This window comes from Pseudomonas sp. ok266 (assembly GCF_900110195.1).
GTDB classification, from domain to species: Bacteria; Pseudomonadota; Gammaproteobacteria; order Pseudomonadales; family Pseudomonadaceae; genus Aquipseudomonas; species Aquipseudomonas neuropathica.
In genome coordinates, this window is record NZ_FOCU01000001.1 from 170,444 (window position 1) to 285,786 (window position 115,343).

General features: G+C 59.1%; 99 protein-coding genes (2 of these 99 running past the window's edge). 63 read left to right on the plus strand and 36 right to left on the minus strand.

The genetic code is table 11. The features are described from left to right. From hflK to cfaB, 6 genes are all read left to right on the plus strand, one after another. Positions 1 to 729 carry the 3' portion of a protease modulator HflK gene (hflK, locus tag BMY54_RS00830; RefSeq protein ID WP_093429579.1) on the plus strand. Its footprint begins 321 nt before the window's first position, so 729 of the gene's 1,050 nt are visible here — the last part of the coding sequence; the start codon falls outside the window, past its left edge; it ends in the stop codon at positions 727 to 729. Then, positions 726 to 2,633, plus strand: coding sequence for a heavy metal translocating P-type ATPase (locus BMY54_RS00835; RefSeq protein WP_093429580.1), 1,908 nt, complete (start codon positions 726 to 728; stop codon positions 2,631 to 2,633). Before hflK ends, BMY54_RS00835 begins: the two co-directional genes overlap by 4 nt. Before the next feature lie 110 nt (positions 2,634 to 2,743). After that, positions 2,744 to 2,995: a BufA2 family periplasmic bufferin-type metallophore gene (locus BMY54_RS00840; protein ID WP_093429581.1), complete on the plus strand. Its 252-nt coding sequence runs from the start codon at positions 2,744 to 2,746 to the stop codon at positions 2,993 to 2,995. Positions 2,996 to 3,060: 65 nt separating this feature from the next. Continuing rightward, positions 3,061 to 3,906 carry an MNIO family bufferin maturase gene (locus BMY54_RS00845; protein ID WP_093429582.1) on the plus strand — a complete coding sequence of 282 codons (846 nt, stop codon included), beginning with the start codon at positions 3,061 to 3,063 and terminating at the stop codon, positions 3,904 to 3,906. Further along, positions 3,897 to 4,685, plus strand: coding sequence for an HvfC/BufC N-terminal domain-containing protein (locus BMY54_RS00850; protein WP_093429583.1), 789 nt, complete (start codon positions 3,897 to 3,899; stop codon positions 4,683 to 4,685). The genes BMY54_RS00845 and BMY54_RS00850 overlap by 10 nt, the downstream gene beginning before the upstream one ends. A gap of 84 nt (positions 4,686 to 4,769) precedes the next feature. Beyond that, positions 4,770 to 5,957: a C17 cyclopropane fatty acid synthase CfaB gene (gene cfaB / locus BMY54_RS00855; RefSeq protein ID WP_093429584.1), complete on the plus strand. Its 1,188-nt coding sequence runs from the start codon at positions 4,770 to 4,772 to the stop codon at positions 5,955 to 5,957. 35 nt (positions 5,958 to 5,992) lie between these two features. Here the strand turns inward: cfaB and cls are convergent, their stop codons facing one another. Then, positions 5,993 to 7,432, minus strand: a complete 1,440-nt coding sequence (gene cls / locus BMY54_RS00860; RefSeq protein WP_093429585.1) for a cardiolipin synthase — start codon at positions 7,430 to 7,432, stop codon at positions 5,993 to 5,995. Positions 7,433 to 7,563: 131 nt separating this feature from the next. Between cls and BMY54_RS00865 the strand changes: the two genes are divergently transcribed. Beyond that, entirely contained in the window at positions 7,564 to 8,082 is a 519-nt protein-coding gene (locus BMY54_RS00865) for a DUF3617 domain-containing protein (protein ID WP_034152149.1), read from the plus strand. A gap of 93 nt (positions 8,083 to 8,175) precedes the next feature. Here BMY54_RS00865 and BMY54_RS00870 read toward each other — a convergent pair whose 3' ends face one another. From BMY54_RS00870 to folE2, 6 genes are read right to left on the minus strand one after another with little or no spacing between them, the layout of a single operon-like run. After that, entirely contained in the window at positions 8,176 to 9,507 is a 1,332-nt protein-coding gene (locus tag BMY54_RS00870) for a dihydroorotase (RefSeq protein ID WP_093429586.1), read from the minus strand. A gap of 3 nt (positions 9,508 to 9,510) precedes the next feature. Beyond that, a complete protein-coding gene (locus BMY54_RS00875; protein WP_093429587.1) occupies positions 9,511 to 10,071 on the minus strand; it encodes a gamma carbonic anhydrase family protein in 561 nt (186 codons plus the stop codon). Beyond that, positions 10,068 to 10,943: a metal ABC transporter substrate-binding protein gene (locus BMY54_RS00880; RefSeq protein WP_093429588.1), complete on the minus strand. Its 876-nt coding sequence runs from the start codon at positions 10,941 to 10,943 to the stop codon at positions 10,068 to 10,070. The genes BMY54_RS00875 and BMY54_RS00880 overlap by 4 nt, the downstream gene beginning before the upstream one ends. An 11-nt stretch (positions 10,944 to 10,954) precedes the next feature. Beyond that, the gene (locus BMY54_RS00885) at positions 10,955 to 11,821 is read right to left on the minus strand and encodes a metal ABC transporter permease (protein ID WP_093429589.1); all 867 of its coding nucleotides are present in this window, start codon (positions 11,819 to 11,821) and stop codon (positions 10,955 to 10,957) included. Further along, entirely contained in the window at positions 11,821 to 12,489 is a 669-nt protein-coding gene (locus BMY54_RS00890) for a metal ABC transporter ATP-binding protein (protein ID WP_093429590.1), read from the minus strand. Before BMY54_RS00890 ends, BMY54_RS00885 begins: the two co-directional genes overlap by 1 nt. Then, entirely contained in the window at positions 12,486 to 13,382 is an 897-nt protein-coding gene (gene folE2 / locus BMY54_RS00895; protein WP_093429591.1) for a GTP cyclohydrolase FolE2, read from the minus strand. Before folE2 ends, BMY54_RS00890 begins: the two co-directional genes overlap by 4 nt. A gap of 84 nt (positions 13,383 to 13,466) precedes the next feature. On the opposite strand from folE2, the gene BMY54_RS00900 reads away from it, so the two are divergent. Beyond that, positions 13,467 to 14,669 carry an N-acetylmuramoyl-L-alanine amidase gene (locus tag BMY54_RS00900; protein WP_093429592.1) on the plus strand — a complete coding sequence of 401 codons (1,203 nt, stop codon included), beginning with the start codon at positions 13,467 to 13,469 and terminating at the stop codon, positions 14,667 to 14,669. On the opposite strand, the gene BMY54_RS00905 is transcribed toward BMY54_RS00900, so the two are convergent. Continuing rightward, on the minus strand, positions 14,666 to 15,043 hold the full coding sequence (locus BMY54_RS00905; RefSeq protein WP_093429965.1) for a glutamine synthetase: 378 nt from the start codon (positions 15,041 to 15,043) through the stop codon (positions 14,666 to 14,668). The genes BMY54_RS00900 and BMY54_RS00905 overlap by 4 nt on opposite strands. Positions 15,044 to 15,267: 224 nt before the next feature. Here BMY54_RS00905 and zigA point away from each other — a divergent pair, with 224 nt between their 5' ends. Continuing rightward, positions 15,268 to 16,473: a zinc metallochaperone GTPase ZigA gene (gene zigA, locus BMY54_RS00910; protein ID WP_093429593.1), complete on the plus strand. Its 1,206-nt coding sequence runs from the start codon at positions 15,268 to 15,270 to the stop codon at positions 16,471 to 16,473. After that, positions 16,473 to 17,117 carry a DUF1826 domain-containing protein gene (locus BMY54_RS00915; RefSeq protein WP_093429594.1) on the plus strand — a complete coding sequence of 215 codons (645 nt, stop codon included), beginning with the start codon at positions 16,473 to 16,475 and terminating at the stop codon, positions 17,115 to 17,117. Before zigA ends, BMY54_RS00915 begins: the two co-directional genes overlap by 1 nt. Before the next feature lie 4 nt (positions 17,118 to 17,121). On the opposite strand, the gene BMY54_RS00920 is transcribed toward BMY54_RS00915, so the two are convergent. After that, positions 17,122 to 17,478, minus strand: a complete 357-nt coding sequence (locus tag BMY54_RS00920; protein ID WP_093429595.1) for an NADH:ubiquinone oxidoreductase — start codon at positions 17,476 to 17,478, stop codon at positions 17,122 to 17,124. 29 nt (positions 17,479 to 17,507) lie between these two features. Here BMY54_RS00920 and BMY54_RS00925 point away from each other — a divergent pair, with 29 nt between their 5' ends. Continuing rightward, a complete protein-coding gene (locus BMY54_RS00925) occupies positions 17,508 to 18,473 on the plus strand; it encodes a CobW family GTP-binding protein (RefSeq protein ID WP_093429596.1) in 966 nt (321 codons plus the stop codon). A gap of 78 nt (positions 18,474 to 18,551) precedes the next feature. Here BMY54_RS00925 and BMY54_RS00930 read toward each other — a convergent pair whose 3' ends face one another. Continuing rightward, the gene (locus tag BMY54_RS00930; RefSeq protein ID WP_026000521.1) at positions 18,552 to 18,965 is read right to left on the minus strand and encodes a DUF3301 domain-containing protein; all 414 of its coding nucleotides are present in this window, start codon (positions 18,963 to 18,965) and stop codon (positions 18,552 to 18,554) included. A gap of 117 nt (positions 18,966 to 19,082) precedes the next feature. Here BMY54_RS00930 and pdxY point away from each other — a divergent pair, with 117 nt between their 5' ends. Next, entirely contained in the window at positions 19,083 to 19,955 is an 873-nt protein-coding gene (gene pdxY, locus BMY54_RS00935) for a pyridoxal kinase PdxY (RefSeq protein ID WP_093429597.1), read from the plus strand. 127 nt (positions 19,956 to 20,082) lie between these two features. On the opposite strand, the gene BMY54_RS00940 is transcribed toward pdxY, so the two are convergent. After that, on the minus strand, positions 20,083 to 20,565 hold the full coding sequence (locus BMY54_RS00940; protein ID WP_003229693.1) for an acyl-CoA thioesterase: 483 nt from the start codon (positions 20,563 to 20,565) through the stop codon (positions 20,083 to 20,085). Between the two features lie 279 nt (positions 20,566 to 20,844). Between BMY54_RS00940 and BMY54_RS00945 the strand changes: the two genes are divergently transcribed. Next, positions 20,845 to 22,608, plus strand: coding sequence for a cation:proton antiporter (locus BMY54_RS00945; RefSeq protein WP_093429598.1), 1,764 nt, complete (start codon positions 20,845 to 20,847; stop codon positions 22,606 to 22,608). A 21-nt stretch (positions 22,609 to 22,629) separates the two neighbouring features. Here BMY54_RS00945 and BMY54_RS00950 read toward each other — a convergent pair whose 3' ends face one another. The 4 genes from BMY54_RS00950 to uvrD form a co-directional block, all read right to left on the minus strand. Next, positions 22,630 to 23,037 (minus strand): SMI1/KNR4 family protein, encoded by a 408-nt coding sequence (locus BMY54_RS00950; protein WP_003187120.1) that lies wholly within the window; start codon positions 23,035 to 23,037, stop codon positions 22,630 to 22,632. 138 nt (positions 23,038 to 23,175) lie between these two features. Beyond that, on the minus strand, positions 23,176 to 24,051 hold the full coding sequence (locus BMY54_RS00955) for a Tim44 domain-containing protein (RefSeq protein WP_093429599.1): 876 nt from the start codon (positions 24,049 to 24,051) through the stop codon (positions 23,176 to 23,178). A 177-nt stretch (positions 24,052 to 24,228) separates the two neighbouring features. After that, complete coding sequence (locus tag BMY54_RS00960; RefSeq protein ID WP_093429600.1) at positions 24,229 to 24,669, minus strand: EamA family transporter; 441 nt, start codon at positions 24,667 to 24,669, stop codon at positions 24,229 to 24,231. A gap of 141 nt (positions 24,670 to 24,810) precedes the next feature. Further along, positions 24,811 to 26,994: a DNA helicase II gene (gene uvrD / locus BMY54_RS00965; protein WP_007912069.1), complete on the minus strand. Its 2,184-nt coding sequence runs from the start codon at positions 26,992 to 26,994 to the stop codon at positions 24,811 to 24,813. 257 nt (positions 26,995 to 27,251) lie between these two features. Here uvrD and BMY54_RS00970 point away from each other — a divergent pair, with 257 nt between their 5' ends. The 3 genes from BMY54_RS00970 to BMY54_RS00985 all read left to right on the plus strand — a co-directional run bounded on the left by BMY54_RS00970 (position 27,252) and on the right by BMY54_RS00985 (position 31,546). Next, complete coding sequence (locus BMY54_RS00970; protein ID WP_093429601.1) at positions 27,252 to 30,122, plus strand: GGDEF domain-containing phosphodiesterase; 2,871 nt, start codon at positions 27,252 to 27,254, stop codon at positions 30,120 to 30,122. A gap of 127 nt (positions 30,123 to 30,249) precedes the next feature. Further along, positions 30,250 to 31,116, plus strand: coding sequence for a transcriptional regulator HexR (hexR, locus tag BMY54_RS00975; protein ID WP_007962240.1), 867 nt, complete (start codon positions 30,250 to 30,252; stop codon positions 31,114 to 31,116). 226 nt (positions 31,117 to 31,342) lie between these two features. Further along, on the plus strand, positions 31,343 to 31,546 hold the full coding sequence (locus BMY54_RS00985) for a PA3496 family putative envelope integrity protein (protein ID WP_093429603.1): 204 nt from the start codon (positions 31,343 to 31,345) through the stop codon (positions 31,544 to 31,546). Here BMY54_RS00985 and BMY54_RS00990 read toward each other — a convergent pair. Further along, on the minus strand, positions 31,488 to 32,450 hold the full coding sequence (locus BMY54_RS00990) for a LysR family transcriptional regulator (protein ID WP_093429604.1): 963 nt from the start codon (positions 32,448 to 32,450) through the stop codon (positions 31,488 to 31,490). The genes BMY54_RS00985 and BMY54_RS00990 overlap by 59 nt on opposite strands. A 190-nt stretch (positions 32,451 to 32,640) precedes the next feature. Between BMY54_RS00990 and BMY54_RS00995 the strand changes: the two genes are divergently transcribed. After that, entirely contained in the window at positions 32,641 to 34,056 is a 1,416-nt protein-coding gene (locus tag BMY54_RS00995; protein WP_025112637.1) for an acetyl-CoA carboxylase biotin carboxylase subunit, read from the plus strand. Positions 34,057 to 34,067: 11 nt separating this feature from the next. After that, positions 34,068 to 35,876: a sodium-extruding oxaloacetate decarboxylase subunit alpha gene (gene oadA / locus BMY54_RS01000; protein ID WP_093429605.1), complete on the plus strand. Its 1,809-nt coding sequence runs from the start codon at positions 34,068 to 34,070 to the stop codon at positions 35,874 to 35,876. A gap of 198 nt (positions 35,877 to 36,074) precedes the next feature. Here oadA and BMY54_RS01005 read toward each other — a convergent pair whose 3' ends face one another. The 4 genes from BMY54_RS01005 to BMY54_RS01020 form a co-directional block, all read right to left on the minus strand. After that, positions 36,075 to 38,252 (minus strand): autotransporter domain-containing protein, encoded by a 2,178-nt coding sequence (locus tag BMY54_RS01005; protein WP_093429606.1) that lies wholly within the window; start codon positions 38,250 to 38,252, stop codon positions 36,075 to 36,077. A gap of 199 nt (positions 38,253 to 38,451) precedes the next feature. Continuing rightward, entirely contained in the window at positions 38,452 to 41,409 is a 2,958-nt protein-coding gene (locus BMY54_RS01010; RefSeq protein ID WP_093429607.1) for an autotransporter outer membrane beta-barrel domain-containing protein, read from the minus strand. An 81-nt stretch (positions 41,410 to 41,490) separates the two neighbouring features. Continuing rightward, positions 41,491 to 42,330, minus strand: a complete 840-nt coding sequence (locus tag BMY54_RS01015) for an amino acid ABC transporter permease (protein ID WP_093429608.1) — start codon at positions 42,328 to 42,330, stop codon at positions 41,491 to 41,493. Beyond that, positions 42,327 to 43,148: an ABC transporter substrate-binding protein gene (locus BMY54_RS01020; RefSeq protein WP_093429609.1), complete on the minus strand. Its 822-nt coding sequence runs from the start codon at positions 43,146 to 43,148 to the stop codon at positions 42,327 to 42,329. Before BMY54_RS01020 ends, BMY54_RS01015 begins: the two co-directional genes overlap by 4 nt. Positions 43,149 to 43,261: 113 nt before the next feature. On the opposite strand from BMY54_RS01020, the gene BMY54_RS01025 reads away from it, so the two are divergent. Beyond that, positions 43,262 to 44,161: a homocysteine S-methyltransferase family protein gene (locus BMY54_RS01025; protein WP_093429610.1), complete on the plus strand. Its 900-nt coding sequence runs from the start codon at positions 43,262 to 43,264 to the stop codon at positions 44,159 to 44,161. Positions 44,162 to 44,261: 100 nt separating this feature from the next. Here BMY54_RS01025 and BMY54_RS01030 read toward each other — a convergent pair whose 3' ends face one another. Genes BMY54_RS01030 through BMY54_RS01040 form a run of 3 tightly spaced genes read right to left on the minus strand, consistent with a single transcriptional unit; the run spans position 44,262 to position 46,027 of the window. Beyond that, positions 44,262 to 44,933: a GNAT family N-acetyltransferase gene (locus BMY54_RS01030; protein WP_093429611.1), complete on the minus strand. Its 672-nt coding sequence runs from the start codon at positions 44,931 to 44,933 to the stop codon at positions 44,262 to 44,264. Between the two features lie 12 nt (positions 44,934 to 44,945). Next, on the minus strand, positions 44,946 to 45,392 hold the full coding sequence (locus BMY54_RS01035; RefSeq protein ID WP_093429612.1) for a GNAT family N-acetyltransferase: 447 nt from the start codon (positions 45,390 to 45,392) through the stop codon (positions 44,946 to 44,948). Positions 45,393 to 45,403: 11 nt separating this feature from the next. Further along, positions 45,404 to 46,027 (minus strand): FMN-binding negative transcriptional regulator, encoded by a 624-nt coding sequence (locus BMY54_RS01040; RefSeq protein WP_093429613.1) that lies wholly within the window; start codon positions 46,025 to 46,027, stop codon positions 45,404 to 45,406. 92 nt (positions 46,028 to 46,119) lie between these two features. Between BMY54_RS01040 and BMY54_RS01045 the strand changes: the two genes are divergently transcribed. Beyond that, a complete protein-coding gene (locus BMY54_RS01045; protein WP_093429614.1) occupies positions 46,120 to 47,673 on the plus strand; it encodes a MocR-like pyridoxine biosynthesis transcription factor PdxR in 1,554 nt (517 codons plus the stop codon). On the opposite strand, the gene BMY54_RS01050 is transcribed toward BMY54_RS01045, so the two are convergent. The 6 genes from BMY54_RS01050 to BMY54_RS01075 all read right to left on the minus strand — a co-directional run bounded on the left by BMY54_RS01050 (position 47,630) and on the right by BMY54_RS01075 (position 59,280). Beyond that, positions 47,630 to 52,225, minus strand: a complete 4,596-nt coding sequence (locus BMY54_RS01050) for a dermonecrotic toxin domain-containing protein (RefSeq protein WP_093429615.1) — start codon at positions 52,223 to 52,225, stop codon at positions 47,630 to 47,632. The genes BMY54_RS01045 and BMY54_RS01050 overlap by 44 nt on opposite strands. A 151-nt stretch (positions 52,226 to 52,376) precedes the next feature. Continuing rightward, positions 52,377 to 53,402 carry a histone deacetylase family protein gene (locus BMY54_RS01055; RefSeq protein ID WP_093429616.1) on the minus strand — a complete coding sequence of 342 codons (1,026 nt, stop codon included), beginning with the start codon at positions 53,400 to 53,402 and terminating at the stop codon, positions 52,377 to 52,379. Positions 53,403 to 53,526: 124 nt separating this feature from the next. After that, positions 53,527 to 54,519, minus strand: a complete 993-nt coding sequence (locus BMY54_RS01060) for an AraC family transcriptional regulator (RefSeq protein WP_093429617.1) — start codon at positions 54,517 to 54,519, stop codon at positions 53,527 to 53,529. A gap of 248 nt (positions 54,520 to 54,767) precedes the next feature. After that, positions 54,768 to 55,772, minus strand: coding sequence for an asparaginase (locus BMY54_RS01065; RefSeq protein WP_093429618.1), 1,005 nt, complete (start codon positions 55,770 to 55,772; stop codon positions 54,768 to 54,770). 171 nt (positions 55,773 to 55,943) lie between these two features. Continuing rightward, positions 55,944 to 57,392 carry an alanine/glycine:cation symporter family protein gene (locus tag BMY54_RS01070; RefSeq protein WP_093429619.1) on the minus strand — a complete coding sequence of 483 codons (1,449 nt, stop codon included), beginning with the start codon at positions 57,390 to 57,392 and terminating at the stop codon, positions 55,944 to 55,946. A 463-nt stretch (positions 57,393 to 57,855) separates the two neighbouring features. Continuing rightward, positions 57,856 to 59,280, minus strand: coding sequence for an aspartate ammonia-lyase (locus tag BMY54_RS01075; RefSeq protein WP_093429620.1), 1,425 nt, complete (start codon positions 59,278 to 59,280; stop codon positions 57,856 to 57,858). Positions 59,281 to 59,460: 180 nt separating this feature from the next. Here BMY54_RS01075 and BMY54_RS01080 point away from each other — a divergent pair, with 180 nt between their 5' ends. The 5 genes from BMY54_RS01080 to BMY54_RS01100 all read left to right on the plus strand — a co-directional run bounded on the left by BMY54_RS01080 (position 59,461) and on the right by BMY54_RS01100 (position 63,271). Then, positions 59,461 to 60,369, plus strand: coding sequence for a LysR substrate-binding domain-containing protein (locus BMY54_RS01080; RefSeq protein WP_093429621.1), 909 nt, complete (start codon positions 59,461 to 59,463; stop codon positions 60,367 to 60,369). Between the two features lie 331 nt (positions 60,370 to 60,700). Continuing rightward, a complete protein-coding gene (purE, locus tag BMY54_RS01085) occupies positions 60,701 to 61,192 on the plus strand; it encodes a 5-(carboxyamino)imidazole ribonucleotide mutase (RefSeq protein ID WP_085579114.1) in 492 nt (163 codons plus the stop codon). A 10-nt stretch (positions 61,193 to 61,202) separates the two neighbouring features. Then, the gene (locus BMY54_RS01090) at positions 61,203 to 62,285 is read left to right on the plus strand and encodes a 5-(carboxyamino)imidazole ribonucleotide synthase (protein WP_047596872.1); all 1,083 of its coding nucleotides are present in this window, start codon (positions 61,203 to 61,205) and stop codon (positions 62,283 to 62,285) included. 110 nt (positions 62,286 to 62,395) lie between these two features. After that, entirely contained in the window at positions 62,396 to 62,641 is a 246-nt protein-coding gene (locus BMY54_RS01095) for a GlsB/YeaQ/YmgE family stress response membrane protein (protein WP_003229635.1), read from the plus strand. Between the two features lie 93 nt (positions 62,642 to 62,734). Then, entirely contained in the window at positions 62,735 to 63,271 is a 537-nt protein-coding gene (locus BMY54_RS01100; protein ID WP_007920225.1) for a DUF3299 domain-containing protein, read from the plus strand. 125 nt (positions 63,272 to 63,396) lie between these two features. Here the strand turns inward: BMY54_RS01100 and BMY54_RS01105 are convergent, their stop codons facing one another. Further along, a complete protein-coding gene (locus tag BMY54_RS01105) occupies positions 63,397 to 64,296 on the minus strand; it encodes a D-hexose-6-phosphate mutarotase (protein ID WP_093429622.1) in 900 nt (299 codons plus the stop codon). Positions 64,297 to 64,353: 57 nt separating this feature from the next. Beyond that, entirely contained in the window at positions 64,354 to 64,758 is a 405-nt protein-coding gene (locus BMY54_RS01110) for an acyl-CoA thioesterase (protein WP_003229628.1), read from the minus strand. A 376-nt stretch (positions 64,759 to 65,134) separates the two neighbouring features. Here BMY54_RS01110 and BMY54_RS01115 point away from each other — a divergent pair, with 376 nt between their 5' ends. The 8 genes from BMY54_RS01115 (at position 65,135) to BMY54_RS01150 (ending at position 75,885) form a co-directional block, all read left to right on the plus strand. Further along, positions 65,135 to 66,433, plus strand: coding sequence for an MFS transporter (locus BMY54_RS01115; protein WP_093429623.1), 1,299 nt, complete (start codon positions 65,135 to 65,137; stop codon positions 66,431 to 66,433). Between the two features lie 233 nt (positions 66,434 to 66,666). After that, positions 66,667 to 67,668 carry a phosphate ABC transporter substrate-binding protein PstS gene (locus BMY54_RS01120; protein WP_054048327.1) on the plus strand — a complete coding sequence of 334 codons (1,002 nt, stop codon included), beginning with the start codon at positions 66,667 to 66,669 and terminating at the stop codon, positions 67,666 to 67,668. Positions 67,669 to 68,090: 422 nt separating this feature from the next. After that, a complete protein-coding gene (locus BMY54_RS01125; protein ID WP_175559543.1) occupies positions 68,091 to 70,124 on the plus strand; it encodes an ABC transporter permease subunit in 2,034 nt (677 codons plus the stop codon). Between the two features lie 16 nt (positions 70,125 to 70,140). Continuing rightward, entirely contained in the window at positions 70,141 to 71,811 is a 1,671-nt protein-coding gene (pstA, locus tag BMY54_RS01130; RefSeq protein WP_093429625.1) for a phosphate ABC transporter permease PstA, read from the plus strand. Positions 71,812 to 71,980: 169 nt separating this feature from the next. Continuing rightward, a complete protein-coding gene (pstB, locus tag BMY54_RS01135) occupies positions 71,981 to 72,814 on the plus strand; it encodes a phosphate ABC transporter ATP-binding protein PstB (RefSeq protein ID WP_093429626.1) in 834 nt (277 codons plus the stop codon). Positions 72,815 to 72,885: 71 nt separating this feature from the next. Beyond that, positions 72,886 to 73,647: a phosphate signaling complex protein PhoU gene (gene phoU / locus BMY54_RS01140; protein WP_007954334.1), complete on the plus strand. Its 762-nt coding sequence runs from the start codon at positions 72,886 to 72,888 to the stop codon at positions 73,645 to 73,647. Positions 73,648 to 73,823: 176 nt separating this feature from the next. Beyond that, positions 73,824 to 74,780, plus strand: coding sequence for a response regulator (locus BMY54_RS01145; RefSeq protein WP_093429627.1), 957 nt, complete (start codon positions 73,824 to 73,826; stop codon positions 74,778 to 74,780). Between the two features lie 208 nt (positions 74,781 to 74,988). Then, positions 74,989 to 75,885, plus strand: coding sequence for a peptidoglycan DD-metalloendopeptidase family protein (locus tag BMY54_RS01150; protein WP_093429628.1), 897 nt, complete (start codon positions 74,989 to 74,991; stop codon positions 75,883 to 75,885). Between the two features lie 41 nt (positions 75,886 to 75,926). On the opposite strand, the gene BMY54_RS01155 is transcribed toward BMY54_RS01150, so the two are convergent. The 3 genes from BMY54_RS01155 to phoB all read right to left on the minus strand — a co-directional run bounded on the left by BMY54_RS01155 (position 75,927) and on the right by phoB (position 79,440). Next, positions 75,927 to 77,267 (minus strand): hemolysin family protein, encoded by a 1,341-nt coding sequence (locus BMY54_RS01155; protein WP_007920256.1) that lies wholly within the window; start codon positions 77,265 to 77,267, stop codon positions 75,927 to 75,929. Between the two features lie 122 nt (positions 77,268 to 77,389). Beyond that, positions 77,390 to 78,676 carry a phosphate regulon sensor histidine kinase PhoR gene (phoR, locus tag BMY54_RS01160; protein WP_256573782.1) on the minus strand — a complete coding sequence of 429 codons (1,287 nt, stop codon included), beginning with the start codon at positions 78,674 to 78,676 and terminating at the stop codon, positions 77,390 to 77,392. Positions 78,677 to 78,750: 74 nt separating this feature from the next. Then, on the minus strand, positions 78,751 to 79,440 hold the full coding sequence (gene phoB, locus BMY54_RS01165; RefSeq protein ID WP_007896474.1) for a phosphate regulon transcriptional regulator PhoB: 690 nt from the start codon (positions 79,438 to 79,440) through the stop codon (positions 78,751 to 78,753). Positions 79,441 to 79,591: 151 nt separating this feature from the next. Here phoB and BMY54_RS01170 point away from each other — a divergent pair, with 151 nt between their 5' ends. Continuing rightward, positions 79,592 to 79,969 (plus strand): COG4315 family predicted lipoprotein, encoded by a 378-nt coding sequence (locus tag BMY54_RS01170; protein ID WP_093429630.1) that lies wholly within the window; start codon positions 79,592 to 79,594, stop codon positions 79,967 to 79,969. Between the two features lie 122 nt (positions 79,970 to 80,091). On the opposite strand, the gene ubiA is transcribed toward BMY54_RS01170, so the two are convergent. Beyond that, positions 80,092 to 80,982, minus strand: a complete 891-nt coding sequence (gene ubiA, locus BMY54_RS01175) for a 4-hydroxybenzoate octaprenyltransferase (RefSeq protein ID WP_093429631.1) — start codon at positions 80,980 to 80,982, stop codon at positions 80,092 to 80,094. Beyond that, positions 80,982 to 81,542: a chorismate--pyruvate lyase family protein gene (locus BMY54_RS01180; RefSeq protein ID WP_093429632.1), complete on the minus strand. Its 561-nt coding sequence runs from the start codon at positions 81,540 to 81,542 to the stop codon at positions 80,982 to 80,984. Before BMY54_RS01180 ends, ubiA begins: the two co-directional genes overlap by 1 nt. Before the next feature lie 201 nt (positions 81,543 to 81,743). Here BMY54_RS01180 and BMY54_RS01185 point away from each other — a divergent pair, with 201 nt between their 5' ends. The 29 genes from BMY54_RS01185 to BMY54_RS01325 all read left to right on the plus strand — a co-directional run. After that, positions 81,744 to 81,911 (plus strand): rubredoxin, encoded by a 168-nt coding sequence (locus tag BMY54_RS01185; RefSeq protein ID WP_093429633.1) that lies wholly within the window; start codon positions 81,744 to 81,746, stop codon positions 81,909 to 81,911. A gap of 24 nt (positions 81,912 to 81,935) precedes the next feature. Beyond that, entirely contained in the window at positions 81,936 to 83,084 is a 1,149-nt protein-coding gene (locus BMY54_RS01190) for an NAD(P)/FAD-dependent oxidoreductase (protein WP_093429634.1), read from the plus strand. Positions 83,085 to 83,274: 190 nt separating this feature from the next. Then, positions 83,275 to 83,550, plus strand: coding sequence for an HU family DNA-binding protein (locus BMY54_RS01195; RefSeq protein ID WP_003213368.1), 276 nt, complete (start codon positions 83,275 to 83,277; stop codon positions 83,548 to 83,550). A 639-nt stretch (positions 83,551 to 84,189) separates the two neighbouring features. Continuing rightward, on the plus strand, positions 84,190 to 85,752 hold the full coding sequence (gene tssA, locus BMY54_RS01200) for a type VI secretion system protein TssA (protein ID WP_007920270.1): 1,563 nt from the start codon (positions 84,190 to 84,192) through the stop codon (positions 85,750 to 85,752). A 32-nt stretch (positions 85,753 to 85,784) separates the two neighbouring features. Next, entirely contained in the window at positions 85,785 to 86,288 is a 504-nt protein-coding gene (tssB, locus tag BMY54_RS01205; protein ID WP_003229587.1) for a type VI secretion system contractile sheath small subunit, read from the plus strand. Between the two features lie 25 nt (positions 86,289 to 86,313). Beyond that, positions 86,314 to 87,789: a type VI secretion system contractile sheath large subunit gene (gene tssC / locus BMY54_RS01210; RefSeq protein ID WP_016772499.1), complete on the plus strand. Its 1,476-nt coding sequence runs from the start codon at positions 86,314 to 86,316 to the stop codon at positions 87,787 to 87,789. Between the two features lie 9 nt (positions 87,790 to 87,798). After that, complete coding sequence (tssE, locus tag BMY54_RS01215) at positions 87,799 to 88,206, plus strand: type VI secretion system baseplate subunit TssE (protein ID WP_093429635.1); 408 nt, start codon at positions 87,799 to 87,801, stop codon at positions 88,204 to 88,206. A 19-nt stretch (positions 88,207 to 88,225) separates the two neighbouring features. Beyond that, positions 88,226 to 88,657 carry a hypothetical protein gene (locus BMY54_RS01220; RefSeq protein ID WP_236427323.1) on the plus strand — a complete coding sequence of 144 codons (432 nt, stop codon included), beginning with the start codon at positions 88,226 to 88,228 and terminating at the stop codon, positions 88,655 to 88,657. Positions 88,658 to 88,668: 11 nt separating this feature from the next. After that, positions 88,669 to 89,175 (plus strand): PAAR domain-containing protein, encoded by a 507-nt coding sequence (locus tag BMY54_RS01225; RefSeq protein ID WP_093429636.1) that lies wholly within the window; start codon positions 88,669 to 88,671, stop codon positions 89,173 to 89,175. Positions 89,176 to 89,179: 4 nt separating this feature from the next. Further along, a complete protein-coding gene (locus tag BMY54_RS01230) occupies positions 89,180 to 90,031 on the plus strand; it encodes a hypothetical protein (RefSeq protein ID WP_093429637.1) in 852 nt (283 codons plus the stop codon). Continuing rightward, entirely contained in the window at positions 90,028 to 90,405 is a 378-nt protein-coding gene (locus tag BMY54_RS01235) for a hypothetical protein (RefSeq protein WP_093429638.1), read from the plus strand. Before BMY54_RS01230 ends, BMY54_RS01235 begins: the two co-directional genes overlap by 4 nt. An 80-nt stretch (positions 90,406 to 90,485) precedes the next feature. Beyond that, positions 90,486 to 92,273, plus strand: coding sequence for a type VI secretion system baseplate subunit TssF (tssF, locus tag BMY54_RS01240; protein WP_093429639.1), 1,788 nt, complete (start codon positions 90,486 to 90,488; stop codon positions 92,271 to 92,273). Continuing rightward, complete coding sequence (gene tssG / locus BMY54_RS01245; protein ID WP_016985779.1) at positions 92,237 to 93,244, plus strand: type VI secretion system baseplate subunit TssG; 1,008 nt, start codon at positions 92,237 to 92,239, stop codon at positions 93,242 to 93,244. Before tssF ends, tssG begins: the two co-directional genes overlap by 37 nt. A gap of 11 nt (positions 93,245 to 93,255) precedes the next feature. Continuing rightward, positions 93,256 to 95,913: a type VI secretion system ATPase TssH gene (tssH, locus tag BMY54_RS01250; RefSeq protein ID WP_093429640.1), complete on the plus strand. Its 2,658-nt coding sequence runs from the start codon at positions 93,256 to 93,258 to the stop codon at positions 95,911 to 95,913. A gap of 10 nt (positions 95,914 to 95,923) precedes the next feature. Continuing rightward, complete coding sequence (locus BMY54_RS01255; protein WP_093429641.1) at positions 95,924 to 97,444, plus strand: sigma-54 interaction domain-containing protein; 1,521 nt, start codon at positions 95,924 to 95,926, stop codon at positions 97,442 to 97,444. 93 nt (positions 97,445 to 97,537) lie between these two features. Then, positions 97,538 to 97,678: a hypothetical protein gene (locus BMY54_RS01260; protein ID WP_003229566.1), complete on the plus strand. Its 141-nt coding sequence runs from the start codon at positions 97,538 to 97,540 to the stop codon at positions 97,676 to 97,678. A gap of 18 nt (positions 97,679 to 97,696) precedes the next feature. Beyond that, the gene (gene tagH, locus BMY54_RS01265) at positions 97,697 to 98,893 is read left to right on the plus strand and encodes a type VI secretion system-associated FHA domain protein TagH (RefSeq protein ID WP_034152083.1); all 1,197 of its coding nucleotides are present in this window, start codon (positions 97,697 to 97,699) and stop codon (positions 98,891 to 98,893) included. Positions 98,894 to 98,898: 5 nt separating this feature from the next. Then, a complete protein-coding gene (gene tssJ, locus BMY54_RS01270; RefSeq protein WP_007920299.1) occupies positions 98,899 to 99,399 on the plus strand; it encodes a type VI secretion system lipoprotein TssJ in 501 nt (166 codons plus the stop codon). A 2-nt stretch (positions 99,400 to 99,401) separates the two neighbouring features. Beyond that, a complete protein-coding gene (tssK, locus tag BMY54_RS01275) occupies positions 99,402 to 100,733 on the plus strand; it encodes a type VI secretion system baseplate subunit TssK (protein ID WP_007920300.1) in 1,332 nt (443 codons plus the stop codon). Positions 100,734 to 100,738: 5 nt separating this feature from the next. After that, entirely contained in the window at positions 100,739 to 101,614 is an 876-nt protein-coding gene (gene icmH / locus BMY54_RS01280; RefSeq protein ID WP_007920301.1) for a type IVB secretion system protein IcmH/DotU, read from the plus strand. 13 nt (positions 101,615 to 101,627) lie between these two features. Next, entirely contained in the window at positions 101,628 to 105,167 is a 3,540-nt protein-coding gene (gene tssM, locus BMY54_RS01285) for a type VI secretion system membrane subunit TssM (protein ID WP_093429642.1), read from the plus strand. After that, positions 105,167 to 105,895 (plus strand): PP2C family protein-serine/threonine phosphatase, encoded by a 729-nt coding sequence (locus BMY54_RS01290; protein ID WP_064389582.1) that lies wholly within the window; start codon positions 105,167 to 105,169, stop codon positions 105,893 to 105,895. Before tssM ends, BMY54_RS01290 begins: the two co-directional genes overlap by 1 nt. Further along, on the plus strand, positions 105,892 to 106,893 hold the full coding sequence (locus BMY54_RS01295) for a serine/threonine-protein kinase (protein ID WP_093429643.1): 1,002 nt from the start codon (positions 105,892 to 105,894) through the stop codon (positions 106,891 to 106,893). The genes BMY54_RS01290 and BMY54_RS01295 overlap by 4 nt, the downstream gene beginning before the upstream one ends. Before the next feature lie 28 nt (positions 106,894 to 106,921). After that, positions 106,922 to 108,958 (plus strand): type VI secretion system Vgr family protein, encoded by a 2,037-nt coding sequence (locus BMY54_RS01300; protein ID WP_093429644.1) that lies wholly within the window; start codon positions 106,922 to 106,924, stop codon positions 108,956 to 108,958. Between the two features lie 38 nt (positions 108,959 to 108,996). Further along, the gene (locus BMY54_RS01305; protein ID WP_139213372.1) at positions 108,997 to 110,001 is read left to right on the plus strand and encodes an SEL1-like repeat protein; all 1,005 of its coding nucleotides are present in this window, start codon (positions 108,997 to 108,999) and stop codon (positions 109,999 to 110,001) included. Further along, a complete protein-coding gene (locus BMY54_RS01310; RefSeq protein ID WP_093429646.1) occupies positions 109,998 to 113,132 on the plus strand; it encodes a glycoside hydrolase family 19 protein in 3,135 nt (1,044 codons plus the stop codon). Before BMY54_RS01305 ends, BMY54_RS01310 begins: the two co-directional genes overlap by 4 nt. Next, positions 113,129 to 113,902: a hypothetical protein gene (locus tag BMY54_RS01315; RefSeq protein ID WP_093429647.1), complete on the plus strand. Its 774-nt coding sequence runs from the start codon at positions 113,129 to 113,131 to the stop codon at positions 113,900 to 113,902. The genes BMY54_RS01310 and BMY54_RS01315 overlap by 4 nt, the downstream gene beginning before the upstream one ends. Positions 113,903 to 114,448: 546 nt before the next feature. Next, on the plus strand, positions 114,449 to 115,138 hold the full coding sequence (locus BMY54_RS30775) for a hypothetical protein (protein WP_256573764.1): 690 nt from the start codon (positions 114,449 to 114,451) through the stop codon (positions 115,136 to 115,138). A gap of 46 nt (positions 115,139 to 115,184) precedes the next feature. Next, positions 115,185 to 115,343, plus strand: partial view of a lysozyme inhibitor LprI family protein gene (locus BMY54_RS01325; protein ID WP_093429967.1) — the 5' portion only. Its footprint extends 1,209 nt past the window's final position; only the first 159 of its 1,368 coding nucleotides appear in the window; it begins with the start codon at positions 115,185 to 115,187; its stop codon lies off the right edge, out of view.

The window sequence follows — 115,343 nt, forward strand, 5'->3', positions numbered from 1 at the left end:
GTCGCTTCCTTTGCCACCCCCCTGAGTGATGCGCTGGCCGGATCCGGTTATTTATTGACCGGTGATGCCGGCGTGGTGCAACTGGATGTGCGGGTGTTCTACAAAGTCACTGACCCTTACGACTTCGTGTTGCAGGGCGAGCATGTCTTGCCGGCGCTGGATCGTCTGGTGACGCGCAGCGCGGTCGCGCTGACGGCCGCACGCGATCTGGACACCATTCTGGTCGCTCGACCGGAGTTGATCGGCGCCGACAATCAAGCTGCGGAACGTCGGGAAAAACTGCGTGGCGATCTGGTGCAAGGCATCAACAAACGCTTGGCCGAGTTGAAGGCAGGCGGGCAGGGCATCGGCATCGAAGTGGCGCGGGTGGATGTGCAATCGAGTCTGCCCGATCCGGCGGTCAGTGCTTTCAACGCGGTATTGACCGCTAGTCAGCAGGCCGACAAAGCTGTGGCCAATGCACGCACCGACGCCGAAAAACTCACCCAGACCGCGAATGAACAGGCCGACCGCACGCTACAAGTCGCTCACGCGCAGGCTGGTGAGCGCTTGGCCAAAGCCTCAGCCGACACAGCCACGGTGTTGAGTCTGGCCAACACTACCGACCCGCAAATGCTCCTGCGCCTGTACCGCGAGCGCATGCCGAAAATACTCGGCCAGGCCGGATCGGTGACCACGGTCGACCCGAAAGACGATTCCCGTCTGATCATTCAGGGAGCCAGTAAATGACTGCGACCACCGCCGCACCGAGCCTGTTGTCTTCGGCAGAACAACGCCGTGCTGCACGGCAACTGACCTTGGCCATGCTTGCGCTGGGCCTGCTTGGTCTGGGTCTGATCTGGCGCTGGCAGATGCCCGAGCAAACCGGTGTCAGTCAGTTGCTGCTTGGGTTTGCATCTTTATTGGTTGGCGTGCCGGTAATGCGCTCGGCGTGGTACAGCCTGCGCTATCCGAGCTTGCACGGCATCACCGATCAACTGATTGCCCTGGCTATGCTCGGTGCATGGGCGACTGGTGACTTGCTGACAGCGGCGTTGCTGCCGATCATCATGATCTTCGGCCATGTGCTGGAGGAGCGCAGCGTCATCGGCTCGCAAGAGGCGATCCATGCCCTTGGCCAACTGACGCGCAGCCATGCGCGCAAGGTGCAAGTGGATGGCTCGATCATCGAAGTGGACAACGGCACGTTGAAAGCCGGCGACACCGTTGAAGTGCGCGCCGGTGATCGGATTCCCGCAGATGGTCGAGTGTTATCCGGTCAGGCCAGTCTCGACACTGCATCGATTACCGGTGAATCGGTGCCGGTCGAGGCGGGTGTCGGCATGTCGGTGTTCGGCGGTGCGATCAACCTCGACGGTCTGTTGCGTATTGAAGTGACGCGCACCGGTGGCGAGTCGACGCTGGGCAAGGTCATTGCGTTGATGCAGAACGCCGAGCGCTCGAAACCGCCAATCACCCGGTTGCTCGAACGTTACGCTGGCAGCTATATGGTGCTGGTCTTGCTGCTAGCGGCAGTGACCTGGTTTATCACTCACGATGCGCAAGCGATGCTTGCGGTATTGGTCGCCGCTTGTCCGTGTGCGTTGGTGCTGTCGGCTCCGGCCACGGCGATTGCGGGTGTGGCGGTGGCCGCACGTCACGGCATACTGATCCGCAGTTCGGCGTTCCTTGAAGAACTGGCCGACCTGACTTCGCTGGTGGTCGACAAGACCGGCACCCTGACTTTCGGCACCCTGCGCCTGCAGTCGATCAATAATCCGTGTGCAGATTCGTCCGTGATCATCGCGCTTGCCGCCAGCCTTGGCGCGGCAAGCAGTCATCCGGTCAGTCGTGCGCTCGCAGGGTTGGTCAATCAGGAAGAATGTTTGGCACTCAGTGATATCCACGAACGTCAGGGCCTCGGCGTGGTGGCCATGACCGCGCAAGGCGAAGCCGCGTTGGGCCGACCGGAGTTGTTCGCGCAACTGGGCATCACCACGACGACGGTTCCCGATCACGACGGTCCGATTGCCGGGTTGGCATTGAACGGTGCATTCCTCGCTTGGTTGTTGCTTGCCGACACGGTTAAACCGGAAGCGCGTTTTGCCCTCGACGAATTGCGCGAGTTGGGTCTTGGCCGGCAATTGCTGCTGACCGGCGATCGCCAAAGCGTGGCGCAATCGCTGGCCAGCGAGGTCGGCTTGCATGAGGTGCAAGCCCAAGCCCTGCCCGAGGACAAACTCAATCACGTACTCAAGGAAATCAACAATGGTTTCCGGCCGATGGTAGTCGGTGACGGTATCAACGATTCCCTCGCACTGAAGGCGGGCGTGGTCGGTGTAGCGATGGGCGCGGGCGGAGCGGACATCGCGCTGGCCTCAGCCGACATCGTGTTGATCGGCAGTGACCTGCGCCGTCTCGGTACATGTGTGCGGCTTAGCCGCCAGTGCCGCAGGACGTTGCAGGTCAATGTGATCATCGGCCTGGGCTGGACGCTGGCCATTGTCGTGTTTGCCGCTTTCGGTTGGCTGGGTGCCGCCGGGGCGATGATCGCCGCGCTGCTGCACAACCTCAGCACGTTGCTGGTCCTCGGGAATGCCGGGCGCTTGCTGCGCTTTCAGGAGCCGTTGCTCAAGCTCAAGAACGATCTTTGAAATTATTTTTCGATCCTCTGTAACGCCGTCGGGGCCGCTCTCTCTAGTGCTATGTCGGGACTGAACAACCTTCCAGCCGACACCCCTGACGATTACCGAGGATAAGAAAAATGACCATCAAGACCGCTGCTGCTGGTGCCGCTCTCGCTTTGGCTGCCGCCACAATGTTTGCCGGTGTTGCCTCCAACGCGATGGCCGCCGATGCCAACGTTCACTGCTACGGCGTGACCGCTTGCAAAGGCCAGAACGACTGCAAAACCAAAGACCACGCCTGTAAAGGCATGGGCGCCTGCAAAGGCCAGGGCTTCAAGGCAATGACTCAGGCGGCGTGCGAAAAAGCCGGTGGCAAGGTCGGCGAATAACTGACCGGCAAGTGTTGCCGCAGTGGTTTGCGCCACTGCGGCCACTTTTTATCAGGAGTCCGCACATGTCCGCCTCTTTTCCTTTTCTGGGTTATGGCCTGGGTTTACGCAGTGCTTATTATCAACAGATCCTTGAGCAGTCGCCGGATGTCGACTGGTTCGAAGTGGTCTCGGAAAACTTCATGGTGCAGGGCGGCAAGGCTCTGTATTACCTCGATGCCTTCGCCGAACGCTATCCGTTGGTGATGCACGGCGTATCGTTGTCCATCGGCGGGCCGCATGCCCTCGATCCTGACTACCTCAAACAACTCAAACAATTGGCCGAACGCGTCCGACCGGCATGGATTTCTGATCACCTGTGCTGGAGCCGCGGCAATGCCCATCAGCTACACGATTTGCTGCCGTTGCCTTACACCGAAGAAAGCCTGGTCCACATTGCTGCTCGGGTGATGCAGGTTCAGGACATTCTGCAGCGCCCGTTGGTGCTGGAAAACGTCTCCAGTTACGTGCGCGGCGCCTCTGACGAATTCACCGAGTGGGAGTTTCTTGCTTTGCTCAGCCATGTGAGCGGCTGCGAATTACTGCTGGATGTGAACAATGTCTACGTCAGTTCACGTAATCATGGCTTCGATCCATGGGACTTCATCAGCAGCCTGCCCGTTGATAAAGTCCGCCAACTGCATCTGGCGGGGCACAGCGATTACGGCGATTACGTGATCGACACCCACGACCATCCGGTGAGCGATCCGGTCTGGGCGCTCTATCAACGCACACTCGAACATTTCGGCCCGGTGGCGACGTTGCTGGAACGCGACGATCATTTTCCGCCCTTCGAAGCGCTGCTTGATGAACTGCAAACGGCCCGTCAGCTCGGGAACAAGGTTCTTGCGCGGAGGCAACCATGCTCCTGAAAGAGTGGCAACTGGCGTTTGAAGCGTTTCTGCTCGAAGAAGACCCCAACGCGAATCCGACGTTGAGCGAGAGCCTGATCGGTGGCCCGACACTGGATGTCGGCACGGGACTGGCGATCTACCACAATGCTTACAAGGCGCGTTTGCTGGACGTGTTGCGCAATGACTTTCCCACGAGCCTGCACTGGCTGGGCGATGAGGAATTCGACCGCCTCGCAATGGCTTACATCTATCGGTATCCGTCTGCGCACTTCAGCCTGCGCTGGTTGGGTAAAGGCTTCGAAGGCTTCGTCCGCGAGCATCTGGTGCCGGAACAGAGCGCGCCGCTGGCCGAGCTGATTGCGCTCGAATGGGCCTTCACCCTGGCTTTCGATGCACCTGCCGCTGAGCCGCTGACAATTGAGGCCATGGCGGCTTTGGCTCCGGAGGAGTGGCCCGAATTACGCGTCAGAGCGGTGCCGTCCATGCAACGGCTGGAGTGCCGTTTCAACAGCCTATCTTTATGGCGCTCGGTGAAGGAAGAAGCGCAATTCCCTGAAAGCGCGCCGCTCGAAATCCCACAGATCTGTCTGATCTGGCGAAACCAGTTGATCTGCAGTTACCGCAGCCTGGATTCAGCCGAAGCCTCAGCTCTCATGGGCATACTCAACGGTGGCTGGAATTTCGCCGAACTGTGCGCCGAGTTAGCAGTCACTTATGGTGAGGGCGCGCCACTTCAAGCGGTTACCTGGTTGAAACAGTGGATACAGGATGGTTTGCTGGAGCGTCTGCAACGATAGACAAGGTTAATCAAATCGATAGCCTGCTATTTTTTCGGGATGGTCTACCCTCAGATCTGACGTCTGAAACAAGGGGGATTTTCCATGCTCGCGCAACTTCCACCGGCCTTACAGAATCTGCAGCTTCCGCTGCGCCTGCGACTCTGGGATGGCCATGAGTTCAATCTGGGGCCGGCGCCCAGCGTCACCATCGTGGTCAAGGACCCGACGATGGTCACCCAGTTTACCCATCCAAGCCTCGACACGCTCGGAGCGGCATTCGTTGAAGGCAAGCTGGAACTGGAGGGCTCGATCAGCGAGGTCATCCGGGTCTGCGACGAATTGAGCAACGCGTTGCTCGGCGAAGATGACGACAGTCAGCCAGTGCGTACCTTGCACGACAAGGAAACCGACGCCAAAGCCATTTCCTACCATTACGACCTGTCGAATGCGTTCTACCAGCTCTGGCTGGACAGCGACATGGCCTACTCCTGCGCGTATTTCGAAACCGGCAGCGAATCCCTCGAGCAGGCGCAACAAGCCAAATTCCGCCACCTTTGCCGCAAGCTGCGTTTGCAGCCGGGTGACTATCTGCTGGATGTCGGTTGCGGCTGGGGTGGGCTGGCCAGGTATGCCGCGCGGGAGTTCGGGGCGAAAGTGTTCGGCATCACCCTGAGCAAGGAACAGCTGGAACTGGCCCGCGAGCGGGTCAAAGCCGAAGGCCTGGAAGACCAGGTCGAACTGCAATTGCTCGACTATCGCGACCTGCCTCAGGACGGGCGTTTCGACAAGGTAGTCAGCGTCGGCATGTTCGAACACGTTGGCCATGCCAACCTGGCCGAGTACTGCAAAACCCTGTTTGGCGCGGTGAAGGAGGGCGGTCTGGTGATGAACCATGGCATCACCGCCAAGCACACCGACGGCCGCCCGGTGGGACGTGGTGCCGGGGATTTCATTGAGAAATACGTCTTCCCCAACGGCGAATTACCGCACCTGGCGATGATATCGGCCGAGATCAGCGAAGCCGGTCTGGAGATTGTCGACGTCGAAAGCCTGCGCCTGCACTACGCGCGCACGCTGGACCACTGGAGCGAGCGGCTGGAGGACAACCTGGAAGCCGCTAGCAAACTGGTGCCGGATCAAGCGCTGCGTATCTGGCGTCTATACCTGGCCGGTTGCGCTTATGCGTTTGCGCGCGGCTGGATCAATCTGCACCAGATCCTCGCGGTGAAGGCGCATGCGGATGGCAGCCATGAACTGCCGTGGACGCGCGACGATATCTACAACCCTTAACCGCTAAGCAGTCCTTTTCTTACCGGTGAGGGCTTTCATAGAATCGGTGAAATAAGCCGGGCGATCCGCATGCCGACCTGTTGCAGGCGGTGGATCTCCCGGCTTTCTTCTTTGGCGACCTCGTAGGCTTGCGCGAAATCGGCGCTGAGCATGTTCTCCACGCTGGCGGCGAAGTCACTGTCGACGGTCAGCAGCATCACTTCGAAATTCAGCCGGAACGAACGGTTGTCCAGATTGGCGCTGCCGATCGCGCTGATCTCGCTGTCGATCAACACCACTTTCTGATGCAGGAAACCGGGTTCGTAGCGGAATACCCGCACGCCGGCCCTCACGGCCTCAAAGGCGTAGAGACTGGAAGCAGCGTAAACGATGCGGTGATCGGGACGCGACGGCAGCAGCAATCGCACATCGACGCCACGCAATACGGCCAGCCTCAGTGCGGCGAATACGGCTTCGTCCGGAATGAAATACGGGCTGGTGATCCACACCCGTTCGGTCGCCGCGTGGATCGCTTCGACAAAGAACAACGAGCAGGTTTCGTAGGCATCCGCCGGGCCGCTGGCGAGCAATTGGCAGAGCACGCCGTCATCCGGGTACTCGTCAGGCAGGATCAGTGGCGGCAGTGCGCGCGCGGCCCAGAACCAGTCTTCGGCAAAGGATTCCTGCATACACGCGACCACCGGGCCACGTACCTTCACATGCGTATCGCGCCAGGGTGCCAGCGGTGGTTTTTCACCCATGTATTCATCGCCAACGTTATGCCCGCCGACAAACCCGACCACTCCATCGACCACGACGATCTTGCGGTGATTACGGAAGTTGACCTGAAAGCGATTGAGCCAGCCACTGCGTGTGGCGAAGGCTTTGACCTCGACGCCGCCATCACGCAACGTCTGCACATAGCTGTGGGGCAGGGCGTGGCTGCCGATGCGGTCGTAAAGCAGATGGATTGATACGCCTTCAGCAGCCTTCTTCAGTAGCAGATCACGCAAACCCTGACCGAGCCGATCATCGTGGATGATGAAAAACTGAATCAGCACCGCTTCTTTAGCTTGATCGATGGCCTGAAATATAGCGTCGAAGGTGGCTGCACCGTTGACCAGTAATTGCACTTCGTTATTCGCCAGACATGGCATGCGCCCGAGTTTGGGCATTGCGCGTAACGAAGCGTAGGCATTCGAGGCGCGTGCAGTCAGCGCTTCTTCCACCCACGGACGCCAGTTCAACTCGGAGATGGCCTGACGCATCTGTTCGTTGGCCTGGCGTCGTGCCTTGATGTAACCATCAAAGGTGCTGCGCCCAAATACCAGGTACGGAATTAGCGTGAGGTAGGGAATGAAGATCAGCGACAATGCCCAGGCGATCGAGCCTTGAGCCGTGCGCACGGTGAGCACCGCGTGAATTGCGGCGATCAGACCGAGGGTGTGTATCAGGGCGATCAGATAACCGAAAATGTGCGGTCCAAAATAATCCATGGGGCAGCCTTGCTCCGGAAGATTCAATGCTTAACAGACCATGTTCTGCCGCGAATGTCGCTATTTAATTGGGGCATGAACCGAAGCAATCGGCCGACGTCTAACGGCCACTACTGATCAGGAGTTTTTCGATGAACGTTCGTCTGCTGGGTTTGGCGCTGGGCCTGGGTTTGGCATTGCCGGTGGTTGCGCAGGCGCAGATGCTGCAGCCGGGGCTGTGGGAAATGACATCGAGCAACGTCAAGGTCGATGACCAGCCGATGGATGTGCAATCGATCCTCGGCCAGTTGCAAGGCCAGATGACCCCGCAACAGCGTGCTGCGCTGGAGAAGAACGGGATCAATATCGGCGGCAAGGGCATTCGTGCCTGTCTGACGCCGGAGCAGGTGGCGACCAACGATATTCCATTGGCCGACCCGCAATCGGGCTGCAAACAGCAGATTACCGACCGCACGGGCAACCAGTGGAAATTCCGTTTCAGTTGCCCGAAAGCGCAGGGTACCGGGGTGGCGACGTTCCTCAGTGATCGTGAATTCACCACCGTGGCCAACGGCACGTTCAATGCGATCGGGATCAATCAGAAGGGCAGTCTGGAGACTCGCGCGGTTTGGTTGGGTCAGGACTGCGGCGCTGTGAAGCCAAGAGCTTAAAAGCTTCGCGAGCAGGTCGAATCGTCGTACCGTCGCTCCCACCTTTGAAATGCAGTCTAATGTGGGAGCCTGCTCGCGAAAGCGTCTTCGTATTCAGCGCATAAACCTCAGCGCCAGCCCCCGACATCCCTCGTTCACCCGACCCTCCCGCCAGGCAATCTGCCCCGACACCATCGTCGCATTCACCCGATGCCGAAAGCTGCGCCCGGCAAACGGCGTCCATCCGCACTGCGACAGAATGGGTTGCCGATCGACCTCCAGCGTCTGCGCCTCAACCAGCACCAGATCCGCCCAGTAGCCCTCACGTAGATACCCACGATCGGGAATCGCAAAAAGATCCGCGACTCTGTGGCTGGTCTTCGCCACCAGCGTAGTGATTGGCAGCACATCGTCCGCCACTAACTCCAGCAGTGCCGGTAAAGCGTGCTGCACCAATGGTAAACCCGCAGGTGCCTGCGCATAAGGTCGCTGTTTTTCAGCCCAGGTATGCGGTGCATGGTCACTGCCGATCACATCGAGTCGATTGCTGTTCAGTGCCGCGCGTAGTGCATCGCGATCGGATTGGGTTTTGATCGCCGGATTGCATTTGATCAGGTTGCCGAGGTGGGGATAGTCGCGATCATCAAACAGCAAATGGTGCAGGCAAACTTCCGCCGTGATGTGTTTTTGCGCCAGCGGTTTGTCCTCGAACAACGCCACTTCACGCGCCGTGGTCAGGTGCAAAACATGCAGGCGCGTGCCGTGACGTTTCGCCAGATCAACCGCCATTGAAGAAGAGCGATAACAGGTCACGGCATTACGGATCAACGCATGGGCAGCCGGGGGCAAACGATCACCGAACAGCTCATGCAAGTTGGCGGCATTGGCGTTGATGCTGGGCGTGTGCTCGCAGTGAGCCAAGAGGATCGTCGGCACCTCGGCGAACAGTCGCTCGAGGATCTTCGGATCGTCCACCAGCATGTTGCCGGTCGATGCGCCCATGAACACTTTCACCCCGGCGACTTCACACGGATTGAGCGCCGCCACTGTATCGAGGTTGTCCTGGCTCACGCCAAAGTGAAACCCGTAGTTGGCCACGGAGTTGATCGCAGCCCGGCGCTTTTTATCCGCCAACGCTTCGAGGGTGAGAGTGGCCGGGGTTGTATTCGGCATGTCCATAAAACTGGTGATGCCACCGGCGACCGCCGCCCGCGACTCGGTATGAATGCTGCCCTTGGCTGGCGCACCAGGCTCACGAAAATGCACTTGGTCGTCGATCATCCCCGGCAGCAGCCATTGGCCCTTCGCGTCGATTTCAACCTTGGCGTTTTCGCCTTCGATGCTGCGGGCAATCTTGACGATGCGCCCATTGCTGACCAACACATCGCCGTCGAACTCGCGTCCTTCGTTGACCAGCCTTGCGTTGCGAATCAGCACGCTGCTCATGGTTCAGAACTCGTTCTGCAAGGCTTTGTAGCCGCGCACCAGGTCGACGTTGGTGCGCGCCACGTCTTCGGAAAACTCCGAGGCGCTGACGCTCACCGGTGGAAATTGCGAGAGGTCGGTGTTCGGGCCGATGCGAGTCGTCGAGGGCACATAGAAAGCGTCCGGCAAATCTCGCCCGTCGACCACCGAGTTGTGCCGCACCACACAACCGTTGCCGACGACGCAGTTGAACAGGACGCTGTTGAAACCGATGAACACTCGATCGCCAACGACGCAGGGGCCGTGCACGATCGAGCGGTGGGCGATGGAACTGTACTCACCGATGGTCACTGCCGCGCCGGATTTGGAATGGATGACCACGCCGTCCTGGATATTCGAATTGGCGCCGATGATGATCGGCTCCATCTCGCCTGAGGCGTCCACTTCGTCGGCGCGAATGACTGCATAGGGGCCAACGAAGACGTTCTCGCCGATCACCACTTTGCCGCAGATGATCGCGGTTTTATCGACGTAGGCCGACTCGGCAATGTGGGGCAAATCACCTGAAGGATTCTTGCGGATCATGGTTGGCTCAGTGCGTCGTAAAGAGTGTTGAGGTTGTATTCGAACAGACCGGTGAAGGTACTGGCGGGACCGCTGGCAGCGAGGGCATCCGAGTACAGCGTGCCGCCAATGTGCGCGCCGCTTTCGTCAGCGATCTGTTTGAGCAGGCGTGCGTCCTTGATGTTTTCCATGAACACCGCTTTGACGTGGGCCTGGCGAATCTGGGTGATCAGCGCAGCGACTTCGGCAGCCGAGGGGTCGCGTTCGGTGGACAGGCCTTGCGGTGCCATGAAGTCGATACCGTAGGCCTGACCGAGATAACCAAAAGCATCATGGCTGGTAACGATCTTGCGGTTGCCCGGTGGCAGCGCACCGAGTTTGGCTTTGGCTTCGGCGAGCAGGGCGTAGATCTGCTTAAGGTAGGTTTTGCTGTTGCGTTCGTAGTCGGCCTTGTTCGCGGGATCCGCAGCGATCAGTGCTTTGGTGATATTGGCGACGTACAACTCGGCGTTTGCCAGATTGTGCCAGGCATGCGGGTCGGGAACGGTTTCGCCGTCTTCATCCAGCGAGCGTGGAATCACGCCGTGACTGGCACTGATGACCGTGGCTTTGGTCTCGGTGCTGGTCACGAGGCGATCCAGCCACGGCTCGAAACCAAGACCGTTCTTGATGATCAGTTTGGCGCTGAGCAGCGCTTTCGCATCATCCGGTGTCGGCTCGTAAGTGTGCGCATCGGTGTCCGGGCCGACCATATTGGTGATCTGGACATGTTCGCCGCCGACCTGATGGACCATGTCGGCGAGGATGCTGAAGCTGGTGACCACGGGCAGTTTTTCCGCGGCCGACAATGACATCGACAGCATCAGGCTGAACAGCACGAGTAGAGCGCGCATCGGGAAACACCTCATTGGGATGTGAGCAAAGGCGGGCGGCGCAACAGACCGTGCACCGGCCCGAACACCACGGACAACAGATAGCCAAGGCCGGCGATCAGCACGATGGCCGGGCCGCTCGGCAACGAGTAGTAGAACGACAGCAGCAAGCCGAACCAGACCGAGAGGCAACCGATGACGGCCGCGATGGCAATCAGGGTCGGCAGCCGGCGGCTCCAGAATCGCGAAGCCGCAGCGGGAAGCATCATCAGGCCGACCACCATCAGCGCGCCGATGGCCTGGAAACCGATTACCAGATTGAGTACGACCAGCGTCAGGAACACGCCGTGGGCGAGTGGGCCGAGGCGGCTGACGGTTCTCAAGAACAACGGATCGAGGGTGTCGAGCAGCAGCGGTTTGTAGATCAGCGCCATGGCGATCAGGCTGAATCCCGAAACCCACAACATGCCGGTGAGGGTCGGACCATCGACGGCCAGTGCTGAGCCGAACAGCAGGTGCAACAGGTCGAGGCGTTTGCCGGCGATGCCGAGGATGAGTACGCCACTGGCCAGCGAGATCGGATAGATCGCAGCGAGACTGGCGTCTTCGCGCAGGCCCGTGCGACGGGTGATCCAGGCGGCGAGGCCAGCCATGCTCAAACCGGCGCCCAAGCCTCCCAGCGTTAGCGCGGGCAGGCTCAGTCCGGCAAACCAGAAACCCAGTGCCGCGCCGGGAAGGATACCGTGGGCCACGGCGTCACCGATCAGGCTCATCCGTCGCAGGATCAAGAACACGCCGAGGGGGGCGGTGCTGCACGCCAATACCAATCCGCCGAGCAGGGCACGGCGCATGAACACGAACTCATTAAATGGTTGCCAGAGGTGGGCGACGGTGAGCATCAGGCCACCTGTGTGTGAGGTGTTTGCTGAATGAGTTCTGCGCTTGCACCAAACACGCAGTCGCGGTTTTTGATCAGCAACGTTTTCGGGATGTGTTGGCGTACGGCGGCGAGGTCGTGACACACCACGACCAGTGTCCGACCTTCGCCGTGCCAGCCGTGGATGTGCTGCCAGAGCAACTGCTGACCGAGTTCATCGAGTGCGGCGTGGGGCTCGTCGAGCAGCAGCACGGGCGCGTCGGTCAGGCTCAGTCGAGCGAGCAGGGCGCGTTGCAGTTCGCCACCGGACAGGGCCATGAGTGGGCGTTGCTCGAGTCCGCTCAGGTGCCAGTTCGCCAGTGCGTCTTTCAGGCGCTGGCTTCGTAGTTGAGTCGAGAGCCTACGTCCCCAGAAACCGGCGGCGACCAGATCTTCAAGGCTGATGGGGAATTGGCGATCCAGATGCTGTTGCTGGGGCAGAAAGGACAACCCGCTTTGACGTGGGACACTCAGCCCGACATTGCCTGCCAATGGCTTTTGTAGCCCGGCGATCACTTTCAGCAGGCTGCTTTTGCCACAGCCGTTGGCACCGATGATCGCCGTCAGGCTGCCGCTGTCGAGTTCAAGGTCCAGGGGCACGGTCAGTGGTTGGCCGGGCGCACCCCAACTCAGGGATTGGCAGCGGATCATGTTTGCTCACGCTGCCAATGGCTTTCGGCGACGGCGTCGTGAGCGTGCAGACTTTCGGCGTGGATCACTCGCAGTTGAAATGCGCTGATACCGGGAGTACGTCGCAGGGCCAGATTCAGACGGCGTGCCGCGTCTTCGCAGAACATCAGGTTCTGCCCGTTGGCGAGGGCGAAGGCTTGTTCGTCTGCGCGTTTCACGGCGGTTTGTACGGCGGTGCCGAGGGCAGCTTCAGCGTCATTGATGATCACGCTAAGAGGAAACTCATCAATGAAGTCGTCGAGGTGAAGGTGCAATTGTGCTGTGCTGCGTTGGCTGTGAGGCGTGGCAAGGATGCCTTGGGGCGAGCCAAGCCATGCCAGAACGTCGGCGTGTTGTAGAGCTTTGTTGGCGAAGTCGGCGATGAATTTCTTCTGGATCAACTGTCGCGCCAAGGCTGCTGAGCAAGGGCAAGTTGAGGAGTAGGGCACTTCGATTTTAAGTTCCACGTGGAACACTTCATTTATCAGGCTGGCGAAAATGCTCGCGGGATATGACTTCCAGCCGGCCAATGGGCTGATTAGCGCTGACCTCTTTAGCAGCAAATCGGTGTGGATATTCAGGTAGGCGCGGGTGGATAAACCTTCGTGGCTTTGCAGGAAATCCTTGAGCACCTGATGCAGTAGCGCTGGGGACAGGTTCTTCTGTTCGAGTGCTTCCAAGGCAAGATACAGCCGCGACATGTGAATGCCACGCGCCTCCCCATCATCAAGACTGACACCCGCATCAGCCTTGGCGCTCAATCGCTGACCCTCTAACAAAACAGGTAACGCAATGCCGCGCATGCCCACCCATTCGAGTGGCAAAGTTTGGCGTGCGGCCTGCGCGGCGATATCCGGAAGTGTCATCGAATTCATGTTCGGGACCGTCATGTTGATTGAATTGAATGTTACATTATAACAATTCAAATCACGACGCCTTTTTCATGAACAGGCTTTCATATGCACAGACGCCACTTGCTTAATCTCATCCTGGCCAGCGCGGCCCTTGCCCTCCCTTTCAGTGTTTCAGCTACGCAAATTCGTAATGCGCGCCTATGGCGCTCGGATGAAAAGCTGCGATTGGTGTTCGATCTAAGCGGCCCGGTGCGCTATAAAACCTTCACGCTAACGGCCCCGGAACGTCTGATAATTGATGTGTCCAGTGCGAGCGTAGGCGCAGATTTCCGTCAGCTCGCGCTAAATGGAACGGTGATTCGTTCGATTCGCTCCGGGCCTTTTGGTCACGGTGACACGCGGATTGTTCTGGATCTGAGCAATCCGGTGCTGTTGAACAGCTTCCTTTTGGCGCCGCAGGACGGCCAGGGCCATCGCTTGGTTCTGGATCTGGTTAGCGCCAAATCAACGCCAAATACGCCAATGGTTCCACGTGAAACACCTGCGCTGAAAGCGCATCCCAGACGCGACATCATTGTTGTCGTTGACCCTGGGCACGGCGGAAAGGATCCCGGTGCTGTCGGTGCCAAGGGCGAAAGGGAAAAGGATGTGGTGCTTGCCATTGCGCAACTGCTCGCCAAACGCCTGAAAAAAGAGAGGGGCTTCAATGTAAAACTGGTGCGCAATGATGACTTTTTCGTGCCGTTGCGCAAACGCGTGGAGATCGCGCGTCAGCATAAGGCGGACATGTTTATCTCAGTGCATGCCGATGCAGCGCCGCGTCTGACTGCTTCCGGCGCGTCGGTCTATTGCCTGTCTGAGGGCGGTGCGACATCGGCGACGGCGCGCTTCATGGCGCAGCGCGAGAATGGTGCGGATCTGCTCGGCGCCACCAGTCTGCTCAACCTGAAAGATAAGGATCCGATGCTGGCGGGGGTGATTCTCGACATGTCGATGAACGCGACGATCGCTGCCAGTCTGCAGTTGGGCAGCACGGTACTTGGCAGTCTGGCCGGCATCACTACGCTGCATCAGAAGCGTGTGGAGCAGGCAGGATTCGCGGTCCTGAAATCGCCAGACGTACCTTCAATTCTGGTGGAGACAGGCTTCATTTCCAATGCGCGCGACAGTCAACGGCTGGTTACTGCGCGACATCAGCAGGCCGTGGCCAACGGTTTGTTTGAAGGATTGCAGCGTTATTTTGCAAAGAATCCGCCCATCGACAGCTACCTTGCCTGGCAGCAGGCGCAGAAAAACACCCAGGTTTAACAGCCGGTAATGCGGCTGCAGGTGAATTTTGCGCTGCTGCCGCCCGAGCTGGAGAAACGATTGATGGTCGTCCAGCCGACACGTCGGGTGTAACCAACCCAGGCTTCGCCGTCAGAGGCGATCCCGGTGAAAAACGTCAATTGCCCGAAACGGCTGTTGGTCTGCGCCCAATAACGCCGGCCATTTTTCTCAAACCCACGCAGATAAAGGGTGTTGCCGGCGGTGTTGACGCTATAAGCGTTGCCATCGGCGTCGACACAAGCCAGCAGGTTGGCGCTGCGTGTGCAGCTGGCGAGTGCCGGCAACTGCGCGTAGGCATTGCCGCCCAGCAACAACCCAAGGCTCAACATCGAGCATTTCAGCGCATTTCTCATGGCGATTTCCGGGTGCGGGATTGGCGAAGCTTCCTGTTGTTTGTCGATCAAGACAAGAGAAGGCTGGTTTCTTTTTATTGTTATAATATAACATTGATTCGAATTAAGCCTGGGCAGCCCGATTTCAAGGCGTTGGTTTTCTACGTAATCCACCCGTGGGAAGCGCAAAAACGCCATGCGCCAGTAAAAGCGCCAATTGGCTGCCTTCTGAAGAGGATTATCCAATGTCAGCAGAATTGCCCGTCACCGTACTTTCAGGATTTCTCGGCGCCGGAAAAAGTACACTTTTGAATTACGTACTACGTAATCGAGAGGGTTTGCGCGTGGCTGTTATCGTTAATGATATGAGCGAGATCAACATTGATGGCAGCGAAGTCCAGCGTGATGTCAGCCTGAACCGCGCCGAAGAAAAAATAGTCGAAATGAGTAACGGCTGCATCTGCTGTACGTTACGCGAAGACCTGCTGGAAGAAGTCAGCAAGCTGGCCCGTGAAAATCGCTTCGATTACCTGCTGATCGAGTCCACCGGGATTTCCGAGCCACTGCCCGTGGCAGAGACGTTTACCTTCCGCGATGAGCACGGCCAGAGTCTCTCCGACATCGCGCGTCTGGACACCATGGTCACTGTAGTCGACGGTGTGAACTTCCTGCCGGACTACCAGGCAGCGGAAAGCCTCGCGTCCCGTGGCGAGATCCTTGGCGAAGAAGACGAACGCTCCATCACCGATCTGTTGATCGAACAGATCGAGTTCGCCGACGTGTTGTTGATCAGCAAGATCGACTTGATCAGCCAGTGCGAGCGTGAGGAGTTGATCGCGATCCTCCAGCGTCTCAACGCCCAAGCGGAAATCATCCCGATGGTGATGGGTGAGGTGCCGCTGGAGAAAATCCTCAACACCGGGCGTTTCGACTTCGAGAGAGCCGCACAGGCACCGGGTTGGTTGCAGGAATTACGCGGCGAACACGTGCCGGAAACCGATGAGTACGGCATCGCCTCCACAGCCTATCGCGCCCGCCGACCCTTTCACCCGCAACGGTTTTTCAGCTTTATCGATCGTCCTTGGCTGAACGGGAAATTGCTGCGCTCCAAAGGCTTCTTCTGGCTCGCGAGCAAACCCACCGACGCCGGCAGCTGGTCGCAAGCCGGTGGTTTGATGCGCCACGGTTTTGCCGGGCGCTGGTGGCGTTTCGTGCCAAAGGAGCAGTGGCCACAAGATCAGGAAAGCACCGCCGCGATCATGGAAAACTGGCTGTCGAGCGTAGGAGACTGCCGCCAGGAGCTGGTGTTTATCGGTCAGAACATTGATTTCCTACAGCTCTCAGCCGAACTGGATGCCTGCCTGCTCACCGATGAAGAAATGGCGCTCGGTGTCGAAGGCTGGCAATTGTTGCCCGATCCGTTCGGCCCTTGGCACGAAGAGGCTGCCTGATGCTCGCGCTAAAGCTGCTGCAGAACCGTACGCGCCATCAGCATCAAGGTCCGACACCGAAAGCGTTGACGCGAATCCTCGAAGACGACACCAACCTCGCCGTCTGGCAACGCCAACTGCCGTTGCACATCAGCGAGTTCGCTCACCTGCTGCTGTCGCTCAATGAGCCCTTGGCGGAATCGTTGTGCCTTGAGTTGCCGGATGAGGACGCCGAGCCTGATCTCACCGGTGTGGCATCAGGCTTCCGTGATCTGGAAGGCTACGAGGGCTTTATCGCCGACCTGAAATGGCTGGTCAGCGCATTTGCCTGCTTACTGGGGGCAAAGCGCGTGGGCCTGCGCCTGCGGGTATTGGATAAAGCCATGTGTCCACGCTTCCATGTCGATCACGTGCCGGTGCGACTGATCACGACTTATGCGGGTGTTGGCAGCCAATGGCTCAAGGAAGGTGCGATGGATCGCCGTCAGCTGGGGCAGGCCAACGCCGAGCCCCACGTGCAAATCCAGCAACTCAACAGCGGCGACGTGGCGCTGTTGAAAGGCGAGAAATGGCACGGCAATGAAGGCTTTGGCCTGATCCACCGCTCGCCGCACCCGGACGCGGGGCAGCGCCGTCTGATACTGACCCTCGACTGGCTCGGCTGACGCCTCAAGGCTTGAGCCACTTACCCTGGCTCAGGCCTTCGCAGTACGGTTGCAGATACGCCGCATCCGTGGCCACGCCGTAATAGTGGATATCCTGGCGATAGGGCAGATTGGCGACTTGTGCGTTGCTGCATACGCCAAATGCACCGCTCGGGCACTGGTCGACGTACTGCACTTTGACTTTCTGCCCGGCCAGCGTCGGCTGGCAGAAACCGTCGTTGAACAGTTTCTCCGGGATATTGCGGTTCTGCTGACAGACTTTGACGTCGAGCCGCTCGCCCTGACTGTGCACCACGCAGGCCTGGGCCCATGCTTCACTCGACAGCAGCGCCAACAGCAACGACCATCCCCTCCAACGCATCTTTGAATCTCCCAAGAAAGCTCCCGGCCATGTTGCAGAACATTCCTACCCATGTCATTGCTGGCCCTTTGGGCGCCGGCAAAACCAGCCTGATTCGCCAACTCATGGCCCAGCGTCCAGAAGGCGAACGTTGGGCGGTATTGATCAACGAGTTCGGCCAGATCGGCCTCGACGCCGCCCTGTTGACGAGTGACGCCGAGGGTATCGCACTGGGCGAAGTGGCCGGCGGCTGCCTGTGTTGCGTCAACGGCGCGCCGTTTCAGATTGGCCTGGGGCGGTTGTTGCGCAAGGCGAAGCCGGATCGGTTGTTTATCGAACCGTCCGGGCTGGGGCATCCGGCGCAGCTGATTAGCCAGTTGAATGAGGCGCCGTGGCGAGGTGTGCTGGCGGTGCAGCCGTGTGTGCTGGTGCTGGATGCTCAAGCGCTGCAGGCAGGGAAAGCCTTGCCGGTAGCGCAACAAGACGCTTTAAAAGCCGCTGGCCTGCTGTTGTTGAACAAGGCTGAAAACCTTGATGACAGGGCCAGAGAAAAAATCGCCAGTCAGTTGCCGGCAGTGCCGTTGGTCTGGACTCAAGAGGCGCAACTAAGTCTGGGCGAACTGCCGGGCCTAGCCGCAAAAGCGGTCAACGGTGTGGATAATTTGGCCGTACCCAAAGGATTAGGACAAATGCCGGCCGTCTGGACTGATCCGACGCTGCCGATTTGCCTGAGTCAGGCGCAGGAGGAAGGCTGGAGTATTGGTTGGCGTTGGCATCCGGGACAGACGTTCGACAAGCGGCACATTGCTGACTGGCTAGCCAGCCTCAATTGGCAGCGGGCGAAACTGGTTATCCACAGCTCGGAGGGTTGGGTGTCGGCTAATGCTTTGAATAATGCTGAACTGATCTGGCAAGCCAGCGAATGGCGAAAAGATTCGCGACTCGAGCTGATCTTCGCTGAGGCACAGAGTGTTGAAGTGTTGCAGCGGGAGCTATTGGGGTGTCGGGAGGGCTAGATCAAAAGATCGCAGCCTTCGGCAGCTCCTACATGGGATTTTTGTGCACCCTTTAGAAGCTGTCGAAGGCTGCGATTTTTACGGTTTCCACTTCGTATGTTCTTGCCGCCACTGGCTCAACTCGATCACTTCCGCCCGCGGCTTGTGCACTTCCACTACTGGCGGCGTGTCGTCGAACGGTGCCGGGTAGGGCGCCAGTTCGATCTGCGCACTGTGCGCGCCAAACTGGGTGATGGTGCCGTTATGCCGGGTTTCGCCGGTCACGGTGAATTCAAAGTTGTACACCCGCGCCAGTCGTCGGCGACCGTTGGCGTCCTTGATGAAACCGATCTTCTTCAGGGCAACGTTGCCGTCGAGCAACTCGACCCGTACGTTCAGGCAATGCTGTTTGACCCGCTCCAGCGCGCGCTCGCGCAAGCCGTGGTTGTGCCATAACCACGCGCCGGCAGCGGCGAACAGTATCAGCACGAAGATGTTTTCCAGGGTCAGCATCAACATCGAACTCCAAAAGATAGCGTCAGCTTAACTGCGTCGCTGGTCTGTCGTACAGGCTGCGTTTCGTCGCATACTGCGCGGCTTGAATTTCAATCGTTTTACGGAATGACCCGAATGAAACGTACGCCTCATCTGCTCGCCATTCAGTCCCATGTGGTGTTCGGCCACGCCGGCAACAGCGCCGCGGTTTTTCCGATGCAGCGGGTCGGGGTTAATGTCTGGCCGCTCAACACCGTGCAGTTTTCCAACCACACCCAGTACGGTCAGTGGGCTGGTGAAGTGCTGGCACCGCAACAGATTCCCGAGCTGGTCGAAGGGATTGCTGCGATTGGCGAGCTGGGCAATTGCGATGCGGTGCTGTCCGGTTACCTCGGCAGCGCGGCGCAGGGCCGGGCGATTCTCAGCGGCGTCGAGCGCATCAAATCGGTCAATCCGAAGGCGCTGTATCTGTGCGATCCGGTGATGGGCCATCCGGAGAAGGGCTGCAGCGTGCCGACCGAGGTCAGCGATTTCCTGCTGGAAGAGGCGGCGGCCGTAGCGGACATCATGTGTCCAAACCAGTTGGAGCTGGACAGCTTCTCCGGGCGCAAGCCGCAGTCGCTGTTCGATTGTCTGGCAATGGCGCGGGCCTTGCTGGCGCGCGGGCCGAAAGCAGTACTGGTCAAGCATCTGGATTATCCGGGCAAACCGGCCGATGGCTTTGAAATGCTACTGGTGACGGCTGAAGGCAGCTGGCATCTGCGCCGTCCGTTGCTGGCGTTCCCGCGTCAGCCAGTGGGTGTGGGCGATCTGACATCCGGCCTGTTCCTGGCGCGGGTGCTGCTGGGTTACAGTCTGGTGGCGGCGTTCGAATTCACCGCGGCGGCGGTGCATGAGGTGCTGCTGGAAACGCAGGCATGCGCCAGTTATGAGCTACAACTGGTGCGGGCGCAGGACCGGATTGCGCATCCGCGGGTGAAGTTCGAGGCGACGGCGATCAGTCTGTAAGACCGCGCTGCCCCCATTCGCGAGCAAGCTCGCTCCCACATTTGGTTTTGTGTACGCCACAGGTCCAGTGTGGGAGCGAGCTTGCTCGCGAAGGCTATAGCTCAGACAGCATCAGTTCAAAGACTGATCAGGCGTCGCCCTTGATCTCCTGATAGCGCTTTTCCAGCTCCTGACGAATCTGCCGACGCTGCTGCGCCTGCATGTAACGACGTTTGTCTTCACTGTTCTGCGGTTGCAGCGGCGGCACGGCGGCCGGCTTACGCTGGTCATCCACCGCGACCATGGTGAAGAAGCAGCTGTTGGTGTGGCGCACCGAGCGCTCGCGGATGTTCTCGGTAACGACTTTGATACCGACTTCCATTGAGGTGTTGCCGGTGTAGTTGACCGACGCGAGGAAGGTCACCAGTTCGCCGACATGGATCGGCTCGCGAAAAATCACCTGATCCACCGACAGCGTCACCACGTAGCGACCGGCATAACGGCTCGCGCAGGCGTAGGCCACTTCGTCGAGGTATTTGAGCAGGGTGCCACCGTGGACATTGCCAGAGAAGTTGGCCATGTCGGGGGTCATCAGTACCGTCATCGACAGCTGGGCGTTTCCGGGTTCCATAACGTTCTCACGGATCAAGGCTGATTGCTGGAAGCACCTCTGCGGGTGCCTGGTCGCTTTTCAAAAGCACCGTTATCGGGACGCCGGGCGACTGGCCGCCGTCACGCCGGAATCGATCTGTTTCCATATATTGCACCGCCTTCCAGCCGCAAGTCGCGGTGTTAACCTGCAAAAGCCCCTTACAAAGGCAATTCCCACACGAAAAGCGGACTTTTACTACGCTCGCCCAGACCTTTCTGACGTCTGCTGGCGGGCCTCGTCATTCAAGGAGCCCACACCATGCATGCCATCAGCTTTATTCAGGATCTGGCAGTGATCATGTTGGTCGCGGGCGTGGTGACCGTGTTGTTTCATCGCTTCAAACAGCCGGTGGTGCTCGGCTATATCGTCGCCGGCTTCATCATCGGCCCGCACACCCCGCCGTTCGGCCTGATCCACGACGAAGACACCATCAAGACCCTCGCCGAGCTGGGGGTGATTTTCCTGATGTTCTGCCTCGGCCTGGAGTTCAGCCTGCGCAAGCTGTTCAAGGTCGGCGCCACGGCGTTTATTGCGGCGTTCCTCGAGATCGTCCTGATGATCTGGATCGGCTATGAAATCGGCCGCTGGTTCGACTGGAACACCATGGACTCGCTGTTCCTCGGCGCGATTCTTGCGATCTCCTCGACCACCATCATCGTCAAGGCCCTCAATGATCTGAAGATGAAAAACGAGCGCTTTGCGCAGTTGATCTTCGGCGTGCTGATCGTCGAAGACATCCTCGGCATCGGCATCATCGCACTGCTTTCAAGCATCGCCGTCAGCGGCACGGTCAGTTCCGGAGAAGTGTTTTCCACGGTTGGCAAACTGTCGCTGTTCATGATCGTCGCGCTGGTCATCGGCATTCTGCTGGTGCCGCGATTGCTGGCCTATGTGGCCAAATTCGAAAGCAACGAGATGCTGCTGATCACCGTGCTCGGCCTGTGTTTCGGCTTCTGTCTGCTGGTAGTCAAACTCGAATACAGCATGGTACTCGGTGCGTTCCTGATCGGCGCGATCATGGCCGAGTCGCGACAACTGCTAAAAATCGAGCGTCTGATCGAGCCGGTTCGCGACCTGTTCAGCGCGATCTTCTTTGTCGCTATCGGGCTGATGCTCGATCCGATGATTCTGCTCGAATACGCGTGGCCGATTGCGGTGATCACCGTAGCCGTTGTACTCGGCAAGATGTTGTCCTGCGGTCTCGGAGCGTTTATCGCCGGCAATGACGGACGTACCTCACTGCGCGTGGGGATGGGGCTGTCACAGATTGGTGAATTTTCCTTCATCATCGCCGCTCTCGGGATGACGTTGCAGGTGACCAGTAACTTCCTCTACCCGGTCGCCGTGGCGGTGTCGGTGATTACCACTTTGCTGACGCCGTATCTGATCCGCGCGGCTGATCCGCTGTCGATCAAGTTGTCCGCGGCTGTGCCCAAGCCTCTCGGCCGCGTGCTGGGCATGTATGGCGAATGGCTGCGCAGCATTCAGCCGCAAGGCGAGGGTGCGATGCTGGCGTCAATCATTCGCAAGATCTTGCTGCAAGTCGGCGTCAACCTGGCGCTGGTGATTGCGATCTTCTTCGCCGGCGCGTATTTCGCTGAACGCATCTCGCTGTGGCTGCAAGACTGGATCAGCGATCCGAGCTGGCAGAAGGCGTTGATCTGGGGCGGGGCATTGTTGGTGTCGTTGCCGTTCCTGATCGCCGCTTATCGCAAGCTCAAGGCGTTGTCGATGCTGCTGGCGGAGATGGGTGTGAAGCCCGAGATGGCCGGGCGTCACACACAGCGAGTGCGCCGGGTGATCTCCGAAGTGATCCCGATTCTCTCGCTGCTGGTGATTTTCCTGCTGCTGGCAGCCTTGTCGGCCAGTATCTTGCCGACCAACAAGTTGCTGGTACTGATCGCTGTGGTGGCGGCGGCCGTGGCGGCGCTGCTCTGGCGCTGGTTCATCCGCGTGCACACGCGGATGCAAGTGGCGCTGCTGGAAACCCTCGACAACCATAAGGAGTCGTCGGGGCATTGATCATACGGGGCGGCTGGCCGATCAGCTTTCCAGCCAGACGTCCCGCGCCCAGTGCCATACCGATTCCCAGGTTTCCTCGGCAATCAACTCTTCTTCGGCCTGCCACAACACCACCGTGCCATCCTCTTCGACACAGTAGTAGTCATCGCCGTCCTGACAGATTGGAATCAGGCTGCGATCAACACCGGCATCCCAGGCATTGGCGGCAACATCCGGCAAGTAGGTGTGGGATTGTGGATCGGTAACGGTCACCGGCTCGAGGCTGCCGTACACCACATCGCTGACGGTCAGCAAAAACTCTCTGAAGACAAACGGAATGTCGATGAACAGCTGTTCTTCGATTTCGACCAGCAGATCTTCGTCAGGCAACTCCAATGGAACCGGCACGGGTTCGTTGGCTTCACGCAGTTGTTCGATGATTTCTTCCACGTCCGGGATCCTCTTGCTTGAATGGCGCGGTTTATATGGGCCGGTTTATACAGTAGCTCGCTATAGATGCAACCGCGAAATAGAAAACCCCAGCCGAGGCTGGGGTTTTTTATTACGGCAAGTGACGCCTGGAAGGGATCAGCCGTTCTGGCGGATACCGGCAACCAGCCAAGGCTGGTTCTCGCCCTGCGGACGTTCCATGTTCCAGCTTTCGCTGAACACTTCGCCCTGGTCGAAACGCGAGGTCTTCGACACACCGCTGAAGGTCAGGGTGGCGATGGTCTTGTCGGCGCGGTCATCCACACCATCCAGTTGAACCTGGAGGTTGTCGATGTAGGTCGACTGGAACGCATCGCCCAGATCCGCACGCTCACGCTTGAGGAACTCGAGCATTTGCGGGGTCACGAACTCGGCGATCTTGTCCATCTCGTTGGCGTCCCAGTGCTGCTGCAGCGCCTGGAAGTGGCTGCGGGCAGCTTCAAGGAAGTTATGCTCATTGAACCAGGCTGGCGCGTTGATCACAGGACGAGCGGCGGCGGGTGCGGCCGAACCACCGAAGATCGAACCCATGGCGGCAGGCTTCTGCTCGAACACTTCACGCTGCATCGGCGCGCCGGCCGGAGCGAACTGCTCCTGCTGCTTGCGTCGACGCGCGGCGATGAAGCGGAAGATCACGAACGCGATCACGGCCATGATCAGGATGTCGAAGATCTGCATGCCCTGGAAGCCGCCGCCCATGAACATGGACGCGAGCAGGCCACCGGCGGCGATACCGGCCAGAGGGCCGAGCCATTTCGAAGCACCGCCGGCCTTGGCGGCAGCGCCTGCGGCACCGGCAGCACCTGCGGTCGCCGCAGCGCCGCCGACACCTGGAGAAGAAGGAGCCATCTGGCTGGTCTGGTGCGTCGGCGCAGCGCCGGCGCTTTTGCCACCACCAAAGCGCTTGGCGTTGGCGTCGAGGCTCATCGTCAGGCCGATGCACAACGCCATGGCGATGCTAAGAAAACGTTTCATAAAGGGAATTCCCGTTTGTGGAGACACGCGCGCCATGTTGCACAGCTGAAGTGTTACTGGCTAGCGAGAGAGTGTTTCGGGCTTTTGCCTGACAGGTTACGTTCAGCTCGGTCGGGACAATAAGGCTATGTACTTTTGGTTGTAGGAAATCGGGACAGGTTCAGTGAGAAAGCTCGTTTAGCGACGAAAAGCGAACATCACCACACCTGCGGTGATCAGGCCGATGCCGCCCCATTGGCGCAGGTCGAGTTTCTCGCCCAGCAGGATCACGCCGAGCACTGCCACCAGCACCACGCTGAGTTTGTCCACTGGCGCGACCAGCGAGGCCGGACCGACTTTCAGCGCGCGGAAATAGCACAGCCACGACGCACCGGTTCCCAGGCCAGACAGCAGCAGGAACAGATAACTCTTCGCAGAGATCGATCCCAAAGATTGATATTGGCCCGTCGCGTACAAAATCAAGGCCAGGCTGACGAGTACCACGATGGTGCGCAGCAGGGTGGCGAAGTCGGAATTGACGTTTTCGATGCCGACTTTGGCGAAGATCGCCGTCAATGCGGCGAAAGTCGCCGAGAGCAGGGCCCAGAATGTCCAAGAAGAAAAGAAGCCTGAGCCCATGGAAATGTCCTTTGATCAACCTGCCGACCCAGATCCTGTGGGAGCGAGCTTGCTCGCGAATGCCGCACCACGGTTTATCAGATCAACCGCGGTGATTTCATTCGCGAGCAGGCTCGCTCCCACAGAAAAGCGAAATCGGCGTCAGATCGCTTCCAGCTTGGCGTAACCGAGCATCAGCCATTTGCTGCCTTCGCTGAAATTCACCTGCACCCGTGCCTGGGCGCCGGCGCCTTCGAAGTTGAGGATCACGCCGTCACCAAAGATCGAATGGCGTACCGCCTGACCGAGGCTGAAACCCGTTTCCGGAATCTCGCTGCCGCTGAACAGATTGCTGCCGCTCATCGACTGATTGCCGCCGAACGGTCGGCTGACGCTGTTCGACAAGCGCACTTCCTGAATCAGGCCTTTCGGTACTTCGCGCACAAAGCGCGAAACCTTGTTGTAGGTCTCGCTGCCGTACAGGCGTCGGGTTTCAGCATAGGTCATCACCAGATTCTGCATCGCCCGGGTAATCCCCACGTAAGCCAGACGCCGCTCTTCTTCGAGACGCCCCGGTTCTTCCAGGCTCATCTTGTGCGGGAACAGGCCTTCTTCCATGCCCACGAGGAACACGTAAGGGAATTCCAGGCCTTTGGCGCTGTGCAGGGTCATCAGCTGAATGCTGTCTTCGTGTTCGTCAGCCTGAGTGTCCCCGGCTTCCAGCGAAGCATGGCCGAGGAACGCCGCCAGCGGCGTCAGTTCTTCATCCTCTTCGGTGTTCTCGAAGTTGCGCGCGGCGCTGACCAGTTCCTCAAGGTTTTCTACCCGGGCCTGGCCTTTCTCGCCTTTTTCCGCTTCGTGATAGGCGATCAGCCCGGATTGCTCGATGACGGTTTGCGTCATCAGGTGCAGCGGCATTTCCATGCACTTGGCGGCGAGGTTTTCGATCAGCTCGATAAACGCACCCAGCGCACCGGCGGCGCGACCGGTCAGGCCTTTATTGGCGACCAGTTGGCGCATCGCTTCCCACATCGACACATCGCTGTGGCGTGCGTGATCGCGGATGGCTTCGACGGTTTTTTCGCCAATGCCTCGGGCCGGCACGTTGATCACCCGTTCCAGCGCCGCATCGTTGCCGCGACCTTCGAGCAAACGCAGGTAGGCCATGGCGTTCTTGATTTCGGCACGTTCGAAGAAGCGCTGGCCACCATAAATGCGGTAGGGAATGCGCTCACGCAGCAAGGCTTCTTCGAGAACGCGCGATTGGGCGTTGGAGCGGTACAGAATCGCGATATCGCTGCGGGCCAAGCCGGTTTTCAGCGCGCTTTCGATGGTTTCGACAACGTAGCGTGCCTCGTCGTGTTCATTGAACGCAGCGTACAGATTGATCGCTTCGCCGTCGCCGCCGTCGGTCCACAGCTCTTTGCCCAGACGCCCGGTATTGTTGGCGATCAAGGCGTTGGCGGCCTTGAGGATGCCGGCGGTGGAGCGGTAGTTCTGCTCCAGACGAATGGTCACCGAATCCGCGAAGTCGGAAGAATACTGATGAATGTTCTCGATTTTCGCGCCGCGCCAGCCGTAGATCGACTGGTCGTCGTCGCCGACCACCATCAGGCTGTCGCCACCCTTGCCAAGCAAGCGCAACCAGGCGTACTGCACGGCGTTGGTGTCCTGGAACTCATCCACCAGAATATGGCGGAAGCGCTTTTGATAATGCGCCAGCAGGCCCGGGTGATCGCGCCACAGGTCGAGGGCACGCAGCAGCAGTTCGGAGAAATCGATGACGCCGGCACGCTGACACGCCGCCTCATAGGCCTCATAGATGCCGCGCATGGTCGCCAGGTACAAATCGCCGCTGGCCTGAATGTGTTGTGGACGCAGGCCTTCGTCTTTCTGGCCATTGATGAACCACTGCGCCTGACGCGCCGGCCAGCGTTGCTCGTCGAGGCCGAGTTCGCGGATCACCCGTTTGACCAGTCGTTGCTGGTCATCGCTGTCGAGAATCTGGAAAGTCTGGCTCAGGCCTGCTTCCTGCCAGTGCGCCCGCAGCAAGCGGTGCGCCAGGCCGTGGAAGGTGCCGACCCACATGCCGGCCGGGTTGATCCCCAGCAACTGCTCGATGCGGTGACGCATCTCCGCAGCGGCCTTGTTGGTGAAGGTCACCGACAGAATGGAGTGGGGCGAGGCGTTTTCGACCTGGATCAACCAGGCGATACGGTGCACCAGCACTCGGGTTTTACCGGAGCCAGCACCGGCCAGGACCAACTGACGGCCAACGGGGGCTGCTACGGCCTGGCGTTGGGCATCGTTGAGGGAGTTCAGCAGAAGGGAGAGATCATCGCGCATCGGGGCATTCTAGGGTGCGCCGCAGGCCCGGGCAAACCGAGCTTTGCATTAGCCGATGAAACTCCTGCCGATGACGACCGGTCGGTCACTGGCTACAGGCATCGGCCCGCCGCGCTCCAAGGGTTTGGCCGGTGGCAAAGGACGGAAAAGTTTCGCTGAAATTATGATGTGGAGCAGTTTGGCAACGGGATCGGCTTGTGTATGCTCCGTCCACGTTTCGGGCGCACGCCCTCCTTATAAGAACAAGAACGTTGCCCATGACCCTCAGCTCCGAACTGTCGGGCCCCTCCGTGGATCCCCGGGTTATCCGCAAGCACTATGCCGTCGAGATGGCGGTCGAGCGCACGCGTCTGCTGTATCAGGGCTCGTTGTTGCCCACGTTGTTCATGTTGATCAATGGTCTGGTCTGCGCCGCTTTGCTCTGGAGCCCGCAGCGCTATTTCGTGGTCAGCGTCTGGCTGGTGTGGTTGCTGTCGCTGGTGGCGTTGCGGGTGATTCAGGTGGCGGCGTTCGATTCGGCGATCCCTGATCGTCAGGCGCAACCGATCTGGCGGCGGATGTTTCTGCTCGGCTCGACCATGACCGGTCTGACCCTGGCCGGTGCCGGCATCGCCCTGGTGCCCGCCGACAACTTCATACAACAGGCCTGGGTGTTCGGCCTGATCGGCGCCGCAACCCTCTCGGCCAGCGTCGCCTACGCGGTGAGCCTGCCAGCGTTTCTGTCATTTACCTTGCCCTGCCTGTTGCCGGCGATCGGTTATCTGTTCTGGGGCGGTGACGAGCAGGCGCGCGGTTGGGGCTGGCTCGGTCTGATCCTGCTCGGCTCGCTGAGCGTGGTCGCGTGGCAAGTCAATCGGCTGATTGATCGGGGCTTGCTGCGGCGCTTCCAGAATCAGCGCTTGATCGAACACCTGCAACAGACGCAGGCGCGCAGCGAACAGCTCAATCAGGAACTGGCCAAAGAAATCGATCAGCGCCGCTGCGCCGAGGGCAAGTTGCGTGAAGCGCAGGTCGAACTCGAAGACCGCGTGGCACAGCGCAGCCTTGAACTGGACGCGGCCAATCAGGCCCTGAGCAAAAGCGAAGCGCGGCTGGCGCTGGCGCTGAAGGCCAGTGAGCTGGGGCTGTGGGACTGGAACCTGCAAACCGATGAGGTCCACCACACGCAGATTCAGGAACTGTTCGGCCTCGCTCCGGAATACGTCACGGCACTTTTGCGCGACCTCAAACCACGTCTGCATCCAGACGATGTGCCGACGCTGAAATACGCGTTGATCGAGCACTTGAAGGGGCGCACCGAGGACTATCAGATCGAATACCGCGTACGTCACGGCGATGGCCATTGGGTGTGGATCGAAGACCGAGGCCGCGCCGTAGAGCGCAGCGATAGCGGCCGGGTGATCCGCATGGTCGGCACCCGCCGCGACATCAGCGCCAGCAAAAGCCTCGAAGAGCAGCAGCGCCTGGCGGCGACCGTATTCGAAGCGGCCAGTGAAGGCATCGTGATTCTCGACCCGAATTACGCGTTGATCGCAATCAATCAGGCGTTCAGCCGCGTCACCGGCTACGACATCGGAGACATGCTCGGGCGCAACGTCGTCGAGCTACCGTGCAGCCGTGATGCCCGCCGCCATTACGTCGCCATCCGTCATGCACTTGAGCAGCACGGCAGTTGGCAGGGCGAACTGGTGGAGACGCGCAAGAATGGCGAGCTGTATCCGCAGTGGCTGCAACTGAATGCAGTGCGTGATGGTCGGGGAAATGTCAGCCATATCGTCGGCTTCTTCGCCGATCTGTCAGCACGCCGCGAATCCGAAGAGCGCATGCGCTATCTGACCCATTACGACGAGCTCACCGGGTTGGCCAACCGCTCGCTGTTCCGCGAGCGTTTGCATGAAGCGCATCAGCGCTCGCGTCAGGGCCGGCGCAGCCTGGCGTTGCTGCACATCAATCTGGATCGCTTCAAATTGCTCAACGACAGTCTCGGCCATGAGATTGCCGATCAGTTACTGCAGAAAATGGCGCGCCGGCTGGTCAACGCCTTGCCGGAAGCGGACACCATCGCCCGCTTGTCCGGTGACGAGTTCGCCGTACTGTTCGATGCCTACGGCAATCTCTCAAGTCTGGCCCGGGTCGCCACGCGCCTGTCGAGCAAGTTGCGCCTGCCACTGACGGTCGAAGGGCATGAGCTGGTGGTCAGTGCCTCGATGGGCATCAGCATGCTGCCGGACACCGCCCGGGAAATCTCCGCACTGGTCAGCCAGTCGAACATGGCCATGCAACATGCCAAGCATCTTGGCGGGAACAACTTCCAGTTCTACACCGACAGCCTGCAGGCCAGCACCCTTGAGCGCTTGCAGCTGGAAAACCATCTGCGCAAGGCCATCGAAGACAAGCAGCTGAAAGTGTTCTATCAACCGAAGCTGTGCCTGCAAACCGGGCGTTTGAATGCGGCAGAGGCACTGGTGCGCTGGGATCATCCAACCATGGGCCAGGTGCCGCCGGGGGACTTCATCGGGCTGGCCGAGGAAACCGGTCTGATCGGGCCGATCGGCGAATTCGTCCTGCGTCAGGCGTGCTGGCAGGCCTGTGAATGGCAGCGTCAGGGGCTGGAGCCGATTCGTGTTTCGGTCAACCTGTCGGTGCATCAACTGCGTCAGGGCAAACTGGTCAGTCTGGTGCGGCAGGTACTGGAGGAAACCGGACTGGCGCCGCACTACCTCGAACTGGAACTGACCGAGAGCCAGTTGCTCGATAGCGTCGAACACATCATCGCAACGTTCCAGCAACTGCGTGATCTGGGGGTGAAACTGGCCATAGATGATTTTGGCACCGGGTATTCGTCGCTGAGTTACCTCAAGCGCATTCCGGTGGATTACGTGAAGATCGATCAGGCATTCATTCGCGGTTTGGGGGAGGGCAGTGAAGATGCGGCGATCACTCGCGCGATCATTGCCATGGCCCATGGGCTGTCACTGAAAGTGGTCGCCGAAGGTGTCGAGCGCCAGGAGCAGCTGGAATTTTTACGCGCCGAGCGTTGCGATGAAGTGCAGGGTTACCTGATCAGCCGGCCGGTGGAGGCGAGCGGCCTCGCCGGGCTTTTGCGCGAACAGGAAAAACCGTTTTAAGGGCTACATACACCCCATCGCGCCTGATATGGGGACATGGAGTTACGCATTGAGCAGGCAAAAAGCCAATTCATGTAGTATAACTACAAGCGTGCTACATCCTTGCCCATAAGAAGAGTCCAGCCCCTTGAATCTGCTGCAACACATCGCCCAGTCACGTCACCTGTTACGCAAGTCGGAGCTCAAGGTCGCCGACCACGTGCTGCTTGACCCTGCGGCGGTGATGCACAGTTCCATGGCCGACCTGGCCCACAGCGTTGGCATCAGCGAGCCGACCATCGTGCGCTTCTGTCGCGCCATTGGTTGCTCCGGTTTCCAGGATCTCAAGCTCAAACTGGCGCAAAGCCTGGCCGCCGGAGCCAGCTTCGGTCAGTTCGCAATCCATGAAGACGACTCGGTTGCCGATTACAGCCTGAAGATTTTCGACACCACATTGCACACCTTGATGGAGGTTCGCGAGAAGCTCGATCCGGTTGAGCTGCAGCGTGCGGTGACGTTGATGTCGCAGGCGCAGCGCGTCGAGTTCTACGGCTTCGGCGCGTCGGGCGCGGTGGCGGCGGATGCGCAGCACAAGTTCTTCCGTTTGCTGCTGACGGCGGCGGCGTATTCCGATCCGCACATGCAGGCGATGTCGGCGGTGACGTTGAAACCGACCGATGTGGCGATCTGCATTTCCCAGTCGGGGCGTTCCAAGGACCTGCTGATTACCGCCAATCTGGTGCGTGAGAGCGGCGCTTCGCTGATTACTCTGTGCCCTAGCCAGACGCCGTTGGCCGAACTGTCGACCGTCAATCTGGCAATCGATGTGCACGAAGACACCGAAATCTATACGCCGCTGACTTCGCGTATTGCTCACCTGGTAGTGATTGACGTGCTGGCGATGGGCGTGGCGATGGCGCGTGGGCCGAGTCTGGTCAATCACCTGAAGAGCGTGAAGCGCAGTCTGCGCAGCTTGCGCTTGTCGCCGAAAGCCGTGAAAGCCCTGGATGACTGAAGTTATCTAAGTAATCGCGAGCAGGCTCGCTCCCACAGGGGATTTCCTGTGAACACAGATTCTGTGTCATACCGAGATCAGATGTGGGAGCGAGCCTGCTCGCGAAGGCGTCCACAAAAACACCACAACCCTGCGCAAGTTTCATCGCACTGTCATCCCCGCGCAGCCAAACCGTCATCCCTCCCGCCTATGGTGAAACTCCCGTAATCGCCTTGGGAGACTCGAAATGGCTCAGCCCTACGAAGAACGCAACAGCGCCGCGAAAACCCGTCGTCAGCAGGAAGACCAGCGCCGCATGGAGTTTCGCCGCGCTATCGAAGATCGCTTCGAACTTCGCCAGCTACAAGCCGAAATCGGCGATTTTCCCGAGATCAACCATTGGCAGGCAGCACCCGCAGCTTCCCGTCGAAGCGCTCAACCAACGCGCTGATCTGCACCCGTTCGCTGCGGATAAACGCCAGGAAGGCGTGTGCCACCGGTGACAAGCGTTTGGCCTTGGCTTGCACCAGACACCAGCTACGGAATAGCGGCAATTCCTCGACCGGCAACTCGACGAGGCCGCCGGTCGCCAGCTCCAGGTTCAGGGCGTGGCGCGTCAACAGCGCCAGGCCCAGACCCGCCTGCACACATTCACGCTGAGCTTCGGCCGAGGCCACTTCCTGAGTCTGGGTGAAGTGCACGCGTTTCTCTTTGAAGTACTCTTCGCAGGCCAATCGTGTGCCCGAGCCGGGCTCGCGGATCAGCAGCGTGTAGGGTTCCAGATCCTGTAACCGCAGCGGGCCCATGTGTGCCAGCGGGTGATCCGGGCGCGCCACGGCAACAATCGGGTTGTTGAGGAACGGCAGGAATTCCAGACCCATGTCCTGCGGCACCATCGACATGATCACCAGATCGTCGCGGTTGTCGGACAGCCTGCGAATCACCTGGCCACGGTTGACCACGGTCAGTTGCAGATTCACTTCCGGGTGCTGACGCTTGAACGCGGCGAACAGGTGCGGCACGAAGTATTTGGCGCTGGACTCCACCGCCAGCTTCAATTGGCCCTGCAGCGAACCCTGCATGTCGGACAGCTGCATATCGAGGTTTTCCAGACGCCCGAAGATGTCCCGGCTGGCGCGCTGAAGTGCTTCGGCGGCCTCGGTCATGTAGAGTTTTTTGCCGACATAATCGAATAATGGCTGGCCGATCAGCTCCTCGAGCTGACGAATCTGTAGGCTGACGGCCGGTTGTGTGAGCGACATTTCCTCGGCTGCGCGGCTGTAAGAGCGTAAATCACACACTTCATTGAAGATTTGCAACTGACGCAATGTCATACGCATCAATGACTTACGCATTTCTTATAGGCTCTGATGGCAGGCTGATCGTTCAACTATAAGTCTTTACTTATGGCTAACCCAATTTTTATTCATTTTTGTTAATCCCTCATGAGCGCTAGTGTGGACCTGCGACTGAATTGAAACATTTGGTCACGCGTCGACCTGGGTCTAGCAGGTCGTGGTGCCACCGGCTCAAGGGAACCTCCAAGTGATAACAAAGATCCTGATCGCCAACCGTGGTGAGATTGCCGTACGAATCGTGCGAGCCTGCGCCGAAATGGGCATTCGCTCGGTTGCGATTTTTTCCGACGCCGACCGCCATGCGCTGCATGTGAAACGCGCGGACGAGGCCCACAGCATCGGTGCCGAGCCACTGGCCGGTTACCTGAACCCGCGCAAGCTGGTGAACCTGGCGGTTGAAACCGGCTGCGATGCGTTGCACCCCGGTTACGGTTTCCTTTCGGAAAATGCCGAGCTGGCAGACATCTGCGCCGAGCGCGGCATCAAATTCATTGGCCCGTCGGCGGAAGTCATTCGCCGCATGGGCGACAAGACCGAAGCCCGGCGCAGCATGATCAAGGCCGGTGTACCGGTGACGCCTGGCACCGAAGGTAACGTCGCCGACATCGAAGAAGCCTTGGCCGAGGGCGACCGCATCGGTTACCCGGTGATGCTCAAAGCCACTTCCGGTGGTGGCGGTCGCGGTATCCGTCGCTGCAACAGCCGCGAAGAACTCGAACAGAATTTCCCTCGGGTGATTTCCGAAGCGACCAAGGCCTTCGGTTCGGCCGAAGTGTTTCTGGAAAAATGCATCGTTAACCCCAAGCACATCGAAGCGCAGATTCTCGGCGACAGCTTCGGCAATGTCGTGCACCTGTTCGAGCGTGATTGCTCGATCCAGCGCCGCAACCAGAAACTCATCGAAATCGCCCCGAGTCCGCAACTGACCCCGGAACAGCGCGCCTACATCGGCGACCTGTCGGTGCGTGCGGCCAAGGCTGTCGGTTACGAGAACGCCGGTACCGTGGAGTTCCTGCTCGCCGAGGGCGAGGTGTACTTCATGGAGATGAATACCCGGGTGCAGGTGGAGCACACCATCACCGAAGAAATCACCGGGATCGACATCGTCCGCGAACAGATTCGCATCGCCTCCGGCCTGCCGTTGTCGGTGAAGCAGGAAGACATTCAGCACCGGGGTTTCGCGTTGCAGTTCCGCATCAACGCCGAAGACCCGAAGAACAACTTTCTGCCGAGCTTCGGCAAGATCACCCGTTATTACGCCCCCGGCGGACCGGGTGTGCGCACCGACACAGCGATCTATACCGGCTACACCATTCCGCCGTTCTACGATTCGATGTGCCTGAAGCTTGTGGTCTGGGCGCTGACCTGGGAAGAGGCGATGGACCGTGGCCTGCGCGCCCTCGACGACATGCGTCTGCAAGGTGTGAAGACCACCGCCGCGTACTACCAGGAAATCCTGCGCAACCCGGAATTCCGTAGCGGCCAGTTCAATACCAGCTTCGTTGAAAGCCACCCTGAACTGACCAACTACTCGATCAAGCGCAAACCCGAAGAGCTGGCCCTGGCCATCGCCGCCGCCATCGCCGCCCACGCAGGCCTGTGAGGAATACAACAATGTCCAAGAAGATCTTTGTCACCGATACCATCCTGCGCGACGCTCACCAATCGCTGCTCGCCACCCGCATGCGCACCGAAGATATGCTGCCGATCTGCGACAAGCTCGACAAAGTCGGCTACTGGTCGCTGGAGTGCTGGGGCGGCGCGACGTTCGACGCCTGCGTACGCTTCCTGAAAGAAGACCCGTGGGAGCGTCTGCGCCAACTGCGCGCGGCGTTGCCTAACACGCGCCTGCAGATGCTTCTGCGCGGTCAGAACCTGCTGGGCTACCGCCATTACAGCGACGACGTGGTTAAAGCCTTCGTCGCTAAAGCTGCAGTAAACGGCATCGACGTGTTCCGCATCTTCGATGCGATGAACGACGTGCGTAACCTGCGCGTGGCGATCGAAGCGGTGAAAGCGGCCGGCAAACATGCCCAGGGCACCATCGCTTACACCACCAGCCCGGTGCACACCATCGATGCGTTCGTCACTCAGGCCAAGCAGATGGAAGCCATGGGTTGCGACTCGGTGGCGATCAAGGACATGGCCGGCCTGCTGACTCCGTACGCCACTGGCGAACTGGTTCGCGCGTTGAAAGCCGAGCAATCGCTGCCGGTGTTCATCCACTCCCACGACACGGCCGGTCTGGCGACCATGTGCCAGCTCAAGGCGATCGAAAACGGCGCCGATCATATCGACACCGCGATCTCCAGCTTCGCTTCGGGCACCAGCCACCCAGGCACTGAGTCGATGGTCGCTGCACTCAAGGGCACCGAGTACGACACCGGCCTGAACCTCGAACTGCTGCAAGAGATCGGTCTGTATTTCTACGCCGTACGCAAGAAGTACCACCAGTTCGAAAGCGAATTCACCGCCGTCGACACCCGTGTGCAGGTCAACCAGGTGCCGGGCGGGATGATCTCCAACCTCGCCAATCAGTTGAAAGAGCAGGGCGCCCTTAACCGCATGGCCGAAGTGCTGGCGGAAATCCCACGCGTGCGTGAAGACCTCGGCTTCCCGCCGCTGGTGACCCCGACTTCGCAGATCGTCGGCACCCAGGCGTTCTTCAACGTGCTGGCCGGCGAGCGCTACAAGACCATCACCAACGAAGTGAAGCTGTACCTGCAAGGCGGTTACGGCAAGGCGCCGGGCGTGGTCAACGAGAAGCTGCGTCGCCAGGCGATCGGCAGTGAAGAGGTCATCGATGTGCGTCCGGCCGATCTGCTCAAGCCGGAAATGACCAAGCTGCGTGCAGACATCGGCGCCTTGGCCAAGTCCGAAGAAGACGTGCTGACCTTTGCGATGTTCCCGGACATCGGCCGCAAGTTCCTCGAAGAGCGTGCCGCCGGCACCCTGACCCCTGAAGTACTGCTGCCGATTCCGGAAGCGGGCGGTGTGACCAAGGCGGGCGGCGAAGGCGTGCCGACCGAGTTCGTCATCGACGTCCACGGCGAAACTTACCGCGTCGATATCACCGGCGTCGGCGTCAAAGCTGAAGGCAAGCGTCACTTCTACCTGTCCATCGACGGCATGCCGGAAGAAGTGGTGTTCGAACCGCTCAACGAATTTGTCAGTGGAGGCAGCAGCAAACGCAAGCAGGCGTCGGCACCGGGCCACGTCAGCACCACCATGCCGGGCAACATCGTTGATGTGCTGGTCAAGGAGGGCGATACCGTCAAGGCCGGCCAGGCTGTGCTGATCACCGAAGCGATGAAGATGGAAACCGAAGTCCAGGCAGCGATTGCCGGCAAGGTAACCGCCATTCATGTGGCCAAGGGTGATCGGGTCAATCCGGGTGAAATTCTGATCGAGATCGAAGGCTGAAATAACGGCCGCGATCCAACGCTTTAAACCTCGGGGGGGCATGTGCTCCCCTTTTTTTTCATCCGGAATTTGTCTGCATCACATGAGGCCTATGTGGGAGCGAGCCTGCTCGCGAAGAGGAGTGTCAGTCGATATTTATTCAACTGACCGATCGCATTCGCGAGCAGGCTCGCTCCCACAGTGACGATGTTCAATCCGTCAGAACGCCATGCGCCATTGGCCCATTACGCCATGAGTGCGGCTGTCAGTGGCCATTTCACCCGTGAGACCCACACCGACCGTGTGATTGGCAGACAGCCCGAGATCGAGGCCGGCATCCACCGACAGGCTGTTGCGATCCAGCGCGGCACCGGCAATTTCAAAGCGTTTGCCACCCTTGACCAGTTGCTGGCGGGTGTCGCTTTCGATCTCGCCAAAGGTGTGTTTCCAGCCGGCACTGAATCGCGGTGTCAGCGTCATGCCGTTGTCCAGCCGATTGATTTTCGCCGTGCGCAGGCCAAAGGTGCTGCTGAGGTTGTCGCGGGTTTGTCCGAAGACTTTCAGCGCCGCATCCCCGCCGTTTTCACGGTAGCTGTCGCGTTGATAGCGCTGATAGCCGACGCTGGCGAACGGTTCGAGCGTCGCGTTGTGCCGGCCAATGTTGACCGCCAGTTCGGCAAAGGCTTGTTGGGTGTTGGCGTCGTAATTGCCCTTGAGGCGATCGCTGAAGCCGTTGAAGGCCACGCGACGTTTGCTGGCGCCGTCATGACTGGCGTAGGTCGCCCCGAGACGCAGCGAGAAGGGGCCGTCCTGACGTGCGGCGTAAGCACCGAGGTGCCAGCTGTCGAGGTCGCCATCGTATTGCCGGGCATCGAGTCTGGTCTGCGATTTACCGCCGACCAGGCCGACATGCCATTGCTCGTTGAGCCGCCAGTCGGCGCCCATGACCAGGCCTTGGGTAGCGTGTTTGAGGGTGCTGTCGAAGTTACGGTCGACTTTGCCACCATGGCCAAGCGCCTGAATCCACACGCGCCCGGAATCGGCAGCGCCGGCGGCCTGACGCGGCGAGTTGCCGGAACTGTAGGCAGAACCGTAACGGCTGTTCAGTTGCTGCATGGCCGAAAGCATGCTCGCGCTTACGGGAGTGATGCTGCTCAGCGTGGCTTTGGCGAGGTTTGCATTGCTGCCGGCGGCGAGTTGTTCGAGGGCGACCGGAGCGGTGGTTTTGTCGCTGGTCAGAAGCGCGGCGACTGCTGCGTTTGCAGGTTTTATAGGCGCAGGTGCGGGCGGTTCGGCGGTCTCGTTAACTTGCGCAGTAAGAGGTTCGTCCGGCATTGGCGATGGGACGGACTCTGCAGTGGGAGTCGGCGCTGAAGTCGGGACAGGAACAGAAATTGGAGCTGGTGCAGACGCCGTCAATGGCGTTGTTGTCACTGATGGCGCAGGTGCTGTTGGATCGACAATGGCCTCGGCAGCGGCACGAGTGTTGGCTGTCGTGGCAGCGCTCGAAAGCGGCTTACCGTTACGGGCGTAAGTCAGCCCGACGGACTTTTTGTTGTATTGCGCAGTGGCTGTCATGAAGGCGAGGTCGCTAACGACCGTACCGAATTCGCCTTCTACCTTGCCCGCTTCGAGGATTTTGTACTGTCTGCTTTGCGGATATTCTCCCGGACCCGCAACAACTTTCAGGGTGGCGCCTTCCAGCTTGGCGGTGCCATCAACCTTGATCGTTTGACTGCCACCGGGGGTGACCTCGTAAGCCAGTTCGGCGGTCGGGGACAAGCGCAAGTCGCCTTTCACGCGCGGGCTGCCTAGCACCTCATTGACGGTGAGCAGGCCGGCGACCTCCAGGCTTCCCACCACACCTTTACCGGCAAAGCTGCCACCGCTCTCGACATACACGTCGCCCTTAATGCTCCCCAGGTTGGTCAACGCGGTACCGCTGTTGACCAGCACGCCCTCCTTGAAGTCTCCCTTGGAACTCAGCGCCCAATCGCCCCGGCTGAGGAACAGGCCGTTGAAATTACGTGTGTCTTTCAGCTCGCCGCCTGCCGCTGCATCCAGGAACAGGACGTTATCTCCCCCGCCACCATCCAGCAGGCCGGTAAAGCTTGCGCCGTCCGTGAGCTTGATCAGATCGTTTACAGCGGTACCTTTAAACGTTTCTTCAGGGGTTTTAAAAGCGATGGGCACCGTACTTGGGTCGGTGAGAAATCCCTTGAGTCGTTCAAGCGCCATTTTTTTAGGGCTGGTTTCGGACAATTCAGTGACATCCGCTACTGCGGTTGAATCAGCGATTTCAGAGGGTTGCTGAGCGTTAGCGAACGCTACGCAACCCAGAGCCAGCGAAATGGCCAAAGCCAAGTTTTTTGGTTTGAAAGTGTGTTGACGGGGCATTAGGTTAGGCCTTTTCTGAAAGGAGACCCAACTCTATTGATGCCCCAAAAAATCCGATGTCGGCTGCTTCCCGCAGGCTTGCAGGCGACATCGCATCGTTTTGTAGAAAATGACCGCGAGATCCGCAACCAGGATTTTTACTCGGTTGCAGCGTTCCCTTTTCCTACAAGCATTCAAGACCCCGCCGGCTGTTCAACCCTCAAAAGCTCATCTGCCACTGCCCGATCAAACCGTGATTGCGGCTGTTGCTGCCGATCTCACCGCTGTATCCCACACCCAGCGTGTGCCGAGCCGAGATCCCCACATCCAGCCCGGCCTCCAGCACCAGACTGTCACGGTCCAGCGAGCTGCCATCGACACTGAACGCCGTGCCGCCGGTTATAAAGGCCTGACGAGTCGAGTTGCTGACATCGCCATAGGTGTGTTTCCAGCCAGCGGCCATGCGCGGGGTCACGCTCATGCCGTTGTCCAGGCTGCTCAGGTGCGCCAGGCGCAGGCCGAAGGTGCTGCTGAAGTTGTCCTGGGTCTGGCTGTCGACTTGCAGCGCGGCGGCGCCACCTTTTTCCTTATAGCTGTCGCGGTGGTAGCGCTGATAACCGAGGCTGGCGAATGGTTCGGCGCTGAGGCGGCCGCTGCCCATGGCATAGCCGAGTTCGGCGAAGGCTTGCTGGCTATCGGCGTCGTAGTCGCCTTTCGGGCGGTCGCTGAAACCATTGAAGGCGATGGTGCGTTTGCTTTCGCCCTGATGGCCGCTGTACGCCGCGCCGAGGCGCAAAGCGATCGGGCCGTTCTGGTGCAGCGCGTAGACGCCGGCGTGCCAGCTCTCGACGTTGCCGTCGACGCCGGTCGCGTCCAGATCGGTTTTCGAATAGCCACCGAGTACGCCCAGCCGCCATGCTGCATTCAGCGACCAGTCGGCACCCAGCACGCTGCCCTTGGTGCGTTGTTCCAGACCACTGCTGCCATGTTCGCCATCGAGCTTGCCGTAGCCGCCGATGCCTTGCAGCCAGAGCCGGCCGCGAGCGTTCGGGTCATTCAGGTTGCGTGCTTCGGACGGCACGCCATTGGCTGCCAGCACGGGGGTGTCGCGCTGATCGAGACCGACCATCAGTCCCGGGCTGGCGCCCATTTGCTGCATCGCCGAGAGCATGCTGCTGCCGACCTGACTGCTGGCGCCGAGGGTGGCGCTGGTCAGGTTGGCATTGCTGGCACCGGCCAGTTGCTCGATCGCCGCGCCGGCGCTGCTTTGGCTGGTATTGAGCAAGGCGTTGTACAAGGCGTTGCCTTTGCCGATTGAGGCGAGGCTGTTGGCGGCGTTTGTGCCGTTGCCAGTCGTGGCGAACTCATTGAACGCCACATCATTGCGGGTGTAGGTCAGATCGACTTGCGTGGGTGTGTAGGCGAGAGTCGGCGTCAGGAATGCGTAGTCGCTGCTGACCTTGCCGAAGGTGCCGTTGACCTGCGCCGCTTGCAGTACGGTGTAGTGGCTCTGCCAGGGATAGGTGCCGCTGCCGGGATTGACGGCGAGCGTTGCACCGTTGAGGTTGGCGATGCCGCCGACCTGTACCGGCGCGCTGCTGCCGTCGGCATTGACGCCGTAGGCGAGGGTGCCGGCGCTGCCCATGTTCAAGTCGTGAACGATGGTGGCGCGGCCGAGTCCGGTGTCCGTGCGTAGCGTGCCGTTGACGTTGAGATTGCCCACCGAACCGCCACCGGCATACACACCGCCAGCGTCGACGGTCAGGTTGCCAGTGATGCTGCCTTGGTTGATCAGGATGGCGCCGTTGCGCACCGCGCCGCCGTCGCTGAAATCGCCACTGCCCGACAGCGTCCACGCGCCTTGCTTGACCTCCAGCCATTCGAAGTTGCGACTGGCGCCGAAGCTGCCACCGGCCGCGTCCTCCATCACCACGCGGTCGTAACCGCTGCCGCCATCCACCACGCCGACAAAGCGACTGCCATTGCGCAAGGTCAGGCTGTCGTTGCCGCTGCCCAGATCCAGCGCCAGGCCATTGCTGCCGCTGATCGTGCCGCCGTTGATGACGTTGTCGGCGAACTCACCGACGAACTTCACGCCAAAACCGTTGAGGCCTTGGATGGTGCCGAAGTTTTCCAGGGTGGTCGCCGCCAGCCCCGAACCGCCGCTGCCATCGTCGACCAGAATGGCGCTGTCGGCACCGCTGATCAACGCGTTGCTGGCGTTGAGTATGTAGCCACCACCGAGGGCAATACCTTCGCTGCCGTTGGCGAAACCGCCCTTGTCGACACCACCTGCACCGACGCCCTGAATGGTCCCGTAGTTTTCGATGTGGGCGACCTTGTCGATGTCCACACCGTCGCCGTCACCGTTCGCTTGCAAGCCTGAGTAAGCACCGGTGATGGTGCCGTGGTTGATCACCGTGCCATCGCCGTCGGAACCGAAGCCGGAACCATTGCGGCCGGTGATCTGCCCGTAGTTGATCAGCGTCGCGCCGAGGTCGGTGGTGATGCCATGCCGGCCGCCGGAAATCACTCCGTAGTTGGTCACGCTAACGCCGCTCGCGGAGTCAATATCGATGCCATCGAACTTCTCGTCGGCATTGTGCGAATCGCCGGTGGAAATCTCGCCGTAGTTGGTAATGGTCGCGTTGGCCCCGGTCTTCATGCCGTCGCTGGCGTCGCCGCGAATCAGCCCGTCGGCGCGGTTGATAATGGTGGTTTTCACCCCGTCGCTGCGCAGCGCATCCAGATCCAGGCCTTGGCCGGTAGTGGAGCGAATCACACCGCTGTTGTCGATTAACAGGCTGCCGCTGACGAAGTTGCTGTCGATGCGCAAGGCGTCGTTGGCGCCGAGAATCTGCCCGCCGCTGCGGTTGTAGATCGTGTAGTTGCGCGCCTGGGTCAGGTCGCCGCTGCTGTCGATGGCCCGGCCACCGCTGGACACGATTTTGCCGGCGTTATCGATCACCACACCCGCACCACTGGTCTTGTCTTTCAGGCTCACGGCCTTGCCGCTGTTGGTGATGCTGCCCGGTGCGGAAATCGTCAGCGTATCGCTGCCTCCCAGCGTTTGCGCTGCCGTGGTGGCGGTGTCGATCTGCACGGTTTTGCCGTGGGCTGCCGTGGCGGTGATCAACAGGGCAATGGCGAGAGACAGACGCTGGGGCGGGAACGGCATGGTCGGACGGCCTTTTTGTTATAAGCGGGCCGTCCTGTATAGCGAAGGGTTTTTACAGAATGATGTCTTTGAGGTGATGAGTCACTGATCGCGACGCACGTAAGCCTTGCCGTAATGCCGCTCCATGCCTGCCTGAATCAACTCCAGGCCAATCGACATCAGCCAGTAAATGATCGCCGCCGTCGTCAGCATTTCGATATAGCGGTAGCTTGAGCGCCCGTATGACTGGGCGAGAAACATCACTTCCCAGACCCCCATCACCGAGATCAGCGACGAGTCCTTGAGCATCGAGATGAACTGGTTGGTGGTGGGCGGGATGATCGTGCGCATGGCTTGCGGCAGGGTGATGCGCCAGAAAATCACCGTCTCGCGCATCCCCAATGCCAGCGAAGCTTCACGCTGGCCGTGGTCGACCCCGAGGATGCCGGCGCGGAAGATTTCGCTGAGATAGGCGCCGTAGTTCAACGACAGGGCAATGATGCCCGCGACAATGGCGCCAGGCACGATGCCCAGTTGTGGCAAGCCGAGGTAGATCAACAGGATCTGAATGAGCAGTGGCGTGCCGCGAAAGAACGAGGTGTAGAAGCTGGCGATACCGAACGCCACGGCGCTTTTCGACAGGCGCGCCAATGCCGTGATGAAGCCCAGCAGGGACGAGGCGACAATCGAGCACATACACAGGAAAAGCGTCAGCGCCGCGCCTTGCAGAAAGCCGTTGGGCGCCAGGTGCAAACCGACCAGGTTGGGCAGTTTGTCGAGGATGATCGAGAACTTCAGGTCGAAGCTCAGGAAGAACCCGGCGAACAGGCAGAACAGCGCCGCCCATGTCAGGTACAGCCGCGTACGAAAACCGAACAGGCGTTGCAGGCGTGATTCAGCCACCGGTTGTGGTGGCTGTGGAGGTGTCGGGAAAGAAGTCATTGGCTGATATCAGCGCCGATCCATTTTTGCGACAGCTTGCTCAGGGTGCCGTCCTGTTTCAGTTGCGCGAACACCTCGCGCACTTTGGCGTCCCATTGCGCATCGCCCTTTTCGATGGCCACCGAATTCGGCTCCGAATACAGCGGCGCGCCGGCCAGTTTGAAGCGCCTGTCTTCGTTCAGGCGTGGCTGCGCGGTGACGAGGTTGGTGAGGATTGCATCCAGACGCACGCCGGCGCCCAGGCCCAAATCCTGGAAGGCAACGTTGTCGGTGTCGTACGGCGCGATCTGCACATCTTCGAACGGGTACTGCAACTGCTTGTCTTCGGCACCTTCGATGACCAGGTTCTTGTTCAGATAACTTTCGTAACTGGACGCGCTGGTGAGGCCGACTTTTTTGCCACTCAGATCCTTGGCAGCGTGAATCCGATCATCCTTGGCGTTGACTACGATCACTGCGGGCGAGGCGTAGTACTCGACCGGGAAATCGAACACTTCGGCGCGGGCCTTGCTCGGTGTCATCGAGCAGATGCAGATATCGTAACGCCCGCTCCAGCGGCCGGCGGCAATGACGTCCCAGGACGGTGTTTCCAGTCGCAACTTCACGCCCAACTTGTCAGCCACGGCCTTAGCGACGTCCACATCGAAGCCATCAAGCTGATTCTGGTCATTGAGAAACGAGAACGGTGGATAGCTTTCCATCAGCACGCCGACCAGCTCTTTTTTCTGCTCGATACGATCCAGCGTGGCGCCAGCAAAGGCTTGAGTGGAAGCGGCCAGAATCGTCAGGCCCAGGGCCAGTAGCGGTTTAAATTTCACAGTCGATCCCTGGGTAAAAAAGAGGTTGTTTTTAACGGAATGGTGCGTATTAAATAGTTATAAGAACGACTCTGATAGTGAGTTATTTTCATAAGCATATGAGTGAAAAGCATATGGGCGCAGGAAGCACGATTATTCTCGATGGCGGCATGGGCCGTGAGTTGCAGCGCGCCGGGGCGCCATTTCGTCAGCCGGAGTGGTCGGCGCTGGCGTTGAGCGAGGCGCCGCAAGCGGTTGAGGGGGTGCATGCCGCTTATATCGCCAGTGGCGCCAATGTGATTACCACCAACAGTTATGCCGTGGTGCCGTTCCATATTGGCGAAGAGCGTTTCGCCGCAGAAGGGCAGGCGCTGGCCGCGTTGGCCGGTGAGCTGGCGCGACGTGCGGTGCAGGCCTCGGGGAAATCCGTGCGGGTGGCCGGCTCATTGCCGCCGCTGTTCGGCTCTTATCGTCCGGATCTGTTCGAGGCCGCACGAGTGACCGAGTTGCTGGCGCCCTTGGTCAATGGTCTGGCCCCGCACGTTGATCTGTGGCTGGCGGAAACCCAAAGCTCGATCATCGAGGCGCGTGCCATTCACGCCGGGTTGCCGAAGGATGGCAAACCGTTCTGGTTGTCGTTCACCTTGAAGGACGAAGACACCGATGAAGTGCCGCGCCTGCGCTCGGGTGAGCCAGTCGCCGAGGCGGCTGCGGTGGCGGCTGAGTTGGGCGTCGAGACGTTGTTGTTCAATTGCAGTCAGCCGGAAGTGATCGGTGCCGCGATTGATGCCGCGCGTGACACCTTCGAGCGTCTGGGGGCGAAAATTCACCTTGGTGCCTATGCCAATGCGTTTCCGCCGCAGCCAAAAGAAGCTACGGCCAATGACGGACTTGATCCGCTGCGCGATGACCTGGATCCGCCGGGTTACTTGCACTGGGCGATTGACTGGCAGCAGCGCGGTGCGAGCCATTTGGGCGGTTGCTGCGGGATCGGGCCGGAGCACATTGCGGTGCTGGCGCAGAAACTGGAGTAGCCGCAGATCAAAAGATCGCAGCCTGCGGCCACTCCTGCATGGGATTTAAATTCACCGTGTAGGAGCTGCCGCAGGCTGCGATCTTTTGCTTTTCAGATAATCAGGAACGGCACTCGACCAAACCTTTCACCTGCCCGTCGGGCGTCTGATTTTCATCCGACAGCCACCGCTCGAAACCTGCCGCAATTGCCGGCCACTCGCCATCCAGAATCGAGTACCACGCGGTATCACGATTCTGGCCCTTGACCACCATGTGCTGGCGGAACACCCCTTCGAAGCTGAAGCCCAGACGTTCGGCAGCGTATTTGGAGCGGGCGTTGCCGTTATTGCATTTCCATTCGAGGCGGCGGTAGCCGAGGTCGAAGGAATATTTGGCCAACAGGTACACCGCTTCGGTGCTTCTCGGCGAGCGCTGCATCGGCGCGCCGAAGGTGACGTGGCCGATTTCGATACGGCCCTGGGCCGGGACAATCGACATCAGGCTAAGGATGCCTTGTACCTGACCGCTGGCGCGATCGACGACGCTGAAGAAATACGGGTCGCTGGCGGCCGCGTGGTTGTTCAGCCAAGCGTCGAAAACGCTGCGTTCCGGGAACGGGCCGTAGGGCAAATAATCCCAGAGTTTCGGGTCGGCACCGGGGCCTTCGAGTGCGGCGAACAGTTGGTCACCGTGGCGCGCCGGGTCGAGTCTTTCCAGACGGATAAAACGCCCTTCAAGCAAGGTGGCGGTGGGGGCGGGGACGCCTTTCCAGTCAGCGAGTGAAGCGATCATGCGTGCGTCTCCTTAAAGGGCTTGGCGAAACTGGATGAAGCCCGGGCGTTCGGCGATACGCTCGTAGAGCTGGATCGCGGTGGCGTTGGTTTCGTGGGTCAACCAATGAACCTTGCAGCAGCCGTCAGCCTTGGCGGTGGCGTAGACGTGTTCGATCAACCGGCGGCCGACGCCGGTGCCCCGGGTCTCCGGGATCACCAGCAAGTCCTGCAGGTAGCAGGAGTTTTCGATGCTCCAGTTCGAACGATGATAGATGTAATGCACCATGCCTACCGCTTTACCGCCAGCCCAGGCGAGGGCGGCGTGGGTCGGTTCGTTCGGGTCGAGAAAGCGCTGCCAGGTGCTGTGCGTCACAGCGTCCGGCAGTTCGGTGTTGTAGAAACGCAGGTAGGCCTGCCATAGCGGCAGCCAGGCGGCGTGGTCGTCGGCGCTGACCGGGCGAATGTCGATCTGACTCATGGGGGATTTCCTTAGCGCATCAATCGGGCGAGGGTTTGATCATTGATGTCCGGGCTGGCCGCCAGACCTTCGCGGACGCCGGCAATGTCTTCGGCGCTGCGGTTCTGGCTGAGCTTGCGTTTGCCTTCGAGGCGGTCGATGGGAATGGCGAAGCCGACAATCGCTTTGAGCATGCCGTCGATGTAATCGGCGGGCGCGTCGGCGACTGACCACGGTTGGGCGCGGCCGGCCTCATGCCGGTCGGTGAGGGTGCTGACAATGTCGAGCAGGCGTCCGCCATCGCTGAAGGTTTCGGCGTGGCCATAAGCGTGCACGGCGATGTAGTTCCAGGTCGGCACGACTTTGCCGTGTTCGGCCTTGCTCGGGTAAAAGCCCGGGCTGACGTAGGCATCGGCGCCGGCGAAGATCAGCATGGCTTCGGCGCCGTCGCGCAGGTCTTTCCACTGTGGGTTGGCGCGGGCCAGGTGCCCGTAGAGCGTGCCGTACTCGCCCTGTTCGCAATGCAGCAGTACCGGCACATGGCTGGCCTGCAAGCCGCTTTCGCCATGGCTCACCAGAATGGCGAGGCGGGTGGCGAGAATCAGTTCGTGCAGTTGGGACAATTCTTCGATGGCAAAGGCGCGTGGCGTGTACATGGGCAGATTTTCCTTGGCGAATGCCAGCATCCTAGGCAGGCTATTGGTCTGTTGTAAGAGCCATTGATGACCAATTTCATAGGTCCATTGCCATGCCCGATTCGCCGCTGTTATCCATGCCGTTCAACCCTGCCGGGATCGAGCTTGATCGCCGCCAGGGTTTGAGTCGTCAGCTGTATCAGGCGTTGCGCCTGCGGGTACTGGACGGGCGACTGGCGAGCGGCACGCGGTTGCCGGCCAGTCGCGATCTGGCGGCGGCGTTGGGGATTTCCCGCAACAGCGTGGTGCGCGCCTACGATCAACTGTATGCCGAAGGCTTTATCGAAGGGCGGGTAGGCGATGGCACCTACGTCGCACAATTGATGCCGGTAGCGAGCCCTGCGAAAAAATTATCCACAAAAGTATCCACAGGGTTTTCAACAGGCTTACCCACAGCCTTATCCACAAATTGGCTGGATTTACCTGTAATTTCATCCAGTAAAGTTATCCACAGCGATAGTTTTTCGCGCATCGAAAAGAACCATTTGGCCCGGCCACCGAGTGGTCCGCCACGAGCCTTTCGGGTCGGTGTACCGGCGTTTGATCTGTTCCCGTTCGAGGTGTGGGCCAAGCTGAATGCGGCTTTCTGGCGCAAACCGGATCTGGAGCAACTGTGCTATGGCGATCCGTCCGGCGATGCGCGCCTGCGTGCAATGATCGCTGCCTATTTGCGCAGTTCGCGCGGCATGCAGTGCTCGCCTGAGCAAATTGTGATCACCAGCGGCGCACAGCAAGGCATTAGTCTTTGTGCACAGCTGCTGGTGGAGCCGGGCGACGGTGTGGCGATCGAGAATCCGGGTTACCGCGCGGCCGGTCATGCGTTCGCGGTGGCAGGAGGTCGTTTGCACGGGATTGCCGTGGACGAGGAGGGCATGGACTGCTCGGCGTTGTCGGCCACCGGGGACTGTCGGGTAGCGTATGTCACGCCCTCTCATCAGTACCCGACAGGCGTGGTGATGAGTCTTGCGCGGCGCCTCGAACTGCTCGCCTGGGCCGAGCGCGACCAAGGCTGGATCGTCGAGGACGACTACGATGGCGAATACCGCTACACCGGTGCGCCGCTGGCGCCGTTGGCGGCACTCGATCGACAGGGGCGAGTGCTGTATGTCGGTACTTTCGGCAAGGTTGCCTTTCCGGCATTGCGCCTCGGTTATCTGGTGCTGCCGCCGGCGCTGGTCGATGCCTTCTCGCAACGCCGCGCGGTGGATGTCCGCCATTCCGAGGTCAGTACCCAAGCGGTGATGGCCGAGTTCATGGCGGCCGGGCACTTCCAGCGGCATATCCGGCGCATGCGCCGCGCCGCCCTTAGCCGTCGCAACACCTTGCTCGACGGTTGGCCGACCGCCATTGCCGGTGTTGGAGATTTGCCCGCCGTTTCCGCCGGGCTGCACCTGACCGTGGCCGTAACAAGCATCGAACGCGAGCAGCAGTTGATTGCGCAGGCAGCAGGCGTTGACGTGGAGATCAACGGCTTGAGCAGTTACTGGCTGCCGGACTCCACTACACCGCTGGACCAGCGCGCCGGGCTGGTCCTGGGCTTTGCCGCCGTCCCTGAACCTGACATTACAGCGGCACTGAAGCGCTTGCGGCAGGTTTGGCAGGCGTGAAGAACAGATGCTCGGCTGACTGTCGTGAAATCTCGCTGCGATGGATTTCGAGGAGCTGCGAACTGGTGGGATCGCTCGGCTCGTGGGAACCGCCGATGTGTCGTTGCGCGACTGTTTTCATATGCCCGGCGGTAAACGAAGCGACGGGAGCGTCGACACTGCTGTAGTGGAAGTGTGCGTAACACAGCACCTTGCCGGTGTGGGCATCGCGTACTTCGTATTCGTCGAGAAAACCCCTCGAGTGGCCTTTGAGCCGGCGACGGGTAATGGTTTTGGAAACCGTTACTTCACCTTTTTCTTTGAGCCACTGCACCCCCGCCGCAGTCGGTGGTTGTTGTTTGACCAGTCCGATGCGAATGCTGGTGCCTTTTTCGTCAAGGGCGTTAGCGGCCTCGTCAAGCTTGTGGCTGATTTCTTCGGTCGGCTTTTTGAAGTCTGCGGTCAGATTACTGGCGGTCAATGCTTCATCAATCGCCGCATTGGCTTCGCGCAAGACAGCGGCATGCTTGTGGTATTCCTCCTCGACCTCGACAGGTATCCGCCGCCCTCGTTTGAGGTGAGCCTCGATACGTTGGTGGAATGCAGCCAGGCCGTCGATCAGCGCCTGGCCTGCACGGCTGCTGGCACTCAGGGAAGGACGGGCCTTGGGTTGGCGGGTCTTTGCCGTGCGCTGTTCTACCCAGACACCGGGTGACTCTTCCTGGAATGTGGCGATGACGCCCGTCAGGGTGGTTCGTACTTCCACCAGGTCGGATTTTTGCCCCTTGATGCGTTTTTTTCGATTACCGACTACTGTGCCTCTGGATTGGGTTTTGATGATCTGGCGCGTTGATGATCTCGCCTTCGAAGGCCTCGATGTCGGTCCCAGCAAGTGCTTGAAGTGCAGCAACTCGGCCAGTTTTACATCCGTGCGCGCCCTGAACCCGTTTACCCGTTTACGCACATGCTGCAGTCGCTCAGTGTTGATCTGTTCGGGATAGTCGATGAGCAGATCACCAAAGCGCTGATCGATAGCGGAAAACTGTTCGGCCACATTGCTCAGGACATCGATGCGTTCGCGCAGGTTGTCGAGGCTTTCATCCTCGGTCAGATTCAGCGTGCTCTGGATACTCAACGCGGCGTCTTCGACGAGACTGGCGAGTGCCTGATAGGCATTGGCGGCGTCCGCTGTCGTACCGGCCTTGATGCAAATTTCCTGGCCAAGACTGATCTGCAAAAGCTTGAGGTCGTTCAGATCATATTTCGGCAATGCCTTGCGATAGGTTGGAATAATTTTGACGGCATCTTTTCCCAACAACGTCAGTTCGTCAAAACGGCTATTGGCCAACTCTGTTTTTTCAATGATGGCCTGGGTCTGGAGGGTCATTCTTTCAAAGGTCTGAACAAACGCCTGCGCGATGAATCCGGCTTCATCGGCAAGCATTGTCTGCATGGCCTTCAGGTCAGTCTGAAATACGGCGGAATGCAGGTCGAGCCATTCCTGCCCGAGAAACAGCTGCATTTGCAGTCGCTCAATCATGACGGTCCGGTAGTTCGGAATCGGCTCTTTCTGATTCAACGCCTTGATCTGTTCAATATTCGCGCCGTACGCCTTGAGTTGTGCGTCTAGCGTTGCCAGATAGTGCTCGCGTGCCGGTCCTCGTGCTTGCCCGACCGCATCGTTGAAGGCTTTGTGGTCAGCATCACACTGAGTCTGCTTGGCTTTCATCGTTACGTCGAACGCACTGATTTCGGCAGTCAGTTGCCTGGCGTCCATTTTGCTCACGTCCTGAACGGCCTCAAGTGCGCTGTCGAGTCCGCCGCCTCGCAGGCGCAAGCGAAGGTCGACCACCCATTGGCCGTTGGCCGTGCGGGTCAGTTGCGGCCCGTTGCGCGGCGGTTGCTGGCGCGAGTCAATGATCTGCACCTCGGCGTGCTCATTGAGCATGACTTCGAACCAGCGCTGGCCTACGGGAGCGAACCACTGTTGTTGGCGGGAATAAAGATGCCTGAGCGTGCCCTCGGTGGCGGCATCGCCGATACCTTTGGGTTTGGCGATCTGAAAACTGTCGAGCAGCGCTGCGAGTGCGACCGGGGATCGTTTCAGCGCCGTGAAGGGGTTGACCACCATCTCATGCGCAATGGGCAGTGCAGTGCTGGAGACGTCCGGCAACTGCAACGGTTTGCTGACGACGAGTTCGGTGGTGACGGTGGCGGTGGGTTCTTCCTGCGGGATCGACTCGCTGAATGGCTTGTCGCCGACCGCTGCGCGATGGGCGAGCACCATGCCCAAGGCCAGGAGAATGTCGGTGAGGGCTGTCCAGGCAAGCTTGCCGGATTGCTCATTGGCCACGTCGCTGATCTCTTGCAGGTCGTCCATGATCTGCCAGATCCACGCTGCCGTGCCGACGCTGCGCCCGAGGAATGGCAAAGCCGCGTTGAACAGCATCCAGCCGCCGTGTTTGAGCGTTGCCCAGCGTGCTTCTGCATCAGAGACCGATTGCCGATCGGCCTGGGTGATGACAGCCTGCACGTTGCTGTTATGCAGGGTCGCCAGTACATCGTGTTCAATCGTTGCGGTCGCCAGCGCAACGGGGCCGGACATGTCGAGGGCGGTGAAGGGGTTCACCAGCAATTGCGGGATAGTCCAGACTGAAGGCAATCGGGCGGTGAAGACGAACTGGCTGTACTTGAAGCGCACATCGTCCGGCAACCAGGCCAGGACCGATTCGCGCAGCTCCTGTGAGTGCTGGATCTCGTAAAACAGGTTGGCGTGTGAGGGAAATTGCATCAGTGCCGTTTCGAACAGTGGTCGATAAAGCAGGCACGGCCCTTTGTCCGCCTCGCGCGGGCCGATGACGAACATGTTGTTGACGATGTCGGCCTGTGATCGACTGCGATGGGCCACGAACCCCAGCGGGCGAATGACGATTTCATCGCGATCGACATGACGCTCATCGCCGGTGTTTGCCAGCGCGGCAACCACATAGCGGTAACCCTGTTCAGTGATGCCGGTCTTGCCCTGTATTTTGTGCTGTAACGCCAGCAGCGGCAGCTCGATGGGCAACTGGCTGGCATAAAGTGCTTGCACTGCCGACGCCTGCTCATTGTTGTCAATCAGCAGGTTTTGCAGGTACGCCGGGTAGGTCTGGCCGATATCGACGCTGCTGACCAGTTGTTGCAGGTAGCTTGCGGTCATCCACTCAGGCAACACGCCGCCATCCTTGTAACGTACGGTTTTGTTGCCGGCTGGCTGCCCCGCGAGGTTCTGCAGCGCGAGTTCAATGAGCGACAGCGTCTTGGTCTGCGTGTTACCCGGAAAGACAAATGTGCCCCAGACCACCAGGCTGGTGATGCTGATCTCGATGTCATCGATCCTCACCTCGCCGGCTTGCGGCTGATCCTTGGCTATCTGTTGTTTCAGGGCATCACGGGTGAACGCTTGCAGGCTGATGACCTCGCTTTGAAATGATTTTCCCTTGTTCGTGTGCTGCACCATCGTCAGATCCAGCAGATGCCGGCTGTAACGGGTTTGATCGGCGGGAGAGGCGCTGTCGAGCCATTCTGGCAGCATCGGACGCAGGCGAGCGATATGAGGTTTGAGGCGCGGTGTCGGCTCTCGCGGATTGCCGACAGTCCCGGCGTGCGGATATAGCTCGCTGGAACTCGAACCCTGAAAATAATTGATCGCGCCCAGCGCCTCGGCTTCCAGGGCGACCAGTGTGCAGGCTTGATAGTCGAAGAAATGGCCCTGTGGTTCGACCAGTCGCCATTTCAACCCGGCACCGGAGGCACCTTGCCAATAACGACGCGGCAGGGCTTCGCCGAGTTTTTCCAGCGATTGAAAACTCTCGAAGCCCTGCAGCACCGAGTGGGTCATGATCAAGGTGCGCTTGTCATCGGTGCCGATCAGTACCGCGGTATCGAGCAGGGTCACATGCTTCTGCTCGTCACCCTCGCCACGGTCAAGATCAATCAGGCAGGCGCGGGTCTTGTATTTGTCGGTGGGCAGTCGCTGGTGTTTGTCCGGGTATTTATAAAGCGCTTCGGCCATGGCGCGCTGGTCGGCATCCCAGCCAGGGTTCGCGTCGACCTTCCACAAATTGCGCAGGGCCTGTGACATCTGCTGCCAGCGCGGCTGCCCTGGGTAGGTGAAATCATCCCAGTAATTGACCTGGTGTTCCTTGTAGGCGATGAACAGCAACGGTGCCAGCTCATTGAGCAGCTTACCGATCGCGCTGATTTTCACCGGCAGCTGGATGGCGGACGGCAGGTCGGGCTGCAAGGTCAGATAATGCTCACCGTCGAGATACGCCACAGTCGTGCCGGAGAGGCCCAGGCGTACCAGGGTGTCGGTCAGCGATTCGATCAGGTGGCGACCGGGGACGACCCGATCATCTTCAATGACCCAGGTCGGTCTTACGACCATGGCCAGCTGCGGGTCGAGATCGAGGTCGGGATACAGCGTCCTGAGCGCGGGGCGCAGCGTTTTCGACGCAACTTCTCGCAGTGAAGGGCCGGTCACCAGTTGAGTCACGACATCGACGGCGCTGGGCGAGGGGATTTCGGGCATGGGCAACTCCTGCTCTGATGGGCGCGCCCAAGGGCGGCGGTTCCGGGCAAGGTAGCGGCGAGCGGCGGCGCACGTGCGGTACATACATATTGCGGGCAAAAAAAGACCCGCCTGGGCGGGTCTGGTGTGTACGGTTGCGACGGGAATCCGGTTATCGTTCGAAGCCTTCCAGTACGTTCACCGCGTTGATGCCGATTTCCTCCACAGCGTAACCGCCCTCCATGACGAACAATGTCGGTTTGCCGAGTGCAGCAATGCGCTTGCCCATCGCCAGATAATCGGGGCTGTCGAGTTTGAACTGCGAAATCGGGTCATCCTTGAAGGTGTCGACGCCGAGCGATACGACAATGATGTCGGCGCCGTAGCGATCGATCTCGTCGCAGGCCTGATCCAGCGCCGCACTCCACACGTCCCAGCCGGAGCCGGCGGCTAGCGGATAGTTGAAGTTGAAGCCTTCCCCAGCGCCTTCGCCACGCTCATCGTCGTAGCCGAGGAAAAACGGAAATTCTGCTTCCGGGTGGCCGTGGATCGAGGTGAACAGCACGTCGCTGCGCTCATAGAAAATCGACTGCGTACCGTTGCCGTGATGGTAATCGACGTCGAGGATCGCGACTTTCCTGTGGCCCTGATCGAGAAAGGCTTGTGCGGCGATGGCGGCGTTGTTGAGGTAGCAATAACCGCCCATCAAATCGCTGGCGGCGTGGTGTCCCGGTGGCCGGCACAAGGCGAAGGCCGCGCGCGCGCCGCGCTGAATTTCCGCTTGTGCGGTCAGGGCCACTTGCGCCGCGCTGTACGCCGCTTGCCAGGTGCCGGCGGTGATCGGTGCGCCGCCATCGAAGCTGTAATAACCGAGCTGGCCGTGCAGGCTGGTCGGTTTGATTGCACGCAGAGTGCGCGCCGGCCAGGTGTAGGGCAGCAGATCCCCGTCGGTATTGAATTCAGTCCAGCGCGCCCACGCGCCTTTGAAAAAGTCGAGGTAGTCACGGCTGTGGATACGGGCGATCGGCTCCAGACCGAAATCCTTCGGCGCTTCGACCGAGCCGAGCTTCTGGTTTTTAACGCGCTGCAGCACATGGTCGGCGCGCGACGGCATCTCGAAGCACGGCTTCAGTTGGCCATCGATGAGTTCGCAGCGGCCATGGTGCAGGTGGTGATCGTCCGAGTAGATCGTCAGCATTTGTTGGTCTCCGCAGGGCTGATTCGGTTGCTCCCAGTGTTGCGGCGCAAGGTGAATCGGAGAACGGCAGGAAAGGCCAAAAGGGGATGGATATGGCCAAAAACACTGACCGAAATTCGCCCCCTCAGGCCCGGAATTGGCTCGGCGCCACGCCGCTCCAGCGCACGAAGGCATGACGAAAGCTCGCAGTCTCACTGAAGCCAAGGGTCTCGGCGATGCGGTAGATCGGCAACTGATCCTCACACAACATCTGCTTGGCTCGCTCGAAGCGCAGTTCATCGAGCAATTCCTGATAGCTGCAGCCCATGTCCTTGAGATGCCGGCGCAGAGTGCGTGGCGAGCACTTCATCTGTTGCGCCAGACCTTCCAGCCCCGGCGCGGCGTTCAGTTGGGCGCTGAGCAACTGGCGGATGCGCCCGAGCCACGCTTGGCGTCCGGTGAACTCAAGGTTCTGCTTGCGACAACGTTCGGCCATGGCTTGATGGGTGATGGCATCGGCCAGCGGCAGCGGTTGATCGAGCCAGTGACGGTCGAAGGCGAAGGCGTTGTCCTTGGCGGCGAAGTGCAGCGGGCTGTCGAAGTGCTCGGCATAACTGTCACGGTAATCCGGTGCGGCGTGTTCGAAGCGCGTGGCGAGCAAGGGCAGCGGATGCCCGAGCAGGTCATCACAAATGACTTTCAGCGACACCAGGCAGAACTCGGCATTGAACACCGCCATCGCCGGGCTCTCGCGATAATCGGCAGCGACGAACCAGACGCGTTCGCCATCGTCCTCCAGACTGAGTTCGAAAAGTGTTCCCAACAGCGCCGGATAACGAATCGCCAGACGCAAAGCGTCACCGAAGGTGGCACAGGTCAGCAAGGCATAGCCAAGGATGCCGTAGCAGGAAACGTGCATGCGCCGGCCCAGTTCCAGACCGATATCGTGCTTAAGCGCGACCGCATTGGCGCAGACCTGCATCTCCTGATTGGTGGTGATGCGCGTGTCGGCCCGGCTGAGATCCGCCGTACTGATGCCGCTGCCGGCCAGCAACGCTTCGCTCGACAGGCCTTCGGCTTTGAAGGTGTTGAGGATTAGCGAGACGGCGTTGAGGGTGGTGAGGTGGGAGTGGAGCATAAGATCTTCCAGCCTGAGGATGGCTGGAATGCAGCAAGTTGCATGCCGCAGCAGCCCCTCACCCCAACCCTCTCCCAAAGGTAGAGGGGGCCGATTGGGGGATATTGGCGAGATCCATCGACGTGAGACATCTCTGCCGAATCCACAATCGACACGGTTTATCAGGTCGACGGACAGCGAAAAACAACTCGGTCAGTTCCCTCTCCCTCCGGGAGAGGGCTAGGGTGAGGGCCGATCCAGAGTTATGCTCAGAGCAGCTCACCACACAGATCCAGTTCGATCAGTCGGCGCACTTCTTGAGTTTCAAGCCCAGCACCGAGCAGGCCATGCAACTTGCCGAACGCCGCCTCACGAGTCATGCCACCACCGGACAACACGCCTACACCGCGCAATCGACTGCCAGCCTCGTAAACATCCAGCTCAACGCCGCCTTCATGGCATTGCGTCACGGCAACCACCACCACACCGTTATCCCGCGCACGGCCAAGGCTTGCCAGAAACTCAGGGTTGTCGCTCGGCCCTGTACCGCTGCCGTAGCACTCCAGCACCAGACCCTGAATGCCGCTGTCGAGCAGACCATCGAGGACTTCGGCGCTGATGCCGGGGAACAGTGGCAGCACGGCAACCTTGGCCAGTTGCTTCGGCTGGTTGTAGTTCAACGACGCTGGAATCGAAGGCGCTTTCACGCCGCCGCCCTGCCGCTCAAGTCGTTTGAACGGATGACGGCCGAAGCTGCGCACCTTCGCGCAACGGGTTGGCGCCAGTAGCTCACCGTGGAAGTACAGATGCACACCGGGCGCCAGGCCTTCGCCGAGGGCGACCAGTGCGCCGCCGAGGTTTTCCCAGGCATCGCTGTCGGTAACACCGGCCGGCAGCATGGAGCCGGTGAACCACACGCGAGCATTCAGCCCCAGTAACTGGAAGCTCATCGCCGCCGCACTGTAAGCCAGGGTGTCGGTGCCGTGCAGGATCAGCACGCTGTCGCAACCTTGCACATCCACGGCATCGACCACCGCTTCACGCAGTTGCTGCCAATAGGCCGGGGTCATGTTGGCGCTGTCGATCAGCGGCGACATCTCGCGAAAACGCCACTGCGGTACGACGAGTTCAGGCTGGCTGTGCAGGTAGTCGCGCATCCGCGCTTCGAAACCGGATGCCGGGGCCAGACCGTTGGCGCTGGCCTGCATGCCGATGGTGCCACCGGTGTAGAGCACCATGACGTGTTGGGCGGCTGGGTAGGAATTGGCAATCATCTGAGGGTCTCCACAATAGATGACATTGTAGGAGTGAGCCTGCTCGCGATAGCGGTTCATCATTCAACATTGGTGTTGGCTGAAAGACAGCTATCGCGAGCAGGCTAGCTCCTACAAGTTATTGCATCACAATAACTGACGAGCGCAGGGGATGCGCCCGTCATTCACCTGTCAGCGTTGCGCTGCAGGCACGCCTTGCGGCTCGGCTTCGGTCTTGCCGGCAGCGGCAGACGGGTTGGTCGGCCAGGCCTGCAGGTCGAGATCCAGATCGGTAAATTTGCTGGAGTCGAACACGGGCTGTTTAACGCCGGCGCGGCGCTGCTCGTCGTAGTCGCGCATTACACGCATGCCGACCTTGAACAGCATGGCCAGGGCCATCAGGTTGACGAAGGCCAGGCAGGTCATGGTGATGTCAGCGAAGGCGAACACGGTCGACAGGTCCTGCATCGAACCCCATACCACCAGCGCCAGCACCAGGCCGCGGAAAATCATCAGCGCGGCGCGGTTGCGGGTGAGGAACTGCAGGCTGTTTTCGCCCAGGTAGTAGTTGTAGAGGATGCAAGTGAAGACGAACAGCGACAGCGCGACGCTGACGAACATGCGACCCCAGTCACCGACCACAGCGGCCAGCGAGTTCTGGGTCAGGACGATGCCGTCACCTTCGAAGCCCGGGGTGTAGAAGCCCGACAGCAGAATCAGCAGCGCGGTGCAGGTGCAAATCACGAAGGTGTCGAGGAACACGCTGAAGGCCTGAACCACGCCCTGGGCGCCCGGGTGCTTCACTGCAGCCACGGCGGCGACGTTCGGCGCACTGCCCAGGCCTGCTTCGTTGGCGAACACGCCACGCTTCACGCCCATGACAATGGCGCTGCCGAGCAGGCCACCAAAGGCCGGGTCGAGGCCGAAGGCGCTCTTGAAGATGGTTTCCAGCATGGCTGGTACGTGTTCGATCTGAGTACCGATCACGTACAGGGTCACGCCGATATAGGCGAGGGTCTTGATCGGTACCAGCAGGTCGGACACCGAGGCGATGCGCTTGATGCCGCCGATGAAGGTGATGGCCAGCAACACTGCCAGGACGATACCGGTGTGTTGTGGGTTGAATTCAAAGGCGTTCTGCAGCGAGTGAGTCACGGTGTAGGACTGCAGGCCAATGAAGGCAAAGCCGTAGGTGACCAGCAGCAGGACCGAGAACACCACCGCCATGCCTTTGAGTTTCAGGCCGTGCTGGATGTAGTAAGCCGGACCGCCACGGTACAGGCCGTCGCCATCGGCACGCTTGTAGACTTGGGCCAGGGTGCATTCGAAGAAGCTGCTGGACATGCCGACCAGTGCGGTCACCCACATCCAGAAGACCGCACCTGGACCACCCAGGGTCACGGCGATGCCGACACCGGCGATGTTGCCTGCACCGACACGGCCGGCAAGGCTGAGCATCAGGGCCTGGAACGAGCTGAGTTGCCCGGCGCTGCCTTTGAGGCTGTCGCGGAACACCGCGAACATGTGGAAGAAGTGCCGCAATTGAACGAAACGCGAGCGAATCGTGAAGTAGCTACCGAGCCCGACAATGAGCACGATCAGTACTTTCCCTGAGAGGAAGTCGTTGATGACTTCGAGCATGGATTTTTCCTCGCTGTTTTTTGTGTGAGCAAATGCTGGATGGTAGAAATATCGTGTTACACCGGTGTGCGCACGGCACGACAGGTGAGGCGATGGTTTCGTCCCGGATCCATTTCGCGGGTTTGTTATTAGTTCGGGTTTCGCATGGGTTGTGGCCTCGTTACCGACGACCGCTCACGCGAAGAGGGGCGGCACTATACCGATCAGTGCGGCGCCCGTCTGCACGGTTGTGGTGCAAGCGACGAAACGAAGCTGTGAAACACCCGGCGTTACCGGCGCCGGGCTTGTGCGGGAACTGCTTTTTTGTGGGAGCGGACTCCCCCATTGTTCAGTCCCCAGACATACGGGTCTCAGGGTCAGAAAGTTAAAAAAAAGGGCTTGGGGACAAATCCCCAAGCCCTCAAAAGGTGAGAGGTGTCTAGTCCCTCGACCTGGTGAGCGGTGCTACAAACTACGCGTCGGCTCAGGCTTTAAGCGGAACCAGACGCGGAGCAATCATGTTTTCCGGGCGCAGAATGTCGGCGAGCATGGCTTCGTCGAGCAGACCTTCTTCGCGCACCAGTTCCAGTACGCCGCGGCCGCTTTCAAGGGCGAGGCCGGCAATACGGGTGGCGTTTTTGTAGCCGATGTACGGGTTCAGTGCGGTGACCAGACCGATCGAGTGCTCGACCAGTTCGCGGCAGCGCGCTTCGTTGGCGGTGATGCCGACGATGCAGTGCTCGCGCAGCATGTCCATGGCGCGTTGCAGCAGGCGGATCGAGTCGAAGATCTTGAAGGCGATCAGTGGCTCCATCACGTTCAACTGCAGTTGGCCGCCTTCGGCTGCCATGGTCAGCGCCAGGTCGTTACCGATGACCTGGAACGCCACCTGATTCACGGCTTCCGGGATTACCGGGTTGACCTTGCCGGGCATGATCGAGCTGCCTGGCTGACGCGCTGGCAGGTTGATTTCGTTGATGCCGGTGCGTGGGCCGCTGGACAGCAGGCGCAGGTCGTTGCAGATCTTCGACAGTTTGACCGCGGTGCGCTTGAGCATGCCGGAGAACAGCACGAAGGCGCCCATGTCGGAAGTCGCTTCGATCAGGTCGGCCGCCGGCACTACCGGTTGACCGCTGATCAGGGCCAGACGCTGTACAGCCAGCGCTTGATAACGCGGGTCGGCGTTGATGCCGGTACCGATCGCGGTGCCGCCCAGGTTCACTTCAGTCAGCAGTTCCGGGGCCAGCGACTTCAGACGCGCCAGGTCTTCGCCCATGGTGGTGGCGAACGCGCGGAATTCCTGGCCGAGGGTCATCGGCACGGCATCTTGCAGCTGGGTACGGCCCATTTTCAGGACGTGATCGAATTCTTTGCCCTTGGCCGCGAACGCCTGAATCAGGCTGTCGAGGCTGGCCAGCAGGGTGTCGTGACCGAGCAGCAGACCTAGGCGGATCGCCGTTGGGTAGGCGTCGTTGGTCGACTGCGCCATGTTGACGTCGTCGTTCGGGTGCAGGTACTGGTACTCGCCTTTCTGGTGACCCATTGCTTCCAGAGCAATGTTGGCGATCACTTCGTTGGCGTTCATGTTGGTGGAAGTACCGGCGCCACCTTGAATCATGTCGACCACGAACTCTTCGTGGAAATCACCGCGGATCAATCGGGCACAGGCTTCGCTGATGGCAGCGTACTTGGCTTCGCTCAGGTGACCCAACTCGCGGTTGGCGTCAGCGGCGGCCTGTTTGACCATCGCCAGGCCGACAACCAGTTTCGGGTAATGCGAAATCGGAACGCCGGAGAGACGGAAGTTGTTCACCGCTCGCAGGGTCTGGATGCCGTAATACGCTTGAGCCGGTACTTCGAGGGCGCCAAGCAGGTCGTTTTCTGTGCGGAAAGATGCAGCGGAGGACATGATAGAAATCATCTCGATATGGACCCGGTCTGTGCCGGAACGCTGCGAATGCTAGGCTTGTGGGAAATTTTGGGCCAATGCTGTTCAGCACTGCCCTATGCACATTCGGCATAATGCCCGTGTGACGCCGCGTGCGCGGCAGACGTGTGACCTGTTTTGGTGCGTGTCCTGGAGGACGTGATGAATCTGGAAAGCAAATGGCTCGAGGACTTCAGTGCTCTGGCCGCCACCCGCAGCTTTTCGCAGGCGGCCGAACGGCGCTTCGTGACCCAGCCGGCGTTCAGCCGACGGATTCGCAGTCTGGAGGCTGCGCTGGGGCTTACTCTGGTCAATCGCTCGCGCACGCCGATCGAACTGACGGCAGCGGGGCAGTTGTTTCTGGTGACCGCGCGCACGGTGGTTGAACAGCTCGGTGAAGTGCTACGCCATCTGCATCATCTGGAAGGCGGGCAGGGCGAAGTGATGCAGGTCGCTGCCGCTCACTCCTTGGCGCTGGGTTTCTTCCCGCGCTGGATCGCGCAGTTGCGTAATGAAGGGTTGAACATCGCCACCCGATTGGTTGCAACCAACGTCGGCGATGCGGTGCATGCGTTGCGCGAAGGTGGCTGTGATTTGATGCTGGCGTTCTACGATCCGGATGCGGCAATGCAGATGGACCCGGAGATTTTCCCTTCATTGCATTTGGGCCAGACGGAAATGCTCCCTGTGTGTGCGGCGGATGCCGAGGGCAAGCCCCTGTTCGATCTCGAAGGTGATGCGAGCGTGCCGTTGCTGGCGTATAGCGCCGGTGCGTTTCTCGGGCGTTCGGTGAATGGTTTGCTGCGTCAGCGTCAGCTGCGTTTCACCACTATTTACGAAACGGCGATGGCTGACAGTCTGAAAAGCATGGCACTGGAAGGCCTGGGTATCGCCTGGGTACCGCAATTGAGCGTGCGTGCTGAGCTGGCTCGTGGCGAGCTGGTGGTCTGCGGCGGCCCGCAATGGCATGTGCCGCTGGAAATTCGCCTCTACCGCTGCGCCTTGGTACGCAAAGCCAACGTACGCCTGCTGTGGCGCAAGCTCGAGGGTGGCGCTGCCCAAGCTTCCTGAGCCTACGCGGCCCCCTTGTAGGAGTGAGCCTGCTCGCGATAGCGTCTGCACATTCAACGATGATGTGACTGATACACCGCCATCGCGAGCAGGCTCACTCCTACAGGGGATTTGCGGTGTTCTGTCGCTGACCTTCAAGTCAATAAAACCGGGCATTTGCGGCAGATGACAGATGGTCGTGCGGGGGGCTGTTTATTGCTTTCTTTGCGGTATACTGCGCGGCCTTCGGCCGGCACGTCCGGCCATTTTTCGTACAATCAAGCCACGCAACCTGCGTGGCTTGTTGTTTTATGACGCGCCTGCGGGCGCTCCAGAGAGAAGAGGCGCGACGATGAGTGCACTGGTTGGCGTGATCATGGGCTCCAAGTCCGATTGGTCCACCCTTAGCCACACCGCCGATATGCTGGAAAAGCTCGGCATCCCGTACGAGGTCAAAGTGGTCTCTGCCCACCGCACCCCGGATCTGCTGTTCCAGTACGCCGAAGAGGCTGAAGGTCGTGGCATCGAGGTGATCATCGCCGGTGCCGGTGGCGCAGCCCACTTGCCAGGCATGTGTGCGGCCAAGACCCACCTGCCGGTGCTGGGTGTGCCGGTGCAGTCGGCCATGCTCTCGGGCGTTGACTCGCTGCTGTCGATCGTGCAGATGCCAGCGGGCGTTCCGGTCGCCACCCTGGCCATCGGCAAGGCCGGCGCGATCAACGCTGCCCTGCTCTCGGCGAGCATCCTCGGCGCCAAGCATCCGCAGTTCCACGCGGTACTGAAAACCTTCCGTGCCGAGCAGACAGACAGCGTCCTGGACAATCCAGACCCACGTATTGCCTGAGGTTGTTGAGATGAAGATCGGTGTAATCGGTGGCGGCCAGTTGGGTCGCATGTTGGCTCTGGCGGGTACGCCGCTGGGCATGAACTTCGCTTTTCTCGACCCTGCGCCGGACGCTTGCGCCGCTGCGCTGGGCGAACACCTGCGGGCCGATTACGGCGATCAGGATCATCTGCGCCAACTCGCCGATGAAGTCGATCTGGTGACCTTCGAGTTCGAAAGCGTCCCGGCCGAAACCGTGGCATTCCTGTCGCAATTCGTCCCGGTCTACCCGAGTGCCGAAGCCCTGCGCATCGCTCGCGACCGCTGGTTCGAAAAGAGCATGTTCAAGGACCTGGGCATCCCGACTCCGGCTTTCGCTGACATTCAGTCGCAAGCCGATCTGGACGCTGCGGTGGCTTCGATCGGTCTGCCGGCCGTGCTGAAAACCCGCACCCTGGGTTATGACGGCAAGGGCCAGAAAGTCCTGCGCAAGCCGGAAGACGTGGTCGGCACTTTCGCCGAGCTGGGCAGCGTTGCCTGCCTGCTGGAAGGCTTTGTGCCGTTCACCGGTGAAGTCTCGCTGATCGCCGTGCGTGCCCGCGATGGTGAAACGAAGTTCTATCCTCTGGTGCACAACACCCACGACAGCGGCATCCTCAAGCTGTCGGTGGCCAGTACCGATCACCCGTTGCAGGCGCTGGCCGAAGACTACTCGAGCCGCGTGCTCAAGCAACTCGACTACGTCGGCGTCATGGCGTTCGAGTTCTTTGAAGTCGACGGTGGCCTCAAGGCCAACGAAATCGCCCCGCGCGTGCACAACTCCGGGCACTGGACCACCGAAGGCGCCGAGTGCAGCCAGTTCGAAAACCATCTGCGCGCCGTTGCCGGCCTGCCGCTGGGCTCGACGGCCAAAGTCGGCGAGAGCGCGATGCTTAACTTCATCGGTGTTGTACCGCCGGTTGAGAAAGTCATCGCTATCGAAGACTGCCATCTGCATCACTACGGCAAGGCCTTCAAGGCCGGGCGCAAGGTCGGTCACGCCAACCTGCGCTGCGCCGACATGGCCACGCTGCAGGCGCAGATCGTCAAGGTCGAAGCGTTGATCGCTGAGTAACGACAGTTTCATGTGCCAGCGGCGGAACCATTCAGGTGCCGCCGTTCTCTGATGGCAGGATGCTAAAGTCTGACTAGGCTTCGCATATCTACTATTCAGAGGGAAATGCCATGGGAATTATCGGAACCATCTTTATCGGCTTGATCGTCGGCCTGCTGGCGCGGTTCCTGAAACCGGGCGATGACAGCATGGGCTGGATCATGACCATCCTGCTCGGTATCGGCGGTTCGCTGGCAGCCACCTACGGCGGCCAGGCCTTGGGCATCTATCAGGCAGGTCAGGGCGCAGGCTTCATCGGCGCACTGGTCGGCGCGATCGTGTTGCTGGTGATCTACGGCCTGATCAAAAAGAACTGATCCAAAGCGACAAAGCCCTCTCTGCCAAAGTGGCCGGGAGGGCTAGAATGCTCGGCGATTTACTGTTCTTTCCCTTCTATACCGAGCACCTTCATGCGCCGTCTTTTGTTGACTCTCCTTTTCCTGGGCAGCGGTTTGGCCCACGCCGGCGAACTGCCGGAAACCGACTGGCTCGAATTGATGCCCAAGTCGGACCAAAAGGCCCTCGAGGCCATGCCTGAAATCGACCACAACTCCCCGGAAGCCACCGGCACCTTCACCGAGAAGGGCGGGATGAAGCAGGCCAAAGGTCTGCCGGCAGTGATGTATTCGACCAAAACCGTGGCGTCGATGAACGACAAGCACATCCGCATCGGTGGTTATCCGGTGCCGCTGGAATCAGACGCCAAGGGTCGCAGCACGCTGTTCTTCCTCGTGCCGTACCCGGGCGCGTGCATCCATGTGCCGCCACCGCCACCAAATCAACTGGTGCTGGTGCGTTATCCGAAAGGCTTGAAGCTGGACGATATCTACACGCCGCTGTGGGTGACCGGCACGCTGAAGGTCGAGAAGGTCAGCAATGATCTGGCCGATGCGGCGTATGCGCTGGAAGCGGACAAGGTGCGGGTGGTGCAGGAATCTGATCTGTAGGACCTATACAAAACAATGGTGGGAGCGAGACTGCTCGCGAAAGCGGTGTGTCAGACATTTGAATGTTGACTGATACAACGCCTTCGCGAGCAAGCTCGCTCCCACATTTCGTATTGCGGCGCGTCTTAAAGCGGTTGGCTGCCGACGCTAACACCCATGGTATGGCTCGCACCCGGTGCCAGCGTAACCACGTCATCCATCACATTCGCCGTCTCGATGCACAGCATGCGCTGCCAGCCATCGTTATCCATGTCGGCCAGCGCGGCGGCACGGTCGATCCACGGGTTCCAGATCACCGCCGTGCGCGAACCGGTAGCCGTCAGCACAATGCGTCGTTCCCACGTTGGATCGACAATGCTCAGCTGTGGCGGAGCATCGAGGTAGATGCGGTCGGCCTCTCCGGCAAAATGCAGATCGCCTTGCTGACTGGTGGTTTTCCAGTCATCCAGCGTCTCGATGTAATTCAAACCATCCACGCCATCAACATGCACATTGCGCACGTCACTGACCGCGAAGTAAGTGTGCAGCGCCTGGCTCAGGCTGACGCTGTCACTGCCACGGTTATGGCTGGTCAGGCTGAAACTCAGTTGCTCGGACAAATGCAGGGTCAGGGTCAGATCGACCTGATGTGGCCAGCCCGGCAAACCACCTTCGGGGTAGGGCAGCTTGAATTCGACCTTGACGCCGTCAGCCTCCGATTCGATGCCGCCCAGCTCCCAATCCATCGCCCGCACCAGACCGTGCGCGGGAGCCGGTTGCTCACCGGTAAACATGGCCTGCACGCTCTGCGGGTTGCGCTCGAACTTGCCGAACCACGGCCAGCACACCGGTACACCGGCGCGGATGCTTTTGCCGGTCTTGAACTCGGCCTTGTCATTGAGCCAGATGATCGGCGGCTGGCCATCGATCTGATAACTGAGGATGTGCGCGCCTTGCTGGGCCACCAGCACTTCGGCCTGACCGTGGCGGATACGCCAGCAGTTCAGTTCATCCAGTTTCACGGCTTCAACGTTGGGCGTGTTCATGGGACAGCTCTCGATCAGTAACAAGGACAACTATCGACCGTAAAACGGCGACGATGTTTAACGCGCGCGTGGTGGAACCGAGCGAGTGCGGCCGCTGCCGTCGATGGCGACGAAGACGAAGACCGCTTCGGTGACTTTACGCCACTCGCTGGACAACGGGTCGTCGCTCCACACTTCGACCATCATTTGGATCGAGCTGCGGCCGATTTCCAGGGTCTGGGTATAAAAGGACAATTGCGCGCCGACAGCCACAGGCACGAGGAACGCCATGCGGTCGATGGCGACGGTGGCGACGCGTCCGCCAGCGACACGGCTGGCCATTGCGGTGCCGGCCAAATCCATCTGTGCCACCAGCCAGCCGCCGAAAATATCGCCAAAGCCGTTGGTTTCGCGTGGGAGTGCGGTGATTTGCAGGGCCAGGTCGCCTTGCGGGATCGGATCTTCTTGTTCGAGCTCTATCATGCCGGGGGTGCCTCTGACCCGTGACTCTTCGTTGGTATTGCTGGTGGTAGCCGTCTTCGGGAAAAACGATTCAGCACCGAACATACTACGTTCGTCACGTTTTCCATCAGGCGCCTAAGGAGAAACTCTGCGAAACCGGCTAATCCCGAGCAAAGGCCGGGCCAACGACGTTTTCGCACAGCAACCCCCTACAAACCGGAGCAGGTTGCGAGTATATCGGTCGGTAGACTCCGCGACGACCATCCGGTTCTCATTTCGACCGTCAAATACGCACCTCTATGTGCTTTTTCGAACAATTTGCTATGGTGCCGAACCTGCCCAAGCCACCGCCAGCGTTGTTGTGGCGGCAGATCCGACTATAAGAGAAGCCCTTGCCATGACCACAGCGCCTTCGAGCCTCGCGCAGCCCGAGCAACCCGCACGACCGTTAACCCGCAATGACTACAAGACTCTGTCGCTGTCCGCCCTCGGTGGCGCGCTGGAGTTCTACGATTTCATCATCTTCGTTTTCTTCGCCACCGTGGTCGGCAAGCTGTTCTTCCCCGCCGACATGCCCGAGTGGCTGCGCCTGATGCAGACCTTCGGCATTTTCGCCGCCGGCTATCTGGCGCGACCGCTGGGCGGCATCGTCATGGCGCACTTCGGCGACCTGCTGGGGCGCAAGAAGATGTTCACCCTGAGCATTTTCATGATGGCCGTGCCGACCCTGATCATGGGTCTGCTGCCAACCTACGCGCAGATCGGCCTGTGGGCGCCGATCCTTCTTCTATTGATGCGGGTCATTCAGGGCGCGGCGATTGGTGGCGAAGTACCGGGCGCGTGGGTCTTCGTTTCCGAACACGTACCGCAAAAGCACATGGGTTACGCCTGCGGCACCCTCACCAGCGGCCTGACCGCCGGCATTTTGCTCGGCTCGCTGGTCGCCACCGCGATCAACAGCATTTATACGCCGGCGGAAGTATCCGATTACGCCTGGCGTATTCCATTCCTGCTGGGCGGTGTGTTCGGCCTGTTCTCGGTTTACTTGCGACGCTGGCTGCACGAAACCCCGGTATTCGCCGAGCTGCAACTGCGTAAAGCCTTGGCTGAAGAAGTGCCTCTGCGCGCAGTGCTGCGTGATCATCGCGGGGCGATTGCGATCTCGATGCTGCTGACCTGGTTGCTGTCGGCCGGGATCGTTGTGGTGATCCTGATGACCCCGACCGTGCTGCAAACGGTCTATCACTTTTCGCCGACCGAGTCGTTGCAATCGAACAGTCTGGCGATTGTGTTCCTGAGCATCGGCTGCATCATTTCCGGCGCACTGGCAGATCGCTTTGGGGCCGGCCGCGTGTTTGTGTTCGGTTGCCTGGGCTTGCTGATCAGCTCGTGGACGTTCTATCACAGCCTCGCCGATCATCCGAACTGGCTGTTTCCGCTGTACGCGCTGACCGGTTTTCTGGTCGGCACGATTGGTGCGGTGCCGTATGTGATGGTTAAAGCATTTCCGCCGGTGGTGCGCTTCAGCGGGTTGTCGTTCTCGTACAACGTGGCTTACGCGATCTTTGGTGGGTTGACGCCGATGGTGGTCAGCCTGCTGCTGAAAGAAAGTGCGATGGGCCCTGCCTACTATGTGGCGGTGCTGTGCGCGATGGGGATTCTGGTCGGGGCGTGGCTGTGGAAGAAGGGGCGCTGATCCGGAATTTCCTTCAGCAGTACCGTCCCTTTCGCGAGCAGGCTCGCTCCCACATTTGGAATGCATTTCAACTGTGGGAGCGAGCCTGCTCGCGAATGGGGGCACCACGAATCATTCAGTAAAACCTCGATGCTGGCCTTTCATCCAATTGTCATATTTCAGCCATAGAGTGTTCACACGGCCTGCTGATACTTGGCCCCGACTTAACACACCCTATCTGCTAGGAGTAAGGCATGAAACTGAAGCGTTTGATGGCGGCAATGACTTTTGTCGCTGCTGGCGTTGCGACTGCCAACGCGTTCGCCGCTGTTGACCCTGCTATCCCGAGCTACACCAAGACCACTGGTGTGTCGGGCAACCTGTCCAGCGTCGGTTCCGATACCCTGGCCAACCTCATGACCCTCTGGGCTGAGAACTACAAAAAAGAATACCCGAACGTAAACATCCAGATTCAGGCCGCTGGCTCCGCCACTGCGCCACCTGCGCTGACTGAAGGCACCTCCAACCTGGGCCCGATGAGCCGCAAGATGAAGGACACAGAACTGGCGGCCTTCGAGCAGAAGTATGGCTACAAGCCAACCGCTATTCCGGTTGCCGTGGATGCCCTGGCAGTGTTCGTGCACAAGGACAACCCGATCCAGCACCTGACCATGGAACAGGTTGACGCGATCTTCTCGTCCACCCGCCTGTGCGGCGCCAAAACCGACGTGAAAACCTGGGGCGACCTGGGCGTGACCGGCGACCTGGCCAACAAGCCAGTGCAACTGTTCGGCCGTAACTCGGTATCCGGCACCTACGGCTACTTCAAAGAAGAAGCCCTGTGCAAAGGCGACTACAAACCAAACGTCAACGAACAACCAGGTTCGGCGTCGGTTGTGCAGTCGATCAGCTCCTCGCTGAACGGCATCGGTTACTCGGGCATCGGCTACAAGACCGCTAGCGTGAAGACCGTTGCTCTGTCGAAGAAGGGCAGCACCGAGTTCATCGAAGACAGCGAAGAAAACGCCCTGAACGGCAAGTACCCGCTGTCGCGTTTCCTCTACGTGTACGTCAACAAAGCCCCGAACAAGCCTTTGGCTCCGCTGGAAGCTGAGTTCGTGAAACTGGTGCTGTCGAAGCAGGGCCAGGAAGTGGTAGTGAAAGACGGCTACATCCCACTGCCAGCCAAGGTTGCTGCAAAAGCACTGGCTGACCTGGGTCTGCAGGAAGGCGGCGCTGAAGTCGCAAAAAAGTAACAAATTGAGTCCAGAGTGAACCCCACCGGACTCATGTAAAAGGCCGGATCTGCGCGCAGACCGGCCTTTTACACACCTCAAATTTTTGATCCCCTGCCAGTCCCGCTGGCGGTGGATTTGCTGCGTCACTGCATTGTCATCTTTCTGTCATACAGGATCGCTAGGGTGAGCGCATGAATGATCTGGCCAATTCCCACATGACTACTAATCCTCCCAAGCGCATTGATTTCAATACGCCTGAGCTGCAACGCAAGCGCCGCATTCGCGCGCTCAAGGATCGCTTCACCCGCTGGTACGTCCTCGTTGGCGGTCTCGCGGTGCTGGCAGCCATCACCCTGATCTTCTTCTTCCTCGCCTACGTGGTGGCGCCGCTGTTCCAGGGTGCCGACCTGACTGCGAAAGACTCGATCACCCCAGCCTGGATGCAGGACGCCGGCAAGCCGCTGATGATTTCGCTCGAAGAGCAGAATCAGGTGGCCATGCGCGTTTCCGACAAGGGCCAGGCATTGTTTTTTGACATCGACAGTGGCGCTGAACTGAAGCGCGTCGATCTGCCAGTGCCAGCCGGCGCAACCGTGACTTCTATTGGTGAAGATCAGCCGGGCCATCCGCTGGTGGCCGTGGGTCTGTCCAACGGTCAGGCGCTGGTGTTCCGTCACACCTATAAAGTCAGCTACCCCGATGGCAAGAAAACCATCAGCCCGGCCATCGAGTATCCGTACGGCGAGACGCCGATCGCGCTGAACGAAGCCGGCGGCGCGCTGGAGCATGTCAGCCTGAACGCCACCGACACGACGTTGATGCTGGTCGGTTCGACCGGTTCGCAACTCAACGTGCTGTCGCTGACCAGCGAAGAAAACATGATGACTGGCGAAGTCACCAACGAGCAGAAGCGTATCGATCTGCCGCAAATGACCGAGCCGGTGAAAAACATCTTCGTCGACCCGCGCCAGCAGTGGCTGTACGTGGTCAACGGTCGCGCTCAGGCCGATGTGTTCAGCCTGCGCGACAAGAGCCTCAACGGTCGCTACAAACTGCTGGAAAACGCTGACGCCGAAGTCACTGCGACCACGCAACTGGTCGGTGGTATCTCGCTGATCGTCGGCGACTCCAAGGGTGGTCTGGCCCAGTGGTTCATGGCCCGTGACACCGATGGTGAGCTGCGCCTGAAGCAGATTCGAACTTTCCAGATGGGCACCACGCCGATCGTTGAAATCACTGCCGAAGAGCGTCGCAAGGGCTTCCTTGCTCTGGATGCTAGCGGCAAGCTTGGCGTGTTCCACAGCACCGCGCATCGCACCTTGCTGGTCGATCAAGTGGTAGAAGGTCAAGGCTTGTTCGGTCTGTCGCCGCGTGCCAACCGCGTGATCGTCGAAGCCGGCGGCAAGCTGCAACCATTACTGCTCGACAACCCGCACCCGGAAGTTTCCTGGAGCGCGCTGTGGAGCAAGGTCTGGTACGAGAACTACGACGAGCCTAAATACGTCTGGCAATCGACCGCGGCCAACACCGATTTCGAACCGAAACTGAGTCTGTCGCCACTGACCTTCGGCACTCTGAAAGCTGCGTTCTACGCCATGCTGCTCGCTGCTCCACTGGCCGTTGCCGCTGCGATCTACACCGCGTACTTCATGGCCCCGGGCATGCGCCGCAAGGTCAAACCGGTGATCGAGCTGATGGAAGCGATGCCGACGGTGATCCTCGGTTTCTTCGCCGGGCTGTTCCTCGCGCCATATGTCGAAGGGCATCTGCCGGGCATCTTCAGCCTGTTGATGTTGCTGCCGATCGGCATTCTGGTCGCCGGTTTCACCTTCAGCCGCCTGCCTGAATCGATCCGCCTGAAAGTCCCGGACGGTTGGGAAAGTGCGCTGCTGATTCCGGTGATCCTGTTTGTGGGTTGGTTGTCGCTGTACATGAGCCCGTTCATGGAGAACTGGTTCTTCGGCGGTGACATGCGCATGTGGATCTCCCACGACCTGGGCATTACCTACGACCAGCGCAACGCTCTGGTGGTCGGTCTGGCCATGGGTTTCGCGGTGATTCCGAACATTTACTCGATCGCTGAAGACGCCGTGTTCAGTGTGCCGCGCGGCCTGACCCTTGGTTCGCTGGCGCTGGGTGCCACGCCGTGGCAGACCATGACCCGCGTGGTGATCCTGACTGCCAGTCCGGGGATCTTCTCGGCGCTGATGATCGGCATGGGCCGTGCGGTCGGCGAAACCATGATCGTGTTGATGGCCACCGGTAACACCCCGGTTATGGAAATGAACCTGTTCGAAGGCCTGCGCACTCTGGCGGCCAACGTCGCGGTGGAAATGCCCGAGTCGGAAGTCGGCGGCAGCCACTACCGCGTGCTGTTCCTCTCGGCGCTGGTGCTGCTGTTGTTCACCTTCGTCATGAACACCCTGGCAGAACTGATTCGTCAGCGTCTGCGCAAGAAATACTCGTCGCTTTAAGCAAAGGTAGAAGTCTGTGAAACAGAACTCCCTGAAAGGATGGTTCAAGAGCGGCGCCCCGGGCGTCTGGATCAGCGGTGGCGCGGTGTCCATCGCGGTCATCATGACCATTGGCCTGCTGGCGGTGATTGCCGTGCGCGGTCTGGGTCACTTTTGGCCGGCGGACCTGGTCCACGCCAATTACGACGTACCGGGTCAGGCCAATCACCTGGTCGTCGGTGAAGTGGTGCAGAAAGAAGAAGTGCCCCGTGCCCGTCTGAAGAGCGCCGGTTTGCCGGTGCCTGATGCAGGTCCGGAATTCATGACCCGTGAGCTGATCAAGGTCGGCAACCGTGACCTGAACGGCAACGACTTTACCTGGATCGTCGGCGAGTGGCTGACCAACCAGACCACGCCGCCGGAGCTGATGGCGATCGAACGTCGCGAGTGGGGCAACTTCTACGGCTACCTGGTCAACGTCAAACAGGACGGCAAAGTCATCGCCGAAGGCGAGGCGGCATGGCCAGAGTTGCAAGCGCGGATCAACCGTGTGAACGGTCTGGCGGCGCAACTGAAGTCGTTGGAAAAGACCGACATCGGTGCAATCAACGCAGGGCTGGAACGCATCCGTCTGCACGGTCGAAAACTGGAACTGGAAGGCAAGCTCGACGCCACCGCGCAGGCGGACATGGAGTCCGAGCGTGCCGAACTGAATGCGCGTTATCAGGACATCGAAGCACGTCTGGCCGATCTGCATGCGCAGTTCAACCGTGATGCCTTGACCGCACGTGACGCCAACGGCAAAGAGATTGAAATCGGCCTGGGCAAAGTGGTTCACGCTTACCAGCCGAACGCGATGAGCACCTTTACCAAGCTCGGTTTCTACTTCAGCAAGATCTGGGAATTCCTTTCGGACGACCCGCGTGAAGCGAACACCGAAGGCGGGATCTTCCCGGCGATCTTCGGCACCGTGATGATGACCCTGATCATGGCGATGATCGTCACCCCGTTTGGTGTGCTGGCGGCGGTGTACCTGCGTGAATACGCCAAGCAGAACACCCTGACGCGGATCATCCGTATCGCGGTGAACAACCTCGCCGGCGTTCCGGCGATCGTTTACGGCGTGTTCGGTCTGGGCTTCTTCGTTTACGTACTCGGTGGTTCGGTCGACCGCTTGTTCTTCCCCGAAGCACTGCCGGCGCCGACCTTCGGTACACCGGGTCTGCTCTGGGCCTCGCTGACCCTGGCGCTGCTGGCGGTGCCGGTGGTGATCGTCGCGACTGAAGAAGGTCTGGCACGTATTCCGCGTACCGTGCGTGAAGGCTCGTTGGCCCTCGGCGCGACCAAGGCTGAAACCTTGTGGAAGATCGTCATCCCGATGGCCAGCCCGGCAATGATGACCGGCATGATCCTCGCCGTGGCCCGCGCCGCCGGTGAAGTGGCGCCGCTGATGCTGGTGGGTGTGGTGAAACTGGCGCCGTCGCTGCCGGTGGACGGCAACTACCCGTACCTGCACCTGGATCAGAAGATCATGCACTTGGGCTTCCACATCTATGACGTCGGCTTCCAGAGCCCGAACGTCGAAGCGGCGCGTCCGCTGGTGTATGCCACGGCGCTGTTGCTGGTACTGGTGATCGCGACGTTGAACCTGTCGGCGGTGTATATCCGCAACCACCTGCGCGAAAAATACAAAGCACTGGATAGCTAAGGACGACGCGAACCCTGTGGGAGCGAGCTTGCTCGCGAAGCTTTTGGCGGCCGTGAGGGCCCCTTCGCGAGCAAGCTCGCTCCCACATTGAATCGCGACCGCCGCAATATTGATGGAAGCTGCACCGAGCAGTGTTCCGAACCGAATTTGTTAGCACAGGGAGCCTCCCATGCAGCACGAAACACATACCCACGGCATCAACATGTCTGCCTTGGGCCGCGACAAGCAGAGCCTGAATCTCGAACAGGAAACCGTGGCCATCGAAGTACCCGGCCTGAGCCTTTACTACGGCGAGAAACAAGCGCTGTTCGACGTCAGCATGAACATCCCGAAACAGCGCGTGACCGCCTTCATCGGCCCGTCCGGCTGCGGTAAATCCACGCTGCTGCGCACCTTCAACCGCATGAACGACCTGGTTGACGGCTGCCGCGTAGAAGGCGCGATCAACCTCTACGGCAATAACATCTATCGCAAGGGCGAAGACGTTGCGGAGCTGCGTCGTCGCGTCGGCATGGTGTTCCAGAAGCCCAACCCGTTCCCGAAGACCATCTACGAAAACGTCGTTTACGGTCTGCGCATCCAGGGCATCAACAAGAAGCGCGTCCTCGACGAAGCGGTCGAGTGGGCGTTGAAAGGCGCGGCACTGTGGGACGAAGTCAAGGATCGTCTGCATGAATCGGCACTCGGCCTGTCCGGTGGTCAGCAACAGCGTCTGGTGATCGCCCGCACCATCGCGGTTGAGCCGGAAGTGCTGCTGCTCGACGAACCGTGCTCGGCCCTCGACCCGATCTCGACGCTGAAAGTCGAAGAGCTGATCTACGAGCTGAAGTCCAAGTTCACTATCGTTATCGTTACGCACAACATGCAACAGGCCGCGCGGGTGTCCGACTACACGGCGTTCATGTACATGGGCAAACTGGTGGAATTTGGCGACACCGATACCCTGTTCACCAATCCGGCGAAGAAGCAGACCGAAGACTACATCACCGGTCGTTATGGCTGACAGTTGCGGGTTATTCACAGAATTGACGCTGCGGCCCACCGCACCTTACCGGACGCTCCAAGGACGCCAACATGATTAGTAAAGAAGGCCTTACCCACCACATCTCCGCGCAGTTCAACGCTGAGCTCGAGGAAGTGCGCAGCCACCTCCTGGCCATGGGCGGGCTGGTCGAGAAGCAGGTCAACGACGCGGTCACCGCACTGATCGAAGCCGACTCCGGTCTCGCTCAGCAAGTGCGCGAGATCGATGACCAGATCAACCAGATGGAACGCAACATCGACGAAGAATGCCTGCGCATTCTCGCCCGCCGTCAACCGGCGGCCTCCGATCTGCGTCTGATCATCAGCATTTCCAAGTCGGTGATCGACCTGGAGCGCATCGGTGACGAAGCGACCAAGATTGCTCGCCGTGCGATTCAGCTGTGCGAAGAAGGCGAAGCGCCGCGCGGTTACGTCGAGGTTCGCCACATAGGCGACCAGGTGCGCAACATGGTTCGCGATGCGCTGGACGCGTTCGCCCGTTTCGACGCCGATCTGGCGTTGTCGGTGGCGCAGTACGACAAGATCATCGACCGCGAATACAAGACCGCCCTGCGTGAGCTGGCGACCTACATGATGGAAGACCCGCGCTCTATCTCGCGGGTCTTGAGCATTATCTGGGTGCTGCGTTCGCTGGAACGCATCGGCGACCACGCACGCAACATCTCCGAATTGGTCATTTACCTAGTGCGCGGCACCGACGTGCGCCACATGGGCCTCAAACGCATGAAAGAAGAAGTTGAAGGCACAAGCGGCGAAACCGCTAATGTTCCGGGCGATGCTGACGATAAGTAAGATTGCCTGAGAAAAGCGCCCGGCCCTTTGGCCGGGCGTTTTTGTTTGTGCTTTTCATGGGCAGATTCGATTAAAAAGCAGCACCCGCGAACGAAAAGTCCCGGCGTGACTGAAGAGTTTTGGCAATGTGCCATCAGCCAGCGTTATGCTTGCCGGGATTTTAATAGGGGTGTTGGATGAGCAAGATCAGTGTGTTGGTCGTGGACGATGCTTCGTTCATTCGTGACCTGGTGAAAAAGTGCCTGCGTAATTACTTCCCGGGGATCCGCACCGAGGACGCCGTCAACGGCAAAAAGGCTCAGGCCATGCTGGCCAGGGAAGCGTTCGACCTGGTTCTGTGCGACTGGGAAATGCCGGAAATGTCCGGTCTCGAGCTGCTGACCTGGTGCCGCGAGCAAGACAACCTCAAGACCATGCCGTTCGTCATGGTCACCAGCCGTGGCGACAAGGAAAACGTCGTGCAGGCGATTCAGGCCGGCGTTTCCGGCTACGTCAGCAAGCCGTTCACCAACGAGCAACTGCTGACCAAGGTCAAACAGGCGCTGAACAAGGTCGGCAAGCTCGACACCCTGATGAACAGCGCGCCGACCAAGATGAACTCGGCGTTCGGCAACGATTCCCTGAGCGCCTTGACTGGCGGCAAGCCTGCCGTGGTCGGTGGTGCTCCGGCTGCGGCGGCGGTCAATCCGTTCGCCAAACCTGCCGTCGCTGCACCAGCGCCCGCTGCTGCTCCATCGCGCGGTCTGCTCAACAGCCCACCGGTTCAGGCTCCCGCCACGTCGAAAGCGCCGGTCGGTGGTCGCGGTCAGGGCCAATTGCGCCTGCCAAGCGGCACCCAGCAATGCGTGATCAAGGCCCTGAGCATCAAGGAAGCGTTGCTGGTGGTGAAACGCACCGAGACCCTGCCGCAGATCCTCGACAGCGCCGTACTCGACCTGGAGCAGGGCGACAACGCCGAAATCGCCCGTCTCAATGGTTACCTGCACGCCATCGTTGCGCATGAGCAGAAACCCGACAGCGACTGGCTGCAACTGACCTTCCGTTTCGTCGACCAGGACGCGCAGAAACTCGACTACATCTCCCGCCTGATCGCCCGCGGTACGGCGCAGAAGCACTTCGTTCCGGGCGCGTGATCTTCGTCGCTTGACACATCGCCTTCGCGAGCAGGCTCGCTCCCACCCTGGAATGCATTCCAAATGTGGGAGCGAGCCTGCTCGCGAAGGGGCCATCCCTTACGACTTACATTTTCTAGGCTGCCTAATTTGAAACATCTGTCGACTAGCCTGGTCTGCTTCACCTGCTAGGCTCATTCCCAGGCCTCACTTCGACAGACTTTTGCCCATGCTCGCGCGCCTGCTGTTTTTCTATGGTCTTTTCATGGCATCCACTTCGGCTGTGGCCATGACCATCTACAAATCCACTGATGCCAACGGCGTGGTGTCGTACAGCGACCGGCCGAGCAAAGGCTCGCAGGTGTTCGTGTTTCAGGACCGCATGGTCGAGCGCCTGGAACGGCAGGTTTACCTCGATATCAAGAAGCAGAAGGGCACAGACGTGGTCTTCGTGCGCAACGATTTGTATGCGCCGGTCAAAATTGCCTTGGCATTCACCGGGCTGAGCAATGTCCGCGGTGCGCCGGCGCAAACCATCCACCGGGTTTTGCCGGCGCGCAGCAACACGCGGTTGGCGTTGCTGACGGCGATATCCGGCAAGCAGCCGCTGGTGTATACGCCGCAGTTCTACTATTCCCTCGGTGACCCCACTGGTATCGCGCAGGGCTATCGCTATCCGCTGCCGTGGCGTGGCGGGCCGTTTCGTCTGAGTCAGGGCGCCAACGGTCAGTACAGTCACTATGGGCCGAAGAATCGCTATGCGATGGACATCGCCATGCCGGTAGGCACGCCGATCATTGCCGCGCGGGCCGGGGTGGTGGTGAAGACCGAGAATTCCCAGAGCGGGCGCGGTTCGGATGCGTCCGGCAATTTCGTGCGGGTACTGCATGACGACGGCACCATGGGCGTGTACCTGCACCTCAAGCAAGGTTCGGTGAGCGTGCGCGAAGGGCAACGGGTGGCGGTGGGCAGTCCGCTGGCCCTGTCGGGCAATACCGGCAACAGCAGCGGCCCGCACCTGCACTTTGTGGTGCAGCGCAATACCGGCGAGGGGCTGGTGTCGATTCCGTATCAGTTCATCCAGCCGCTGGGGGCGTTGCCCAACTTTGCGTTGGGCAAGCAATAAAGCAAAAAAGATCGCAGGCAACGCGGTTTCCCGCATTGCACTCAATCCAGCATCAACACCTTCGCCAGCACAATCTTTGGCCCTTTCATCTTCTTGATGATGATCCGCAGGCCTTCGACTTCCAGCACTTCTTCCTCTTCCGGCACCCGTTTCAGGGTTTCGTAGACCAGCCCGGCGAGGGTTTCCGCTTCGATGTGGTCGAGGTCGATGCCCAGCAGGCGTTCCACCTTGAACAGTGGCGTGTCGCCACGCACCAAGAGCTTGCCCGGCTGATAGGCGAGGATCCCGCGCTCAGCCTTGCGGTGTTCGTCCTGAATGTCGCCGACCAGCACTTCCAGCACGTCTTCCATGGTCAGGTAGCCGATGATGTTGCCGTCAGCCTCCTCGACCACGGCGAAGTGCGAGCCGCCCTTGCGGAACTGCTCCAGCAACTGCGACAGCGGCATGTGCCGCGACACGCGCTCGAGGGGACGGGTCAGCTCAGCCAGGTTGAACGACTCGGGAATGTGGTCCAGCGCCGCCAGTTCCAGCAGCAGATCCTTGATGTGCAGCAGGCCGACGAACTCCTGGCGCTCGCTGTCGTACACCGGATAACGGCTGAACTTGTGGCGACGGAACATCGCGAGGATTTCTTTCAGCGGCGCGTTGAATTCGAGGGTGATCAGGTCTTCGCGGGAGTTGGCCCAGTCGACCACTTCCAGCTCGCCCATTTCCACCGCCGAGGCCAGAACGCGCATGCCCTGATCGCTCGGATCCTGGCCACGGCTGGAGTGCAGGATCAGTTTCAGTTCTTCGCGGCTGTAATGGTGTTCATGGTGCGGACCGGGTTCGCCTTGCCCTGCGATACGCAGAATCGCGTTGGCGCTGGCGTTGAGCAGGTAAATCGCCGGGTACATCGCCCAGTAGAACAGGTACAGCGGCACCGCCGTCCATAGCGACAGCAGCTCGGGTTTGCGGATCGCCCAGGATTTCGGGGCCAGCTCACCAACCACGATGTGCAAGTACGAAATGATGAAGAACGCGGTGAAGAACGACACACCTTTGACGATCTCCGGCGACTGCACGCCGACCGCGCTCAGCAGCGGTTCGAGGATGTGTGCGAACGCCGGCTCACCGACCCAGCCAAGGCCAAGGGAGGCGAGCGTGATACCGAGCTGACAGGCCGAGAGGTATGCATCGAGCTGACTGTGCACGGTGCGCAGGATGTGCCCGCGCCAGCCGTTCTGATCAGCGATGGCCTCGACCCGGGTCGAGCGCAGTTTGACCATGGCAAATTCCGCCGCAACGAAAAAGCCGTTGAGCAAAACCAGGATCAGAGCAAAAAGGATCATGCCGAAATCGGCGAAAATTGTAGCGAGGGACAAGCCAGGGGAAGGGTCCATGATGGAGTTTTGCGGGTTCCGTGTGATTCAAGAGAGAGAAAAATCGCGCCTGAAAGGCAGGCACAAGTCAGCCAATGTAGCGGCTGACATGGCGATTGCCTAGTGGCGAGTGCCGGTCGGTCTTACTCGGCGGCGCTGATGGCCCGCGCCTGAGCCACCTGAGCTGGGGCGAAATGGCAGGTGAACGTGCTGCCGTGACCGGGCACGCTGCTGATTTCCATGCGTGCGCGGTGGCGCAGCAACACGTGTTTGACGATGGCCAGACCCAGCCCGGTGCCGCCGGTGTTGGAGTTGCGGCTGGAGTCGACGCGGTAGAAACGCTCGGTCAGGCGCGGCAGGTGTTTGCTGTCGATGCCGATGCCGGAATCCTGCACGCTCAGGTGTGCGCCTTGATCGTCACCCCACCAGCGAATGCGGATGTTGCCCTCGGCCGGGGTGTACTTCACCGCGTTGAACACCAGATTGGAAAACGCACTGCGCAACTCCGCCTCGCTGCCCTTGAGCAACAGGCCGGCATCGGCTTCGAGGCTGATGCGCTGGTTCTTCGCGCCCGACAATTGCTGGGCATCGCTCTTGATCGATTGCAGCAGGGTGTCGATCTGCACCGGATGATTGTCCGACGGGTAATCGGTGGCTTCGAGTTTCGCCAGCAACAACAAATCGTTGAGCAGCGTCTGCATGCGCCCGCCCTGTTGTTGCATCTGCTGCAGCGCGCGACTCCAGCGCGGATTCACTTCCTCGACGTTGTCGAGCAGGGTTTCCAGGTAGCCGCAGATCACTGTCAGCGGCGTGCGCAACTCGTGGGAGACGTTGGCAATGAAATCTTTGCGCATCTGTTCCAACTGATGGATGCGCGTGACGTCGCGCACCAGCATCAAGTGTTCGTTGTTGCCGTAGCGGGTCAGGTACAGCTGAATGCGCACGCGATCGTTGGTCGGCGAGGGGATTTCCAGCGGCTCGGCGTAGCTCTCCTGCTCGAAGTACTCCTTGAAACGCGGATGGCGCACCAGGTTGGTCACCGGTTGGCCGCTGTCCTGGGGGGTCTTGAGGCCAAGCAAGGTTTCGGCGGCGCGGTTCCACCATTCCAGATTGCCGTCGCTGTCGAGCATGATCACCGCGTCTTTCAGCGCGGCGGTGGATTCCTGCACCCGGTCGATCACCGCTTGCAGACGCCCGCGCACGCGTTGGTCGCGGCGTTGCAGGTGGTAGATGCTGTCGAACACCTCGCCCCACAGGCCGTAGCCGTCGGGCGGTGCTTCGTCGGGTTGGTGCTGGCGCAGCCACTCGTGCAGACGCAGCAATTGCTTGAGTGTCCAGGCCAGATAAATCCCCAGGCCCGCCGCAAGGCTCCAGCCGTAATAGCCGGTGATCAGGCCGATCACCAGACACGCTGTGACTAGCAACAGCATGTGGCGGATCAGGGTGCCATGCCAGTTTTGATTCACGGAAAATACGGTCCTTGTCAGCGAGTCTGGCGGTCGGATCAGGCCTTGGTGGAAAACCGGTAGCCGGTGCCGCGCACGGTTTGTACCAGATTTTCGTAGGCGTCGCCGAGGGCCTTGCGCAAGCGCCGGATGTGCACGTCGACGGTGCGCTCTTCAACATAGACGTTGCCGCCCCAGACCTGATCCAGCAACTGGCCACGGGTGTAGGCGCGTTCCTGGTGGGTCATGAAGAATTGCAGCAGACGGTATTCGGTCGGGCCCATCTCGGCCGGTTTGCCGTCGATGGTCACGCGGTGGCTGATCGGATCGAGCAGCAGGCCGCCGACTTCGATCGGCGCTTCGCCGTCGGTCGGGCCGGCGCGGCGCAGCACGGCTTTGAGGCGGGCGACCAGTTCGCGCGGGGAAAACGGTTTGGTGATGTAGTCGTCGGCGCCGACTTCCAGACCCTGGATCTTGTTGTCCTCTTCGCCCTTGGCGGTGAGCATGATGATCGGGATGTCCCCGGTCAGCTCGTCACGCTTCAGACGACGGGCCAGTTCGATGCCGGAGGTGCCGGGCAGCATCCAGTCGAGCAGGATCAGGTCCGGCTTGCGGTCGACGATGATGGCGTGGGCCTGCTGCGAGTTCTCGGCCTCGAGGCAGTCATAGCCGGCCATTTCCAACGCAACGGCGATCATTTCGCGAATGGGCGCTTCGTCGTCGACGATCAGAATGCTCCTGCCAACCATGCCTTAATCCTCTTGTCATTTAACTGTCTTGCGCCGCATTAGATAACGGAATTATTGCAGTCGTGTGACAGTATTTTAGTCCGGCGGCGATTGTGCAAATCCTCAACTAAGCTCTAAGTCCGAATCCTGACAACCACAAAAGAAGGTTTCCATGACTCAAATGACTGTTTCTTTCAAAGCCCTGCTGATGGCTGCTGCCCTGACGCTGCCTGGATTTGCCATGGCCGCCGAGCCGGCCATGATGAAGGACGGCATGATGGTCGATCACAAAGGCATGACCGTTTATACGTTCGACAAGGACGATGGCGGTAAATCGATGTGCAACGGCGATTGCGCGAAGAACTGGCCGCCGATGATGGCGCCGGCGGGGGCCAAGGCTGAAGGCAAATTCACCCCCATCAAGCGTGATGACGGCATGATGCAATGGGCATATGACGGCAAGCCGCTTTACACCTTCAAAATGGATGAAAAACCAGGCGACATGAAGGGGGAAGGGTTCAAGGACATGTGGCACATGCCGAAACACTGAGTCCTGCAGCAACTGCGTCCCTGTGGGAGCGAGCTTGCTCGCGAAGGCGTCGTCTCAGTCAGCCTATGTGGCAACTGACCCAACGCTTTCGCGAGCAAGCTCGCTGCCACAGGTTTGAATCTTCAGCGCAACGCGTAATCCAGCACGATCCCGACGAAAATCGCCAACCCGGCCCAGTGGTTGTGCAAAAACGCTTTGAAGCAGCGCATCCGGTCGCGATCCCGCGTGTACCAGAATTCCCACGCATAACACCCGGCAGCCACCAGCAGGCCAAGATGGAACCAGATGCCCAGCTCAAACTTGGATCCCGCCAGCATCAGGCAACCCAGCGACAATGCCTGCAAACTCAGGATGATCACCCGGTCCGCCTCGCCAAACAGAATTGCCGTGGATTTCACGCCAATCTTCAAATCGTCATCGCGATCGGTCATTGCGTAATAGGTGTCGTAACCCACCGTCCACAGCAGGTTGGCGATCCACAGCAGCCACGCTGCCGCCGGCAGTTCACCGGTCTCGGCCGTGAACGCCATCGGCATGCCCCACGAAAACGCCGCGCCCAGCACCACTTGCGGGTAATAGGTGTAGCGCTTCATGAACGGATATGTGAACGCCAACGCCAGGCCACCGAGCGACAGCCAGATCGTCGGCGCATTGGTGCACAGCACCAGCAGAAAACTCACGCCCATCAACAGCGCAAAGAACACCAACGCTTCTTTCGAACTGATCTTGCCGCTGGCCAGCGGTCGCTGCGCGGTGCGTTTGACGTGGCCGTCGACCTTGCGGTCGGCCCAGTCGTTGATCACGCAACCGCCGGCGCGGGTCAGTACCACGCCGAGGACGAAAATCACCACGTTGGCCAGCGACGGCGAGCCTTTGCCGGCAATCCACAGGGCCCAAAGGGTTGGCCACAGCAGCAGATAAATGCCGATCGGCTTGTCCATCCGGGTCAACTGAATGAAGTCCCACGCGCGCGGGTTCAAGCGGTTCAGCGACTTGAGCAGGCTCTGATACATCAGCAGTTCTCCGGATGGGCGCGAGCGGTGCGCCACAGGCTCGGCAGGAAGATTTCCGCGACCAGTACGCTCAATGCGCCACGGTCGAAACGTGAACGCCGACCCCACAACTCAGGCGCCTTCACGTCTGGCGGCAACCATTGTTCAGGGTAGTGGCAAACTTCGAGGGCGCGACGCTGGAACGCCTGATCGCAAAACAGCAATTCGCCCAGCGAACGGCTACCCAGTTCATCCATGTGCAAGCCGTCGCCTTGCAAGGCGGCGCGCGAAGCGACGCTGCGGGCAAACACCCAAGCCTCGCCGTGACCGCGCAAATACACCTCGCGCACCCAGCCTTCGCTGCCTTCGGCCAACTCCAGCGCCGCGCATTCGTCGGTGCGCAGAGTGTCCCAGCCTTCGAACAACGGCGTGACGCTGAAGCCATCATTGGACAGCCGGGTCAGTCGGCGGGTGAGGGAGCCTTCGTCGAACAGCCAGTCGAGGGTCACCGAATCGGGGAGGGGCGTCAGTCGGCTTTGGGTCAGCCAGAGCGGGGCCGGGCAGGCATTTGAATGTTGCACAATGAGTCATTATTGGCCGCAAATGAGGCGGCGAGCTTACCATGGCGAGCTGCGAGATTGATTGATCCGGGTCGCCGTTGCGCCGAACAGGCTTGCATCTGCCCGGCTCCATCAGTACAAAACGCCCTGAGCCGGATGGCAGCGCAACACCCATCGACCGTCCGCGCCGGCACCACGCCTGAACCCTGAGGAAGTACCTGAATGAAAAAGTGGCAATGCATCGTCTGTGGCCTGATCTACAACGAAGCCGAGGGTTGGCCGGATGACGGCATTGCGCCGGGCACCCGTTGGGAAGACGTACCGGCAGACTGGCTGTGCCCGGACTGCGGCGTCGGCAAGACGGACTTCGAAATGATCGAAATCAACTAAGCAAGAAAAACAAAGGAGTAAGGCATGAGCGCACCTGTCGTCATCGTTGGCACTGGCCTGGCGGGCTACAACCTGGCCCGCGAGTTTCGCAAGCTCGACAGCGAAACCCCGCTGTTGCTGATCACTGCTGATGACGGCCGCTCTTACTCCAAGCCGATGCTCTCCACCGGTTTCGGCAAGAACAAGGACGCCGACGGCCTGAGCATGGCCGAGCCGGGCACCATGGCCGAGCAGTTGAAGGCCGAAGTGCGCACGCACACGCGCATCAGCGGCATCGACGCTGGCCACAAGCGCCTGTGGATTGGCGAGGAGGCGGTCAGCTATCGCGACCTGATTCTCGCCTGGGGCGCGGAAACCGTGCGTGTGCCGATTGAAGGCGATGGCAGCGATCTGGTGTTCCCGATCAATGATCTCGAAGACTATGCGCGTTTCCGCGCCGCTGCGGCGGGCAAGCGTCGGGTGCTATTGCTCGGCGCTGGACTGATCGGCTGTGAGTTTGCCAACGACCTGATACTTGGCGGCTACGAAGTGCAACTGGTGGCGCCGTGCGAACAAGTCATGCCGATGCTGCTGCACCCGGCCGCTGCGGCGGCGGTGCAGGCCGGGCTGGAAAGCCTTGGTGCGAAATTCCACCTCGGCCCGGTACTGACCCGCCTGCAAAAAGTCGCCGACGGCCTGGAAGCGCACCTGTCCGACGGCCAGGTCATTCCTTGCGACGTGGTGGTTTCGGCCATCGGCCTGCGCCCGCGTATCGATCTGGCGGCGGCTGCCGGCGTGCAGGTCAATCGCGGCGTCGTGGTCGACCGGCACCTGAAAACCTCCCACGCCAATATTTACGCCCTGGGCGACTGCGCCGAGGTCGACGGATTGAATCTGCTGTACGTGATGCCCCTGATGAGTTGCGCGCGCGCGCTGGCGCAAACCCTCGCTGGAAACCCTACTGCCGTGAGCTACGGCCCGATGCCGATCACCGTAAAAACCCCGGTGTGCCCGCTGGTGGTTTCGCCACCACCACGGGGCAGCGAAGGTGTGTGGACCGTCGAAGGTCTGGGCGCCGACATCAAGGCGCTGTGCCACGGTGCCGATGGGCAGTTGCTCGGTTATGCGCTGACGGGTGCAGCGGTGATGGAAAAACTCGCCCTGAACAAACAGCTTCCGGCGCTGCTGGCGTAAATACCGGTCGTTCTGTCGGAATCACCCCGCTTTTGCCCCTACAAAGGTCGCGTGGAGACTGGCGCCGCCGGTATCCGCGTGCCATTCTCACTCCCGTCTGCCGCAGAGTAGAGCCTGCGGCGCCTTGGGCGCTGTTCCAACGAGAACAGCACGGACATAACAACAAAAAACCGTCAAAGGGGCTTCACTAATGCGTAAACCAGAACTCGCCGCTGCAATCGCTGAAAAAGCAGATCTGACCAAAGAACAGGCCAACCGCGTACTCAACGCCGTTCTCGAAGAAATCACCGGCGCTCTGCACCGCAAGGACAGCGTGACGCTGGTCGGCTTCGGCACCTTCCTGCAACGCCACCGCGGCGCCCGCACCGGCAAAAACCCGCAGACCGGCGAACCGGTTAAAATCAAGGCCAGCAACACTGTTGCGTTCAAGCCAGGCAAATCGTTGAAAGACAGCGTAAATCCTTAATTGCGGCGAACTCCTCGAATAACGGGGAGAACCGCTGAAAAAATGGGCACACCGATTGCGGTCGGGTGCCCATTTTTTATGCCTGCCTATTTGTTATGCCCTGCAGCAATAATAAAGCCACGTAATCAATTGCATTGGTTGGCTATCGATCTGCCTCACACTTAAATCAATACCCTATATATAAAAGCCATCATAGTGATGGCACTTTTGCCATTGTTGGTTGTCTCGCTGTGGATTGTTGAAACAACACTGAAATCTTTCGGAATCATCCTACATCCGTTTTTTTCAAAACCCGTCATGCTCCGCGCCATTGTCGTCGGCCCCGGTCTTCGGTGATCACCGCAGATTGGAACGATCGCTCTAAATCAGGGTTTTCAGGTGTTTCGTGCAGCTGCGTATATATGAAGACGGCATCGGGGATTCCCTGACTGAATATAGGGAAACCTCCTACAACAAACAAAGAACAGTTCGTCTTGTTGTTTAATCAGATGCTTGCTAGTGGCCATCATAGTGATTACGATGCGCCCACTTGAAAGAGCACATCTCAATTGGATGAGTCGCTTCACCGCTCTTCGATACTGTCCCGCGCCGCGGTAACTCCAATAGGCGCCTGACTGTAATCCTTAATAAAGGCCATGGATGTCCTACTCAAGCAAACTTTCCGCCCATTACCTCGAACTCGCTAAAGTCTCTGTTTCCAAAGAGAATTTCGCGGGCGAAGACGTTCGTTTTTCGAGCGAATTCGAGGCCTTGGAAAGTGAGCTGGCCAAAGCCTCGTCGATGCACGAAAGCGGGCAGATCGACTGGCTGAAAATTCGCGAAAACAGCGAAAATCTGCTGCGTACCCAATCCAAGGATTTACGTGTCGGCGCTTGGCTGACCTGGTCGCTGTACCAGCGCGAATCCTTCCCCGGGCTGCTGGCCGGCCTCGGTCTGCTGCACCATCTGTCGGAAAACAACTGGGCCGACGTTCACCCGCTCAAACCCCGTACTCGTGCCGCCGCGATCGGCTGGCTGGTGCCGCGTCTCGAGCAAGTCATCACCGAAAACATTGCGATCAAAGAGCAGTTGCCGATGTTCCGGCAGCTCTCCGAGCACCTGTCCGGCCTTGAAGCCGCGTGTGCCGAGCATCTGGGCGATGATTCGCCGTTGCTGCTGCCGATCTCCCGTCGCCTGAAAACCATGATCCAGCGCGCGGCTGACAACCAGCCGGCCCCCGGTGTGGTCGGTGCGGCGGTGGCGCAGGTCAAGCAGGCGGCGAGCCAGTTGCTCACCCCCGGCGCGCCGATCGACAACGAACGAGATGCGCACAAAGCCCTGCGCGCGCAACAGGAAAGCGCCCGGCCATTGTGTGCCTGGTGGCTCAAACAGAAAGCCACCGACCTGCGCGCCCTGCGCCTCAATCGCACACTGCTGTGGATGACCATCGACGCAGTGCCGGAGCGCAACGCCGAGCAGATCACCGTGTTGCGCGGCCTGCCACTGGAAAAGCTCAAGCTCTATCAGGACCGTTTCGATCAGGGCAAATACGCCGACCTGCTGGTGGAACTGGAGGCGAGCCTGGCGAAGGCGCCGTTCTGGTTCGATGGCCAGAGGATGGTCTGGGAGTGTCTCCAGAACCTCAACGCCGAATTGGCAATGCGCGAAGTGGAGATCCACTTCGCGCTTTTGGTTCAACGGCTGCCCGGCATTGTCGAGTTGCGCTTCCATGACGGCGCGCCGTTTGCCGATCCGTCCACCCGGGCGTGGATCGCCGCCAACGTCATGCCGCACCTGCAAAGCGCCAGCGCGCCGCGCAAGGTCGAAAGCGAAAACGTCGAAACCCAGCCGGCCTGGGAAAAGGCGCTCGAAGAAGTCCTGCCGCTGCTGCGCAAGGAAGGCCTGAAGCCTGCCGTGCAGACCCTCAAGCAGGGTTTGCAATCCGCTCACGGCGGCCGCGAACGTTTCTTCTGGCAGTTCGCCCTCGCGCGCCTGTGCTTCATGGCCAAGAAATACGAACTGGCCAAGAACCAGCTGGAAACCCTCGATCAAACATTACAGGACTCAGGCCTGCACGCCTGGGAGCCCGATCTTGCATTGGAAGTGCTGCATTTACTGCATAGCTGCTGCGAGTTGTTGCCGCAGAACCATGCCGTACGTGAACGCAAGGAAGAGATTTATCGCAGGCTGTGCCACCTCGACCTCGAAGTGGTACTCGAATAGGCCCCAGGGCCACAACCGCAAGGAGAAAAGCCATGGCCAAAGAAGGCTCGGTAGCCCCCAAGGAACGCATCAACGTCACCTTCAAACCCGCCACCGGCGGTGCTCAGGAAGAGATTGAACTGCCGCTGAAGCTGCTGGCAATCGGTGACTACACCCACCGCAAGGACGATCGCAAAATCGAAGATCGCAAGCCGATCAGCATCGACAAGATGACCTTCGACGAAGTGTTGGCCAAGCAAGAGCTGGGTCTGACGCTGAGCGTGCCGAACCGTCTGCAGGAAGATGGCGAGGCCGACGAGCTGGCTGTGCAATTGCGCGTCAATTCGATGAAGGACTTCAACCCGGCCAGCCTGGTCGAGCAAGTGCCTGAGCTGAAAAAACTGATGGAACTGCGCGATGCGCTGGTGGCCCTCAAAGGCCCGCTGGGTAACGCACCTGCGTTCCGTAAAGCGATCGAAGGCGTGCTCGCCGACGACGAATCCCGCGGTCGCGTACTCGGTGAGCTGGGCCTGAACGCCGCAGCCCCGGACGCCTGAGACTCCAGCCAAGGAAGCCAACACAATGAGCACTAGCGCAGCACAAGAGAAGAGCGCCGCCAGCGGCGAATACAGCATTCTCGACAGCATCATCGCCGAAACCCGTCTGACTCCGGACGACGAAGCCTACGACATCGCCAAGCGCGGTGTGTCGGCCTTCATCGAAGAACTGCTCAAGCCGCAGAACAACGGTGAGCCGGTCAAGAAGGCCATGGTTGACCGCATGATCGCCGAGATCGATGCCAAGCTCAGCCGTCAGATGGACGAGATCCTGCACCACCCGGATTTCCAGGCGCTGGAATCGTCGTGGCGTGGTCTGCAGTTGCTGGTTGACCGCACCAACTTCCGCGAAAACATCAAGATCGAAATCCTCAACGTCTCGAAAGAAGACCTGCTGGACGATTTCGAAGACTCGCCGGAAGTCATGCAGTCGGGCCTGTACAAGCATATCTACACCGCTGAATACGGCCAGTTCGGTGGTCAGCCTGTGGGCGCGATCATCGCTAACTACTACATGTCGCCAAGCTCGCCAGACGTCAAGCTGATGCAATACGTGGCCAGCGTTTCGTGCATGTCGCACGCACCGTTCATCGCTGCCGCCGGCCCGAAATTCTTCGGCCTGGAAAGCTTCACCGGCCTGCCGGATCTGAAAGATCTGAAAGACCACTTCGAAGGCCCGCAATTCGCCAAATGGCAGAGCTTCCGTACTTCGGAAGACTCCCGTTATGTTGGCCTGACCGTGCCGCGTTTCCTGCTGCGTAACCCGTACGATCCGGAAGAAAACCCGGTCAAATCGTTCGTGTACAAGGAAACTGTTGCCAACAGCCACGAGCACTACCTGTGGGGCAACACCGCTTACGCGTTCGGCACCAAGCTGACCGACAGCTTCGCCAAATTCCGCTGGTGCCCGAACATCATCGGCCCGCAGAGCGGTGGCGCAGTTGAAGACCTGCCGTTGCACCATTTCGAAAGCATGGGCGAAATCGAAACCAAGATCCCTACTGAGGTTCTGGTTTCCGACCGTCGTGAATACGAACTGGCCGAGGAAGGCTTCATCTCCCTGACCATGCGTAAAGGCTCCGACAACGCGGCGTTCTTCTCCGCCAGCTCGGTGCAGAAGCCGAAGTTCTTCGGCATCAGCGCAGAAGGCAAGGCCGCAGAGCTGAACTACAAGCTCGGCACCCAACTGCCGTACATGATGATCGTCAACCGCCTGGCTCACTACCTGAAAGTGCTGCAGCGCGAGCAACTCGGTTCGTGGAAAGAGCGTACCGACCTCGAACTGGAACTGAACAAGTGGATCCGTCAGTACGTTGCCGACCAGGAAAACCCGAGCGCCGAAGTGCGTGGCCGTCGTCCGCTGCGCGCTGCGCAAGTGATCGTCAGCGACGTTGAAGGCGAGCCGGGCTGGTACCGCGTGAGCTTGAACGTGCGTCCGCACTTCAAGTACATGGGTGCCGATTTCACCCTGTCGCTGGTTGGCAAGCTGGACAAAGAGTAAGAGCGACTCATGGACGGATACGGCAGCCTGTTCGAACGCCTCAATGGCGACGCGCAACTACGCAAGGGCAACAGCCTTGAGGCTTGTGCCATGGCGTCAGTGGCTGCCCATCTGGCCAAAATGCTCAGCACCCGGGCCGGCAGCGTGCAAACGCTGTCCGACTACGGGTTGCCCGATCTCAATGACATGCGTCTGAGCCTGCACGACTCCCTGAGTCAGGCCCGTCTGGCCATCGAAAACTTCATCGAAGCCTACGAGCCGCGCCTGAGCAACGTGCGTGTCATTTCCCTGCCGCGTGACCACGATCAGCTTCGCCTCGCCTTCAGCATCGAAGGCCTGCTGGAAGTAGAAGGGTTCAAGCGTCAGGTCAGTTTTTCCGCGCGCCTGGATGGCAGCGGACAAGTGAAGGTGAATTAGGACCATGCGAGGGAGCGCCGTGAATTTAGGTCTTTTGGCAAAGTTGGGGCGTAGCGCTTTGCTGTTTCTAGCCCTGACGGCCACTGTCCTGATTTCAATTGCCTGTTACGTGAAAACGACGGCAGCACGGCTGGCTCACGAGTACTCGATTGTCTGGAACGGCAATGGTACGTGCTCCATCCGTTCCTACATTCCGCAGTACTCAGCCTTCGGCATACCGGGAAAGCTTTTCAAGCTATTCGCCAGCGAAGCCTTTTTCCGCGTTTATGCAAAAGACGGCACGTTGCTGAAGTCGTCCGAATGGCTGCTCTGGCAGAACGAGTTCACCACCGATGAACGCTCGCAGTGGGTATACGGTCACGCGATCTACCCGACAGCGACGGGTTATGAGGGCTGGAATATTCCGGCGTGTGCTCAAGAAATGAATAGTCATCAAGCCAAGGTCAACTAAGGAGAACCCCGATGTCTGGCAAACCCGCGGCACGTGTATCCGACCCCACCGCTTGCCCGCTCCCCGGTCACGGCACCAATCCGATCGCCGCCGGTTCCGGCGACGTGTTCTTCGACGGCCTCGCGGCCGCCCGCCAGGGCGATGCCTCGGCGTGTGGTGGTGCGATGTCGGGAGGTTTGGCGACCACTGTGTTGATCAACGGCAAACCTGCCGCGACGGTTGATTCGGTGGGTACGCATGGCAACAAGGTTACGGCTGGATCCGGGACGGTGATTATCGGGAATTCGCATTCGCCGGCGCCGTTTGTGCCGCCGGAGCCCGTTGTTATTCCTGGGATCTTCAACCGAGTTTTTTCCTTTCATGCAGCGGACGGACAACCAATCGCGAACTTGAATTACAGAATGGTTTCTGAGAGTGGATTAGAAAAAGCAGGATGTTCGTCGGCAGCTGGGGGCACGGGGTGTTTCTCCACTGGTAAACAAGGCGAGATGGTTACCATCTACGTGTCGGCGGAGTAATCGCGTGGAAACCTCTATTGTTATCGACGGCATCGCACATGTTTTCGAGACCTCCGATGGAAAAACGGAGCTGAAAATTAAAGCCGAAACTACGCCGAGTGAAGATAAAGAACCGAAAAAGCTTCCTTTGCCAAATGTTTGGCTGATAACCAGAGGCAATGGCGTGCCTCTTTTTGCTGTAAAACCGAATGCATCAGATGTTCAGTTCAGAATCATGACGGCTGAAAAGCTCTATGCGGAAGCCATCCAATGGTTTGAGCCTCTAGCTGATAACTACCGGGAAAAGGTATGGGTGAATCCCGAGTCTAAAACTGCCGGCACGGACGCATACAATGCTTATAAACAATTTACCTGGGCAGAAATTATAAAGTTTGCAATTGTTGACAGAATGTCAATTAGCTTCGCTCCCAGAATGCCCGGTGATTGGAAAAATAGTTCAGAGGGCGGCGCCGGATTTATAATGGTAATGATCGAGGGCGAGCCCTATTGGACTGACGGTGTTGGACAAATACCGTTCTCGACCGATACCTACCGTTTATATTTGGAAGAAACCAAGTCTTCGGAAACGGCTATCAAGAAAACCGTTGAAACCGGTATGACGTATGGTGATGGTATCCCTATATTTCCGAAGGAGGACAAAACCAACGAATACGATAACTACATGGTGCTGCGCGGTGCTTTGTGGGCCTCTGAAAATTTTGAGCTACGCACTGAAACTATAAGAGTATTTGCTGGGCGAATGGGCTATCGCGAAAAAGTGGTGACCAGCACAGTTTACCTCGGCGTTTCCGATCAGAAATTGAGAAGCTCCATCACTCAGGGCTCTGTAGATAAGTATGGAGAGTGGAAGAGATGATGACGAGGATAGCAGCGGGCTTGCTCGTGCACTTTTTTGCCTGCGTCGTTTATGTTGTTGTTAATTATTACGGGGTCTCTCTGTATAAAGTTTCATTTGGTGGTTTGACGTCTCGTGGCGCTTCCATTGGGATTGCCATGTATATGATTTTTTACCTATTTGTTTTTGCTAATTTATTGGTTGCTATAATTCCAAGACTATTTTTTAAGTTTAGTATTGTTGTTTTAATGGTTTCGATGATATTGCTTTACTTGTTGCCGCTTTATCCCGTTCGAGCGGTCGCCTATAGCATTCTTACAGGTGGGCTCACTGCTCTGGCGATATGGGTGGCTGGTAAGTTTGAACGGTTCTTGCTAGCTCGGAGTACGAAATGATTTTTTTTGTTTTCCCATATTTGCGCTCTCAGTCGCTTTCAGTTTGCAAATCAAACGAATAAATACCCAGGCAGCCATACATGTCCTTTAACCACTACTACCAAAGCGAACTCACCGCACTGCGCCAACTCGGTCGCCGTTTCGCCGAGCGTAGTCCGGCGTTGGCGCCGTATCTGGGCCAGGCCGGGCGGGATCCGGACGTGGAGCGGTTGCTCGAAGGCTTTGCGTTTCTGACTGGGCGTCTGCGCCAGAAGCTCGATGACGAGCTGCCGGAACTCAGCCATTCGCTGATGCAATTGCTGTGGCCGAACTACATGCGCCCGCTGCCGGCGTTCAGCATTTTGCAGTTCGATCCGCTCAAGCGTTCCGGGCCGGCGTTGCGCGTCGAGCGCGATACGCCGATTGAAAGCAAGCCGATCGAAGACGTGCGTTGCCGCTTCCGTACTTGTTACCCGACTGACGTGCTGCCGCTGGATCTGGCCGCGCTGAATTACTCGGTGAAGGGTGACGGCTCGCTGCTCAGCCTGCGTCTGGAAATGAGTGCCGACGGCCACCTCGGTGAACTGGAACTGAGCAAACTGCGTCTGCACTTTGCCGGCGAGCGCTACATCAGCCAGATGCTCTACCTGAGCCTGTTGCGCAACCTTGAAGGCATCGAACTGATCCCGCTCGACGGCGCCGGCAAACCGATTGATGGCGTCAGCGGCAAGCCGATGGCGTTCAAGATTCCCGGTGATCGGGTCAAACCGGTGGGCTTTGCCGAAGAAGAGGCGTTGATCCCGTATCCGCTGAACACCTTCCGCGGCTATCGCTACCTGCAGGAATACTTCGCCTTCCAGGACAAGTTCCTGTTCGTCGATGTGAATGGTCTGGACATCATCAACGCGCTGCCGGAGGACACCCTCAAGCAGATGCGCGGCCTCGAATTGCGCTTCGATATTCGCAAGAGCGGCATCATGCGCATGCGGCCGACCCTGGATAATGTGAAGCTGTTCTGCACGCCGATTGCCAACCTGTTCGCCCACGACGCGCTGCCGATTCGCCTCGACGGCAAACAGGATGAATACCTATTGCTGCCGGCGGAATACGATCTGGAAAACTGCGGTGTGTTCTCGGTGGAAACCGTGACCGGCTGGAAGCCCGGCGGCCTCGGTTATCAGGAGTACGTGCCGTTCGAATCCTTCGAGCACGACCCGAGTTTCGACGTGCCCAACAGCCGTCCGCATTACAGCATCCGCCAGCGTTCGTCCTTGCTGCACGACGGCCTCGACACCTACCTGAGCTTCGGTATTCGCCATACCGAAGCCCACGAAACCCTGTCGATCGAGCTGATGTGCACCAACCAGAACCTGCCGCGCAAGCTCAAGCTCGGCGACATCTGCATGGCCAGTGAAGAGACGCCGGAGTTCTTGAGCTTCCGCAACATTACCCCGGCCACTTCCAGCTTCGCGCCACCGCTGAACCGTGACTTCCTGTGGAAGCTGATCAGCAACATGTCGCTTAACTATCTGTCGCTGGCCGACGTCAATGCGTTGAAGGTGATTCTCGAAACCTACGACTTGCCGCGCTACTACGACCAGCACGCGGAGAAGGTCAGCAAACGCCTGCTCGGCGGCCTCAAGCACATCAAGCATCACCACGTCGACCGCTTGCATCGTGGGTTGCCGGTGCGCGGTTTGCGCACCGAACTGACCATCGACCCGGAAGGGTACATCGGCGAAGGCGACCTGTTCGTCTTCGCTTCGGTTCTTAACGAGTTTTTCGCGCTTTACGCCAGTCTCAATTCATTCCATGAGCTGCGCGTAAAAAGCACACAGGGAGAGGTGTACCAATGGACACCACGTATGGGCCTGCAGCCCCTGCTTTAAGCGGGCTGACCAAGGTAATACGCGAGTACTCGCTGTTTCAGGCCGTGCTGCTGGTGATCGACCGGCTGCGCGAGGCACACCCGCACCTGAGCGAAGACGATCTGTACGACCACGTGGAGTTTCAGGCCAACCCGAGCCTGGGCTTTCCGCGCAGCGACGTCGATCGCGTCGAGTTCTTCGAAGAGCACGGGCAGATGCGCGCGCGCATGCGTTTCAACCTGATCGGCCTGGTCGGCTCGGGTTCGCCGCTGCCGGCGTTCTACGGCGAACAAGCCCTGGGCGATAGCGAAGACGGCAACCCGACGCGCAACTTCCTCGACCTGTTCCACCATCGCCTGCAACGCCTGATGCTGCCGATCTGGCGCAAGTACCGCTACCGCGCAAGCTTCCAGAGTGGCGCGATTGACCCGTTCTCCTCGCAGCTGTTCGCCCTGATCGGCCTCGGTGGCGAAGAGATCCGCAAGGCCAAGGAACTCAACTGGAAACGCCTGCTGCCGTACCTCGGCCTGCTCAGCTTGCGGGCGCACTCGGCGGCGCTGATCGAAGCCGTACTGCGTTACTACTTCAAGCACGAAGACCTGGTCATCGAGCAGTGCATCGAGCGCCGCGTGGAGATCCTCGAAGAGCAGCGCAATCGATTGGGTCGTGCCAACAGCCTGCTCGGTGAAGACCTGGTGCTCGGCGAACACGTGCGCGACCGCAGCGGCAAATTCCGCATTCACATCACCGAACTCGACTGGCAGCGATTCCATGAATTCCTGCCGATCGGTTTCGGTTACCAGCCACTCTGCGCGCTGGTGCGGTTCACCTTGCGTGACCCGCTCGATTACGACATTCGCCTGGTCCTGCGCCAGGAAGAAATCCGCGAACTGCGCATCGGTGAGCAGAACGCCTGTCGCCTCGGTTGGACCAGTTGGCTGGGCCGCGAAAAAGCGGACGGCGTGGTAACCCTGGGCAGCAAAATTCATTAAGGACGTGAGCCATGATCAACGTAGACCTGCAACAACTCATCCAGGCGCTGGACGCCGAAACCCGTCGTGATCTGGAACGTTCCGCCGAGCGTTGCGTGGCCCGTGGCGGCAGCAAGATCCTCGTCGAAGATTTGATGCTTGGCCTGCTCGAGCGCCCGAACGGCTTGCTCGCACGCGCGTTGCAAGATGCCGATGTCGACGCCGGTGAACTCAGCGCTGCGCTGCAATCGCGCGTCGAGCACAGTGCATCGCGCAATCCGGTGTTCGCCCCGGAACTGGTGCAGTGGCTGCAAGACGCGCTACTGGTGGCCAACCTCGAACTGGGCCAGACCCAAGTCGAAGACGCGGCGCTGATCCTCGCGCTGCTGCGCAATCCGATGCGCTACGCCGGCAGCCGTTATCAGCCGCTGCTCGCCAAGCTGAACATCGATCGCCTGAAGGAATTTGCCCTGTCGCAACAGGAGCAACCAGCGGCCAATGGCAAACCGGCCGCGCAGGGCGAATCGCTGTTGCAGCGCTTCACCCACAACCTGACCCAACAGGCCCGCGACGGCAAACTCGACCCGGTGCTGTGCCGTGACGGCGCGATCCGGCAGATGGTCGACATCCTCGCCCGTCGCCGCAAGAACAACCCGATCGTCGTCGGTGAGGCCGGTGTCGGCAAGACCGCCATCGTCGAAGGATTGGCTTCGCGCATCGCCGCCGGTGAAGTGCCGCAAGTGCTCAAAGGCGTTGAACTGCTGTCGCTGGACATGGGCCTGCTGCAGGCTGGCGCCAGCGTCAAAGGTGAGTTCGAGCGTCGTCTTAAAGGCGTGATCGACGAAGTCAAAGCTTCGCCGAAACCGATCATTCTGTTCATCGACGAAGCCCACACCCTCATCGGCGCGGGCGGCAACGCTGGCGGTTCCGATGCGGCCAACCTGCTGAAACCGGCACTCGCCCGTGGCGAGTTGCGCACCATCGCTGCGACCACTTGGGCCGAGTACAAGAAATACTTCGAGAAAGACCCGGCGCTGGCCCGTCGTTTCCAACCGGTGCAACTGCACGAACCGACTGTCAGTGAAGCGGTGACCATCCTCCGTGGTCTGGCCCAGGTTTACGAGAAGAGCCACGGCATCTATCTGCGTGATGACGCGGTGGTCTCAGCCGCTGAACTGTCCGCACGTTATCTGGCCGGTCGGCAACTGCCGGATAAAGCCGTCGACGTCCTCGACACCGCGTGCGCCCGCGTACGCATCAGCCTCGCCGCTGCCCCGGAAAGCCTTGAGCGCCTGCGTGGCGAACTGGCTGAAGGTGGCCGTCAGCGTCAGGCCCTGCGCCGCGATGCCGAGGCCGGTCTGCTGATCGACCACGAAGCGCTGGATGCACTGGAAGCTCGTCTCGACGAAGCCGAAGACGAAATGGTCGCGCTGGAAACCCTGTGGACTGAACAGAAGCAATTGGCCGAGCGCCTGCTGGAACTGCGTCAGCAACTGGCCAAGGCTCGCGAAGCCGCCGCCGTCGAGCCGACCGTCAGCGTCGAAGAAGACGCCGAAGGCACCGTGATCGAGACCATCGCTGCCGAAGTCGAAGAAGGCCAGAGTGTCGAAGCGCTGGAAGCCCAGCTCAACGAAACCCACAGCGCCTTGACCGCCGCACAGGTCAAGGAGCGTCTGGTCAGCTTCGAAGTGTGCCCGCGCCTGGTTGCCGAAGTAATCAGTGCCTGGACCGGCGTGCCATTGGCGCAACTGGCTCGCGAACACAACGCCAAAGTCGCCAGTTTCGCCACCGACCTGCGCACGCGCATCCGTGGTCAGGAACAAGCCGTGCACGCCCTGGATCGCTCGATGCGCGCCACCGCTGCCGGTCTGAACAAACCTGACGCACCAGTGGGCGTGTTCCTGCTGGTCGGCCCAAGCGGCGTCGGTAAAACCGAAACCGCACTGGCCCTCGCTGACTTGCTGTACGGCGGTGATCGTTTCATCACCACCATCAACATGTCCGAGTTCCAGGAGAAGCACACCGTTTCCCGCCTGATCGGCGCGCCACCGGGCTACGTCGGTTACGGCGAGGGCGGCATGCTCACCGAAGCCGTGCGCCAGAAGCCGTACTCGGTAGTGCTGCTCGATGAAGTCGAGAAGGCCGACCCGGACGTGCTCAACCTGTTCTACCAAATCTTCGACAAAGGCGTGGCCAACGACGGCGAAGGTCGCGAGATCGACTTCCGCAACACGTTGATCCTGATGACCTCGAACCTCGGCAGCGACCGCATCAGCGACCTCTGTGAAAACGGCGCGCGGCCAACCGCCGAAGTGCTCGAAGAAACCATTCGCCCGGTGCTCAGCAAACACTTCAAACCGGCACTGCTGGCGCGGATGAAAGTAGTGCCGTACTACCCGGTCGGCGGCCCGGTATTGCGCGAGCTGATCGAGATCAAACTCGGTCGCCTCGGCGAGCGTCTCAATCGTCGTCAGCTGGATTTCAGCTGGTGCCAGAACCTTGTCGATCACCTGTCCGAGCGTTGCACGCAAAGCGACAGCGGTGCGCGCCTGATCGACCATTTGCTCGACCAGCACGTTTTGCCGCTGGTTGCGGATCGTCTGCTCGACGCCATGGCCACCGGTGAAAGCCTCAAGCGTGTGCATGCCACGCTCGACGGCGAGTCCAGCGTGACGTGCGAGTTCGCCTGAGGTGGGTGTGATGTTCACTCAGGTGCCGCAGCCACTGGTCTATGCCGAAGCGTTGCTGGCGCAGTTCGCCAGTCTGTCGCGGGCGGCGGACGGTGCTGCGTTGCTGGGTGACTTCGTGCGCGGTCTGGCCGAGCTGAGCGGTTGCGAACTGACGCAGCTGTATCTGCTCGACGCCACCCACACGTGCCTGGGGATGAACGCCGAATTCCTCGACGGTGCCTTGCAACCGCGTGAAGCGGCGAGCCTGCCGGCGGATTACAACGGTGAACAACTGCTGCAGTTTGCCCTGTGCCAGAACCGCGTGGTGTGCCTCGACGACTTGAGCGGCAGCCTGCACGAAACCAGTTTCCTGCCGGCGGCGGTTTCGCCGTGGCAGTCGCTGTTGTGCGTGCCACTGGTCAATCAGCACAAGGCTGTCGAGGGTCTGCTGCTGTGCGCCAGCCGTCGTCGCACCAACTTGCAAGGCTTCGCCGATTCCCTCGGCCAGCTCGGCTCGTTCGTGCTGGGCCAGTTGCATTTGCTGCAACGCCTGCGCCAGCCACTGGCGGAATCGGCCACGGTGGCGCGCAGCGTGCCGAGCATCAGTGGCTATGGCTTGATCGGCAAAAGCGCGGCGATGCGCCAGACCCATTCGCTGATCAGCAAAGTCCTGCACAGCCCGTACACCGTGTTATTGCGCGGCGAAACCGGTACCGGTAAGGAAGTCGTTGCGCGGGCGATTCATGATTGCGGCCCGCGCCGTTCCCAGGCGTTTATCGTGCAGAACTGCGCGGCGGTTCCGGAAAATCTGCTGGAAAGCGAGCTGTTCGGCTATCGCAAAGGCGCGTTCACCGGTGCCGATCGCGACCGCGCCGGCCTGTTCGATGCGGCCAATGGCGGCACGTTGTTGCTCGACGAGATCGGCGACATGCCGTTGTCGTTGCAGGCGAAGATCTTGCGCGTGTTGCAGGAAGGCGAGATTCGTCCGCTGGGCTCCAACGACACGCACAAAATCGACGTACGCATCATCGCTGCGACCCACCGCGATCTGTCGACGCTGGTCAGCGAAGGCAAATTCCGTGAGGACTTGTACTACCGCCTCGCGCAATTCCCGATCGAGCTGCCGGCGCTGCGTCAGCGCGAAGGCGACATCCTCGAACTGGCCCAGCACTTTGCCGAGAAGACCTGCACGTATTTGCAACGCGATCCGGTGCGTTGGTCGAGTGCGGCGCTGGAACACCTGTCCGGCTACAACTTCCCCGGCAACGTGCGTGAACTCAAGGCCTTGGTCGAACGTGCGGTGCTGTTGTGCGAGGGCGGCGAGTTGCTCGCCGAGCATTTCTCCCTGCGCATGGAGCCGATGCCGGAAGACAACAGCCACTTGAATTTGCGTGAACGCCTCGAGCAGGTCGAACGCACGTTATTGCTCGATTGCCTGCGCAAAAACGACGGCAACCAGACCCTCGCCGCCCGCGAACTGGGCTTGCCGCGACGCACGCTGCTGTATCGGCTCGGCCGTCTGAACATCAATCTGGGAGATTTCGATGGGTAGGCAAAACGTCATCGAAATCCCCACAAAAACCAATTTCAGCGCCGCCCGCAAGGGTCGGCGCTTTGTGCTTTGTCTACACCTGGAGACCCTCTGATGTCTGTTCGTCACTGGCACGCTGTCCTGCTGACCCTCGTCGTTCTATGCGGCCTTGGCGGCTGTAGCGGCAACTACAAATTCAACGACAACGACTATCGCCCGTTGGGTGATCCGCAAGCGGTCAATCGCGGCAAGTGACCGCAAGGAGCATCAAACATGGAATTGGTTTTCGAAATGCTGAACACCAAGCAGTTCGTGCCCACCGAGTTGTGCCAGAAGACCTTTAAACAGGCCGGCGGCGTAATCGGGCGGGGCGAGGACTGCGACTGGATCATCCCTGATCGCAAGCGTCACCTGTCCAATCACCACGCGATTGTCAGCTACCGCGAGGGCACGTTCTTCCTCACCGACACCAGCAGCAACGGTGTCCAGGACGGCGAGAGCGGTGCACGCTTGCACAAAGGCGAACCGGTGCGCATCGAGCACGGCAGCACCTACGTACTGGGTGACTTCGAGATTCGCGCGCGCTTGGTCCGTGACCCGGCGACCTTCGATGGCGAAGTCGGCCGCCCACGCGCCGCTGGCAGCATCATTCCCGATGATGCCTTCCTCGATCTCGACCCGCTCAATGCTCTCGAGCAGCAAGAGCGTGTGTACTCGGAAATCGACGAACTGCTGGCGCCGAACACCAAGCCTGAGGATTCCCGTCAGCGTGCCGACTACGCACGTATCGACATGGAAAGCCTGATGGTGCCGGAGCTGATTGCCGCTCCGGTCGAACCTGAGCCCGCTCCGGCACCGAAAGCCGTCGAGCGCCAGAGCGAAGGTTTCTGGGATCATTTCGGTGCGGCGCTGGGCGTCGACGTCAAAGGCCTCAGCCACGACGAACGCGAAGCCCTGGCGTTGAACGCGGCGCGCTTGCTGCGCCAAAGCATCGGCGGATTGCAGCAGAGCCTGCGCACCCGCTCGGAGCTGAAAAACGAATTGCGTCTGGCCCAGACCACCGTGCAAGGCACCAACAAGAATCCGCTGAAATTCGCCGTCGATCCGAGCGAAGCCCTGCAGATTCTGTTGCAGCCAAGCAAGCCCGGCCATCTGCCGGCCGAGCAAGCGATCTCCCGTGCGTTCCGCGATCTGCAGGCGCATCAAGTCGCACTGCTGACCGCCAGCCGCGCCGCCGTGCGCGGCACGCTGGAGCATTTCTCGCCGGAGCAACTGACCCTGCGTTTCGAGCGTGACAACAAGCCGTTGATCGCGACATCGGGCGGGCGCTGGAGAGCGTTCGGCCGCTATCACCAGGCGCTGCGTCAGGACGATGACTGGAGCGAGCGTCTGCTGGCCCGCGACTTCGCCCAGGCCTACGAAGAACAGATCCGCCTGATCTCCACCCTCCACACCGACCACCAAGGATGATGCGCATGTCTCGCCGCTCGACCGCTTTTTTCAAGACGCTGACTGCGCTCACCGTGCTGGTGCTGCTCGCCGGTTGCTCGTCGCTGTCGCCGTACTCGAAAGTGACCAAGATCAACCTGAAGCTGACCGGCAGCGATCAGCTCAACCCGGACCTCAACGGTCGGCCGTCGCCGATCGTCGTGCGCCTGTTCGAACTCAAGCACCCGGTGACCTTCGAGAACGCTGACTTCTTCAGCCTGTACGAACGCGCCAAGGAATCCCTCAACCCGGATCTGGTGGCCAGCGAAGAACTCGAATTGCGCCCGGGTGAAACTGTGGAGATGAAGCTCAAGGTGGAAGAGGGCAGCCTTTATGTGGGCGTTCTCGCCGCTTACCGCGACTTGCCGGACACCCAATGGCGCCACACCGTTCAGATCACTCCGCTGGAAGTCACCGAAGTCGATCTGACTCTGGACCAGACCGGCATCCGTAACACCAATCAAGTGCTCGCCAAGGCGGATGACTGATCATGAATACCCATAAAGTCATTTGGCAGGAAGGCATGCTGCTGCGGCCGCAGCACTTCCAGCACAACGATCGCTATTACGATCACCAGATGAAAACCCGCACCCAATTGCTGGGTGGCTACACCTGGGGTTTCCTCAATCTGGAGATCGACTTGCAGTTCCTCAACATGGGCAAACTGGTGATCAGTGAAGCCTCGGGGATTCTGCCGGACGGCAGCCTGTTCGAACTCGGTGGCAACACCGAGCCGCTGGCGCTTGACGTACCGCCGAACACCGGCAACACGCCGATCTACCTGGCGCTGCCGCTGGTCACCGGTAACCACATCGAGTCGCGCCGTCCGGAGCAATCCGACGTGCTCGCGCGTTACACCGCGTACGACGCCGAAGTGGCCGACTCCAACGCCGGCGACGATTCCGCCAGCCAGGTCAGCTGCGGTCGCCCGGACTTCAAACTGTTGCTCGGCGAGCAGCAGAGCGATCAGGCCTACGTCAAGCTGAAGATCTGCGACGTGCTCGACACCACGCCGGACGGCGTGATCAGCCTCGACCCGGATTTCGTGCCGACCTACATTCAGGCCCACGCCTCCAGCTATCTGCTGTCGTGCCTGAAAGAAGTCATCAGCATGCTCAACCACCGTGGCGACACGATTGCCGAGCGGATTCGCTCAAACGGCAAGGTCGGCGGCGCGGAGGTCGGCGACTTCATGATGCTGCAACTGATCAACCGCACCGAACTGCTGCTGCGCCACTACCTCGGCCTGGAGCAAGTGCACCCGGAAGAGTTGTACCGCACGCTGCTGACCATGCTCGGCGATCTGGCGACCTTTTCCGGCGAGAGCAAACGCCCGCGCCTGGACAGCCGCTACTCCCACGCCGATCAGGGTGGGAGCTTCCGCAAACTGATGGAAGCGATTCGCCAGGTGCTGTCGATGGTGCTCGAGCAGCACGCCATCGAACTGATCCTGCAAGCACGTCAGTACGGCATCATCGTCTCGCCGTTGCACGACCACAAACTGCTCGGCTCGGCGTCGTTCGTGCTGGCAGCGAGTGCCAACTGCGACTCCGAAGAACTGCGCCACCGTTTGCCGGCGCACCTCAAGGTCGGCCCGGTGGAGCGTATCCGCCAACTGGTCAACCTGCACTTGCCGGGGATCAAGGTCAAACCGTTGCCGGTGGCCCCGCGGCAGATCGCGTTCCACTCGAACAAAACCTATTTCATCCTCGAACTCAGTTCCGAAGACCTGGCACAACTCGAGCGCTCCGGCGGTTTCGCGTTCCATGTGTCCGGCGAATTCGCCGAGCTTGAACTGAAATTCTGGGCCATCAGGAACTGACCGACATGATCAAGGAAACGGATTACAACCAGGACGACAAAACCGTCCTGCTCGATCGTCAGGGCCACGGACCGGCATCGAGTCCGCTGACCGACTTCGCCGCGCCGCCGCGTTTCGAGCAACTGGAAGAACGCATGATCTACGCCGCGCGCCTGCGCCCGGCAGAAGCGTTCAACATCAGCCTCAATTCGCTGGTCGCTGCTTCGTCCGAGCTGCTTTCGGAAGTGGTGCGTCTCAAGCACAGCGAAACCCGCGAAGACTTGTACGCACTCAACGAGCGTCTGACTGCCGGGCTGAAATTGTTTGAAGTACGCGCCCTGCACAACGGCGCCGAGAGCAGCCAGGTGATGGCCGCGCGTTACGTGCTCTGCACCGTGGTCGACGAAGCTGTCGTGACCACACCGTGGGGCAACGAAAGCGAATGGTCGCAGATGAGCCTGCTGAGCAGCTTCCACAACGAAACCTTCGGTGGCGAGAAGTTCTTCCAGTTGCTCGATCGCCTGTCGAAAAACCCGGTCAAGCACCTGCCAATGCTCGAGCTGATGTACCTGTGCCTGTCCCTCGGTTTCGAGGGCAAGTACCGCGTTCAGGCACGCGGCATGCTCGAACTTGAAGGCATCCGCGATGCTCTGTACCGGCAGATTCGTCAGTTGCGTGGCGACGTGCCGCGCGAGTTGTCGCCGCACTGGGAAGGCTTGAACGATCAGCGTCGCAACCTGGTGCGCATCGTGCCGGCGTGGATGGTGGTGTTGTTCACTTTGGTCTGCCTGGTGGTGATGTATTCGGGCTTCGCCTGGGTCTTGGGCGAGCAGCGCGACACCGTTCTGCAACCTTATCAGCCGCTTGATCCGGCCGCGGTGCAACCGCAGTCGCAGCCGTAAACAGGGACGTGTGATGAAAAAGTTTTTCAAGAAAGTCGGCGCCTTCCTGCGCCAGACCTGGGTCTGGACCTTGCTGCTGGTGCTGTTCGTGGCGCTGCTGGTGTGGTTCGTCGGCCCGTTGTTGGCGGTTGATGACTACAAGTTCTGGGAGAGCTCGACCTCTCGCTTGCTGACCATCGCTGTGCTGTTTCTGATCTGGGGCCTGACCATGGTCTTCGTCAGCTGGCGCTCGGGTATTCGCAAGAAAGCCGAGGAAGAAAGCGAGGACGGCCAGGACCGCATTCGCCGCGAAGAGCTGATCGACGAAGAACAGAAGGAGTTGAAGGCACGTTTCAAAGACGCGCTGAAAACCCTGAAGACTTCCAGCCTGTATCGCGGCCGCAGCGAGCGCTGGCGCAGCGACTTGCCGTGGTACCTGCTGATCGGTCCGCAGGCTTCCGGCAAGACTAGCCTGCTGGACTTTTCCGGTCTGGAATTCCCGATCAACAAGATCGACCGCAAGCTGACCCGCGACACCCTCGGCACCCGTCATTGCGACTGGTACTTCGCCGACCACGGTGTGCTGATCGACACCGCCGGGCGCTACATGACCCAGCCTGACGCGGAAGTCGACGGCAGCGCCTGGACCACCTTGCTGGAACTGCTGCGCAAGCGCCGTCGCGGGCGTCCGTTGAACGGCGTGCTGGTGACCATTCCGGTGGAAACCCTGCTTGGCGGCAGTGAGCAGGACATCGATACCCTCGCACGCCAGGTTCGCGGCCGTCTGCAAGACGTGCATCAGAAACTGCACGTCGACGTGCCGGTGTACCTGGTCCTGAGCAAGGCTGACAAGCTGCTCGGCTTCGACGAGTTCTTCGATCAACTGACTCGCGAAGAAAGCGATCAAGTGCTCGGCACCAGTTTCCGCAAGGATCAGGTCGGCACCGACGTTGCTGTGCTACGCAACGAGTTCGAAGAACTGCTGCGTCGCCTCAACAGTCAAGTGATCATGCGCATGCACTCCGAGCGCGATACCCAGCGCCGTGGCCGCATCCTCGACTTCCCGCATCAACTGGGGCAGATCGGCGAGCGCCTGTGCCTGTTCGTCGACATGGCGTTCACTGGCAACCGTTATCAGCGTGCCACGCAACTGCGTGGTTTCTACCTGACCAGCGCGCCGCACCTGACTCAAGAGATGGATGCGACCACCGCCGGCATCGGCGCCAGCCTCGGCATGAGCGCCGGCGTGCTGCCGACCCTGCGCAGCGGCCGTTCGCGTTTCATCCATCACTTGTTCAGCCAAGTGATTTTCCCCGAAGCCGATCTGGCCGGTCTGGACAAGCGCGAACGCAGCCGCATCCATTGGGGCCAGCGTGCGCTGTACGTCGGCGCACTCGCTTCGCTGGCACTGTTCGGTATGCTTTGGGCGGGCGGTTTCTCGGCCAACTACGAGCGTCTGGAAAACCTGCGCAATCTGGCGCAGAACTGGACGCAGCAGCGCACAGCTTTGTCGCCGCGTGATGACGCCATGGGCGTGCTGAAAACCCTCGACACCAGCTACGCCGCAACCCAGGTCTTTCCGAAGAAGGGCGACGTTTCGTACCACGAACGCGGCGGTCTGTATCAGGGTGAAGACGTCAATCCAGTGGTCAAAGAGGCTTACGAGCGCGAGCTTGAAAAGCAACTGCTGCCACGAGTGGCGACCATGCTCGAAGGGCAGATCCGCGCCAACATGAAGGACCGCGACCGCCTGCTCAACAGCCTGCGCGCGTACCTGATGTTGAACATGAAGGATCGTCGCGATGCCGCGTGGCTCAAGGACTGGGTCGCTACTGACTGGTCGACGCGCTATACCGGCAACACCGCCGTACAGAACGGTTTGAGTGCGCACCTCGATCGCCTGCTGAAGCAGCCGTTTATCTACCCGCTGAACGACCAATTGGTCACTCAGGCGCGTCAGGTATTGCGCAGCGAATCGCTGGCCACCGTGGTTTACCGCATGCTCCGCGAGCAGGCGCGCAACCTGCCGGACTATCGTTTCAGCCAACACCTCGGCCCACAAGGCTCGCTGTTTATCGGCACCGAATACGTGATCCCGGGTTTCTACACGCAAACCGGTTATCAGCAGTACTTCTCGGTACAGGGTTCGGCGCTGGTCACCGACATCCTGCGTGACAACTGGGTGCTGGGTGAAGGCGCCGGCATCAGCGACATGGACTTGCGTCGTCTGATGGTCGAGCTGGAGCAGTTGTATTTCCGCGACTACGCCAACTACTGGAGCGAAGCCGTTGGCCAGGTTGCCCTGCCGCCAATCAGCGACGCCGGTGAAGGCGCTGAACAACTGGCGGGCCTGACCTCGGCCAACTCGCCGGTGCTGGCATTGCTCACCGAAGTGCGTGAGAACACGCGCTTCCAGGCCGCTGCAGATCCTGTCGAAGAAGCTGGCGACGCTGCTGATGCACTGGCCGGACAGAAAGGCAAACTGGGTAAAGTCGGCAAACTGGCCTCTGCCGTGGCGGACAAGGCTTCGGCCCTGAACGTGGCGAAGACCCTGCCGGACACCGCGAAGAAGTCGCTGCAACGCCGCTTCGAACCGCTGCATCGTTTGCTCGATGACAACAACGGCCCGGCGGCGGATCTGACGCCTGCGCTGAGCGCGCTCAACGACCTGCAACTGCAACTCGCCGGTCTGGCCCGTTCCAGCACACCTGAACAAGCCGCGTTCGAAATGGCGAAAACCCGCATGAGCGGCCAGCGTGATGCGCTGACCAACCTGCGCAATGCTTCCAGCCGTCTGCCGCGTCCGCTCAGCGTGTGGTTCAACGTGCTGGCCGAAGACTCGTGGCGTCTGGTGCTCAACGATGCTTACCAATACCTGAACGGCCGTTATCAGAACGAGCTGTACAGCGTGTATGGCAAAACCATCAGCAAGCGTTATCCGTTCAGCGCCAGCAGCACCAGCGACGTAGCGATCAGCGATTTCCGTGAGTTCTTCCGCGCTCAAGGTACCGTCGACCGCTTCTTCGACAGCTACCTGCGTCCGTTCGTCAGCGGCGATCCGGGCAACTACCGCATGCGCAGCGTCGACGGCCACAGCCTGCCGGTGTCGAAAATGTATCTGGACCAGATGGCGGCGGCGCTGACGATTCGTCAGAGCTTCTTCTCGATCAACCCGGCCGAGCCGACCGTGCAGTTCAAACTGGAGCCGTACACCCTCGACCCGGCGGTCAGCCGTTCAGAGTTCAAGTTCGGCGACAAGACCATGGAATACCGCCACGGTCCGATCCTGCCAATGTCGTTCAAATGGCCGACCGATGCTGAAGACGGTCGTACCAGTCTGGTCATGGACAAAATGGCCGGTCGCCCGATCGGCATCGAGAAGAACTCCGGCCCATGGTCGCTGTTCCGTCTGTTCGACCTGATGCAGACCGAGTACCTGACCGGTCGCGATGTGCTGGTGCTGAAAGCCGATGTAGGTGGCCTGCGCGCCAACTACCTGCTGACCAGCCAGCGCACGCCGAACCCGTTCGACATGGGCGTACTGCGCACCTTCCGTATGCCGGTGCAGCTCTGATGCTGGTGGCCAGTGCCTGGCGCAGCGCGGCGCGTACCGACCCGGGCAAGGTGCGGGCGCGCAACGAAGATGCCTTCCTCGACTCGCCACAGCAGGGGCTGTGGGTGGTCGCGGACGGCATGGGCGGTCATCAGGGTGGCGACATCGCCAGCCAGTTGATCGTCGCCAGCCTGGCTGAACTGCCGCAACACGAGGACTTCGACGAACGCCTCAAAGCCATCCGCCAGTGCCTGCACTGGCTGAACCGGCGTTTGGGGCAGGAGTTGACGGTCACCGCCGGACGTCACGACAGCATCATGGGCAGCACCGTCGTGGCGCTGTTGGTGGAAGGCAATCGCGCGGCCTGCATCTGGGCCGGTGATAGCCGTTGTTACATGTGGCGTGGGCAGCGGCTGTATCAGCTGTCCAAGGACCATTCGCTGCAACAGCAATTGATCGACGAACAGCAAATGAGCGTCGAACAAGCGGCAGCGCACCCGGCGGCTCAGGCCTTGACCCGAGCCGTCGGCGCCGCTGAACAACTGACCCTGGATGTCCTCGAACTCGAGGTCTATCCGGGCGATGCGTTTTTGCTCTGCAGCGATGGTTTGTATCAGGGCCTGAGCAGCGATGCCCTCGGCACCGCCCTCAGCCTCAGCGCGCCGCACGTGGCGCTGGAACGTTTGTTCGACGGCGCTCTGCGTGGCGCCGCGCGCGACAACCTGACAGCCGTGGTGATCCGCCAATGACTGAAATCGAATCCTCAGTCGATGACTTGCTGATGAGCGAAGAGCAGGCCAACAACCTGACCTACTTCGCCTTCGCCAAGGAGAACAAAGCAGAACCTTTGCTGGCGCCGACCAAGGCCAGCATCGGTGCACTGCCGGATGTACTCGCCGGTCGCTACCACCTCGAGCGTCTGCTCGGGGCCGGTGGCATGGGCGCCGTTTACAGGGCGCGGGATCTGCTGCACGAACAGTTCGGTGATCCCGATCCTTACATTGCGCTGAAAATCCTCAGCGAAGAATTTGCCGAATCGCCGGACGCCAGTGCCTTGCTCTACAGCGAGTTCGCCCTGACCCGACGCCTGCGCCACGACAACGTCGTGCGTGCACACACTTTTGAAGTCGACACCGACTGCCAGCGGGCCTTCATCACCATGGAATACATGCGTGGCCTGACCCTGGACAAATTGCTCTGCGAGCGGCCCCTCGGCCTGCCGTGGCAAGAACTGCGCGACATCGTCCTGCCGCTGCTCGACACGCTGGCCTACGCCCACGGTCGCGGCGTGCTGCACGGTGACCTGAAACCGAGCAACGTCATGCTCAGCGAAGACGGCCTGCGCCTGTTCGACTTCGGCCTCGGTCAGGCAGAGGAGGGCGTGATGCCCGGCCTGCCGCACCTGAGCCGCGAACGCTTCAACGCCTGGACCCCGGGCTACGCCGCCCCCGAACTGCTTGAGGGCCAACCGTTGTCGGCCAGCGCGGACGTGTACGGCGTGGCCTGCGTGATCTATGAATTGGCGGGCGGTAAACACCCGTTCCGCCGCTTGCCCTCGACCCAGGCCCGCGACGAGCACCTGGAGCGCGAACTGCAAGCACCGGCGAATTTACCCAAACAAGGCTGGCCAGCGCTGCGCACCGCGCTGAGCTTCAACCCGGCAGAACGCACCATCACTGCCCAACAATTGCGTGACGCCTTGGGCGCCACTTCGTCCTGGCTGCAACGTCTGCGACTTCGGGCGTAACGGATGACATTCGAACAGGGAGCACTTTATGTTCAACCCAGCTAACGAAACCCACTTCAGCCTCAAGGTCGAAGACTACGTCGGCGACCTGCAAGTGCTGTCGTTCACCGGCACCGAAGGCATCAGCCAGCCGTTTCGTTTCGACCTCGAACTGGTCAGCGAAAATCCTGATCTGGACCTCGAACAACTGCTGCACAAGCAGGCGTTTCTCGCATTCGATCCACAAGGCTCGGGCATCCACGGCCAGATCTATCGCGTCGCCCAAGGCGATGCCGGCAAGCGCCTGACCCGCTACAAAGTGTCGATGGTGCCGCAACTCCAATACCTGCATCACCGCACCAACCAGCGCATCTACCAGCAGATGTCGGCGCCGAAAATCATCGCGCTGATCCTCGAAGAGCACGGCATCAAGGGCAACGCCTACAGCTTCCAGCTCAGCCAGCCGTGCCCGGATCGCGACTACTGCGTGCAATACGACGAAACCGACCTGCACTTCGTCCAGCGCCTGTGCGAAGAGGAAGGCATTCACTACCACTTCCAGCACAGCGACAAGGGTCACCTGCTGGTGTTCGGCGACGACCAGACCGTGTTCCAGAAACTCGGCCAGCCCACCGCCTACGTGCAAGGCAGCGGCATGGTCGCCGAAGAACCGGTGATCAAAGGCTTCAAGCTGCGCCTGGAAACCCGCACCAGCCGCACCACGCGCCGCGACTACGACTTCGAAAAACCGCGCCTGCAAATGGAAGCCGCGTACAAACCCGAAGGCGAGAGCACTGAGCCGGATCTGGAAGACTACGATTACCCCGGCCGCTTCATCGACCGCGCCCGTGGCAAGTTCCTCAGCCAGCGCGCCCTCGAACGCCACCGCGCCGACTACCGCCAGGCCGAAGGTCGCGGCGACCAGACCAAACTGGTCAGCGGCCACTTCATGGAAATGTCCGACCACCCGCGCAGCGAGTGGAACGACCTGTGGCTGCTCACCGAACTCTTCCACGAAGGCAAACAGCCGCAAGTCCTCGAAGAAGGCGTGACCAGCGACACTACCGACAATAAAGACGACTTCCACCAAGGCTACCGCAACACCTTCCTCGCCACCCCGTGGGACGTGTTCTACCGCCCGGCGCTCGAACACCCGAAACCGCGGGTACTCGGCAGCCAGACCGCCATGGTCACCGGCCCCAAAGGCGAAGAAATCCACTGCGACCAATACGGCCGCATCAAAGTCCAGTTCCACTGGGACCGCGAAGGCCAGGCCGACGACAAAACCAGCTGCTGGCTGCGCGTCTCCAGCTCCTGGGCCGGCGACCGCTACGGCGCCATCAGCATCCCGCGCATCGGCATGGAAGTCCTCGTCACCTTCCTCGAAGGCGACCCCGACCAACCGCTGGTGACCGGCTGCCTGTACCACAAGGAAAACCCGGTGCCGTACGCACTGCCGGCGAACAAGACTCGCAGTGTGTTCAAAACGCTTAGCTCACCGGGTGGTGGTGGGTACAACGAACTGCGTATTGAAGACAAAAAGGGTGCGGAGCAGATCTACATCCACGCCCAGCGCGATTGGGATGAAAACGTTGAGCATGACCAGAAGATTCGGGTCGGTAATGAACGTCACGATACGGTGGTGAAGAACACCTACACCGAGCTGAAGGCTGAAGAACACCGCACCACGATCTCCGATCGCAAGGTTGAAGCGAAGCTGGATGATCATTTGACGGTTGGGCAGAACCAGCATGTGAAGCTGGGGACTGCGCAACTGACCAGTGTTGGGAAAGAAATTCATCTCAAGGCTGGGGACAAGATTGTTATTGAGGCTGGGACGGAGCTGACCATTCTTGGGGGTGGGAGCTTTATCAAGCTTGATGGCGGTGGGGTGACGGTGGTTGGGCCGGTGATCAAGATCAATGCTGGTGGCTCGGCTGGTTCCGGCACGGGGATCGGGATTAAACCGCCGGTGCTGCCGGGGGCGGCGGATAAGGATAAGGCGGGGAGTTTGATGGATCAGGCGTTGGGGAATTCGCCGTCTGAGAAGGTTAAGCCGAAGGCTTTTTTTGTGTTTTCTGAGTGATGAGTGTCGTGATGACAACAAACAGGTACGTAAGGCAGATGAAGTGGTTTTCGATGGTTTTGTTGTGCTGGGGGATGACTTCGGGGGCCTTTGCTTCTTCGTCCAGCACCGCCCAATGCCCAAGCGGCAATTTTGGTGATTTCGTCAAAGCCTTTTCATCTGAGCCAGAGATACAGAAAGCCTTTATTGCGTCTCCTGTGAAATATGTTCACGTAACAGCTGATGGGAAAATACCGAAGGTTGTCGAGCGGAGCTTAGGCATGATTGCCGCCGATGAGTTGAAGGTATTGCTTCCGGAAAATGCTGCCGAATCTGATCTCACTATTGAAATCAAAGAGCCGAACAGAGTAGTCGTCCGTGATGAGGCGGGCCATTTTTTGAAGATTTTCGTCTTCAAACACAGTGATTGCTGGGCTCTGAATCGATTGGAGGACTGGGCAATCGATGCGGTCATGGAAGAGATCACTCAGTCTGAGAAACTAGCTCCCGGTGAGTTAGAACTCAAAAAAGGCGTCATATTTGACAGGCTCGTTAATAAGGCTTCTCCCGAATCTGGCATCTATTTGTATGCCGCAGTATTGGATAGCTATTTAGATGGTGCTCGGAAAGGTTCGGCCCAGGCTGCCGTTGCTGCTGCCGGGATCAGTCTTTCCGGGCAAGCGCCGCGCTTGGAGAATGCCAAGATCCTGGATCTTTTTATTCAGGCATCAACAAGCATTCCAGATGCAGGTTTGGCGCTCTCAAGGTTCTATTGCGATGAGGGTGAATACGACTATGAACGTCCGTGTACCAACCCTGAAAAATCAATAGCTGCGCTGGAAAGTGCTGCGCAGCGTGGCTCAACCAAAGCACTTCTTCGACTGGGTGAAGTGTACGAAACGGGCAACGTCGTCCCTTCGGATCGACCGCGAGCAATGGCGTGTTATCAAGAAGCTCAAAAAAAAGACCCTGAGTCCAGCAAGCCCTCTGTTGAACGCTTGGCGACCGAAGGCGTCGTCACGAATCATTCAATTCAATGTATTAAAGCAGGAAGCTTCCGATGAGTACTGGGCTACTTGAGCATCTGAATCCATATCGCAGCGGCTACGAGTACGGTCCGCATAAGGGCGAAACGGATGTAAATAACAACGGCAAGAAGGAAATCGACTGTTCAGGTCTTGTTTACCGAATCATGAAAGACGCCGGATATACAATTCCTTACCGCACAACATCGATGCTTAATACTGATCGGGAGCATTTCGATGAGATTCCGGTCGCGAGCGCCCAGCCGGGTGATATTGCACTTTGGATTAATTTTCACGGGCACACGGGGGTTATTGAAAATCTCAGTACTGCGTTGACGCCAGGGAAATTTTTTGGTTCCCAATCTGCAGGTCCGAAAACAGCCCTTTATGGCCCGGACAGCGGGTATTGGCCAATGCCAGAGAAGGTGCTGCGGCCGAAACCTCAATTTAGGGGGGCGCAACCAGCACCAGAACCTGCGCCGGCTCCCGCGCCTGCAGCCGCTCCAACGGCTCCCGCGCCTTTAATGAATTTTCAATATCCGTTTCGAAAGGCTGATGGCACACAGTTCAAAGATTCGGAGGAAGTTTTTAAAGCCTTGGAAAGCGAAAGTTCCGGAAATTTCTTATTAGGAAATCACGGCTTTTGGCATGGTGGTATTCATATCTCACATAAAACTGCTCCGCAGTGTATGCGAGATGAGCCTATTCGCTGTATTGGCGACGGTGTCGTCGTTGCCTACCGTCTGAATGAGGATTACCTAGCCACTGCATTTGAAGCTTCAAATACTACAGAAGCACTAAAGTACTCGAATTCGTTTTGCCTTGTAAGGCATGACTATAAATCACCTCCAAATAAGGAGGTGACTCCCAATGCTAGCAATGAGCTTATATTTTATAGTCTGTATATGCATTTGTTACCTTATCAGCGATACGCGGATGATCCCGAGCAGTCTGGCACTCCAAAAATAAAAATGGTGGCCAGCGGGTTTAAGGCGCGTAGCGATATTAACGGTGCAGTCGGCTGTGTCGAATATGGATCGATCTCCGCTGGGACTGAAATAGAAATACTGGAAGAACACCCTGATCATATTCATGCAAAAGGAAAACTTATTAAGGGTAGTGTAGGAGGGCGTACACCAGGGCAAGATTTTTGGTTCGCCTACAAACAAAACGGTATTGCTTACCCACGAGGTGATGGAAGTGCGAGTTGGAGCGCCATAACTGCGCCAGAGAGGAAGAAGCCAGATTATTGGAAGGGTAAAGTCAGAGCTGTAGTTACCGGGACAGGACTTACTCTGCGGGCAGCGCCCTCGCCGCAAAGTCACGGCGCTTTAGCCGGGGCTGCAATTAGACAAATAAATAGTCTGGGACAAAATGAAGACTTAGTGCTTTGTACAAATAGCGTAATAGAATTTGATAGCGGTAAAGTTTTTAGCCTGAAGATTGGCTCTAAGCTTTACAAAATGGCGGAATGTTCCTTTGTTCCGAGCACTTCCGGTGCTACAACCGGTTTGAAAAGCCATTCTACTCCTGTCCCAGCAACTTTTTGGGCCTGTGTTGAAAAGCCTTATGTTCAATTGCAGGGGTTGGTTCCTACGGAGTTTGATAAGGTTGTGCCGATGGACACGGCAATTAAGGCAGGTGACACAATCGGTTTTATTGGTTTAAATGAAACATTGGCAGGTCCTGATGGAGGGGTTTCCAGAAACTATCAAGTTCATGTGGAAATTTTTTCATCAGATCCGAGAATTGAGGACTTTCTGAAAAATAAGGCATCTTTGAAGCAAGGCAAGCAATACTTGCACTTGCCACCGAATACGACTTTAAAAAGTAAGCCTCCTCTAACCGGAATTGTGACAATTTCGAATGAAAATTTTGTGGAGCTTGGGAAAACTGTTCTCTATAAGGACACTGAAGAATGGTACGAAGTAACCGTAACTGATAATTCAGAAAACAAATCGGGTTTGCTCAAAAAAGAAGGGGCGGAGCTTCTTGGTCAGCACGACTGGGAAAAACTAGGCTTTCGCATCGTTAAGGAATCAAATTCAAATTCTGATGGTTTTCTGGATCCTGATGATATGCCGGAGTTCTTCCAGGTCTTATATAAGGACTTGGATAGATTTGGTAATAAAGATCAAAAAGTTACTCCCGAAGATTTTCCGGTTGCACTTAAGAATAGGGAGTTCAGGGATCATTGGTCAAAGCTCATTGCATATCACCCTACGGAGTGGAAATCTAAGTCGGACTCTGCCAAATGGGCGCGGTTGGATACGTTGCTAGAAAATTACCCATCTGTTCTAAAACACGAAAAAGAACGAATAGATAGTTTAATATTTTGGGATGATCCAGCTATACAATCTAAAGGGGTAGGCGATGGAGTTGTATGGCATTTTCATCCAGTCGCGTTGATTGGGAATATGATGGCCTCTTCCGGCAGTAATATGTGCAAAAAATGTGGAAGTAATATAGCGTTAACAAATGCATTGATGCGGAGTATTTGTCCATCCTCCGTAACGGATGCTTTTGTAAGTGAGTTTGTCATGGTGGCGAACGAGCTTTTCCCTAAATATGGAGTAAATACCTGTGCTCAGGTATTTCATATAATGGGGCAGGGTAAGCACGAGACTTTTCAATTTTCTGCGTTCAGGGAAAGTTTAAATTATACTCGTCGCAGCTACACAGCCGAGAAACTCTATAGAATGGCGCCGACCGCTATTAATGATGGTTTTGCAAGGCTGGGGATGTCACTAACCAGAGAAGAGAAGCTTGAGTATATAGATCAGCATCTGATTGCAAACGATCCAGCGTATGGTAAACATAGCTTTGGTAGCAATCAGTACCCTCATAACGACTATAGGGGACGAGGCCTTCTTCATTTGACCCACTATGCTAACTATCGTGAATGTGCTGTAGCGATAGGTGTCAGTATCGATGCTAATCCGAACCTGGTACAGGACAATATGAGGGTTGCAATAGAGTCTGGTCTATGGTTTTGGAAGGCGAAAGGCATTGGTGCACTTGCGGATGCAAGTTCTCCCGATGTAGATGCGAAGATTAAATCTGTGACTAGGATTATCAACTCTGGGCTGAAAGAACTTGATCAGCGAGAGAAGTTTACTAAAGAAGTTGCTGAGAAATTCAAGCTTGTGTTCGGGGGCTGTTCGCTATGAAGCGCTTATGTAAATTTTCATTATTAGTTTCATTTGGCCTGTCTTCGGTGGCTTCGCTAGCTTGCGAGGTCCCTGAGAGTAAAGTGTACCATTCGATCCCGACAAAAGACGGTGCGATTGTTTTTGATCTCGTTCCTATAGAGGATGAGGCGAGCAGTGAAGATTCGAACAATCAAGTGGGTATTGATGTTAACTATGTTGATTGTTTGAGCAAATCTAAGAAGCTCGTTGGGCAATTACCGTATTTGGCAGATACAGGAAAAGTCCGCTCGGCATTTTTTTCTGATGTTAAAGGTAGTTCCGAGAAAGAGCTTTTTGTAATACACAGTGTGGGAATACATTCAGACACCGGAGTTAGATATTCTGGTGAATATTACAGTGTGCATGTTTACAAAAAGAGCGAGAGTGGTTATTCAAGGGATGAGCGAGTCTCCAAATATTTTGGTGAGGGTGGCGATATATTGGCAGACGATTACCAGAATCTAATGTATGAATTTCCTTACAAGGATCAATTGTCTGTTAGTAATAAACTTGCGACTCCAGCGTTTTCTAAATGGAATGAAGGTGTGCCGGTTCAGCTGACAATAAATAAAAAAGCTAAAATTTATAGCTCTCCAGTTTTTGACGATGTCACTCGTATGTATTTGGTTTCCGGGGATAGGGTTCAGCAGGAGGCTGTTGAGGCTGGCTGGCTTTCGATTATTTTTAAAACACCGAAAGGCAAAGAAATACGCGGATGGATCTTGTGTGGCGATGCGGGTGGATGTTGATGTCGTCGAGCATTGGCAAAGAGGGTAACAAATGAAGCGGCGGATAAATGAACGCCCCAAGCATCTCGCAACCCGCTTTGCGAAGTTCAATGCCTGATAGCGTGAGTCAATGAAAAATATATATTCGCTCCCTAGCTTTTTACCGTTAGCCTTTTTGCTTTTCAGTTCGGTGGCATTTTCTGCGAGTTTCGACTGTGGCAAAGCTTCGACGGACGTAGAAAGGAAGATTTGTCTTTCTCCTTCTTTGTCCGCAATGGATGAAAAGCTAAGTGAAATCTTCAAGTCGATAAAAAGTCGGCGGGTTTTTCAATTAATCGAAAGTGACTTGCTTGAGTCAGAGCGTAATTCTTGTGAGTCAGTGGAGTGCTTAGAGGACTCTTATGTTCGGCAGATACGCTTTCTGTCGCCGGTTCCAATTGCGCCTAGGCCAACTCAGAAAGATATTAAGTTAATGTTGGGTGATAAACCGTACACACAGTTTGAACGCTCATGGAGGGTCATTGATTTAGCATGGCTTCCCAATGAAAAGGGGCTGTCGAACGATTTTTGATCTCCGCTGAAACAATTTCAGGCATGTTGCATGTCATCGTGTTTGAAGGGCATTTTGATGCGGCGATTATTGCGTACCGGGGTAATCTATATGAGTACGTTGATCGCAACGACAGGCCGGTATTGCACACGATTGCGAAAGATGTCGGTTTTGATGGTGCTTTGAGTTTGGGTTCAAACGACGAAGGGAAAAGGTTCGCGGGAATCATGGATGGGGCGTTTTACTATCGACAGCAGCTCTCCAAGAATCAGCTGCGGGGGATGGTTTATAAGCTCGGTTCAAAATCCCCGCCAGTGGAAAGCAGTTTGCTGTTCCAGCAGTGGCCAAATACTGATGAAAATGCTGTTAGTGGTTTGACATTCGGTTGGGGTGGTGAATATGGAAAATTGCAAGCGTACTACTCGCACACCTCAGGGTATGAAACGATAGCTCAGGCTGGTCGACCCGAGGCCGGTTGGAATATATATGCTCCGATTTGGAGCAGGTCACGGTCGACGTTTTATTTCAAGAATGGTGATGAAACTATTTGGCGTGCCAATGTTGCGGATAAGACGTTAACAAAAATTGCGAAGGCTAGTGATGAAGGAATGATCCAGAATCCTACTCCTGTCGATATCAATGGGCGCGAAGCAGTCGTTTATCTGAATGGATCTACTCTGAAAATGGCTATCTCCCTTGAAGAATAAGCACGACTTAAAAATACACTTTCGCAAAATACTGTTGGAATTTGCCTTGAGTAAATATCTTATTCCGGTGCTGCCCGCCGTGCTGATTGGTGGTTTATCTCTGTTGGGGGGACATGCATTTGCTGACGATGCATGTGCCGATATCACTACGAACTCTCAGAGTGAAAGATGTTCTGTGAGTGCCAAGGCTGCTGCAGATAAGCAG

Excerpts from the sequence above, each read along its gene's own strand:
- BMY54_RS01120 (WP_054048327.1), top strand. The coding sequence starts at position 66,667 with ATGAAACTGAAGCGTTTGATGGCGGCAATGACTTTTGTCGCTGCTGGC.
- BMY54_RS01080 (WP_093429621.1), top strand. The coding sequence starts at position 59,461 with ATGAATCTGGAAAGCAAATGGCTCGAGGACTTCAGTGCTCTGGCCGCC.
- tssF (WP_093429639.1), top strand. The coding sequence starts at position 90,486 with ATGTCCTTTAACCACTACTACCAAAGCGAACTCACCGCACTGCGCCAA.
- BMY54_RS01065 (WP_093429618.1), bottom strand. The coding sequence starts at position 55,772 with ATGATTGCCAATTCCTACCCAGCCGCCCAACACGTCATGGTGCTCTAC.
- zigA (WP_093429593.1), top strand. The coding sequence starts at position 15,268 with ATGTCAGCAGAATTGCCCGTCACCGTACTTTCAGGATTTCTCGGCGCC.
- BMY54_RS01100 (WP_007920225.1), top strand. The coding sequence starts at position 62,735 with ATGCGCCGTCTTTTGTTGACTCTCCTTTTCCTGGGCAGCGGTTTGGCC.
- BMY54_RS01025 (WP_093429610.1), top strand. The coding sequence starts at position 43,262 with ATGGGCGCAGGAAGCACGATTATTCTCGATGGCGGCATGGGCCGTGAG.
- BMY54_RS01155 (WP_007920256.1), bottom strand. The coding sequence starts at position 77,267 with ATGGACCCTTCCCCTGGCTTGTCCCTCGCTACAATTTTCGCCGATTTC.
- BMY54_RS00915 (WP_093429594.1), top strand. The coding sequence starts at position 16,473 with ATGCTCGCGCTAAAGCTGCTGCAGAACCGTACGCGCCATCAGCATCAA.
- BMY54_RS01235 (WP_093429638.1), top strand. The coding sequence starts at position 90,028 with ATGATGACGAGGATAGCAGCGGGCTTGCTCGTGCACTTTTTTGCCTGC.
- BMY54_RS01125 (WP_175559543.1), top strand. The coding sequence starts at position 68,091 with ATGCAGGACGCCGGCAAGCCGCTGATGATTTCGCTCGAAGAGCAGAAT.
- BMY54_RS00890 (WP_093429590.1), bottom strand. The coding sequence starts at position 12,489 with ATGATCCGCTGCCAATCCCTGAGTTGGGGTGCGCCCGGCCAACCACTG.
- BMY54_RS01150 (WP_093429628.1), top strand. The coding sequence starts at position 74,989 with ATGCTCGCGCGCCTGCTGTTTTTCTATGGTCTTTTCATGGCATCCACT.
- BMY54_RS00870 (WP_093429586.1), bottom strand. The coding sequence starts at position 9,507 with ATGAGCAGCGTGCTGATTCGCAACGCAAGGCTGGTCAACGAAGGACGC.
- BMY54_RS01295 (WP_093429643.1), top strand. The coding sequence starts at position 105,892 with ATGACTGAAATCGAATCCTCAGTCGATGACTTGCTGATGAGCGAAGAG.
- BMY54_RS01300 (WP_093429644.1), top strand. The coding sequence starts at position 106,922 with ATGTTCAACCCAGCTAACGAAACCCACTTCAGCCTCAAGGTCGAAGAC.
- BMY54_RS01115 (WP_093429623.1), top strand. The coding sequence starts at position 65,135 with ATGACCACAGCGCCTTCGAGCCTCGCGCAGCCCGAGCAACCCGCACGA.
- icmH (WP_007920301.1), top strand. The coding sequence starts at position 100,739 with ATGATCAAGGAAACGGATTACAACCAGGACGACAAAACCGTCCTGCTC.
- BMY54_RS01015 (WP_093429608.1), bottom strand. The coding sequence starts at position 42,330 with ATGACTTCTTTCCCGACACCTCCACAGCCACCACAACCGGTGGCTGAA.
- BMY54_RS01050 (WP_093429615.1), bottom strand. The coding sequence starts at position 52,225 with ATGCCCGAAATCCCCTCGCCCAGCGCCGTCGATGTCGTGACTCAACTG.
- ubiA (WP_093429631.1), bottom strand. The coding sequence starts at position 80,982 with ATGTATCAGAGCCTGCTCAAGTCGCTGAACCGCTTGAACCCGCGCGCG.
- BMY54_RS01040 (WP_093429613.1), bottom strand. The coding sequence starts at position 46,027 with ATGTACACGCCACGCGCCTTTGCCATCGAAGAATTGTCCCAACTGCAC.
- BMY54_RS01090 (WP_047596872.1), top strand. The coding sequence starts at position 61,203 with ATGAAGATCGGTGTAATCGGTGGCGGCCAGTTGGGTCGCATGTTGGCT.
- BMY54_RS01060 (WP_093429617.1), bottom strand. The coding sequence starts at position 54,519 with ATGCTCCACTCCCACCTCACCACCCTCAACGCCGTCTCGCTAATCCTC.
- oadA (WP_093429605.1), top strand. The coding sequence starts at position 34,068 with ATGTCCAAGAAGATCTTTGTCACCGATACCATCCTGCGCGACGCTCAC.
- tssE (WP_093429635.1), top strand. The coding sequence starts at position 87,799 with ATGGACGGATACGGCAGCCTGTTCGAACGCCTCAATGGCGACGCGCAA.
- pstB (WP_093429626.1), top strand. The coding sequence starts at position 71,981 with ATGCAGCACGAAACACATACCCACGGCATCAACATGTCTGCCTTGGGC.
- cls (WP_093429585.1), bottom strand. The coding sequence starts at position 7,432 with ATGGATTATTTTGGACCGCACATTTTCGGTTATCTGATCGCCCTGATA.
- BMY54_RS00945 (WP_093429598.1), top strand. The coding sequence starts at position 20,845 with ATGCATGCCATCAGCTTTATTCAGGATCTGGCAGTGATCATGTTGGTC.
- BMY54_RS01310 (WP_093429646.1), top strand. The coding sequence starts at position 109,998 with ATGAGTACTGGGCTACTTGAGCATCTGAATCCATATCGCAGCGGCTAC.
- BMY54_RS00940 (WP_003229693.1), bottom strand. The coding sequence starts at position 20,565 with ATGGAACCCGGAAACGCCCAGCTGTCGATGACGGTACTGATGACCCCC.
- BMY54_RS01185 (WP_093429633.1), top strand. The coding sequence starts at position 81,744 with ATGAAAAAGTGGCAATGCATCGTCTGTGGCCTGATCTACAACGAAGCC.
- BMY54_RS00865 (WP_034152149.1), top strand. The coding sequence starts at position 7,564 with ATGAACGTTCGTCTGCTGGGTTTGGCGCTGGGCCTGGGTTTGGCATTG.
- BMY54_RS01195 (WP_003213368.1), top strand. The coding sequence starts at position 83,275 with ATGCGTAAACCAGAACTCGCCGCTGCAATCGCTGAAAAAGCAGATCTG.
- BMY54_RS01315 (WP_093429647.1), top strand. The coding sequence starts at position 113,129 with ATGAAGCGCTTATGTAAATTTTCATTATTAGTTTCATTTGGCCTGTCT.
- BMY54_RS00920 (WP_093429595.1), bottom strand. The coding sequence starts at position 17,478 with ATGCGTTGGAGGGGATGGTCGTTGCTGTTGGCGCTGCTGTCGAGTGAA.
- BMY54_RS01035 (WP_093429612.1), bottom strand. The coding sequence starts at position 45,392 with ATGAGTCAGATCGACATTCGCCCGGTCAGCGCCGACGACCACGCCGCC.
- phoU (WP_007954334.1), top strand. The coding sequence starts at position 72,886 with ATGATTAGTAAAGAAGGCCTTACCCACCACATCTCCGCGCAGTTCAAC.
- cfaB (WP_093429584.1), top strand. The coding sequence starts at position 4,770 with ATGCTCGCGCAACTTCCACCGGCCTTACAGAATCTGCAGCTTCCGCTG.
- BMY54_RS01170 (WP_093429630.1), top strand. The coding sequence starts at position 79,592 with ATGACTCAAATGACTGTTTCTTTCAAAGCCCTGCTGATGGCTGCTGCC.
- BMY54_RS00990 (WP_093429604.1), bottom strand. The coding sequence starts at position 32,450 with ATGCGTAAGTCATTGATGCGTATGACATTGCGTCAGTTGCAAATCTTC.
- BMY54_RS00875 (WP_093429587.1), bottom strand. The coding sequence starts at position 10,071 with ATGATCCGCAAGAATCCTTCAGGTGATTTGCCCCACATTGCCGAGTCG.
- BMY54_RS01255 (WP_093429641.1), top strand. The coding sequence starts at position 95,924 with ATGTTCACTCAGGTGCCGCAGCCACTGGTCTATGCCGAAGCGTTGCTG.
- tssK (WP_007920300.1), top strand. The coding sequence starts at position 99,402 with ATGAATACCCATAAAGTCATTTGGCAGGAAGGCATGCTGCTGCGGCCG.
- BMY54_RS00985 (WP_093429603.1), top strand. The coding sequence starts at position 31,343 with ATGGCTCAGCCCTACGAAGAACGCAACAGCGCCGCGAAAACCCGTCGT.
- phoB (WP_007896474.1), bottom strand. The coding sequence starts at position 79,440 with ATGGTTGGCAGGAGCATTCTGATCGTCGACGACGAAGCGCCCATTCGC.
- BMY54_RS01105 (WP_093429622.1), bottom strand. The coding sequence starts at position 64,296 with ATGAACACGCCCAACGTTGAAGCCGTGAAACTGGATGAACTGAACTGC.
- BMY54_RS01045 (WP_093429614.1), top strand. The coding sequence starts at position 46,120 with ATGCCCGATTCGCCGCTGTTATCCATGCCGTTCAACCCTGCCGGGATC.
- BMY54_RS01055 (WP_093429616.1), bottom strand. The coding sequence starts at position 53,402 with ATGCTGACGATCTACTCGGACGATCACCACCTGCACCATGGCCGCTGC.
- BMY54_RS01010 (WP_093429607.1), bottom strand. The coding sequence starts at position 41,409 with ATGCCGTTCCCGCCCCAGCGTCTGTCTCTCGCCATTGCCCTGTTGATC.
- BMY54_RS01225 (WP_093429636.1), top strand. The coding sequence starts at position 88,669 with ATGTCTGGCAAACCCGCGGCACGTGTATCCGACCCCACCGCTTGCCCG.
- BMY54_RS00930 (WP_026000521.1), bottom strand. The coding sequence starts at position 18,965 with ATGCTGACCCTGGAAAACATCTTCGTGCTGATACTGTTCGCCGCTGCC.
- tssB (WP_003229587.1), top strand. The coding sequence starts at position 85,785 with ATGGCCAAAGAAGGCTCGGTAGCCCCCAAGGAACGCATCAACGTCACC.
- BMY54_RS00885 (WP_093429589.1), bottom strand. The coding sequence starts at position 11,821 with ATGCTCACCGTCGCCCACCTCTGGCAACCATTTAATGAGTTCGTGTTC.
- BMY54_RS01305 (WP_139213372.1), top strand. The coding sequence starts at position 108,997 with ATGAAGTGGTTTTCGATGGTTTTGTTGTGCTGGGGGATGACTTCGGGG.
- BMY54_RS01075 (WP_093429620.1), bottom strand. The coding sequence starts at position 59,280 with ATGTCCTCCGCTGCATCTTTCCGCACAGAAAACGACCTGCTTGGCGCC.
- BMY54_RS01005 (WP_093429606.1), bottom strand. The coding sequence starts at position 38,252 with ATGCCCCGTCAACACACTTTCAAACCAAAAAACTTGGCTTTGGCCATT.
- BMY54_RS00955 (WP_093429599.1), bottom strand. The coding sequence starts at position 24,051 with ATGAAACGTTTTCTTAGCATCGCCATGGCGTTGTGCATCGGCCTGACG.
- tssM (WP_093429642.1), top strand. The coding sequence starts at position 101,628 with ATGAAAAAGTTTTTCAAGAAAGTCGGCGCCTTCCTGCGCCAGACCTGG.
- BMY54_RS00960 (WP_093429600.1), bottom strand. The coding sequence starts at position 24,669 with ATGGGCTCAGGCTTCTTTTCTTCTTGGACATTCTGGGCCCTGCTCTCG.
- BMY54_RS01095 (WP_003229635.1), top strand. The coding sequence starts at position 62,396 with ATGGGAATTATCGGAACCATCTTTATCGGCTTGATCGTCGGCCTGCTG.
- BMY54_RS00840 (WP_093429581.1), top strand. The coding sequence starts at position 2,744 with ATGACCATCAAGACCGCTGCTGCTGGTGCCGCTCTCGCTTTGGCTGCC.
- BMY54_RS00845 (WP_093429582.1), top strand. The coding sequence starts at position 3,061 with ATGTCCGCCTCTTTTCCTTTTCTGGGTTATGGCCTGGGTTTACGCAGT.
- BMY54_RS00905 (WP_093429965.1), bottom strand. The coding sequence starts at position 15,043 with ATGAGAAATGCGCTGAAATGCTCGATGTTGAGCCTTGGGTTGTTGCTG.
- tssC (WP_016772499.1), top strand. The coding sequence starts at position 86,314 with ATGAGCACTAGCGCAGCACAAGAGAAGAGCGCCGCCAGCGGCGAATAC.
- BMY54_RS00850 (WP_093429583.1), top strand. The coding sequence starts at position 3,897 with ATGCTCCTGAAAGAGTGGCAACTGGCGTTTGAAGCGTTTCTGCTCGAA.
- tssG (WP_016985779.1), top strand. The coding sequence starts at position 92,237 with ATGGACACCACGTATGGGCCTGCAGCCCCTGCTTTAAGCGGGCTGACC.
- tssJ (WP_007920299.1), top strand. The coding sequence starts at position 98,899 with ATGTCTCGCCGCTCGACCGCTTTTTTCAAGACGCTGACTGCGCTCACC.
- BMY54_RS00900 (WP_093429592.1), top strand. The coding sequence starts at position 13,467 with ATGCACAGACGCCACTTGCTTAATCTCATCCTGGCCAGCGCGGCCCTT.
- BMY54_RS00925 (WP_093429596.1), top strand. The coding sequence starts at position 17,508 with ATGTTGCAGAACATTCCTACCCATGTCATTGCTGGCCCTTTGGGCGCC.
- pdxY (WP_093429597.1), top strand. The coding sequence starts at position 19,083 with ATGAAACGTACGCCTCATCTGCTCGCCATTCAGTCCCATGTGGTGTTC.
- purE (WP_085579114.1), top strand. The coding sequence starts at position 60,701 with ATGAGTGCACTGGTTGGCGTGATCATGGGCTCCAAGTCCGATTGGTCC.
- BMY54_RS00880 (WP_093429588.1), bottom strand. The coding sequence starts at position 10,943 with ATGCGCGCTCTACTCGTGCTGTTCAGCCTGATGCTGTCGATGTCATTG.
- BMY54_RS01290 (WP_064389582.1), top strand. The coding sequence starts at position 105,167 with ATGCTGGTGGCCAGTGCCTGGCGCAGCGCGGCGCGTACCGACCCGGGC.
- tagH (WP_034152083.1), top strand. The coding sequence starts at position 97,697 with ATGGAATTGGTTTTCGAAATGCTGAACACCAAGCAGTTCGTGCCCACC.
- BMY54_RS01260 (WP_003229566.1), top strand. The coding sequence starts at position 97,538 with ATGTCTGTTCGTCACTGGCACGCTGTCCTGCTGACCCTCGTCGTTCTA.
- tssA (WP_007920270.1), top strand. The coding sequence starts at position 84,190 with ATGTCCTACTCAAGCAAACTTTCCGCCCATTACCTCGAACTCGCTAAA.
- BMY54_RS01190 (WP_093429634.1), top strand. The coding sequence starts at position 81,936 with ATGAGCGCACCTGTCGTCATCGTTGGCACTGGCCTGGCGGGCTACAAC.
- BMY54_RS00970 (WP_093429601.1), top strand. The coding sequence starts at position 27,252 with ATGACCCTCAGCTCCGAACTGTCGGGCCCCTCCGTGGATCCCCGGGTT.
- BMY54_RS01110 (WP_003229628.1), bottom strand. The coding sequence starts at position 64,758 with ATGATAGAGCTCGAACAAGAAGATCCGATCCCGCAAGGCGACCTGGCC.
- BMY54_RS01070 (WP_093429619.1), bottom strand. The coding sequence starts at position 57,392 with ATGCTCGAAGTCATCAACGACTTCCTCTCAGGGAAAGTACTGATCGTG.
- tssH (WP_093429640.1), top strand. The coding sequence starts at position 93,256 with ATGATCAACGTAGACCTGCAACAACTCATCCAGGCGCTGGACGCCGAA.
- uvrD (WP_007912069.1), bottom strand. The coding sequence starts at position 26,994 with ATGCGCGATGATCTCTCCCTTCTGCTGAACTCCCTCAACGATGCCCAA.
- BMY54_RS00835 (WP_093429580.1), top strand. The coding sequence starts at position 726 with ATGACTGCGACCACCGCCGCACCGAGCCTGTTGTCTTCGGCAGAACAA.
- folE2 (WP_093429591.1), bottom strand. The coding sequence starts at position 13,382 with ATGAATTCGATGACACTTCCGGATATCGCCGCGCAGGCCGCACGCCAA.
- phoR (WP_256573782.1), bottom strand. The coding sequence starts at position 78,676 with ATGCTGTTGCTAGTCACAGCGTGTCTGGTGATCGGCCTGATCACCGGC.
- BMY54_RS01145 (WP_093429627.1), top strand. The coding sequence starts at position 73,824 with ATGAGCAAGATCAGTGTGTTGGTCGTGGACGATGCTTCGTTCATTCGT.
- BMY54_RS01030 (WP_093429611.1), bottom strand. The coding sequence starts at position 44,933 with ATGATCGCTTCACTCGCTGACTGGAAAGGCGTCCCCGCCCCCACCGCC.